The sequence below is a fragment of the Bacillus sp. FJAT-29814 genome (genome assembly GCF_001510715.1).
Taxonomy (GTDB): domain Bacteria; phylum Bacillota; class Bacilli; order Bacillales; family Cytobacillaceae; genus Neobacillus.
The window spans coordinates 720,102-835,444 of the sequence record NZ_LMTJ01000005.1 but is presented as its reverse complement, the minus strand read 5'-3'; the positions used below and the strand labels follow the sequence as shown (position 1 = coordinate 835,444).

Genomic DNA, 115,343 nt, shown 5'->3' with positions numbered 1-115,343 from the left:
AATGGAGTGGCAAAGAACCATTGCGAGCGGGAATAATATACCATACTCTGATAGGATGCCACGACGATAAATGGAACAAAGAAGCTGCTTATGTACAAAATAATGGTATAAGCCACGAGTTTTACTGAATCCTCCTCTCTGGCCTCCTTTCTCTTTAACGCAAACAAAAAATATACCCCCCTGTATCTTTTATTATACCTGAAATTAACAGAGTTCCTCTTTAATAATTCGAAATTTTCGAAAAGTAAAACCAACCTAAAAAGATTGGTCTTATTGCTTATTTGGTTCCCGGTGCCGGATGGTCTACGCCTTTAACATGGTGGTTATGCCCATCATCCTCAGAAGTATAGAAGTCATAGTAGTGTACATGCATGCCGTTCCCTACAGGAATGGCAGGTCCTGAATAGGCACGGTAATGGTGGGTGTGTCCATCCTCATATAAAACAAAACCTTCTGTATAGTGAATATGTCCGCCATCCTGGGTGGGTATTGGCGGCGAAGTGACATCCAGACACTGATGAACGTGGCCTACGCTCATGCCAGTGTAATCAACCGACCCATGATTATGATGAGGCACAAAGCCTTGGACAAAATCATCTTTACCGATTTTACTCATTTTAACCACCTCGTAATCCGTCATAGTTCAACTATATGCTTGTAAGAAGAAATTTTTCCCCTTACAATTGGAAAAAATTTCAGTCTAAACAATTAAATACTAATACATACGCCAAAACTTAAAAGACATACTATTTATGTCACACCATATTTCGAAAGAAGGTAAAACCATATGACAGTTGGATCACAAGTTAAACAAACCATTGCAGGGTTAAAAGCAGCACAGGCCAGTTTTGAAACCTTTGCTCTCCAGACGGAAAACAAAAACGCAAAACAGCTTTATCAAAATGCAGCGCAACAAACACAAACAATAATTGACAGCATTGAACCTCGGATGCAGGAAATTATTGGAGAGGAACCCCAATATAATCAGTAACGAATAGGTTGGCAGTCCTGCCAACCCTCTTTTCATTTTCATAACAAGGAGGAGTAAGATGACAGTTGCGTCCAATGTTAAACAGTGTCTGGCTACGATAAAGAACATCGAAGCTCAGCTTTCCAGCCTGGCACTGAATTCCCTTGAAAAAGATGCACAATCGGCCTTTCATGATGCGTGTGTTTCCATCGGAAATGTCAAAAAGGATCTCCAATATCGCGTATTGGAACTTGAGCGTTTGGAACCGCAATACAAAGGCTCATAAGCTGAGGTGAAATCATATGGATGGATTTATCGAAGTCTTCTATCGTTCCATTATTTTTTTAATTGTCTTATTTCTTACAACCAAATTAATTGGGAAAAAGCAAATTTCACAGCTATCCTTCTTTGAGTATGTCTCCGGTATTACCATTGGGAGCATTGCCGGTGAGGCGATTACCGGATTGGAAAAAAATTATCTCCAAGGGGCAGGGGCGATTATTCTTTTCGGAATCGTTACCATCCTGGTTGACGTTTTATCTTTAAAAAGCAAGTATTTCCGTGATGCGATTGAAGGAAAAGGAACCGTCATCATAAAAGACGGGAAAATATTGGAGGATAATTTAAAAAAGGAACGTTACACGATTGACGAATTATCGGCCTTACTAAGACAAAAAGACATTTTCAAAGTAGCGGACGTTGAATTCGCGCTATTGGAACCACGCGGTAATATAACCGCCTTATTGAAAAAAGAAAACCGGCCGCTAACCCCAAAGGATTTGGAAATGAAAATGCCAAATGAAAAGGAACCACAGACCGTCATAATGGACGGAAATATTATTGAAGAGGGGTTGCGGGCATCCGGTAAAGGTCGGGGCTGGCTTTACACCGAATTGGAAAAGTTAGGAGCCATTATTGACAATGTATTCATGGGCCAGGTCGATTCTTATGGTGAACTGACTATTGACCTGTACGATGATAAAATTCAGGTTCCCGCCCCTCAGCAACGACCGCTTTTGCTAGCAACCCTGAAGAAAACCCAGGCAGATCTAGAGATTTTTGCTCTCTCCACCGAATGCGAAAAATCCAAAGCCATGTATAAGAAAAATGCGGACCTTCTACAGGACACTATTGAAAACCTTTCTCCTTACCTAAATAGCTGACAATCTTGGCAAAGAAAAAAATCCTTACCAACTGATTTGCTGGATAAGGATTTTTTATTTTTGATATTATTATGCACTCACTTTTTTGCCGCTTGGCATTGGCTTTTTATTCGTAATATAACTATGCAGCACCATTCCGCCCATGACCAATAGGATGCCAGTCCATGATATTAGGCCCGGCAACTCTGTATGTAAAAGCCATACTTCTCCCAACAGTGCGAACAAGACTTCCATCGATTGCGTAGCTTCTACCGCGGCCAACTTTTGCATATTGCCACGGACAAGGTCGGTAGCCTGAAAAAACAAGATCGTTGCGATGACACCGGAGGAAATTGCCACTAATCCAGATTGAAATGTCTGATCAACGCTTGGCAAACCATCCGATAGCAGGCCATATAAAGATAACAAAATCCATAATGGCATGCTGGCCAATGTCATACCCAGCACCCTTTGAAAAACATCCAGCCTTCCCCCGCAAAGATCCATCATTTTCCGATTCCCCAGTGGGTAGGCAAAAGAAGCAATCACAACAGGTGCAATGCCGAGTATTAATGCCATCGTTGAAAGATTACCGGCTTGCTGCAATTGCATAAGGATAATTCCGAGAAGAATAATTAAGGACATGCCCAATCCTTTAATCGGGATTTTTCCTCTTACCGAAATCGGCCCTGATTTCGTCATGACCGTTTCGTAAAAGAGCGGCGCCAGCAGGGAACCAGAAATAATCGTAACCTGCCAGGTAGCGGCAATCAGCCATCCCGGTGCATATGCCGCTGAAAAACAAAGAGGCGCATAAAATAGGCCAAATCCAACAAAACTCCATAAGACCCACTGTCCTGGATAATTCTTCATCTCAACCAATAGGGATTTCAGGTTTCTCCTCGCTATCACGATGATCAGCAGGAAAGGAATCATGAAAATATATCGCAATGACGCACTCCAAATCCAGCTTCCGCCAGCCAAATCCATAGAGCGGTTTAATATAAAAGTAAACGCAAAAAAGAACGCCGCAAAGATGCCTAAAATAATTGGCCGCATGAATAAGTCCCCTTTTTCCCTCTTATTGAACATTTTTCGATACCCAAAATTATAACAGATTTCTGAATTATTTGTTAATAACTTTTTTGAGAATAATCCTTTTATTGGACCCATAAAGTATTTTGTCGTTGGAAACGTGGGAACCTTTATGTTTGAAACAAAAATAACCCCAAGACTGGGGTTATTTTTTGCTTATTATTTCAGACTTGGCCGATGAAACAGCCCCATCACTTCAATTGTTTCGGTAATATTGACAAATGCGGCCGGATCCACTTCGGTGATGAGATTCTTGACCTCATTCAATTCGTATCTAGATATAACCGTAATAAGGATATTTCGATTCATGTTTGAATAGCCGCCGACACCATCCATAATCGTGAGGCCACGATACAAATTTGTCAGTAAATGCTCCCTCATCTCCTGGCCTTTCTCGGTGATAATCATGATCGTTAATTTGGCATGGTCCGTATAAATTGCATCCACCACTTTACCAGTTACGAAAATGGAAACCAGTGTATAAAGGGCTGAATCCCAATTAAATAAAAACCCGCTAATGACAATCACCACAGCATTCATTCCGGAAAGCAGCACCCCAATTGGAAAGTCCTTCTTTCTGGAAACAATCATCCCAATAATATCGAAGCCGCCAGTGGAGCCGGAGCAGCGAAAAACAATGCCAACCCCCAAGCCGGTTAATGCCCCGCCAAAGATTGAAGATAAAATCATATCATTGGCAATTGGAATAACAGGAACGATATATAAACCAAACGAAATTATTATGACTGAGACAATCGAATTCATAATAAATTTTTTTCCAAGAATTTTATAACCAATAATCAGTAACGGGAAATTTAGTAAAAAATTAGCCAATCCTGTATTAATCGGGGTAATCATTCCGATTAACATCGAAATCCCGCTCAAACCGCTGCTTAAAACTTCATGCGGAATAAGAAATAGGTTAAACCCAATCACAACAATGAGGGAGCCGATTATTAATCCAAAAAACTGCAACTCTGTCTCCTCCTGCCCACCTGTAAATCACTCTTTTAAAAATAATACAGATTCTCATGAATGATGTAAATTAGATAGTTTATTACAATAATAATTAATTATCTGCAAATTTTTCCATTGACTTTCGCAGGATAACATTTATACTTTAGTAATGTATTAACTAAATAACATAATCCTCATCAAACCGATGAGGTAGAGGTCGCGGTTTTTATGAGTAAGGCGGACGAGATGCAGAGACATTAATGACTCCGTTTGAAAGGAAAAATTGCCGAAACATGCTTAGTGTCTCTGAAAAAGTATGTTGGGGCTGTCTCCGAATAGGAACAGAACTGTCATGTTTGGCCTTACCAGCCAACCATGTTGAGCTATCTTTCGGAAGGTATGATGCGGGGTATTAATCATGCCATCGAATGCTTTTCGGTGGCATTTTTTATTCCAAACTCCTTCCTAAAAAATTTCAAAGGAGTCTAAAAAGATGCAAACATCAAGTGTATTAAAAGAAGACGTTTATACTGAAAATCTTCCACCTCAGCAAGGTGATAATGAATTAAAACGCAGCTTAAAAACCCGCCATTTAACGATGATTTCTCTGGGCGGCACAATTGGAACAGGACTGTTTCTTGCGACCGGGGGCGCGATTCATACCGCCGGACCAGGTGGAGCGATTCTATCTTATCTTATAATTGGTATCATGGTATATTTCTTAATGCAAGGCTTGGCGGAAATGGGCGCCTATATGCCGGTTGCCGGTAGTTTTAGTACGTATGCGACAAAATTTGTCGACCCTTCCCTCGGATTTGCCCTAGGGTGGAATTACTGGTACAACTGGGCAATTACAATCGCTGCCGAGCTTGCTGCCGTAACGATGATTATGAAGTTTTGGTTTCCTGACTCCCCTTCCTATATGTGGAGCGCTATCTTTTTAGTCATTATGTTTTTGCTCAATTATCTTTCGGTAAAAGGATTCGGCGAAGCGGAATACTGGTTCTCATTAATTAAGGTAATCACAGTCATTGTCTTTATTGTTGCCGGCACCTTAATGATTTTCGGGATTATGGGCAATGAAGCAGTCGGCTTTAAAAACTTTACAATTGGTGACGCGCCATTCCATGGCGGCTTTATAACAATGCTGGGAATTTTTATGGCAGCGGGCTTCTCATTCCAGGGAACTGAGCTTTTAGGTATTGCTGCCGGTGAAACGGAAGATCCGAAAAAAGCGATCCCACGGGCTGTTAAAACTGTGTTTTGGCGAATCCTGTTATTCTATGTGCTGGCGATTTTAGTCATCGGCCTGCTCATTCCATATACAAATGAAAGCTTGGCCAATGGAGACGTATCGGTCAGCCCATTCACACTTGTATTCCAAAAAGCAGGGATTGCCTTTGCGGCATCAGTTATGAACGCTGTAATCCTGACGGCAGTCCTTTCTGCAGGAAATTCAGGAATGTATGCATCGACCCGGATGCTTTGGGATTTAGCCCGTCAAGGAAAGGCACCAAAGTTTCTTGGCAAATTAAATAAACGGGGCGTTCCGGTAAATGCTCTAATAGCGACCACATTAGTCGGTACGCTCGCCTTTTTAGCTTCATTCTTTGGTGATGGTACAGTATATATATGGCTGCTAAATGCATCCGGCATGTCAGGCTTTATCGCATGGCTCGGAATCGCGGTTTGCCATTATCGCTTCCGCAGGGCCTATGTGGCCCAAGGCAAGGATTTAAATAAATTGCCTTATAGGTCAAAACTATTCCCATTCGGCCCAGTCTTTGCGTTTGCAGTCTGTGCTTTTGTCGTATTGGGGCAAAACTACTCGGCGTTTATGGGTGACCATATCGATTGGAACGGCGTTTTGGTTTCCTATATTGGCTTGCCATTGTTCCTAATCGTGTGGCTTGGTTATAAATTCACAAAGAAAACGAAGCTGATCCCTTTAAAAGATTGCGACTTAAATAATTAATCATCATGACCGCACGCCAATCCGGCGTGCTGTTTTTTTGCAAAAAAAGAAGCATTTCCGCTATTAAGGAATTATGCTTCATAACTTGACCGATACTTCTGTGCCATCTTTTAATTTTGTTTCAATAAGCGTGAGGCCATTGTACATAGGCAAACTCTCAAGTAATGGTTTAAGATCTCTTCGTTCGATCTGAGGTAAAGTGAACTTTTCACCATCTTTTTCTATGGCTTTATTGATGAAATGATTTAAACTTTTGGACGTAATAATGGTGCTAATTAAATTCAAGAATACATAAGGGACCGGAATTTGAAACCGCTTATCTTTCAGTTTAACTTTTACTTTTAACATTGCTTACTCAATGACCACAAAGACTTTATCGCCATTTGCGGAAGTAATGTCGACAATTTGTCCGTCCAGTTCGTTTTCAATCGCTTCAATTAATAAATCTACATCGATGTCCTTCACATACTTTTCCGCTTGAGGAATTCTTTCTGCTATACTTGACCCTACCTTCAATACCGCCTTGACCAAATTAATCGGTAAGTTGACATTGACGTTGTCCCCTTCATGTGAGGTAACACGGATTTTTAACATTTTGTTTCCGTAGGAAATTTCTTCTTTCGTTAATTGAACTGTCGGCTCTCCTTTTCCTTGCAGTACATTTATTAATTCTGTTGCCTTTTCCTTGTCAATCTTGCCCTCCTCTACCATTGTCAACACCCGTGAAATTTCATCCTTCATTTATGCTTCCCCCTCTTTTAATAGTGTAATGGCCTCCTCAGCCGTGATTTCGCCTTTTTCCAACATGGATACTATTTTTTTCTTATCCACTTCCGGTTTTTTTGCTGGTGAGTAACCTAAAGCAGTAATAATATCATCCAGTTTTCCTCTAACGGTTGGGTAAGATATACCTAGTTCTTTCTCAACCTCTTTGATGCTGCCGCGGCATTTAAGGAAAACCTCAATAAAATGCAACTGTTCTTGCCCAAGGGCGGCAAACTTGGATAATTCAAATTCATTCTCCACTGTCGTATGACAATGCTTGCACTGAAGTTTGGTAATTTTAAGTTGCTTGCTGCAAACGGGACAATTTGTGAGTAATGGATATGCCATTTTGATCTCCTTTCCTAATCTTAACCATATCATACACCATCTCCTCTTAAAATCAAAGTGATAATTAATATTTTTGATAAAATTTAATTAAAAAATTAATTATTTTAAAACTAAAATTAATTTTTCGAGGTTAGAATACAAAAAAACAGACTCAATAGATGAGTCTGTTTTCCTCCTGTTATTAAAATTCTGCATTTCCTGGAGTTCTTGGGAATGGAATGACGTCTCTGATATTGGTCATTCCAGTCAAGTACATGATTAGGCGTTCAAAGCCAAGGCCATAGCCTGAATGCTTGGTTCCGCCGTATTTCCTTAGTTCCAGGTACCACCAATAATCCTCTTCGTTCATGCCAAGTTCTTTGATTTTGCCGGCAAGGACGTCTTCACGCTCTTCACGCTGGCTTCCACCGATTAATTCCCCAATTCCTGGAACAAGCAAGTCGGTTGCGGCCACTGTTTTGTTGTCCTCATTCAAGCGCATATAAAAAGCTTTGATTTCTTTTGGATAGTCAGTTACGAACACTGGTTTTTGGAATACCTTTTCGCACAAATAGCGTTCATGCTCCGTTTGCAGGTCAAGTCCCCACTCAACTGGATATCCAAAGTCTTCTCCTGACTCTTTAAGCAGGTTAATCGCCTCTGTATAGCTAACCCGGCCAAAATCGGCTGTACGGGCATTGTTCAAGCGATCCAATAAGCCCTTCTCAACAAAGCTATTAAAGAAATTCATTTCTTCAGGTGCCTGCTCCAGCACATAATCAATTACATATTTAACCATATCTTCAGCCAAATCCATGATATCAGGCAGCTCACCAAAGGCTATTTCCGGTTCAATCATCCAGAATTCGGCTGCATGTCTTGCTGTATTAGAGTTTTCCGCCCTGAAGGTTGGCCCAAACGTATAAACATTACGGAATGCAAGCGCAAAAGACTCGGCTGAAAGCTGGCCGCTAACGGTCAAATTCGTTTCTCTGCCAAAGAAGTCCTGTGAATCGTCCGTTTTTCCTTCTTCATTTTTCGGAAGATTGTTTAAATCAAGTGATGTTACTCTAAACATTTCCCCCGCGCCTTCGGTATCGCTACCGGTGATAATCGGAGAATGGACATAGACAAAACCTTTGTCCTGGAAAAATTTATGAATCGCGTAGGAAGCAATTGATCTGACACGGAAAACAGCAGCAAATGTGTTGGTTCTTGGCCTTAAATGTGCAATTGTCCGCAGGTATTCAAACGTGTGGCGCTTCTTTTGCAGAGGATAGTCAACATTGGAAGTGCCTTCGATGACAATATTCGTTGCTTTAATTTCAAAAGGCTGCTTCGCATTTGGTGTATGAATAAAGTCACCTTCAACCTTTATCGACGAGCTGATCGGCAACTTGGCTATGTCCTTGTAATTTTCTAATTTATCTTCAAAAACAATCTGGACACTTTTGAAGAAGCTGCCGTCATTTAATTCAATAAAGCCAAACGTTTTTGAATCGCGGATGGTACGAATCCAACCGGAAACTTGAACTTTTTGATCAATGAAGCTTTCGGTGTTTCTGTATAAATCCTTAATTAGGGTCACTTTCACCTGAGTTACCTCCTATTTATGTACGTAATTCCACAACAGACCGCCCGCAGCGGTTAAATAAAAAACCTTTCCTCCCAAGTGGGACGAAAGGTAATTTCCCCTGTTGTTACCGTAAGTGTTTATCCCTTCCATATTATATAAAAATCAGCACAAATAAGCAATATTCAACAAATTCTCCTTGCACGACAGTATTTTCTGAAATTTCCTGAAAAATGGCAGGATATCCAAGATTGTCGTCGAATTGGATATAGTAATGTTCGATTCTTGATAGATGAGGAGTGTTGGTAATGGATAAAATCACTTGTATTTCCTATCTTCTGTACCATTCATCGAAGAATCAAGACATCAGAGAAAAAGCAATTAAATTGTTAAACGGCGATCTTTCAATTCGCGATTTAAAAAGAAATGTTTCGGTTCAAGCCCACTTGGTCGTTGCGGAGTCACTATTACGAAAAAATAATCTTGATAAAAATTTGGTCCAACAGTTTGCTGAGGAGTATATGAACGTAGAAGTGTAAAGGCTTCCTGACAAAGGAAGCTTTTTTTTGACAAAATACCCCTCTACATATAATCAAAGTGCCATGTTATAATATTAAAACCTAACATTTCCCAAAAGCGGTGCTTTTTGTTATTTGCAACTTTAGATCAATCAGGACAGCAGTCCTCCCCCTCAAAAATCCAAGGATATTTTTCACTTTCTTTTTTCCAGCTTTTTGAACATACATCTATGCAGTCTCCTTTACGAATCATCTCTTACCACTCATTACAAAAAGAATTTGTCATCAAAATTGGTTAAAGCGAATACTGTGAAATGTTGTGTAATTTTACTCAGAAAGAAAGGTGATCACGTATGGTACAGGTAGAAGTAGCTATTACATTTGAAGGATTAAATTATTTAACAAATGTGATTACAGACAGAAATACATCTGATGAAGAAATTCTTCGGCTTGCCTTTGAACAAGTCCAAAAACAATGGCAAAAATAAAATAAATGAAACTCGCCAATTGGCGAGTTTCATTTATTTTGCCACTTCAAATGTACTGTCTGGTACGTTTAACATTAACGGGCTCAATCCGTCCGTTGCAAACATATATAGTTCGTGCATGGCTCGGGTACATACGGTATAAAACAGCTTGCACTCACTTTCAGTGCGGTATTGCGAGCTGTTATAAAGGATTACTGCATCGAACTCAATTCCCTTGGCAAGATAGGACGGAATCACAAGAATCCCCTTCTCGTAGGAAACAGTCCCCTTCTCGATTAAATGGAGCGAAACCTCGTGCTTCAATGCTTCAAATGCAAGCCTGCTTTCGGCTTCGGTCCGACAAATTACCGCGATTGTGCGATAGCCGCGCTGTTGGAGCTCGTTTATTTTATCGATTATTCGCCCATCCAAGGCATTCCTTTCTGCAAACATCACAGTCGGTTTTGCACCTGAGCGGTTAAACGGCTCAATCACCCCGCCGCCAGGTACCAATTCTTTAGTAAATTTCACAATCTCCTTAGTGGATCGATAGGTTTTTGTCAGAACGAAGGTTTCAACGTCCTTTTCTTCAAAGGTTGATTCGGTTAACACCGTTCCGGCGCCGGTTGCCCCTGAATAAATCGCCTGATTGAAGTCACCGAGCAGTGTCATTTTGCTATATGGAAATAATCTTTGGATGAACGCAAATTGCAGCGGTGTATAATCTTGGGCCTCATCAATAAAAATATGGCGAATCGCGGTATTGGATTTCCGACCTTCGATCAAATCCTGCAGATATACATACGGCGTAGCATCTTCGTAAGGAATCACCATTTCATTTATTTTTTCCTTTGTTTGCCGTGAGATTTTCTCCCATTCAGAAGGCAAGCTACTTTTCAGCTCCCTCGCTGTTTCAAGCAATGTCAAATAGATTTCCGGAATATCAATAAACTTTAAACCCTTGACTGCAGCAAACAATGGCTTAAATCTTTCCTTGACAACCATTTGAGCTAAGAGCTGCTTTTCCCGTTCAAAATCATCAAATGTATTGTCGGAAAAGCGGCTCTTTTGCTGGAGTTTTTTGAAGGCTTCCATATAGTCCTCTTTCTCAAGATATTGTATTTCCTCTTCAACCCAACTCCGCGACCGTTCCCGTTTAACCCATTTCTTCAATTCTTTTAAGAGCCACTCCTGAACAAGCTGAATTCGATTTGGCATCGAAAAGTTTTTATCCAGGGCATAAAAATAATCGTGAATTTCCCGATTGGAAATTAATACATTCCCTCTAAATGTTAAATCCTTAAAGAGTAAACCAGAATTAGATAGGGCGGCAGCGAAGTCATCTATGACTTTTTTAAAATCAAGACTGGCCTTAAAACGGATACCAGCAACTCTTGTATCGTACTCACCATCTCTTGGCGCGCTTAATAAATATTCTATTTGCGCAAATGGGTCCTCAACTTCAAATTCCCGCGCCAATCTGTGATTCAAGTATTCCTGGAATGTGGACTGCCGCATATTTTCCTCTCCGAGTTCAGGGAGTACAGTGGCTACATAGCTGTTGAACAAAGGGTTGGGAGAGAAAAGCATAATATTTTCCGAATTCAATGTACCTCGGTAGCGATATAATAAATAGGCCACCCGTTGCAGCGCCGCGGACGTTTTTCCGCTTCCGGCCACCCCTTGAACAATCAACAGCTTGCTTCGTTCATTGCGAATAATCGCATTCTGCTCGCGCTGGATGGTCGCCACGATACTTTTCATTTGGGTACTTGCATTATTCCCCAACACTTCCTGAAGCATTTCATCCCCAATTGTAACCCCGGTATCGAACATGCCTTTAATCTCTGACGCCCGGATGATAAATTGGCGTTTAAGCTCCATTTCCCCTTTTATCGTTCCTTCAAGTGTTTCATATTGCGCAGGCCCCGGGGAGTAATCATAATAAAGGCTGGAAATGGGAGCACGCCAGTCATAAATCAGAAAATTTTCATCATGCTCATCCATGAAAGAGGCGATCCCAAGGTAGACTTTGTCCGTTGCTTTTTCCCCTTCCTCAAAGAAATCAATTCGACCAAAATAAGGTGAATTTTTTAATTTTTCCAGAGTCTTGAGTTGCTGGTCGTGCTGTCGGTGCGTCCGTTCCCGTTCTGAGAGGAACTCTGCTTGCTGCTTGATGCTTGCATAAGTCTCAATAATGTCATCGGGTTCATCTAAATTGACAGTTACATCCTCCCAGAAGGATTTTCGTATCTCAAGGACATCCGAACCAACCTTTCCGGCATTGCGTGTTAATTTTTCTATTTTCTTTTCAATCTCGGCTACAACCGAATTCACTCGCTCCTGTTCAAATTGCCAGTCCTTGGTTTGCAAATCGCTCATCCAACCACTCCCGAGAAAAATTTTGGCTTTACCTGTTGACAATCGCACCTTAAATATGTTAATGTTATAATAGGGATATTATAATCAGCATCAACAAATTATAGATGGTGCCAACTGTCATTTTATCATGCTCCATCCATAAATTCAAGTTTTTTCTTTTCCAAAAAGTAAACGCCTGCGGGCGTTTTTTTATTGCCTCCCTCCTCCACTACAAGTACATTACATCCCTATAACTGCCCATTGTAGTATTTGAAAAAATAAAAAAATAAATTATTAAAAACGATTGACAACATGCCTGCCAGCATAATATAATTTATCTCGAAGTTAGTTATTTCAAATTCAAGATAAACAAATTCAAACTAATAGGGAGAGATTTTAACATGGCAAAAACAAAATGGGTATTGGATCCGGCACACAGCAGCGTAGATTTTTCTGTTCGTCACATGATGATTGCAAACGTAAAAGGAACATTCAACAACTTTAATGCCGAAATTGAGGCAGATCCTGCTGATTTGACAACAGCAAACATTGCATTTTCTGTTGAAACTGCAAGCGTGGATACACGAAATAAAGATCGTGACGGTCACCTTGTTTCTGCAGACTTCTTTGATGTCGAGAACCATCCTACTATGACTTTCAAATCTACTAGCATCGAAAAAACAGATGAAGGCGAGTACAATGTAACCGGTGATTTAACCCTACGCGGTGTAACTAAGCAAGAAACATTCGCGGTGACTTTCGAAGGTCAAGGAAAAGACCCTTGGGGAAATGAAAAGGCTGGCTTCAGCGCAGCTGGTACTCTAAATCGTTCCGATTATGGCCTAGTTTGGAATGCTGCTCTTGAAACTGGCGGCGTATTGGTTGGCGACAAAGTAAAAGTCAATCTGCAAATCCAAGCGGCCAAAGCTTAATTTCCTTTACAAAATTTAAAACATGCGAAAGAGGGTGTCATCGTTGACACCCTCTTTTCTTTTAGGGCTGAATTACCACTCTCGTTCCATTTGGCACTATGTTAGCAATCTGGAGTACATCCCGGTTGTACATTCGAATACAGCCATGAGAAACGACTTTGCCGATTGAACTAGGTTCGTTCGTCCCATGAATGCCATAGCCTTGCTTCGAGAGAGACAGCCATAATACACCAAAAGGACCACCTGGATTATACTGGCGGTTGACAATAACAAATTCACCGACTGGGGATCTTGAGACTATTTTGCCGACTGCAACCGGGAAAATTTTTACCAGTTTACCATTGTGATAGAGTGACAACCTTCGCTTGCCTACCGATACTTGAATCCCGTATGGAATGGTGTTTGGATCAGGAAGCCCGGGAATTTCGATTTTTTGTCCTACATATAACATATGTCCAATGCCAGGGTTTGCCGCCTGAAGGCGCTGAATACTAACCCGATAATCCATTGAAATTGAATAAAGGGTTTCTCCAGCCCTAACTGCGTGAATCATGGAGGGACCCCTCCTTTTTCATTAGATTATGCCCGGACACGCCAAGCGTTGCCTGTGTTAACCCAATTCAAACAGCGGCGACATGTCCTGTCTGACAAAGTTACTATAAAAATAATCATTACTGGCTGCATCATATATATAATCCTTTTGCCATTCCTCAATGTTTTCAATAATTCCCTTCATCGCTTCTACAAATAAGTGGATTTCTTTATTTGTCATTATGGGATGTACCGAGAAACGGACCCAGCCCGGTTTTGCCGACATATCACCTTGATTAATTTTATCGGTTATTTTTTTGGAGGCAGTTTTATCAATATTAAGTAAATAATGTCCATAGGTCCCGGCACAGGAACACCCTCCTCTGACCTGAATTCCAAATCGATCGTTCAGCAAACGGACGATCAGATTGTAATGGATGTTCTCCACGTAAAAGGAGACAATCCCCAAGCGATCCTTCCTACCCCCTTCCAAAATGTGAACTCCCGGTACCCGTTCCAATTTTGATAGTAGAAGTTCTAGCTGTTCTTTTTCTCGATTCAACATATTTTCGATGCCCATTTTCTCCTTTAGATTTATGCATAAGGCCGTCCGTATCGCTTGAAGTATCCCTGGGGTACCTCCATCCTCCCGGAGTTCAATTTCCTTATAGTACTGATGCCCACCCCAAGGATTGGTCCAAGTAACAGTTCCCCCTCCGGGATGGTCAGGAATTCGATTTTTATACAATCTGGAGTCAAAAATAAGAACGCCGCTCGTACCCGGTCCCCCTAAGAATTTATGAGGAGAAAAAAAGACAGCATCCAGTTTTTCTAACGGGTCTTTTGGATGCATATCAATTTTTACATATGGTGCCGACGCCGCAAAATCAATAAAACACAGACCGCCATGTTGGTGCATGATCTTGGCTAATTGATGATACTGCGTTTGGATTCCAGTCACATTGGAACAGGCTGTAAAGGAACCGATTTTTATCGACCTGTTTTTATATTTTAACAGTAGCTGTTTCAGATGTTTCAAGTCGATTCCGCCATCTTTTGCAGGATTGACGATTACCACTTCCGCGATTGTTTCAAGCCATGATGTTTGATTGGAATGGTGCTCCATGTGCGAAAGAAACACAACAGGTCTTTCTTTTGTAGCTAGTTTAATCCGTTGTTTCCATTGTTCGGGTATCCGTAAGCCAAGGATTCTCTGAAACTTATTCATAACCGAGGTCATCCCAAAGCCATCAAGAATAATTACATCTCGGGGACCTGCATTAACATGGTCCTTGATGATCTTTTTCGATTGGTTATACATTCCGGTCATCATCAAACTGGTAATATTTGATTCGGTATGGGTATTGGCCATATAAGGACCAAATACCTCGGAAATCTTTCGTTCAATTGGGCGGTAGAGCCGGCCGCTGGCAGTCCAATCCGCATAAATAATTACTTTTTTTCCATAAGGTGACTCAAATTCTTGATTGATCCCAATTACCTGGTCACGAAAGTTTTGAAAGTATTTCTCAAGGTTGTCGGGTATTCGGTACGTTTTGTTTCCTAATTTTGCGGTGATCATGTATTGCCACCTCGCTAGTTGTTTCTTTGCTACATAATATATGCCAAATACATTTTTGATGGGAACTGTTAACCTAAACAAAAAAAGAGGCATTCCACATCTAGGCGCCTCATAGTACTTATTTAAAAAATTTAATGCTAAAATCTGCCGATAAAGCTTTTTTCAACTCGTGTAAATCTTCTTTTCCTACATTCCCTTTTTCAGACTTCTCTTGGATTGCGTGAAGAACCTCTTCTCGTTGCTTCAAGTTATTGTCAGCAATATCCTTTATTTTCCCTCCCATAACGGGGACTTCTAATTCTTTGAACTCATCAATAACATCAATAACCTGTTCCATTTTACTTTCCACTTTTTTCTGGTCTTTCGAACTGATTGTATTTTTGTCTTCTAATTCATTTACAAACTCTAATGCTTTGTCAAATTCGTACTGAAGTTCTTCTCCCTTTGCTGAAAGTTTATCTGCTTTTGTGTCAAGCCCGTTGGGTGTAGTTAGTTGTACGGAACATCCTGTCGTGAAAAATGCTATTAACACCGCCATTAATATCATCATTTTATTCATTTTTATCCCATCCTTTAATTTTATTTGTGCTACTCAAGCACCATTTCTAATCTAATTTTTATTCTAGTCAGCAATCGTTTCTTTTTTATTAATCAAATCTTACAAAAACCTTAAGATATTTTCCCATAAAAAACAGCCTAATCCTTATGTCGATTAGGCTGTTTTGTTCAATAAGTTGTACTTCTCGCTGATTCTTTTCGAGTAACTTCATCAATTTTTTGAATAAACATTTGAAAAACCCGTTTTTTCTCCTCAAGATCACGTATGTATTCTTTTAACTGATTGTAATTTTCCTCAAATGGTTTGTGGTACATTTCACGGATTTTTTCAATTATTTCCTCATTGACTGTTGATTGGATTACTTGTTTTGTAATCCCGTATTTATAAGAATAGACTTTTAATTCTTGGGCTATTTCTTCGTATTCTGTTTCTATTTCTTCAAGCACCTGCAAAATATCTTGTTTCCACTCGTCCAATGATTTCTGCAGATAGGATTTGACCAATGTTTCTTCCATGTTTACACCTACCCTATAACCTTATTTATCTATTATAGCGGCAATAGTTTACATGAAAGTTTCGGACAAGTTACAATCCTTTTTCACTCTGAATCCCCCCCGTTTAGCGAGTCCATTCGCTATTTTTCGGAAAAACCACTGTTTTCTCAAGAAATATGTTGTTATTCCATGATTTCAGTCTTGTTTTGAGAGCTTTTGTCAGCCTGCAGGAAAAGTGCATAGGAAGTGGTGAATAAGTAAGGTATAGCGAATTATTTCCGAGATAAATAGAAAGGAATGATTTTTTTTGAAGAGTTATACATTAAAAGAAGCCGCCAAAAAAATAAATATTGCTCCCGGAATAATCCGGCAATGGGAAAAGGATTTAACCGGATTGCTTGAGATACCACGCTCCAAACAAGGGGCAAGAATTTATTCGGATTTGGAAATAAATCAATTATGCGAAATTAAGGAGCTTTATTCCAATAAGGCGAGTAAGGAAATGATACGTGAGTTTTTGCAAAACAAAGTAACTCCCCCCGAATCGACGATTGAAACCCAAAAGGAGGATATAAAAACCTTTGAAGAACCTCCTGTTTCCCAAACGAGTGTTACGGAGGTTTCGCTTGAGATTGTTGACGAACCGATATCACAGGTTTCCACAAACGGCAACACTTTGCCGGGGGCCAGTCAATTTTTTGAAGCAATGGATACGTATAAAATGACCTTTTTACATGAAGTAAAAGAAGAGATCAGATCGGTAGTCAGAAAAGAAGTCATTGATGAGGTCAAAAAGGAAATTTCCAAAGGGGCATTGTTGACCGTAAAATCTCTGTCGGACTCCATCTATAAATCTTCCGCCAATACCAAGGTAGAGCTAGAGGAAATAACCGATACATTAAAACAGGCAACTGTGGACACAAATGACAAATTACGATACCTGGCCAATAATATTAAAAATGTTTCAATTGAAACTGCCGATGAAATTTACTCTCTTACGAAGCAATTAAATGAAAATTCAACTAAACTTACTTCCTATATCGACAACACTAACAACGAAATTAACCAACTGTCAGAGTCAATTATTAAGGAACGTGAATTTTTCATTGAGGAGCGCGAGGAGTATCGGCATGATGTTAGACAAAGAGAGGCGGCATTCCGCGACATGCTTTCTAATTTCCGAGAGGCTGCCGCAACAAAGGATAAGAAATGGTGGAAGTTCTGGAATTAACCTTTGATTATTGTTGATGCCACTTGAGTTCACGGCTATTTTCATTTAGGAGGGGCTATTTATGAATTCAGCTGAAGTAGCAAAATTATTGGGTGTTTCTGTTAGCACCATTCAACGGTGGGTAAAGCAGCTAAATTTGCCGATGGAGCGCAATGAGCGCGGCCATTATTTCTTTAAAAACGAAGATATTCAACTTTTAAAAGAGATACATGAACAGCTGCAAAACGGGGTGTTACTCCAAGATATTGCCCCTATTAAGGAAATAAAGCCTGCTCGAAAAGGGGCTGTAAAACCGTCTAATACTAATATAGAAATGACGGAGCTGCGGGAAAAGCTAAAAGAAATCGAAGTTAGTGTCCATTCCAAGGCAGATTCTGTCGTTTCATACCAATTGCTTCAGCACAGAAGGGAAATTGAAGAGCTTCGGCAAAATATTAAAGACTTATCGAACCTGGTTGAGAAACTACAAACAGAATTAACAAAAATGAAAACCACATCGGAAGAAAAACCTTTTGTTTTAGCAGATGGAAAGGTAAAAAGAAAAAAGAAAAATATTGTAAGCTCGTTTTTTAGTTTTTAATGGCATAGCAAGACCGAACGTGATTAATGCCGTTCGGTCTTAAAAGTTTAATAAAGACACTATGCTTCTTTTGTTTCCCTTTGAAACTCAAACAAATGTCCGACAAAGGAAATTTCCTTAATTGTAACAGCAAGCTCTCCCGTCGGTACTTTCAACGGTATTCGCTCACCGATTTCTTTCAATAATAATTGTCTACCAACAGGTGATAGAAATGAAATAAACCCTCGGTCAGGGTCTGAGTCCTCAGGAAAACAGATGACATAGTCCTCTGTTTCATCATCTTCGTCATAAATGACGGTTACCTTCGTCCCGATAAAAACCTTTGGAATGCTGGCAATGATATTGGATTTACGATTTTGTTTCAGGAACTCTTCAACCTCTAATACGTATAAACTAAAAAAATGCTTTAATCGTTCAGGCAATGGTGTTGATGAAATATAGAGGTTGGTCAATTCTTTAATATTTTCATCAATCATCACTAACTGCTGAATGAAAAATTCCATGTTGGCAGGTTGACTATGGCTCATAGTAGATAGCCCCCATACTTGGATCGAACTTCTTGCAAAACTTCATCTGCTTTTCCATCATAAATTCCTCCTAAATAAAAAAATGAACCTTCCACATACATAGAAATGCCCTTTTCACTGCCCGCAATGGAGTCAGTAAAAAGGACCTATGCTCGCAAGGAAACCCCGCCCCTGACGATTGGAAGATCTTAGTATAATATTACCATATACCAACAAAAAAGTCCTTTAGTCGTTATAGTTCTTTTCCTCACTAAACATAAGCTTTTATTTATTTTTTCTTTATCAATTTACTACATTCATTTATTTTAATATGATTAAAAAATTGACTATGCAACATGTCTGTTGATTTGCGCTCCAGGCACTTCGCTTTCCGCGGGCGTGCCTGGGAGCCTCCTCGGCGCAAGCGCCTGTGGGGTCTCCCACTGCCCCGTACTCCCGCAGGAGTCTGCGTGCCTTCCGCACAAATCAACAGGTGTTATTAATTGGACGAGCAACTCAACTAAAAATTAATAAAAACAAGTGATGAAATATTGTTTAAGTCAAAAGATCTAGACAAACTAAAAATGAATTTGTGTTCAATATAAATTAGTTCCGGACGATTACCTTTCTTTCTTTAAAAAGATAATTATGTAGACTTCTTGAAAAGGCACTTCCTATTATAGCGATGATAATGGCGTCCATCTGATTCCTTTATTCTTAGGTCCAACGGTTTGATTTTAACGTTGAAACTGTTGCTCTAGATTGGGGCTATCTTAGTAATCCTATTTGGAATGGACTTTCTGATTGTAATTTATTTGGAGGTATAGTCCAAAGAAGATTCTGGCTTTGCTGCTGCCGGTTACGGGGAATAAACAAAGTCAGTAAGCAGGTTCTTCTAACCGCATCTTGCCAGAATGTGAAAAATATTACGACACACTTATTCAGACTGGAAAAGGTATGTTGCAATTCTTAGATTGATTAACTCCTGTTGATTGGAGTGGAAGGCGGCGAAGACTCCTGCGGGAGTACGGTACAGGTGAGACCCCGCAGACGCTGAAAGCGCCGAGGAGGCTCACCGAACCGCCCGCGGAAAGCGAAGCCGCCTGGAACGGAAATCAACAGACAGGGTTAATGTATCCAAACCAAAAAAAGACTATCGATTAAAACCCGAAATCCTTCGGATTTGTCGACAGTCCGAGGCCATTCATCAGGAATGGCCTTTTACGTAAGTTTATTTATTTCCCGCTGTTGCCGTTGAGTGAAAGCTTTGGTTCGACAAGCGGCCTGGTGAATTTTTTTACCAAATAGCTACCTAATAGCAGACAAACGATAAAAGAAAAGCCAAACAGAAGCAGATAGCTTCCTGTTACGGATGTGAAGCTTTCTTTGGGAATAATGGATTGGACCGGTTTGATGATAAAACCGTGGAATAGATAGATATACAGTGTCCTCTCACCGATCTCTGTAAAACTGAACTGAATTGAGGGGATTAAAGTCAGGAAACCAAACACCACAATCGCAGTAATGATATATAGCATACCACGATAAAAACCAGCCTCCACTCCTTCATTCCCCATGGCAGCGTACGAACTGTCACCCAAGAGCCAAGGAACTGTATTTTGCGATATACTGGTCCCAAATAAACATATTGCGCCAATCAAAATCGTTATACCGACTGCCCGGGAATATTTCCCTCCTAACAGCCCCTTTAATTGGGGTCCACTTATCAAATACCCGGCAAAAAAGTAAGGAAAAAAGACAGCCGTTCGCGATAAACTTAAAAAACTGCCAAGCTGGTCAATATAGCCGGCTCCTATTCCAATCATGATTGCGACCGGCAATCCCAGCCATTTCAGTTTGGCAAATGGGATGAGCAAAAGATTCCAGAAAAACATGCTTAATAGAAACCAAAGAGACCAGTGTGGTTGAAGAAAATCAACTTGAAAGGATGCTTCCTTGCCGGTAGCATAATAAAATACAGAATAAATCAACTGGAAAATGAAATAAGGGAGTATTAATTTTGTGATTAATTTCCGATAATATCCTTTGTTCTGATAGCCCTTCGAAAAATAACCGGATATAAAAATAAACGCCGGCATGTGGAAAAGATAAATAATGCTGTAAATATTATAAAGTACGCCATCATGTTCCTTTAATGGACTAATTACATGGCCGAAAACAACAAGGATGATCAAAACGAATTTGGCATTATCGAAATACTTGCTTCGCTTTGATGTGACTGCCATATTTTCACCTCTTATCAGAAATGCAAAATACTTTGTTTAAAATACCTTTTTTATCATTTTACCTCAGCATTATTACAGGAGTATGTTGAAGAAATTACTTTTCTTTGCACAAAAGTTACAATATTAAAATAATGATAAAATATTCCTACGATGATTTTCCCACGTTATATATCAAAAAAAATAAAGCCTGGCTTTAGCCAGACTGTTATGTTCAGTATAAAATATCTGTTATCCGATTGGTGATGACTTCAGAAAAGTTTTCCTTTAACTCCTCTTCGGAGATCCGAAGCAATTCCGCCATTTCTTTAAGAAATTCCCGGTCATATCGAAGCCACGAGGAGTAATTTCTCTTTACAAATTTCTCAGCTTCCATAAATGTTGAAAACTGGGGCGGTAATTTCTCGCCATTGTGAAATACATAAAAATCTCCATCGCCTGAAGGGTAAATATAGGTGAGTTCTCCTTTATGATTTTCGTAGCCCGAACCCCATTCCGATTCCTTCAGATTGAATTCATTACGCTCCGCATCTGGTTTGAGCGGCAGGAGAGCAAAAACATTTACTATGAATGTTTTGAATGCCTCTTTCGTCAGGTCAGCCCCCGAGGCCTTTGGGTGGCCACCGCCTCCATACCCTCTTGCGAACTCGGCCACATTCACATGGTCATGAATGGTTCGAAACCCAATTTTTTTGCTACCGAGGTTAATTAACGCAATCATATCCAGATGTGGATTTTCGGTATTTAAGGCATTTCCGAGCTCTGACATGTTCTGCTCAGCAAAAACAACTCCAACACAATAATCGCCCACAAACGTTTGAATTAACTGTCTTTTTTTAGAGTGAATATAGCGATTTATTTTTTGCTCCTCAATATCCAGGATCATGTTTTCGGATTCTGAAAAAGAGAATGACTCCGTATTCTCTGTTAACCTTTTGATCATTTCCTCTTCACATTGTTCGCGGTTCATGATATGAAATAGGTCATTCAGCCGTTTTGCGGCAGTATTATTATTTTCATCCCATTCCCACGTGTCATATTGGCGAATCAAATCAACAAATTCCTTTAACGCCCGGGTGGATTTCACCTTACCGGCCTCGATTAAATAATCGTAGAATAACGAGGTTGCACAGGTTTTTTTGCCATTTGCATACTCGGGAATCACACTGCCCCACGGATAGTCATTAAAATGCAGCGCAGTGACGTGATGGTCAATTACACGGATGTGTTTGCCATTCTTATACCTTTCCGCCAATTTTTTCTCGATCTCCTGATTGACGGCCAGATCAGTAATATATATTTCATTATTATCGTTTGCCGAATTTGTAATATAGGCTTCCACACGTTGATTTAGATTGCGATAAGAACAATATGAAACCTTCGCTTCGTCCTTATAAGCCAATTTTGCCAAAACCCCACAACCAAGACCATCCAAATCAACATCTGTAAAAAGTTTAACCATTTTCTGCACCCACCCCAACTCTTTTCCATAACCTATAGTTTACATTTCAGACCATTTCTTATGCAAAAAAAGACTAACCCGATAACGGGCCAGTCTTATCATTAAATCCCAGCTTATAGTATCCTCGCTTTAGCCCATAATAACAAAACCAAAGTGCCTGGAGAAGGAAGACGCTTCCCCATATGGGTGCAGGGATGATCACTGTCAGTCTGGCAAGATTAGTCGCATCTCCTGCATACTGAGGATGCGTTACACTCAAATAAAAGATTTCAAATGCACTCTGGACAGAGTCCACTAACAGGATCGAAGCTATCATCAATAAAAGATGATCCCTAAAGCTTTGCGTTCCTTTAATTAACAATAACAGAAACCCTACCGCAAACGAACAAAGCCAAAAGATGCCATAAGGATTGCGTACCCAAAAGATTAAATTAATTAGTATGAACCCCAGTAAAATATCAATTAGCAAAATCTGCTTTTTTCTCCTAATCATCAAGAAGGAGAGAAATGCTGCGAATGAAGCAAAGGTATAGCCAGCAAGACTTGTAAAAAAACTGCCGATCCAGGTTGAGGAACTGCTGTATGTCGCTCCTTCCGAATTCATTAATAAAGTAATCATTTCCACATCCCCGCCCAACAAACCAATGAACGCATGACCTGACTCATGAATCAATGTATTAATGACGCGAATATAGTTTCCTAGAAAAGGGATATGGATCAGCAAAAATGCGGCTAAAAGGAACAAGAAAAACTTAATACTTAATTTTTCTCGAATCAGGATCATTGTGTATCCCTCGCCTCTTTTTAAAATATTCATAATTATCTTTATATTAGCACTTCTACTTTATTTCGTGAAATTTTTTGACTTGTAATCTATTCACTCAATATTTTGCAAATAGACAAACCAACAACTCACATGTTACTATAAAGTTGTCGCTATCTAACAACTCATATAATACTATTAAGTTGTTACATTTCTAAAAGAGGTGAAAAATATTGATAGAATTTAAGAATATTGTAAAGAAATACCGGACAAAAACGATCATTAACTCTTTTTCATTGAATATCGAAGCTGGTCAGCTGGTTGTTTTTATCGGGCCCAGCGGCTGCGGGAAAACGACATTGCTTAAAATGATCAATAAATTGGTTCAGCCGACATCGGGGCAGATATCTGTTAATGGTACAGATATCTCAATGATGGATCCGATTGAACTACGCAGAAACATCGGCTATGTCATTCAAAATACTGGTCTATTCCCACATATGACGATTAAAGAAAATTTGGAGTTAATCCCAAAATTGAAAGGTGAAAACCAAGAGTCAATTGACAGGAAGACAGTTGAATTGCTTGAATTAGTCGGATTGGATCCAAAGGAATTTATCCACCGCTATCCGAAGGAACTGAGCGGCGGTCAGCAGCAAAGGATTGGTGTGGCAAGAGCCTTCTCTACAAACTCCGACATCATCCTAATGGATGAGCCCTTCAGTGCATTAGACCCTGTAACACGATCATCTCTTCAGGACGAATTATTCCAAATGCAAAAGGAATTAAATAAAACAATTATTTTCGTTACCCATGACATGGACGAAGCTATTAAAATAGCAGACAAGATTTGTATTTTAAAAGATGGGGATATTCTCCAATATGACACCCCGGAAAACATACTGAAAAATCCGGCCAACGATTATGTGTCAGACTTTATTGGCAAAAGACGGGTTTGGAATAATCCTGAGCTTCTGCTGGCAGAAGATATTATGATTTCCAATCCGGTAAAAATTGCCGCAAAGCGGAACGTTCTCCAGGCAATTGAGATTATGAAGGAGCAAAAGGTTGACAGCTTGCTGGTGACGGATAAGCGTAATGTGCTGATTGGCTTGGTAACCCTAAAAGGAATCCAATTGCTTAAACGCAATTCGTTAATTGAAGATGTAATGGAGCAAAATGTCCTTTCTGTCTCAGAGGAGGCGAATTTGATTTCGGTGCTGTCCACGATGAATGAACACCGCATCGGCTATGTTCCTGTAACCAATCAATCAGGCCAGTTGACCGGATTAATTACGAGAAGCAGTATTTTATCTGCATTAAGCAGTCAGCTAATTGATATGGAGGTGGCCTTTTAATGGGTGATTTATGGAATTATGCAAGCAATAACTATAACCAGATATTAGAACTGTTAGGACAACACGTGTACTTGAGTGTCTTGGCTGTTCTTATTGCAACAGTAATTGGGGTTCCCCTCGGAATCTGGATTTCAAGAGAACCCAAACTGTCAAAGCCGATTATCGGAACCACCAACGTGATTCAGGCAATACCTAGTCTGGCATTACTTGGTTTTCTCATTCCGTTTATCGGGATTGGCAGCACACCCGCAATTGTCATGGTTGTCCTTTATTCACTGCTGCCGATTGTAAAAAACACGTATATCGGATTAACAAATATTGATCGGGACATTCTGGAAGCCGCCAAAGGCATTGGTCTGACAAAGAGTCAAACAATGAGAAAGGTACAGTTGCCGCTAGCCTTCCCGATGATTATGGCGGGGATCAGAATTTCGGCTGTTACAGCCGTTGGTTTAATGACCATTGCTGCATTCGTAGGTGCCGGCGGTCTTGGCTATCTAGTATTTTCAGGGGTTCAAACGGTTGACAATGCGATGATTCTGGCAGGAGCGATCCCTGCTTGTATTCTTGCCCTATTAATTGATTTTGTTGTCGGGAAACTAGAGAACTCGCTTTCTTATGCAAATAAACAACATTCCGCATCAAAGACAGGTAAAACGACAAAAAAATTAATCATATCATTTGCCAGCATTATACTGGTTATCGCGGGTGCTTTTTCCATTTATTCAAAAGCTCAAGCTGATGAGAAAATTACGATTGGCTCGAAAAATTTCAGCGAACAATTAATTTTAGGTAACATTCTTGCCGAATTAATCGAAAATAAAACGGATTTAACAGTAGAAAGAAAGTTGAATCTCGGTGGCACCCAAGTGGCATTTAGCGCAATCAAGAGCAGCGATATTGATATGTATGTAGAGTACACCGGCACTGGACTTGTAAATTTATTAAATCAGGCGCCGCAAAATAATCCTGACCAGGTTTACGACTACGTAAAAGAGGAATTTCACCAAAAGTATGGGATTGAATTGTTAAAACCGCTTGGCTTTAACAACACATACGCGATTGCCGTACGACAAGATACTGCCGAAACTTTTGGCTTGGAGGCAATCTCGGATTTAGCCAATGTCAGCAGCGAGCTGATAATGGGACCAACCATTGAATTTTCAAACCGTGAGGACGGTTTAGCTGGTCTCAATACAACCTATAACATGGAATTTAAAGATGTAAAACCGGTAGATGGAGGATTGCGTTATACTGCGCTCGACAATCATAAGAGCGATGTGATTGATGCCTTCTCAACCGACGGACTGATTGAAGAGTTTCAATTAAAGGTATTGGAGGATGATCAAAACTTCTTCCCTCCATATTATGCTGTACCGATTATCAAAGAGGAAACCCTTAACGAACATCCGGAACTCGAAGGAGTTCTTAATAGCCTTGCCGGAAAAATTACGGATGAGAAAATGCGTGAATTGAACTACAAGGTGGACAGCCTCAAACAATCGCCTGCTAAAGTGGCAAAAGAATTTTTACAAAAAGAAGGACTCATTGATTAAAAACAGAAAACAAGCCAGCTCTGTAATAACGGAGCTGGCTTGTTTTATTTCATTCTTCCAAGAAATGAATCACACGGTCATATGTTTTTTCATCGCCAATGACCAAAAGGACATCCCCTTCCATAATCGAAGCATAAGGGCCTGGGGAAATGATTAATTCGCCCTTCCTTTTAATACCGATTACTGTCCCTCCAGTATTTTGCCAAAACTTTACCTCTGAAATGGTTTTGCCGATGTGACTGCATCCGGTGAAAATCGTCGCTTCAATCGGTGCCAACGGATTGGTGTGGCGAAGCTTCCCGGAATAATCCAGTATTTTTCGCATTGTTTCGAGCAATTGTTCTTCTAGTTTATTTCTTTCAGCTATCAAGGAATCCATTTGCTTTTCAAGATCTTTAATACTTGCCAAATTGGAAAACCTGGAAATATATTTAAACGCCTTTTCCCGTGAGGAAATAACAATGCCGCTGCCCTTAGTAGAATGAACAATTTCTACATCTTCGAGGATTTTTATCGCCCGCCTGACTGTTTCCGGAGACACCTTATATTCACTTGCGAGTGTTGAACGTCCGTGAATTTTCTCCCCGACTTTGAATTCTTCATCATAGATTCGGTTCGCCAAATCAATCGCTATTCGTTCATAGACTGGAATTTGTGCCCTTTGCATCAGAACCACCGCCAAATTACATTCTCAAATATCTCTTTTTATTTTGGATACAATAACACTATACCCTTTTATACCAATATTTGCGAGCTTCTGACGATTTCAACATAATTTTAAAAGCATTTTTATAAATAATGAGGTGCACCAATGAAGCGGAAAGTCATTATTATATTTAGTCTGGTATTTATTGTCTTTATGGCGGGATTATTCGTTTACTACCTCATAAAGGATGATTCTACGAGGTGGCAAGTTGCCCTTGGCGGAATTTTTGCCTCTGCCTTGCCGCTAGCTTTGTTAAAATTGCGAAACAACCCCTTTAATATTCCAATGATAGCAGGGTATTTTCTCTTTTTATTTTGTTCGCTATTTTTAGGTTCGATTTCAAGCTTTTATCTCCATCATCGATGGTGGGATTCGACATTGCACCTTTATAAGGGGTTGTATGTGGGCATCATTGGGATTGCTTTGTATAAACGACTCATTCCGCAACCGGTACGGAAGGACGTATCTGCCTGGATTCTTGTTTTGTTCGTTCTCTCACTGGCGGTTTTGGCGGGTGTGCTTTGGGAGATTTACGAATTTGTTGGCGATCAGACCCTTACCCATACGATGCAGCGAGGCGGGAACAAGGATACGATGTATGACCTTTTATGCGGGTTTGCCGGTGGCATTTTGGTGGCTATTTATGCCGGAGTTAGGAAACAGAAAGTATAAGCGGGGCGATTAATAATGAATCGAAAACTCGTCATCCTATTAAGTGCAGTGTATGTAATATTCATGGCGATTCTTGCGTTTTACTACAGGAATATGGATGAATCCTTTAAATCAACGGTGGCGATTGGCGGCATTGTTTGCGGAGCTATTCCCCTTCTGCTGGCGTTATTTACCAGACTGCAATTTAATCTGCCTATCGTCTTTTCCTATTTAATTTTTTTGGTGGGCTCACAGTATCTTGGCTCCATTCGGGGCTGGTATGGCTTGGGCTGGTGGGATACCTTTCTGCATTTCATCAGCGGCGGTATTCTAGCCTTTGCCGGCATTGCCTTATACGAAAGACTTATTCACAGAAATGCCGGTCATGAAATATCCCCATGGTTTGTATTTTGGTTTACCTTGTCATTTGCAGCATTGGGCGGCGTTTTATGGGAAATTTATGAATTCAGTGCCGACCAATTTTTCAACATGACCCTGCAGGGAGGCGGCAATAAAGATACGATGATCGACCTAATCTCCAATACCGCAGGAGGACTGGCGATCGCCATTTGGAGCGCAATAAAAATAAAGGGCAGAAAGCGGAAAACATAATATCACGAAAAAAGCAGTCCTAAATCGACTGCTTTCTCCATTTAATAAACTGTTACCGGGGCAAAAAATTCCTCATATAACGCCTGCACTGCTCTTTTCTCATCAACCTCTTTGACTCCGAACATCATGCTGACCTCGGAAGAGCCCTGGTTGATCATTTCGATATTTACATTAGCCTTTGCCAGTGCTTTGGAGGCTCGGGCCATTGTCCCGATGTTATGGCGCATTCCCTCGCCTACCACCATAATGAGAGCAAGGTGATGTTCAAATTTGACCTCATCGGCATGCAGCTCCTCCTTAATCCGCTTCATGATTGCCTGTTCCATTTTATCATCAAACTGATGTTCCTTTAGAATGACAGACACGTCATCAATTCCAGACGGAGTATGCTCGTAGGAAAGCCCGAAATCCTCGAATATCCCTAAAAGTTTTCGGCCAAATCCAACCTCTCTGTTCATTAAGTATTTGCTTACATAGATACTGCAAAAGCCCTTGTCACTGGCGATCCCAATGACAGGTCCATTTGTATTATCCCGCTCGGCGACTATTCTCGTTCCAGGCGCGCTTGGATTATTCGTATTCTTTACATTGACCGGAATGCCCGCCCGAAATGCCGGCACTAGCGCCTCATCATGCAACACACTGAAACCGGCATAAGAAAGCTCGCGCATTTCACGAAAGGTCAATTCCTTGATTTCTTTCGGCCGTTCGACAATAAATGGATTAACCGAATAGACAGCATCCACATCAGTAAAATTCTCGTATAAATCGGCCTTAAGGGCATTGGCTAGGATAGAGCCAGTAATATCTGAACCGCTTCGTGAAAACGTATATACCTCGCCTTGTTTGCTATAGCCGAAAAATCCCGGAAAAATTAAAATGCCCGGATGGGTGCTGAGAGCATGGAGACGTTCATATGCTTCGGGGAGAGCCTGTGCATTTCCCGGTTCATCACTGACCAATAGCCCTGCCTGCTTTGGGTCAATATAATACGCTTCGATCCCCTGTTGTTGAAAATATGTTGCCACTAACTTTGCATTATTATCTTCCCCGCTTGCTTTGAGACAGTCAATGAAGCGGTCAGGGAAACTAGTATCCCGATTAAGTCTTTCAGATAAATCTTCATAAATCTCATTGACCAGTTCTGTTGGAAGAAACAATTCCTCGGCAATTTGCTGATAGCGTCCGATCACGGCGTCAAGCTGCTGCTTCGGATCTTCATTGCGCAATCTTTTCTCTGCACACTGTATCAGCAAATCAGTAATTTTTGTATCATCCGGATACCGCTTCCCCGGGGCAGAAACAACAACCACCTTCCGCTCGGGGTCTGACATCACAATCTGGAATACCTTCTTAAGTTGTTCCCCTGACGCTAAAGAGGAGCCCCCAAACTTTACCACCTTCATTTTTACATCTCCCTATTGTCTGCAAATATAATCTTAATTTTATTATAATTTAGAAATTAATCAAGAGTTTTTTCCTCCAGTAGTGGACAAATGTTCATTCCAGAAGGACAGTTTTCGTTTTTATCAAGGACTTCTTTAGCAACTATTGAAACTGCGGTTATCGAATGATCTCAATAAAATGGGCCAATATTCTGGCTGTCAAGCCCCAAATGGTCTTACCTTCATACTGATAAAAATACTCCTCCATTCCCCTTGTCCTCCAGTTATAATTCTCACCGCCAACAATTAAGTCAAAGGGGAAGTTCTTCTCAGGTTCAACTTTAAATTCTATATGGTAAATCTCCGGTTCATGTTGAACAAAAAAATCTAAAGGCACGGTAAAGATTTCCCCAACCTCGTCAGGATTAGGCGTTATTTTTTCAGGAGCTTTGATAAATCCTGCAAAAGGATAGACCATCATCCCAAAAGGCGAAACCATAAAATCCAGTGGAAAAACTTGAGAAATGCAATCCTTGGTTATTCCCAATTCTTCCGTTGTCTCTCTAATAGCGGCCGCTTCGGCATTGTCATCTCCGCTATCAATTTTTCCGCCCGGAAAACAGATTTCACCCGGCTGTCTTCTTAATTCCATTGAACGAACTTCAAACAATACATGAATTCCATCTTCTTTGAGAATAAGTGGTACCATCACAGCATATTTTGAAAATTTCTTGCTGCCAAGTATGGAAGGAATGTGGTTATTTAATTTGGACAAAATCGTTTCAAGTTCCATCATTTCACCTCTTTTGCTTTAAACAAGTTTAATAATAGGATATCACTTTTAAATATAGATTCCCAAAAAAAATAAAGCAATCCAACCTAGTAAGCTGGATTGCCGGCTCATCCTATTCAGTTTTTTCAGATCCATGAAAACATGTAATCAGTCGCTTCGAGCTCATTTGCCTGCTTTACCACCTTAAGCGGGTGGAAAGTATCAATCATGACAGCCAATTCCAACGTTTCCTTCTTGCCGATGCTCGCTTCGATTTTTCCTGGGTGAGGCCCGTGGGGAATTCCGCTTGGGTGAAGCGTAATAGAGCCCTCCTGAATGCCTTTTCGGCTCATAAAATTCCCTTTTACATAATATAGAAGCTCATCACTGTTAACGTTGCTGTGATAATACGGAGCGGGAATGGACTCCGGATGGTAATCATAGAGTCTTGGGACGAAAGAGCAAACAACAAAATTGTTTCCTTCAAAGGTCTGGTGCACAGGCGGCGGCTGATGAATTCTTCCCGTAATCGGTTCGAAATCCTCAATGTTAAAGGCCCAGGGATACAGGTATCCGTCCCAGCCCACGACATCAAAAGGATGGTGACCAAGAATATGGGAATGAATCGCCCCCCTGGACCTCGTTACTACCTCAAACTCCCCTTTTTCCTCATAGGTGAGCAAATCCTCTGGTCCACGAATATCCCGCTCACAAAACGGGCTGTGCTCGAGGAGCTGGCCATATTCGTTCCTATATCTTTTTGGTGTCGTGATTTGGCTAAATGCTTCCACAAACAGCAGCTTCGTCGGGATCCCCGGGGTTGGAACCACCCGATAAATCGTCCCAATCGGAATGACCAGGTAATCTCCCGGCCGATAGCTAATCGGCCCAAACATTGTTTCCAGTTTTCCCGAACCATGATGAATAAACAGCAGCTCGTCACCGTCTCCATTCCGATAGTAACTATTCATTGCCTCCGTCACATTTGCCGTCCCAATTAGCAAATCATGATTTCCCAATAGATACTCCCGGGCAGTAAGGGCATTTCCCGTCCTCATCACCTTGTTTGTAAAAAAATGACGGTGTTTTAATGTTTGCTGCTCTTCATATTCAGGCAAATAACTGCCGGCGAATTCCGCCTTCACCACCTCTGTTGGCATGTGGTGATGGTAAAGAATCGACTGCGTTCCAGAAAACCCCCGTGTTCCCATTACTTGCTCACGAAAGAGGCTCCCGTCCTCCTTTTTAAACATTGTATGGCGTTTATGTGGGATCTTTCCTAGTTGGCGGTAATACAACGGTCTCACCCTCTTCCCATAAAAAATGCAAAAACAATTTTAATCATTCGGCTTCTGTTTCCTTATCATCTCAAAGGCCTTGCCCAATGGACCAGTAAAGCTGTTTCCCGCCATTCTGCCAATTGGCCTCAATTTCTCCGTATCAATTCTTCCACGGTCAAATAATGGATCATGAATATGAACATGAATGACTTTCCCGATCACCAGGCTCCCTGCTCCCGGATGGTCGCCAAAATGAAGAACCTGGTAGAGCTCGCATTCCAAATGAACAAGCGACTCTTTAATTCGCGGTATACTGACCTTGCATCCTTGGACCTTTGTTAAGCCAACCTGTTCGAGTTCGTCTATATCAGGAGCAAATTCAATGGCACAATCATTCATTTGCTTTGCAATATCTTCGTTAACAATGTTGATGATAAATTGGCCGGTATTCTCAATATTATTTAACGTATCTTTTTTGGCACCGTCACTGCCTCGCCTCATTGGTGAAAAACAAATCAGCAGCGGGTCAGCGCAAATTGCGGTAAAAAAGCTAAACGGAGCGGCATTGGCTATTCCCTTGCTGTCGACTGTTGTCACAAATGCAATCGGGCGGGGCAGGATTGAACCCGTCAATAATTTGTAAGCATCGCGCCAGTCAAGCCTTTCCGGAGAAATCTCCATGAGATCACCACTCCTTTTTTCTATTAGTCTATTGTAAAAAAGGGAGAATCATTTCCCCCTTTTTTATCCGCCATTTATTAAAGGTTGCCCCTCTTAGCCTGTTCCCGTTCGATGGATTCGAACAAAGCCTTAAAGTTCCCTTCACCAAAGCCGCGCGCGCCTTTCCGCTGAATGATTTCAATAAACAGCGTAGGACGGTCCACAATTGGCTTGGTGAAGATTTGCAGGAGATAGCCCTCATCATCACGGTCTACCAAAATATTTAACTCGCGAAGCTTTTCGATTTCTTCATCAATTTTTCCAATCCGCTCGGCCAACGAATCATAATAAGCACTAGGAGTGGAGAGGAACTCGACGCCAGTTTTCTTTAATGTCGCTACCGTTGAAACAATATCCTCCGTTAAAATGGCTAAATGCTGAACCCCCGGTCCGTTATAGAATTCGAGATATTCCTGAATTTGCGACTTGCGCTTTCCTTCTGCCGGTTCATTGATTGGAAACTTTATTCTGCCTCCGTTATGCATCACCTTTGACATCAGCGCAGAATATTCAGTGGTAATATCCTTGTCGGTGAAATGCTTCAATTCCTTAAAGCCCATCACCTTGGAATAATACTCAACCCACTCCTCCATGCTTTCCACGTTGCCGACCACATGGTCAAAGCCGATTAAACCTGCATCCTCCACCGGAAGTGCGTTAGTGTATGGTTTGTAGCCTGGTAAAAAAGCCCCTTGATAGCTCTTGCGTTCAATTAACGTATGGATTGTATCGCCGTATGTGCCGAGCACGGCTTTTTTTACTGTACCATCATTATCCTCCAGCAAAAATGGGGCAACATGGGCAATCGCCCCCCGTTTAACCGCTTCCTCAAACGCCTTATCAACATCATCGACCAAGAGGGCCACGTCTTTGACACCATCGCCATGTTTTTTTACAAATTGGGCAACAGTGCTGCTTTCTGTATAGGAACCAGTCAGAACAAGACGGATATTTCTTTGTTGCAATACATAGGAAACGGTTTCACGATTGCCCGTTTCAAGGCCGGAATAGGCGACTGGCTGAAACCCGAAGGCTGTGCAGAAATAGTGGCAGGCTTGCTTGGCGTTGCCGCTGTAGATTTCAATATAGTCAACATCCCGTACCGGGAAAAAGTCTTCCTTAAGCTGTTCCGCCAATACTCTTTTTTCTCTCATTCCATAACCCCCTATTAATTAATCATTTTCTGAATTTATTGTAAGTAATCAACTCCGTTTGTCTCAAGAGCAGGGGGTAAAGCAATAACGCTTTTGGGTATTAAACACTTGTTTTTTTACAATAAAAAGAAACATGCCCAAGATTGGCATGTTTCTACCATTAATGCATTTAAAATATATACCGCTAAAATTGTGCTTTCATTTTTCAAAATAAAATATTTTTCATCAAGAGAGAACCGCACGGTCACTTACCATTTGCACGCCGCGAATCCGTTTAAACTCATCCAGCAGTCCTTCAATTGTAAGCCCCTGCTTTTGCTCTTCATTCACTTCAAGGATGATTTGTCCTTTATCCATCATGATCAAACGGTTGCCCAGATCAATTGCCTGCTGCATGTTATGGGTGACCATCAGGGTTGTCAGCTTATATTTTTCGACGATTTCCTTTGTCAGTTTGGTGATCAGTTCCGCTCGGGAAGGGTCTAGAGCGGCTGTATGCTCATCAAGAAGCAAAATTGATGGCTCAGTAAAGGTTGCCATAAGCAGTGACAGGGCTTGGCGTTCTCCTCCTGACAACAGCCCTACCTTTGCATTAAGCCGGTTTTCCAGACCCAAATGTAGCGATTCGAGGACCTCGCGGAAATAATCACGCCGCTTTTTCGTTACGCCCCTGCGTAATGATCTTGTTTTGTTTCGTGAATAGGCCATCGCCAAATTTTCTTCAATCGTCATACTCGGAGCGGTGCCCGCCATCGGATCTTGAAAGACGCGGCCAATCATTTTTGAACGATTATATTCGGACATGGTGGTGACATTTTTGCCGTCGATAAAGACTTCGCCGATATCAGGGAACAGGCCTCCGGAAATAATATTCATTAATGTTGATTTTCCGGCCCCGTTACTGCCGATCACAGTAACGAAATCCCCCTCTTTAAGGGTCAGATTAATCTGGTCGATTGCAATCTTTTCATCTGGTGACCCTTCATTAAATATCTTATGAATCTGATTTAACTGCAGCATGATTTTCACCCTTCCGCTCCACAGAAGCCTGCAGGAAATGAAGTTGTTCCGCTTTTCTGCGAGCTTTTCGCTTTTTCTCTTTCGATCGTTCAATCATTTTCGGCGTGGTCAATGCAAGGATTACAATAATCGCTGTAATCAACTTCATATCTCCTGGCTCTAGGAAATCAAATCTGAGGGCCAATGAAACGACAATCCGGTAAATGATTGCCCCACCAATGACCGCAAGTGTTGTTCTTGCAATTGTTTTTGTTCCAAACAACGCTTCACCAATAATAACCGAGGCCAAACCAATAATAATCATCCCGATTCCCATTCCAACATCGGCAAAACCGCCTTGCTGGGCAATCAATGCGCCTGAAAATGCCACCAAGGCATTGGAAAGACCAAGGCCGATAACTGTCAACAGGTTGGTATTGGCGGAAAAACTGCGGATCATCCGCTTGTTGTCCCCTGTTGCCCTTATGGCGAGCCCGATTTCTGTCTGCAAAAACCAATCGGTCAGGAATTTAATCAAGAGCGTCACAATCAACATGAAAAACAAAATACCCCATGTTTCCGGCAAACTGTCACCCAAACCGACCATAACCAATAGATTGTTGAAAAATGAATCAATACCGCTGCTTTCAAACAAATTGCCAATTTTCGTAAATGATGTTTCGGTGTTTAATAACGGAATATTGGAGCGCCCCATGATTCTAAGATTAATAGAATAAAGGGCAATCATCATGAGAATACCAGAGAGCAAGTTATTAATTTTCCCAAACGTATGAAGGATGCCCGTCATACATCCTGCTATAAAACCCGCCAGGAGTGCCATCACTGTTGCCAGGAATGGATTAGCCCCGTTCGTAATCATGATGGCGGCAATTGCCCCACCAGTTACAAAGCTGCCATCTACCGTTAAATCTGGAAAATCAAGAATACGAAAGGATAGATAGACGCCCAGTGCCATAATCGCATAGATGATACCTGCCTCGAATGATCCAAATATGGCTGTAAACATAGTGTTCATCCTTTCTTCTAAAGACATAAGATTCTTTTGATTCTAATAAGTTATTGTTATTTATACTTATGTATTCTTGGCAGGAGCCAATCCTTAAAAGGAATGGCTCCTGCTATTTTTTTAATTATTTTCCATCGTAAAATTCGCCAAGTTTACTCCATTCTTCCTTAACGGTTAACCCCTGAGCTTCAGCTGCAGCCTTATTAATTACCAGCTTTAAGCTGCTTGGCAATTCAACATTGATTTCTGATGGTTTTTTCTTGCCTGTTAAAATGTCAACTGCCATTAAACCTGCTTGATATCCAATATCATAATAATTGAATCCGCTGGCCGCAACGGCACCTTTTTTCATTGAATCAAGTTCACCGACAAATAACGGAATTTTTTTGCTATTGGCTACAGAAATAACGGAATCAAGCGCAGTAACAACCGTATTATCTGTTGGGATGTAAATGGCATCTACCCGGCCTACTAGCGACTCTGCAGCTTGCTTTACTTCAGATGTATTGGCAACCGATACTTTAACTAGTTTTGCCCCTTTTCCTTCGGCCAACTTTTCCACTTCTTTTACCTGAACCTCTGAGTTTTGCTCTCCGGAGTTATAAATGACACCAATATTCTTGGCCTTCACTTCTTCGGTAATAAAATTAATGGTCTTCTTGGTTGCATCAGGATGGTTATCGGTCGTTCCGGTAACATTTTTGCCTGGCTTATCAAACGCTTCTACTAAACCTGCGCCAACTGGGTCGGTTACCGAGGTAAAGATAATCGGTATATCCTTAGTCGCATTTAAAGCTGCGGTCGCACTTGGAGTAGCGTTAGCAAAAATCAAGTCAACCTTATCTCCGACAAAATTCTTGGCAATGGTTTGCGTATTATTCATATCGGCTTGGGCATTTTGTTCATCGAATTTCACCTCTAGGCCCTTATCCTCAAGTGCCTTCTTAAAGCCTTCGGTAGCGGCATCCAATGAAGGATGCGGCGCAAATTGGCTGATCCCTACTGTAAACTTCTTATCTGCACCTCCATTTTTTGTACCGCCAGAAGACTCCTTGCTTCCGCATCCGGCAAGAAGCAGCATTCCTGCTAAAGCAATGGAAAGGCCTTTTAATTTTCTCCTCATGGTAAAATTTCCCCCTTAATGGTTTTGAGTTCATTTTTCTAAAAATTAAATATATTAAAAATTATTCTAGTATTTTTTTAGTCCAAAAGCAATAGAAATCATAAAAATATTTTTCTGCTTTAAAGCGGCATACATAATCGATTAACACTTGCATATGAAATAAACAAAAAAAAATGCCTTCTTTTTCAGAAGGCATGAAGGAAAATATATATAGTTAATCGGAGGAAACAAAGTTGAAGGTCTTACCAGTGTTTCGTGCTATCGAGCAAACTATCAATTTCAACTAGGTTGACTTTATTATTGCCCTTCTCAGATGTTAGATCTGCAGTAGCTTCTAGTAATTTATCAATATCAATCGTTATCATACCCATTTCCATCTAACCTCCCGAGTTAAGTTTGTCATTTACTAAATGTTTCGAACAGACCATGCCTAATTAGGGGGTCTTTTATTATTTTTAAGTAAAAAATCCAAAATCATTTTTCAACACTTTTCAAAGTATTATTCGAAACTATGAAATTGTTCACTAATTCGGCACAAATTAGCTAAAAAATCCAGCCCTTCTACGGCTGGATTTTTTTGGACTAGGCAATACTTTCAATTTTTTCTTGTTTATCGCCTCGCTGAAAGAAAAATTTCATCATCGGCGGGGTGACGATCGTCGTCACTAGAACTACAATAACCAATATTGAAAACAGCTCCTGGCTGATTAATTTTGAATCGAGCCCGATCGTCGCCAAAATTAACGCAACCTCTCCTCGTGAAACCATAGCAGCCCCAATCCCCAAAGAGCTATTCCACGAGAATCGTGCCATTTTAGCACCCAGGGCAGCACCAATAAGTTTTGTCAAAATGGCGATAACACTTAGAATGACGATAAGGCCTAAATTTTGCGTAATGCCCTCAAAGCTTGCTTTTACACCGATTGAGGTAAAGAAAACAGGGACAAATATCGAATAACCGATGGTTTCCACTTTTTCAAGAACCTCTCTTTTAAAATCAGTCATACTAATCGCGACACCAGCAATATATGCACCAATGATTGCGGCAACACCTGTCACCTCCGCCAAATACGCATAAAGGAAACAAATGATTAAGGCGGCAGTAATAACTGTTTCCGTCACCTTTAACGGAGCAAACTTTTTTAACACCCAGGGAACGAGCTTCCAAGCGGCTAAAATCGCTCCGGCAAAGAATAGCACCTTTTTAACAATAACCATGGTTAAATTGACGTCGTCGCCAGCCATGCTCATTAAAAATGCAAGTGCTATGATGACGACCACATCATCAATAACAGCGGCCCCAAGAATGGTGGCACCCTCTTTTGATTGCATTTTGTTTAATTCTTTTAAGGCTTGAACCGAGATGCTGACACTAGTAGCTGAGAGGAGCAACCCTAAAAACACAGCTTCAAACGTACTCATGTTCATGACAATTCCAGCAAGATAACCAACTAATAACGGAACGATAATTCCGTTAAGACCAACAAAGGTGGCCGCTTTTCCAGACCGTCGGAATTCATCAAGATCTGTCTCCATTCCGGCAATAAACATTAACAAAATGACCCCAATTTGGCTTAACTGCTCTAAAGTTGTTGTTTCATGAACCAATCCCAAAACAGCAGGACCGAGTAAAATCCCAACCAAGAGCTTCCCCAGTACCGAAGGCTGACCCAGTCTGACACTGATATCCCCAGCTACCTTTGAAGCAATTAAAATAACCGCCAGTTGAAATAACAATTCCATCCAATCACCTTTCTTTCTGAAAATAAAAAAGCCTGCTTTTTTAAAAGACAGACTTTTAACCCGGAAACAAAAAAATCTGTCACAAAGGGCATACGACTCCCTTGGTGACAGACTCCTCCATAACCGTTTCTATTAAGTTATTATCATAATAACATACTTAACACTGTCTCTCAATGGTTAAATCTTCCGCTTCGATCAAAGTCACCTTAACCTTTACTCCCATTGCTTTACCCTTTCTACAATTTTTTCTCGCAAGAACGTGATAAAGGTTGTTTCGCCTTTTAAGGTCTTTTGTTTATTCCATTCATTTAAACTAGCAGCGGTGATCAGAATAAACCCGGCAATTAATAGATAGGCCCACCATGGCATATTTCCCCAATAGGGTCTTGTTTGCAGGAATACATTAAGCAGCAAAACACCCGCACCGGTAAAAAAGTATGACTTTACTTGGAGGGACATACCGGCAATCATCGACAGCAGTGATAATGATCCGACAATAATGGCATCATAAATCGTATTGCTGGCTAACCCATCTTGAATTAACAAAAGCGAAACGATGATTAATACAGCCCACTGGATTAACTTCGTAATCTGTGAATATCGCCCTTTTAACATTCTCCGGATAAAAATGATTATGATGATAAACGGCAATACCCGGACTTCCCTGTCCCAAAGTGGATGGATCGTAAGCCCGTTAATCACAGCATAGTACGGTTGTAGCAAATAAACACCGCCCAGGATGACTGGCAGCACCGCGAAATTTTCGGGAACTCTTTTTCTTTGCATAAAAAGAGTACCGGCAATCAATAATCCAGGTATCGGCTGAGTCCACAGGGCTTCAGTCACAAAAATGTACATTAGTATGAAAAACAGGAAGGATATAAAAGTATAACCGTCAAATTTTATCGCTGTAAGTTTTGATCCCGTTTCAACTAATCTTTTATAAACGAATTGACCTATTACCACCAATGATACACCTATACATCCGGCGAGAAGCATTTTAGAATTTGGCGCCATTTGAGTCAAGAATAAATATTCGCCCGTTGCCACAAACAGTAAAAACAGCGGTATGATCCCCAATACATCCCAGTTAATTTTATGCAGATAAAATACAGTCAGGAGAACATAGGTGATTGTAACAAGATATGGGACCAACTCAAACGGGTACGAATACAACATACTAGTGATCCCAAGGATTGAAAATGGCACCAAATAATACATTGTTCGCTTCTTGAACTCATCATTTATAAGTATGGTAAATAACAAAATGATCCCCGTTGTAATAGGAAACTCATATTGGCCATCAAAATGGCCAAAGAAATGCTCCAAGCCAGTCGAAACCACAAAGAATATCGCTGTGAAGCTTCCGTACAGGAACACTTTAATTTGCCATTCCCCTTTAGCTACTATCGTACTCGCTGCGTAAACTAGTAAAGCAATTAAAAAGCTATAAACAGCTTCTGAATGATAGAAAAACAAGGTAAATAACAGCGCCAATGGATAAAGACTGTGTCCTGTCCAGGCAAAAGCAAATGATAGATTCGCATCTTTTTTCCGACAAAGGTAAGCGATCAACAACAGGAGCACCACACAAGTAGACGCAATTAGCGATTGTACGGTTCTAGTGAATTCCCATTGCAGTAAGATGGCCTGAATAACAGAGAAATAAAACAAGACCGCTTCACTGCTGACGAAAAACGGGACCAACTTCGTACCGATTTTTTTATAAAGATAATAATACACCCCGATTCCGATTAGGAAAATCAGCGGTTGGAACCATTGCAGATTCACCGGCCCAATTATTCCATATGCGTTGGCAATTGCATACAAAATGGCCGAAACATATAACGAAGTTTGGCTTAGTTCCCGTTCACGAACCTTACTCCAAATGAAACTGGACATAAGTACAAGCAGTGCCCCGGCAGCAAAGTTTGCAGCATTGCCAAATTCCGTTGCGTATACGCTATTCGATGCCCTGAGTTGTTCGCCAAAAAAGATCAGCGAGAAACCGAGCGACCCTGGCAATATCCAAAGAGCCGCTTCTTTGAAAAATAACCTAGATTCTTTCTTTATCAATAAGTAAGCAATCAAAACCGAAAGCAGGAGCATGAAACCCAGTTCCCACCATTGGAAGAAAATAAGTGCGTACAAAAGCCCAAAAACCATCGCAGCAAGCCCTATATCCTTTGAGCTTGTTCTAATAATGGCAAGCAATTTAACCCTGAGGACCATTCCGAAAACAAGAAAATGGGAAAAACCAGTCATAAACAGGATCAGCGAGAAATCGATGCCCTCAATCGGCTTTACGATAAGTGCCACGGCTTCTAATATCCCCGAGGCCACAAAAACAGCACTTAAATACGGAAACAACGGCATCGCACTGTTAAGTGACAAATAGACAAAGTTTGCTCCAATAATGAAATATGCCAGCATTAATACAATCGATGGGTCACCGGCTCGAAGCAGAATTCCTTCAACCGTGATGTAAATAAATGCAAAGCCGGAAATGATGGCACTTGTATATTGGAATACCTTGGTTAACTGAAATTGATCACCTAATAATCTCGGAACAAAAACAAGCCCGAACCCTACTAGGGCATAAACGGCCTCACTAAAATAATCCAAGAAGCTGTTTTCAATTAACTGGTAAGCTGCATAAACGATCAACGCGGTAAATACAAAGTGATATTCTTTCCTTCCACTTACATACATCATTGAAAGATAAACAATCGCTGTCAAAATAAGGTTAAAGCCATAGATTACCTCGTTATCATAAAAGAACAGCATGAATAATGATACTAGAACAAGATTAACTTGAACAAAAGGAATAAATTCCTTCGTAAACAGTTGATAGGAAGAATTGCCCTTTAAGAAATGGTAACAATAAATCAATAGGGCAGTAAACGCCATCATTCCCAAATAAAAATAATCGGTTTTTAAATTCAAGCTGGCTAACATAAATGCCGCCCCTGCTGAAAGGGATACATAGGAGAACCAAACAAATAGCCGTGCTGACAGCTTTTTGGCAAAAATCAGATAGACCCCGATAGGAAGAATGCTTCCTAACATTCCCAGCACATATTTGCCCTCTCCGAATATAGATAAATACGGTCCTAATAATCCAAACCAGCCAAGAGATAAGATAAAAATCGGCAAAAACAGACTTCCCAGAACAATAAAGGCAAATGTGGTTTTTTCAATTTTTAATATTCTTTGTGCTATGTAAGCAATTCCATAAAATAACAGGGACACTACGGCAATCGAACCGCTTTTCATTAAGCTTGTCATTGATTCCCATGTACTGGTTGCAACAAATAATCCCCCAATTAATAAAAAGATTACCCCAATATTTAATGACCAAGTAATATTCCGTTCGCGAATCTCCTCGGGGCTTAGCGTTTTCTTCACTTTGGGAGGTTTCACAGGCTTCGTTGTTTTAATTGTTTTAGATGGTTGAGCCTTAATGCTGACTGTTTCTGGCGCCTCTTCCAAAGCTAACAAATCAGTATGGTATTGGTGATGGGCTTTCGCAACAGTTTCAACAATAGCATCCGATAAATACCCTTCTTCTTTCAGGCTAAATAACTCATTTCGAAAAATTCTTCTTTTCTCTTCCCTACTGTAAGGCTCCATGAAAAATCGCCCCTTAGAAATTTAAATTTCCTTATTAGTTGAAAATATTTCCTTTAGTGAAATTTTACACTATTTTGAGGATTTTTCAATATTTTCCTAAAAATACTTTGACAAATGTATAACCGAGTGCTTTCTTAAATAAGAAAAACGCTGTACATGAATGCACAGCGTCGTTTTTTTTATTTAATTACTTGTGGAAGCTTTACTTCCCTTATTCATTTTGGGACCTAGGTATTCATAGTCATTTGGATTGATCGCTTTATATCCATCCGGTTGATAGAAGCGAAGAAGGTCTTTGTAGACCACCTCATCCGACATTTGCAGCTCAGAATTTACCTTTTCCTCGATGCTCTTGCATGTATCAGAGTTCTCCAGCAATTCACCAGTTTCAGTTCCATAACATTTACCTTTTACTTGAACCACTTCAGGCGATACAAAATCGCCGTTTCTAAATAAGGTCCAATTACGGTGATTCTTAGATAACAAATCTGATCCAAATTCCAAATAATCCTTTGTATCAATCCCTAACAAGTGTAGGACAGTCGGTCGAACATCGACCTCGCCACCAAACTGCTCTTGGATCCCGCCATCAACACCAGGGACATGGATAAATAGAGGTACTCTCTGTAATTTTGCATTTAGTGCCGGAGTAATTTCCTCTACCCCGAGAACTTGCGCCATTGCATCATTGTGGTTTTCAGAGATTCCGTAATGGTCACCATACATAACAACCACTGTGTTTTCATAAAGTCCTGATGCCTTTAAATCATTAAAAAATTGTTCAAGTGCCTGGTCCATATAATGGGAAGACTGGAAATACTGGTCAACTACCGTATCGCCAAAATCACCAGCCGGGAAGTCTGTATCCTCTGGATCCATTTCAAACGGGAAATGGTTAGATAGTGTAATCATTTTAGTATAGAATGGCTGCTTCAAGCTTTTAAGCATCGGCATGGACTCCGTAAAAAACGGCTTATCCTTCAATCCATAGTTCTTCGTATTCTCATCAGTCATGCTATAATATTCGGCATCAAAGAATTGGTCGTAGCCAAATGCTTTATAAATCACGTTCCGGTTCCAAAATGTTTTATAGTTCCCATGAAAGACAGCTGAACTATATCCCTGTCCCTTTAAAATAGCGGGCATCGCCTGATACGTGTTTTGTGCCTTATTTACAAATACAGCTCCTTGGGCCATTGGATATAACGAATTTTCCATTAAAAACTCTGCATCTGAGGTTTTACCTTGGCCAGTTTGATGAAAAAAGTTTTTAAAATAGAATGTATTTTTATCACGGGTTAATGAATTTAGAAATGGTGTTACTTCCTGGCCATCCGGCATTTTGTAATCAATCATGAAAGTTTGGAACGATTCCATAGAAATATAAATGACGTTCATCCCTTTTGCCTTGCCAAAATAATCTGGATTTGGTTCGGCATAGTTAGCTTTCCGATAGTTTTCTACATCGGTTACGTCACTTGAGTCGGCTAGCGCCCGTTGGCTCGAAGATCTTATATTCTGGATCGTGTCATAAATGGTAAAGTTATACGCACCGAGATATTTCACCAGATAATTTCGGTCAAAGGAACGTGTTAACAGCTGTGGTCGGTCCTTTTCGGCCAAACCTAAGTTGAAAAGAAATGTCGTTATCGCAAACAAAATCACGATTTTAAAGGTATTTTTGCTGGTTACGGTTATCTGTTTGAAAGCAGTTAACGCAAGAGCAATTAGGACAAAGAAATCTGTAAAGTAAAAGAAATCAAATGGAGACATTAGTGATAAGGCACTATCGCCAAGTTGTCCAGCATTTGTCTTGGTTTGCATTAAAACAGGTACGGTAATGAAATCATTAAAAAAGCGATAATAGGCAATGTTTGCGTATAACAAAAACGAAAGAAAAAAGTTAGTCACGATCAAAACAAGCTTAAACCGCTTTTTAAACAACAAGGCAAGCCCAAAAAAGAACAGCGCTGAACTTAATGGGTTTATTAATAGTAAAAATTTTTGGAGAGTATTATCAATTCCCAGGTTAAATTCAATTTGGTATGCCGCGTAAGTCTTGAGCCAAAATAATACGACGGCAATGAAAAAAAATGTTATATGACTTTTATTTATTTTTTTTGAAAGTTGCAATTTATTCATTTTATTTCTCCTCTCACTTACCAAATCAACTTCGGTAAACGAACCCCACTTACTATACCATATTTTCCTATAAAAGAAAAACCAGGATGGCGCCTATTTATCGCCGTTTTAGCGCAAAAGATACCGCCATTTTTCCTCCATTAATGACAAATATCGCAAATCTGTTTCCCCTAAATGATCCCTTTTATTTTTATGCCTGTACACGGTGGGACATGACTGTCCGTTTCTTAATTATATAAGACGAATACGTTCCCAATTAGTTTCAACAATTTTGATTTTAAATATTTTTTTATTTTCTGCCTGTTTTAGAAAATGAAGGTCTAAAGCTTCTGCATCGTTTTTAGTTATCATATACATGAAAGTCAACTTCTGCAATCCGAAATAAGACTCATTTAAATAGGGCTCATTTAAACAACACAATTTGCAAACAATAGGAATGAAGATACTGACCAAAGAAAAGAGGAGATATTTTGCCAAGAATCAGACCTGATTTTACTAAGAGTCCATTCTTTGTTGATGAGCCTGGCAACTGGCATTTGCGTCCAGGGGCACCAAAGGAATTGCAGATCGAACTCGAAAATTATTTACAAAGCCTTGAAGATGTTTCACAGCCTGGTACCATCGATGGCAATGATATCGAGTGGCCATAGAAATGTATTTATTATAGAAGGAAGCAGTTACATTTAAATCGTGATGTATGAAAAAACCTAGCCTTACAAAGAATAAAATGATTATTTTTCAAGGAGTGACAGCATATGAATGCCAATCGTGTTAAACAAATTTTGTCATCATCAGCCGACATAAATGTTAAGTATAACGGTACGTCTGTCTGGATTGACCAGTTGAATGAGGATGGAAGGACGGCGACCGTCCATCTAAGAGGACCACTTGAAGAGCGGACGATCGTAGAAATCAGTGAACTTATCGAAGATTAACTTGAAAGGTTAAAGGTGGAAGACATATGCCTAGAGGGAAAGAGTTAGAGCAGCTGCCAATGGCGAATATTGCACCTGGTGCAGGAAAAGATGTCGGTCCTTTTGAACGGGAAGTTCTGGGAAGCATCGTATCAAAAGAGAGGCCGAAGCCGAGCGAAATTGAAAAGGAAAATGAAGACATGATCTAAGGCAGGAATGGATTCCTGCCTTCGTTCTTTTATCACTACTAAAGATTTGCAAATCTCTCCAGGTCACGATTTTTTCCAATTACTACAAGCACGTCTCCCTGGTCAATGATCTTATCGGGAGACGGTGATATGTTTATGTCATTCTCATGACGAATGGCAATGACACTTAGATTAAATTTGGCCCGCAAATCAAGCTCCCTTAATGTTTTATCGGTCATTTGCTCCGGGATTTTTATCTCTTCAACACTATAATCCTTTGATAACTCAATAAAGTTTAGTACGTTTGGGGATAAAAGCTGGTGGGCTACTCTGACTCCCATGTCCCGCTCAGGAAAAACGACCCAATCTGCCCCGACTTTGGTTAACACTTGACCATGAAGCTTATTTAACGCCTTTGCAATCACTTTTTTTACACCAAGCTCCTTTATCATCAAAACACTTAGTATGCTAGCCTGAATATCATTTCCGATTGCCACGATGACCGTATCAAAATTACGGATTCCGATTGATTTCAACGTCTCTTCATCCGTCGAATCCGCTATTATTGCATGGGTCACATAGGGATGAGCATTTTCTACCCTTTCCTCATTAACGTCAACTCCGAGCACCTCTTGGCCTGATTCAAATAAACTTCGGGCTATGCTTAATCCAAATCTACCCAATCCAATAACTGCAAATTGATCCGCCATCTTTTCTAAATCCTCCTTGATGTAAAAAACTACCCATTTTTATTTTGCCTTTTGGATATCAATAAAATTATGTAAATTGCTCTATTTTCAGGATGAAATGTGTGTTTCCTCACTGATTGTGACAGAATTATGTATTATAATTCATCGGGGGAAAACCTTTCTATTACATTCATGTTTTTAACTATATAAATCTACCTATCAAATGTTGTACGGACGAAAAGGGGGATTTTCTTGATGCAAGGCACACGACAGCTATTTATTCAGACAGGAAGTCTCATTGCCGGCTTTATGATTTGGGTGCTAATCTCTTCGCTAATGCCATTTATTAAAGCAGATATACAGCTCTCTTCAACACAAATTGCCTGGGCAACAGCTGTACCTGTAATTCTTGGCTCCGTCCTTCGTGTCCCAATCGGTTATTGGACAAATCGACTTGGAGCGAGATTTTTATTTGCGATTAGTTTTATCATTTTACTTGTGCCAATTGCTCTGATCAGTTATGCGAATTCAATGACGATGCTGATCATTGGCGGGTTTCTGCTTGGTATTGGCGGCGCCGTGTTTTCAATCGGCGTCACCTCGCTGCCAAAATATTACCCGAAAGCAAGACATGGCTTTATTAACGGGATATACGGAGCAGGCAATATCGGTACAGCCATTACTTCTTTTCTTGCACCTATTCTTGCCAATGAATACGGCTGGAGAACAACTATCAAAATTTATTTAATTATCGCTATATTGTTTGCTGTCATCAATTTTCTCTTTGGCGACCGCCGGGAAAAGAAAGTCATTCAACCTTTATCACAACAAATCAACGAAATTTACAAAAATCCAAAACTATGGTGTTTAAGTTTATTTTACTTTATAACATTTGGCGCGTTTGTCGCCTTTACAATCTATTTGCCCTCTTTCTTGGTCAATCATTATGATTTAACCAAGGTGGATGCCGGAATGCGAACTGCCGGGTTTATTGCGTTGGCAACTATTTTCAGGCCGATAGGCGGCTGGCTCGGAGATAAGGTTAACCCATTCTTGATTCTAATGGCGGTTTTTTTCAGCCTCACCTTTGCCGGATTTCTACTGTCCTTTACTCCCTCCCTGCCAATCTATTCGTTCGGCTGTTTATTGGTTGCATTCTTTGCCGGGATAGGAAATGGGGCAATCTTCAAATTGGTTCCGCTATATTTTTCAAAACAAAGCGGAATCGTCAATGGCATTGTTTCGGCAATGGGTGGAATCGGAGGGTTTTTCCCGCCGATTATCCTTACGATACTGTTTTCATTAACAAATCATTATGCAATCGGATTTATGATATTGTCGGAATTTTCCTTGGCGAGTTTCGTCATTGTCGTTTGGTTGTTCTATCACGAAAAATTGGATTTGTCCGATAAAATTGTCAATCATGCCGTTGATGGCATTTGTGTTACCGATACAAATGGGCTGATTCAACGCGTGAATCCGGCTTTCACAAAAATAACGGGCTATACCCTGGAAGAAGTGGTCGGCAAAACTCCAAGCGTCCTTCAATCAGGGGAGCATGATATCATCTTTTATAAAGATATGTGGGAAAGTTTGCTCACAAATGGCATTTGGGAAGGATATATCTGGAACAAACGAAAAAATCAAGAGCTTTATAGAGAGTGGTTAACGATTACTGCAATCAAGGATGATTCCGGGGAAACAAAGCATTATGTAGGAATGTTCAAAGAAGAAACGGGCCATTCAAAATAAAGTTGAAACAAGTGATCCTCCATGCTGGAGGGTCTTTTTTTATGGGAATCGGGCTAATTATTACAACTTTTTGTCAAACATTCTTAGTTCACATTTCCTTCACTTTTTTTGTGACGTACCTCACAAAAATCATGTTACCATCTGTTTTATAGTAATAATGCAAACAGCAAAACTAACACACGAATTAAAAATTCATTGAACATAGGGGGAAATAAAATGCCACGAATAACTTATTGGAATCCAGAGGATGAAAAGTTCTGGAACACAGAAGGAAAAAAACATGCGCGAAGAAACTTATGGATCTCAGTACCATCTTTAATGCTAGCGTTTATTGTTTGGCAAATTTGGTCAGTGGTTGCCGTTAGACTAAACGATGTTGGTTTCAATTTTTCACAAGCTCAATTATTGACACTAGCAGCATTACCGGGTCTAGTAGGAGCAACTCTTCGCTTTTTTTATACTTTCGCTGTAGGAGCAGTAGGCGGAAGAAACTGGACTGTTATCTCGACTGCTGTATTAGTAATACCAGCAATTGGCGTTGGTATAGCCGTTCAAAATCCTGACACACCATATTCTGTTATGATGTTATTAGCGGCACTGTGCGGTTTAGGCGGAGGAAATTTCTCATCCTCTAATAACAATATCAGTTATTTATTTCCGAAAAAAGAAAAAGGAACTGCGCTTGGCATTAATGGCGGTCTAGGTAATATGGGGGTTTCTGTTGTACAATTCGTAACACCATTAATCATTGCCTCCGGAACTTTTGCTTTATTTGGCGACAAACAAGTATCAGCTAACGGTCAAGCGGTCTGGATACAAAACGCCGCGTTTATCTGGGTTATTCCCATTATTATTATGACAATACTTGCTTGGTTTAAAATGGATAATGTACCTGCAGCAAAACAATCAGTGAAGGAACAATTTGTCATTGTTAAACGAAAACACACTTGGATCATGACATTCCTTTATGTGGCGACTTTCGGTTCCTTTATTGGATATTCGGCAGCGTTCCCGTTGTTATTGAAATCCCAATTTCCTGAATACGTATCACTTGCATTCCTCGGAGCGTTAGTAGCTGCTTCTGCAAGGATGGCAGGAGGCTGGATTTCCGATAAAATCGGTGGCGAAAGAGTAACAGCATTTGTCTTGATCGTTATGTCAATAGGTGTTTTAGGAGTCATTTACTTCTTAAGCACGAAACAATTTCCAGGGTTCCTAACTTCATTTTTAATCTTGTTTGTTGCGGCAGGAATCGGTTCTGCTTCTACATTCCAAATGATTCCATTTATCTTTTCGGTAAAAGAAGCAGGACCCGTCATCGGTTTTACTGCAGCCTTTGCAGCTTACGGCTCTTTCTTAATACCAAAATTATTTGCATGGTCCGTCGGAAGCACTGGTTCGTATGCGACAGCATTCTATTTCTTTATCGCATTCTATGTCATCTCGATTGCATTAAACTGGTATTTTTACCAAAGGAAGACAACAACGGAAGAAGTACAATACAACTTCAAGCAAGCGAGTTAAACCAATTGTTCGCTTATACAAAAGAAGTACGGGTTTTCCCGTACTTCTTTCGCCATTTTAGCAGATTACATTTTCGAAATCGCCACCGCACATGCCTTATACTCAGCGGTGCCTGATATCGGGTCATATTCATTTAAGGTTAACACGTTTGTTGGGGTTTCAAACCAGTGGAAGCTCATAAATACCAACCCCGGAACCACCTGTTGGGTAATCTTGGCTTTTACCTCCAGTTCACCTCTTCGGGACCGGACCTTAACGACTTCCCCATCTGTTATGCCTAGAGCCTCTGCATCATCCGGATGAATATCCACCGTTTCTTCGGTTTGCTTGATTTTCACTCCTGCTGCATAATGCCGCGTTTGGGTGTGGGTGTTATAAGACTCGTAACGGCGGCCTGTAGTCAAAGTAAATGGATATTCTTCATCCGGCAGCTCCATCGGCGCAGTATAATCTACCGGTACAAACGGTGCTTTTTTGGTTTCAAGCTCCTGGTGGAAGCGTTCGTGCATAATAAAGGTTCCCGGATGATTTTCGTCAGGACATGGATAATGGACACTGTATTCTTTGTCGAGCCGATCATAGGAAATACCGCCATACATTTCCCACGCCATTTTTCGAACCTCATTCCAAATTTCTTCACTGTTGTGATAATGCATTGGATAGCCCATAATGGTGGCCAGTTCACAAAGAATTTCCCAATCCTCTTTTGTGCTTGGATGGGCTTCGACAGCTTTGCGGACCCGTTGAATTCTTCTGTCTGTGTTCGTGTATGTTCCATCTACCTCGCCCCACGAACGCGCCGGTAAAACAACATCGGCATATTTAGCCGTTTCCGTCATAAAAATATCTTGGACAATTAATAAATCCAACTTTTCGAATAGTTTTTTTGTATGATTCATATGAACATCAGCAAGAAGCGGGTTTTCGCCAATGATATACAGTGCCTTCAATTCTCCCATTTCCAGCCTGTCGAATGTTCGTGTTTGTGTGTCGCCTACTTTTGGATTTAATGTAACCTTCCATTCCTGTTCATAGCGGGTTCGGAATTCATCGTTTGCCAAGCTCATTGCCCCTGGCAATTGATTAGGGAGACAGCCCATATCCCCGGCACCCTGGACATTATTTTGCCCTCTAAGCGGCATAATCCCAGTACCTGGTCTACCTATATTGCCAGTCAATAAAGAAAGATTAGCAATGTCAAATACATTATTTACCCCGCAATGGTGCTCGGTAATCCCTAATGTATAAGCAATCATGGAACCGGTTGAACTTGCATATTCGCGTGCGGTTGCCACAATATCCTCTGCTGCCACTCCAGTTATTTCGGCAGCATATTCAGGTGTGTATGGCTCGACTTGCTTCGCAAGCTTTTCATAATCCAAGGTAACCCGTTCAATAAAGCTTTGGTCATAAAGGCGTTCCTTTAGGATGACACGAATGAGTGCATTAATTAAGGCAATGTCAGTCCCTACATTTATTTGCAAATGACGATGAGCAACCTTGACCATATCTATTTTTCTCGGGTCAACCACAATAATTTTAAGTCCGGATTTTACGGCTTTCTTCATGCGATTTGCAATAATCGGGTGGGCTTCCGTTGTGTTTGAGCCCATTAACAATAGTACCTCTGCTTTATCGAAATCTTCCAGTGTATTTGTTGGGAAACCGCTTCCAAAAACAGTTGCCAGACCGGCAACACTCGGAGCGTGTCAGGTTCGGTTACAGCCGTCAATATTGTTGCTGCCAATAACCGTTCTCATAAATTTTTGTGTAACATAGTTTGATTCATTTGTGCTTCGCGCACAAGCAAACATACTAATTGCTTCAGGTCCCCAAGTTGTTTTAATTTCGGACAGTTTTCCCGCGATAAATTGGTAGGCTTCGTCCCAAGTAGACTCGACCAATTGTCCGGCCTTGCGGATTAATGGTGTGGTCAAGCGATTTTTCGCATGGACATATTCATAAGCAAACGCCCCTTTTACACATGTTTGTCCCTTGTTTACAGGAGCATCCTTGTCGCCGCGGATTTTCTTTATTCTATTATTTTCTACCTCCAGGATTAATCCGCAGCCAGTTCCGCAGTATCCACAAATCGTTTTAACTAAACCAGCTTCGCTCACTCTATTCCCTCCCAAAAAAAACATTAATACTTATATAATCATATTAATCTATTTAACTAGCCAATTGTTTCATTTTTCGTAAAAATTTTTGTCTATTTTTTAAAAAGTAAAAACGGGAGAAGTTTCCCTCTCCCGTTACTAGGCCGTTCTGGACGGCAGCATAATATTAAAGGTGGTACCTTTGTTTGGTTCGCTTTCAACAAAGACTTTGCCATTATGGCTTTCGATTATTTTAAAGCTGACCATCAGGCCTAGGCCATTGCCATTCTTCTTTGTAGTGAAAAACGGTTCACCAAGCTTCTTTAGCTTCTCTTTAGGGATTCCAACTCCGGTATCCTGAATTGAAATTTGCACATTATTATCATGAATCATGGTTTTCACGTGCAGGTCCCCGCCATTCGGCATCGCTTCAATTCCGTTTTTAATGAAGTTTAAGAATACCTGCTTTAACCGATTTTCATCACATTCAATTTGGATAATATCCTGATTACAATTGAAATGAAGTCGGACATTCTTCTTTCTGGCTTCGAACTCAAGCAGCGAAATCACATTCCTGATCACCGGCACAACATTCTTCTCTTCCAATTCCACGGCTTTTGGTTTTGCGAGCACCATAAAGTCTTCGACAATGGTGTTGACTCGTTCAATTTCATCGAGAATAATATTTAAAAATTCCAGCCGCTCCGGGTCTTGCTCATCCAACTGAAGGAATTCTGCATATCCCTTCATCGAAGTCAGCGGGTTGCGTATTTCATGGGCCACACCAGCAGCCAATTGTCCCACTGCCGCAAGCTTATCTTGGCGATGCAGAACTTCTTCTTGCCGCTTCCGTTCTGTAATATCATTGCGAATGGCCAAATACTGATATGGTTTACCTTGTTCGTTTAAAAACGGGACAATGGTTGTGTCAACCCAGTAATATGACCCATCCTTCGCTTTATTCCGAATTTCACCCTTCCATACTTCTCCTGACCCAATGGTTTTCCACAGGTTTTTGAAATAGTCCTTGGAATGGTATCCGGAATTCAAGATGCGATGATCCTGACCAATCAATTCATCTCGACTGTATTTAGAGATTTCACAGAATTTATCATTGACAGTTGTAATCCTGCCTTGGGCATCTGTGATAGCCACTATTGACGACTGATTGAGTGCAAACGTAATGTCTCGCACTTCTTTAGTCGATTCCAACAAACTTTTTTCCGCTTTCTTTCGTTGGGTAATGTCTGAACGAATCGCAATATACTGAACAGGTTTTCCTTTTTTATTCATAAACGGTACGATAGTCGTATCAACCCAATAAAAGGATCCATCCTTTGCTTTATTGCGTATTTCTCCCCGCCAGATTTTCCCTGATTGAATCGTTATCCAAAGGTCCCGGAAAAATTCTTTGGAATGGTGACCGGAATTTAAGATACGATGATTTTTTCCAATAATCTCTTCTTTCTTATACTTGGAGATTTCTTCGAACTTGTCATTGACAAAAACAATGGTCCCTTTTGGATCTGTAATCGCCACAATCGTGGAAGCATCAAGTGCAGCCTTTATATCCTTCAGGTTCGTGTCCGAAGCAGCCAGCTGCTTACTTATCAATGCACTCGAAACAATTAGTCCACTCATAATTAAAACTGAAACAAATAATACCAAATAAATAAAAAAGGAATTATCTCCCGCTGTTCCTTTAATCATCTCAGTACCAGCGAGAAAAGCGGTCGATTTTTTTAGCAGGATATGCCCTTCGGCTATTGCTCCGGTCATAATTAACGCACTTACAGGTTTTAACCATATCTGGTTCTCACTTGTAAAACTTTTTGGCGAAAACAGCAGCCATAAAGCAAATAAAAAGGAACCAAAAATGAGCAACCCAGAAAAAGCAAATAAAAAAACATTAAATTTAAATAGAACGTTTATTGAATAAATGCCGATAATATGAATGGCAAGCACCGCGAAGGTTAAAAACAAGCTTCCAATCACTAACTGGAAGAAACCGACTACTTTGCTAAAAAATGAAATAAAGGCCATTCCTGTAAAGGAAATTCCTATAAAAATAGATAGGATCGTAAGTGGTATATAGTAATGGGTAATTCTACCGCTTTCTGTTACCATTAACCCCATAAAATTTGTAACCCAAATTCCAACCCCCAATGACAATGTCCCGCTCAAGAACAAAAGGCTTTTATTTTGCCCTGAGGATTTGATTAATGTAAACATATCCAGTGCTGTATAGGATGCCATAATGGTTAAACCAATTGCGATGATGAATAAAAACGGATGAAATTCCCCAATAATAGCAGTCATGAACTCGCATCCCCCCCAATTCAACCTTTTTCTACTATGATTGTAATGGAAAGTAATTCGATATGGAAGTGAAATTATTTTTTTTCGTCATTATTTGATGTTAGTTTAACCTTAATGGCACCCTTCATGAGCATTACATGCTGTTTATCGAACAAACGCTAAATCTCAAACGGCCAATTTAAAAAATTTTTCGATTTTTTTAAAAAAAGTCTACACATTTTCAATTTTTTTGTTTATACTGTACTATAACAAATGGTAATTAAATAAACTGTATTAATAAAGGGGGAATTTTAAAATGTTAATGAGTCCAGTTGAATTTTTCCGCAATTTGCCTAAAAAGGAATGTCCTGAGTGTGGTCAGTATATGGAGGAACAAGCAGAATCATACTTAATGGAATGCGATCGCTGCCTGTCTAAGAAAGTTGAGTAATATTTTTTTCTTATATCTGTTATACAACAAGGTAATAATAAAAAATCTGTGTTAATAAAGGGGATGCCTATTATGTTAATGAGTCCGGTTGAATTTTTTCGTAATTTGCCTAAAAAAGAATGTGCTGAGTGTGGCCAGCATTTGGAGGAGCAAGCAGAGTCATATTTGATGGAATGCGATCGCTGCCTTGCCAAAAAAGCAGAGTAAACTGAACTCTCCGAAATTATCGGAGAGTTTTTTTTGCAAGAATTTCTAATAAGGTTAGAATTAGTCAGGCATAGCCCCCCAAATAATCGCTAATCCTTTTAATAAGGAGATGATCATATGGCAAAGAAGGAAGATTACCTAACTACTGCCCCTAAAAAAGCGGTTATGACCATAAACAATGGAGCTGTGTTTCCGAATAAAAAAAATATACCCGGGGATTCGGTAGATGAGCATGCCCGGTTAGAAGAGGCCAATACCTTAATTGCATCCGGAGAAATCGGTCAGCAAAATGAAAATTTATAATATGAAAAAGACTGTCAGTATATCAGACAGTCTTTGCTCACTTGATCGTTATATTTTTGGAAGCTCACGAATTTCCTGAACCATGCCATTTCCGCACATCGGGCAAAGCATGTCATCCGAAACAAAGTCCTTTCTCATCCAGCCTATACATGTATCATCCATACATGAATAAATTTCGGTGTCTACCAGAATTGTTTCCATTTCTTCATCTTTTGTCCGTCTGCCAAAAAAAATGGGAACCGCCTCCTTTTAAAAATAGTATGTCCAAAAATCGCCATTCCATTTCCAAATATTTTATCATTGAGGTGAAGTTATGAATTCCAAACAGAAACGCTACACAATTGCTGGAACAGATATAGAGGAAGTAAAAAGATTAAACAGTCAATCGGGACTAAGTTACAGTGAGGTAAAACAGTTATTGGCAAAGCAATATTTGAGAAATAGATAGATGTTGTGAAAAGGCTGTCAGAATAATGGCAGCTTTTTTTACGGCCAATTGCTTTTTTTGTTCACAAAATATCCATATCTTTTTCAAAAAAACTTCTTTATCTTTATGGTAGGAGGGAAACCAATGAAAAAAATCTATCTTATTTGCAGTCTTGCCGTTTTTATCGGGATTGCAGCCGGAATCTCATTTTTTCTTATACGCGATGCAAACACAGCAATACCAGGAGATATTACATTAATTAATCAAAATGGCGAACAATATAATTTTGGCAAGGATAACACAAAATTAAAATTAATCGAATTTATGTACACCCATTGCCCAGACGTTTGCCCGACTACAACAATTAAGATGGTTGAGTTAAGAAAGGACTTGGAAAAAGCCGGTGTATTTGGCAAGGATATTGAATTCATCACGATAACCATTGATCCTTATCGTGATACTCCTGAGATTTTGACAAGATATATGAAGGATTTCGGAATAAAAAGTAGCAATTCTTGGGTATTCCTGACCGGCGATAAACAAAACATCAAAACAGAACAGCAAAAAATTAGGAAAATTAGCGAAGCAATGCAATTTCAATACAAGGACCCCGGGAACGGCCAATTTGTCCATACAACCTTCACCTATCTTATCGATGAAAATAATAAATTTGTCAAAAAGTTTCCGATGGGGGAAGATTTTAATAAAAAAGAAGTTTACGATACAATCTTAGATGAAATTAGGTAATAAGAAAAGCGATTAGTCCTTGGATTAATCGCTTTTTATTCCAATTTTCCGATTTAATTCACGGATGAAGGAAGTTTTTTTATTTGTTGTAATGATAAATGGTAATTGGACTTTGGTTTGGTTAGACTCGCTTTTATTCCTGCCTTTTTCAACTTGTTAACGAGTTCGGCAAGCTGTTTTTTGGCCACGTATATCACCCTCTTTAAGCTAATTTTACAACAAAATTATGAATAAAGTGTGAAAACGCAAAAAAATTTTTAGAAAATTTTTCATGTTATCTATCGTTCCCCTTGATAAATTCGCTCTTTCCACTATTTAATGATATAATTTAAGGCAATATGTTTTTGGAGGAATGCTAGTTATATGATCACTGTAAGTAATGTTAGTTTAAGATATGGAGACCGAAAACTGTTTGAAGATGTTAATATCAAGTTTACACCAGGCAACTGCTATGGCCTGATTGGCGCAAACGGGGCAGGTAAGTCCACATTTCTAAAAATTCTATCCGGAGAAATTGAAGCACAAACCGGTTCTGTGCAGATGGGTCCAAATGAGAGAATGGCTGTTTTAAAACAGAACCATTTCGAATATGAAGAGCACGAAGTATTAAAAACAGTTATTATGGGGCATACAAGACTCTACCAAGTCATGCAGGAAAAAGATGCAATTTATATGAAAGAAAATTTCACCGACGAGGATGGAATGAAGGCAGCAGAACTTGAAGGTGAATTTGCTGAATTAAATGGATGGGAAGCTGAATCGGAAGCGGCCATCCTCTTAAAAGGTCTAGGTGTTGGCGAAGAACTTCACGACAAAAAAATGGCAGAATTAAGCGGATCCGAGAAAGTGAAGGTATTGCTTGCTCAAGCATTATTCGGTAAACCAGATGTCCTGCTTCTTGACGAGCCAACCAACCACCTCGACATCAAAGCGATTCAGTGGCTCGAGGAATTTTTAATAAACTTTGAAAATACGGTTATTGTTGTTTCCCACGACCGTCATTTCTTAAATAAGGTGTGTACACATATAGCAGATTTGGATTTCAGTAAAATCCAAATTTATGTCGGCAACTACGACTTCTGGTATGAATCCAGTCAATTGGCCTCAAAAATGGCCCAAGACGCCAACAAGAAAAAGGAAGAAAAAATAAAAGAGTTGCAAAGCTTTATTGCCCGATTTAGTGCCAACGCTTCGAAATCTAAACAAGCCACATCAAGGAAAAAGCTATTAGATAAAATTACACTTGATGATATCAAGCCTTCTTCAAGACGGTATCCGTATGTGGGCTTTACACCGGACCGGGAAATCGGCAATGATTTATTAAGGGTTGAAGGATTAACGAAAACAATCGATGGCGAAAAGGTTCTTGATAATTTAAGCTTTATTATGAATAAGGGTGACAAAATTGCATTAGTCGGAACGAATGAACTGGCAAAAACAACCCTTTTCAAAATCTTAATGGGAGAATTGGAAGCTGACAGCGGTAGCTTCAAATGGGGTATCACCACTTCTCAAGCCTATTTCCCAAAAGATAACTCCGATTATTTCGAGAATAGTGATTTGAACCTAGTTGATTGGCTTCGTCAATTTTCTCCGAAAGATGACAGTGAAAGCTTTTTACGCGGATTTTTAGGAAGAATGCTATTCTCTGGGGAAGAGGTTTTAAAGAAAGCAAGCGTCCTTTCAGGTGGAGAAAAAGTGCGTTGTATGCTCTCAAAAATGATGTTAAGCGGAGCAAATGTTTTACTTCTTGATGAACCGACCAACCATCTGGATTTGGAATCCATTACTGCCCTTAACAATGGGTTAATTAACTTTAAGGGCTCGATGCTATTTTCATCTCACGACCATCAATTTATCCAAACTATTGCAAACCGGATTTTTGAATTAACACCAAATGGTCTTATTGATAAGCAAATGTCCTATGATGAATACTTGGAAAATGCCGAAGTTCAAAAGCAAGTAGCTGAAATGTATAAGTAAATGCGTAAGGGCACCATACATAAGGGTGCCCTTAAATTAATTTAATACCTTTTCTGTTTTCTTCTTGAAGATGGTTCCATTCTTGAACCTGTTTCAGTCGTGGTCGTTCCCTGACCTTCGACTTGTGGTGAGTTTAGCCCTATTGTAGAGGGGTCTGCTTTCTTTTTACTGCGTTTACCCACTTTGAACACCTCCCATATTAGCTTTTGAAAGATAAATGCCACTTATACCGAATATTTACTTTCAATTTAGGCATGATAATCTACATGAGGAGGTGTTTGTATGGCAAAGGTTGGAGTAGAACAATCTCTTACAAATGTTCAACAGGCTCTAAGAGAAAAGGGTTATGATGTCGTAGAATTAAAACAGGAATCTGATGCCCAGAATTGTGATTGCTGTGTTGTAACCGGACTCGATTCAAATGTCATGGGAATACATGACACCGTAACAAAAGCTTCGGTTATTGATGCAAACGGAATGTCCGCTGATGAAGTATGCCGCGAGGTGGAAAGCAGACTTCAATAGTCTCTAAGGAAAGACTAAAGGCCCATCTTTAGTCTTTTTTTGCGTTAATGTTAACCTTTGGTCCTTTCTCGTGAGTTTGCTGCTCTCTCTTCTCTACCTTGGACTTTTTACTCTTTTCGTCCTCAGCAAGACTTGGTGTAAACTCGCTTCCATAGGTAGCCCCGATATTTAATTTCCCCTTAAGCTCCTTAATTCCCAGTTGTCCTAGATTATTGTTAAGCTCATATTTATCAAGAATAATTTTTTCAATATTTATTTTTTCAATGATAATCGGGGGATCATTTGTTTTCATGGCTTTGTCCGGTTTGGCTTGTTCTTGCAGCACGCAAACCAATTTTTCTAATTCGGCAATATTTTTCTCTAAAGAAAGCAATCTTTTTTGCCATTCCACTTTAGTCTCAGTTTTTCGGAATATATGGAATAAGAAGTTTAATGCCATCCGACAAACGCTCCCTTAAGTTTATACCTTATATAAAATATATGGGCATAAACGATTATCATGTCCACTAATTACAGTATGGACTTTGAAGTCATTCAATTGGAATAACGTCGCCGACCTGGGTCGTCCGCCGGTAACTGACAATCAACAGCCCATTCCAAAACTTTGCCCCTATATCACTAGGGTTCACTGAATCAGGAAGCTGTATTTGACGGTGGAACTCCCCGGAAAACCGTTCCGAATAGGAAGTCGTTAAATTGGGTTGAAATGGCATGGCTTTTCCTTTAACAGTAAGAATATTATTGCTAATCCCCAATTCAATATTTTCTTTTATTATCCCTGGAAGTTCAATAATCACAACCACATCTTCATTGCCTTCCAATATTTCATAATTCGGGAATGAATGATGTCTTTGCGCTTCCGTAGCCATTTGCTGATTGGCGGGGGGCATTTTCATTTGCTGGTCATTCATAAATTGCTTGGCGAATTCCTGGTCGAATATATTGCCCCAGAAGTCGCCGCCCTGCATATTTTTTGCCAGATCCAGCCATTGCTTTAATTTTTCCATATCCATCTCCTCTACCCCCTTTCAAAGCAGCACCTTAATCCATTTTACGAGTAAAAGTCCAAAAAAATAATCATTATTTTCCGCAGCTTGCCTCATAAACCCGCAAGAAATGCATATATTTAAATGCAGCTATAAGGAGGAGATGACATGCCCGCTCCCGTTCCATTTATTAATATAAATATTTTTATGATTAAGATTAATTCCTTTGAAAATGCCTCAGCCGTTAATATTGGTCAAAATCTTCTCGCAGAATGGCATAATTCCGACAAAAAAAATCAGGGCTATGGCCAAAACTTTGGCGACAATAGTGATATTGTGGGAACCCGGAGTTTTGTTGACGACCGTGACCAAATTGATTCCCCCTCTACGTTTGAATGTGCCCCGTTAACTGAACGAGAAAAGTGAACATTCTGCCATTCGGCAGTTTTTTTTATTCTTTTACGACGATTCACCATTCGTTATAATGAGGTAGAAAGAACATCTTATTAGGATATTATCGAACAATGCATCATGCTAAAGGAATGAATGTAAATGCACAGTGAATTTTGGCCCCCCATTCTATTGTCGCTTAAGGTGGCTTCCATTTCGGCTGCGATTGTATTAGTTTTGGGAATATTGGCAAGTAGGCTGCTTGCCTTTAGGCGGTTTAGAGGAAAAATGGTATTGGAAACCTTTTTATTAATGCCGCTAGTGTTGCCCCCGACTGTTATCGGGTTTTTATTAATATACTTTTTTGGCAGAAACAGTCCGATCGGTTCATTTTTTGAAGATTTATTTGCGCGGTCGATTATTTTTACTCCGTTGGCTGCCGTAATCGCCTCAACAATCGTTGCATTCCCATTAATGTACCAAACTGTTAAAACAGGCTTTCAATCTGTCGATAAGGACATTGAAGAGGCGGCAAGGGTGGATGGGGCGAATGAGCTAAATGTGTTTTTTCAGATTACTCTCCCCTTATCTGTTAAATCAATTATTACCGGGTTAATCCTCAGCTTTGCCAGGGCATTGGGAGAATTCGGGGCAACGCTGATGTTTGCCGGGAATATTCCCGGCAAGACCCAAACGGCGCCTACCGCTATATATATCGCTATGGAATCAGGTAATATGGAATTGGCCTGGCTGTTGGTCCTCTCTATGATTCTTATATCCTTTCTCATGTTATTTACGACTAATCTGCCGCAAAAAAAGCCATGAAAGGCAATCCTTCCATGGCTCATACTTTTTTAGCAAATTTTCTTCCCGCAGTTATGATGATTAGGGCAGCGCCAATAATTAATACTCCATAAACAGAGTTTACAGCATCTAGTCCTTGTTTTTGTTCTTCCTTTTCTATCTTCTTTTTACCATCACTTAGTTGAGAAACTGATGCATGTTCTGTCTCTTTTTTAGACATCAATTGGACTGATTGAAGCAACTGGCCATTATGATTTTCAATTGTTAACAAGCCGGAGTCATTTACCTTTTTAACCGTCCCAGCTAAATCCTCGGTAATCACGGTGTCCTGTTTCGGAAAAAATTCTTGTTGTTCGCTTGTAAACGTCTCATTTCGGTTTAATATAGAGTGTTGATAGCCGCTAAAACCATAATCAAACAGAACAGCTGTATCCCTATATTTATCCTGTTTCTGCTCCGATTTCAGAACAACGGCAGTTAATTTTATTTTGCCGTTATCAGCTGTAGTTGCCAATGTTTGTTTAGATTGTGACGTATAACCGGTTTTTCCGCCGATAATTCCGGAGTAAGGAAATTCTCCTTTTAGCATCGCATGATGGGTCAAAATATTAGTCTTCCACGATTGTCCTTCCCACCAAAGTTTCTTGGTTCCGTAAATCTCTGCAAAAATCGGATTTTTCATCGCATAATTTGTGATTACCGCCATATCCAAGGCAGTTGTATAATGATTTTCGTCATGCAAACCACTTGGATTCATGAAATGTGTATTTTGAACACCGACCTTTGTCTTCAGGTACTCATTTATTTTGGCCGAAAATGCTTCAACACTTCCATCAAGATGCTCGGCGATGGCAACAGCCGCATCATTTCCGGAATTAATGAGCATTCCCTGAATCAGCATCTTCAAGGGCAGCTGCTCCCCTTCGACCAAATAAACTCTCGTTCCATCCTGACGCACGGCGTTTCCACTAACAACAGCCACACTGTCCAGGTCCCCTTTTTCAATTGCATAGATGGCCGTCGCTATTTTTGTCAGGCTCGCTGGATACATTTTTACATCGGCGTTTTTATTATAAAGAACGGCATTTGTTTCCGTATCCAAAAGGCATGCCGCCTCGCTTATTACTTCAGGCTGGGGCTGTTCCTCAGCATGAACATTCGCTTGATAGGACAAAAACATGACAAAAGCTATAAAAAAAGCGCTAATCTTTGACAAATGCAACACCCTTACTGATTACTTTTTACCTATTGATTTTAACAGATTATGAATATAAATAAGAGTCTTTTCAGAGAATTTCCAATAAAAAAACTGGTTGGCATTGTTTCCACCAGTTTTTATTATCTATGTCCTTCTTTTAGAAATCAGAAGGGAAATTTGGGCCATTATGATTGGTAATGAAGATTTTCTGCGATAGGCCATATATTTCGGTGCCCAAAAATCCGTATATTTTTCTTTGTATTTTCTAAGACCTTGAAAATGGTAAAGAAAGTGACCATGCAGAAAAATTTGAGCGGCAATTTTTTCACTTAAAAATGCGAACCTTGATACACCGACATTCGAAAGCGGAGCCATCCCCAAATTAAACCATTTGTATTCTTTCTCCTTTGCCCATTCCATCAATGACAGAAATAAAAAATCGACCGTTCCGGGTGAAGCCTCTGTTCGGAACCTCATTAAATCAATGGATATAGATTGAAATTGATCATAGACATGCATGATGCTCATAAATCCGATTATCCTTTTGTCAGCATCCCTAACAAGTGCGATTGGCGCTTTATTCAAATACTCTTCATCGAAGAAACCAAGCGAAAATCCCTTCTCTCTTCGTCCCTTAAGCCAATCATCGGAAATTTCTTGCAACTCGCATAATAATGCTTTGGAATGTGGAGGATCCACTATTTCAAAGATAAAGTCTTCCCGGGCAAATTTATTTTTTACGGCACGAAAGCTTTTCATTTTATTGCCCGCGAGTGAGAATGAATTTAAATCAACAATTGCTTCCTCCCCGAGTTTAAAGAAAGCAAAGCCGTGGTTGTGCAGATGCGGCAGCATCTCGTCCCCAACTTGATAAAATACAAGAGTGTACCCGTACAAGTCCGCAATTTCTTGAAATTCTTCAATGGCCGCTGAAATGTCACTTCTTTCCCCGATTGGTTCCCCTAATATGACCAGTTTATCGGCATATTTTTGAAATGGGATTAAAATCGTTTTCTTTTTGTTCCAAAAAATATATTTATCATGCAGGAAAATTAAATGGGACAATGCATTTCCTCTATATTTGGCTAAATGCCCACTGATTTCTCTTTCATGTTCCCGAGAAGCTTCGAATTTCCACTTTTTAGGCAAGCTGATTAAATAGCCAAATATCAAGATTAACAATGCAATAATTAACCCGATAAAGGCACTTTTAAATAAATCAAGATAATCAACGATCACATAGGGCAACATTTTAGCCGGGATGGCGAATTTTGCATCCGGCAAGTTTAAGTAGCCTATAATAAGGTACATTGAGGTAATAATCAGAATAATGGTGATATCGAATATCGTCTTCCCCCACGTCAATACATAACTCTCTCGGTAAAACTGTCCCTTGGAGAATCGCAGCAGCAGGGCAACAATGATTAAAAAAATCGCCTCTTCATAATCAATCCCTTTAAATATGGAGAAGAGTGCGGCAAGAATAAGTGCCATAATCGTTAATTCATAGGATCTTTTTACACTGTATTCAATTCCGCGGGATAATCCGAGCAGCAAAAATCCAGCCGCTACCGAAAGCTGATGGGATACATTGATAATTGGAAAGGCCAGGAGCTCCTGAGCCAATTTCAGCCTTGACATGATTCCGGGAACACTGGCCGATAACAGCAAGATTAACCCTGACAGAAACACAAGCATTGTCAGAATGACATGGCTTACACCCTGGATAATCGTCTTGGGCAGATCATTCCAGGACTGATTCCACTTCACCCAATACAGCTTTATAAACAATGCCAATCCTACAAAAAACGGTATAACATAGTAGCCAAGCCGGTAAAATAACAGCAAAACCAAAACCTGTTCCTCGGGAACATGCAAGTCCTGCATCCCCCAAATAAACACCAAGTCGAACGATCCCAAACCGCCAGGAATCATACTGATAATTCCGGCACTTGCGGCAACGATGTACACCGGAAAAAGTTCCCCGATTGAAATCGAAATCCCTAGCATTTTGGTTAAAATCCAGATTGCCAGAAACACACAAACCCATTCCAAAAGGGAAACAACAACAAGTTTAATCGTTTCTTCTCCTGAAATTAACGGTTTTTGATCTCTGTTTGTTTTAAAAATATGTATGATAAACAATAGCGGAAAATATAAACCAATCCCTAGAACAGCGAAATAGAGCCATCTTGTATCCTGAAACAGGGGATTCCCGCGGTAGCATAATATGACAATCCAAGAAAGCAGCGAAATCCCGGTTAAATAATACAAGGAAATGGTCGCAATTAGACTAACGAGCCTGCGTTTATCACGCTCGAGCTTATTAAAGAAGTAGGTCCTTAGCATCGCTCCCACTAAACCGCCAAAGCCGATCATATTGGAAAAAGAATTGGCAATAAATGATTGTTCCAAAAGCATCCGTCGAGGAACCTCGCCGCCCAAGCTCCGGACCAGTATGACGTCATAAAATAGCATTGGGAGAACTGCTGAGATTGTAATCAAGATAATTAATACCAAACTTATAAAGCTCAGTTGATCCAATTCATTTCTTAACAGCCCTACATCAACGTTTCCGGCGAATTTTTTTATTTCGTTTGCAGCAAATATTAACAAAAGCAATGGAAAGATAAACTTTAACGCTTTTAAGACCTTATCCTTTTTTATAACCAACAAAACGACCACCTATTTTTTTGATTCCTGACTTTACTATAAACGTTTCTACAGGAAATTTAAAGAACTTACCGAATGCCGAAGCCTCAGGGAGAAGACAGAGGTATGTCTTACCCTCACGAAGCTTTCCTTTGTGCAGTTATACTTTCCTATCAGCCAAAGCAAATATCTTCAAAAATGCAGTCCATCCATTATTGTTGACAGTATGCGACAGCTTCAACCCCCGCCTATTTTCCTATTCCAATCAATATTTTAAAAAGTAGACAAGTTTTCTTACCCAATAGGCATATGTATAAATTAGGACAAATAGATAAGGAGGGTTTAAAATGAAATTTTTAGTCTTAAAAAAGGAAACGCTATTATTCTTTGTAGCAATCGGTGTCTTGCTGGCATCTGTATCGGCATGGTTCATGTTAAAAGCAGGGGACGCCGCGGTTTTTAATCAACAGGACGAAGGAAAAGTTCGTGAGATTCATATGGTGACAGTCGAATATAAGTCAAAGTTGAAAAATGGGAAAGAAATTGAAGCATACCGCTGGGACCCCGGTACCATTTCGATTGAAAAAGGTGAAAAGGTAAAATTGTACATTACCGGAATCAACGGCGAGGAGCATCCTTTTTATGTTGAAGGCACCGATATCAAAGGGAAAGTAAAAAAGGGCGAAGAAACGGTGGTTGACCTCCAAATAAATAAAGAGGGCATCTATCGTTTAATATGTGAAGCACATTCAACCCGTAATCACAATGGGCCGATGATTGCCGATATTGTTGTCGACTAGCAGACAGGAGGATGTTTCTCCTGTTTTTTTTGCTGTTTCACAAGTTTCCACTATTAAAACGTTGATATTATAGCTTTCCCTTTATATAACAGATGAAACACATTGACTTATTTTTATAGTACAGTTTCTTTTCCCTATTACCACTGTTCATAAATTGTTCACAGAAAACCCTCTTAAATGGCGTATTGTTCACATTTTCACAAATTGTTAACAATTTCCCCCTGTACCCACCACAAAAACTGTTATACTCAAGGTGTGAGAGATACTTCAACTCTGTTATATTTCGTTTATTAAAATAAGAGGTGAATAAAATGGAACAATGGAAAGGTTTTACAAAAGGAGTTTGGCAAAAAGAAGTTAATGTCCGCGACTTTATCTTAAAAAACTTCATTTCGTTTGAAGGCGATGACAGCTTTTTAGCTGGTGCAACAGACGCTACCAATAAGCTTTGGGACCAAGTGATGGATCTTACAAAACAGGAACGTGAAAAAGGCGGCGTCCTTGATATGGACACCGAAACGGTTTCTACGATTACTTCTCATGGACCTGGCTATTTAGATGAAGACCTTGAAAAAGTGGTCGGAGTACAAACTGACAAGCCTTTTAATCGTTCACTTCAGCCATTCGGCGGAATTCGCATGGCTAAGGCAGCTTGTGAAGCATATGGTTATGAACTAAATCCTGAAATTGAAAGAATTTTTACCGAGTTCCGAAAAACGCATAACCAAGGTGTATTTGATGCTTATACAAGCGAAATGCTGCTTGCACGTAAAGCAGGCATTATCACTGGTCTTCCTGACGCATACGGACGCGGCCGGATTATTGGTGACTACCGCCGGGTTGCTTTGTATGGTGTTGATTTCTTAATAAAAGAGAAACAAAAAGATTTCAATAACACTAGCAAGGTAATGACAGAAGACAATATCCGCTTACGTGAAGAGCTTTCTGAGCAATATCGCGCATTAAAAGAGCTAAAAGAACTTGCAGAAAGTTATGGATACGATATTTCAGGTCCAGCTAAAAATGCTGCTGAAGCCTTCCAATGGCTGTATTTTGGATACCTCGCTGCCATTAAGGAGCAAAACGGTGCCGCGATGAGCCTTGGCCGTGTTTCTACCTTCCTTGACATTTATATTGAAAGAGATTTGCAAAATGGGACATTAACTGAACAAGACGCTCAAGAATTGGTTGACCATTTCGTCATGAAGCTTCGTCTTGTCAAGTTTGCCCGTACACCAGATTATAATGAATTGTTCAGCGGCGACCCTACATGGGTAACGGAATCAATCGGCGGTATGGCCATCGATGGACGCCCGCTTGTGACGAAGAACTCATTCCGTTTCCTTCATACACTTGATAACCTGGGACCTGCTCCAGAACCAAACTTAACTGTATTATGGTCTACGCAGCTGCCCGAAAACTTTAAACAGTATTGTGCTAAAATGTCAATCAAAACAAGCTCCATTCAATATGAAAACGATGATATCATGCGCCTTGAGTATGGCGATGACTACGGCATTGCCTGCTGTGTATCAGCAATGGAAATTGGCAAACAAATGCAATTCTTTGGTGCCCGTGCCAACCTGGCAAAAGCCCTGCTCTATTCCATCAACGGCGGTGTCGATGAAAAACTGAAGAAACAAGTCGGACCTGACTATCGACCAATTACTTCAGATGTGTTAGAGTATGATGAAGTTATCCAAAAATTCGATAAAATGATGGATTGGCTTGCCGGTCTTTACATTAATACCTTGAACGTCATTCATTATATGCATGATAAATACAGCTATGAAAGAATTGAAATGGCACTCCATGATACACAAGTTTTGAGAACAATGGCAACTGGCATCGCCGGATTGAGTGTTGTAGCCGACTCACTGAGCGCCATTAAGTATGGACAGGTAAAAGTGATCCGTGATGAAAATGGCCTTGCGGTTGATTTTGAAACAACTGGGGACTTCCCTAAATACGGAAATAACGACGATCGTGTTGACAGCATTGCCGTTGAAATTGTGAAAAGCTTTATGACAAAATTGCGCAAGCATCAAACCTATCGTAACTCTGTTCATACGCTATCTATCTTGACAATTACTTCGAACGTTGTTTACGGCAAGAAAACTGGCAATACACCTGACGGCCGCCGTGCCGGGGAACCATTTGCACCAGGCGCTAACCCAATGCATGGCCGTGATACAAAAGGAACATTGGCTTCCCTTTCTTCTGTTGCCAAGCTGCCATATAGCTATGCAATGGATGGAATTTCCAACACCTTCTCCATTGTTCCTAAGGCTTTAGGAAAAGAAGAAGATAACCAAGTTCGCAATTTGGTTTCCATCTTGGATGGTTACGCAATCAAAACAGGTCATCACCTGAATGTAAACGTCTTTAACCGTGAAACATTGATGGATGCGATGGAACATCCTGAACTTTATCCACAATTAACCATCCGTGTATCGGGTTATGCGGTTAACTTCATCAAACTGACGAGAGAACAGCAACTTGATGTCATCAACCGTACGTTCCACGAGTCACTTTAATAAATAGCTAAGGGGTCTGACCCCGCTAAATAATATCTGGCGTAAAGAAGTCTTATCTGCCGGACCTTATCTCTAGCGCGCGTCAGACCCTTTTAAAAAAAAAGGAGAAGAATCATCATGATTGGAAATATTCATTCAATTGAAACATTGGGAACCGTCGATGGCCCTGGAATCCGCTATGTCGTCTTTACGCAAGGCTGTCTGTTGCGTTGCCAGTTTTGCCATAACGCTGACACATGGGAGATCGGTACCGGGAAACAAATGTCTGTTTCTGAAATCATCGATGATTTGGAATCCTATTTGCCTTTCATTCAAGCATCAGGAGGAGGCATTACTGTCAGCGGCGGCGAGCCATTGCTTCAAGTCCCGTTTCTTACCGAATTGTTTAAGGAATGCAAGAAGAAAGGGATTCATACAACCATTGATTCATCCGGCGGTTGTTTTTCCCATTCAAAGCTGTTTATTGAGCAGTTTGAAGAACTGCTCCAGTATACTGACTTAATTTTGCTTGACTTAAAACATATCAATCGGAAAAAACATATCCAGCTTACCGGGATGGCGAATGATCATATTCTTGAATTTGCCCAGTTTTTATCTGATCGAAATGTTCCTGTTTGGGTCCGTCATGTTCTTGTTCCAACTGTAACCGATGATCGGGAGGACCTTGTGAAACTTGGAGAATTTATCGGCACACTTAAGAACATACAAAAGATTGAGATTCTTCCTTACCATAAACTTGGAGTCTACAAATGGGAAGCACTTGGTCACGAATACCAATTACATCATGTGGAACCGCCAAGCCAAGAAAAGGTGGACTTTGCCTATCAAATGTTAACAGCACATTGGAACTAGCCTGCAACACACTGATTCCCTTCGGAATTAGTGTGTTTACGCTTTTGTGAACAATGCCGAATCTTTATACCGTCTTTATAATTTTATAGTATGGTAAGATTGTAAACTACAAGTTCCATTTTGTGAGAAGGTGCATCTTTATGTACGAACTGTTAAGCTCGATCAGCAGAACCTTGAGCAGCCCGATTGTGATTTTAATGAATGAGACACAGGGCATTCCCCTGCTTGCTTCCTTTTTGCTTGGTGTGATTGGAGCGCTGGCTCCTTGTCAATTGACTGGAAACATCAGTGCCATTACCTTTTATGGGAACCGCAGTTTGCAAACAAAGAAACAGTGGTTGGATGCCCTCTCTTTTATTTTGGGTAAAGTCGTTGTATTTTCGGGATTAGGACTTACAGTATGGTTAATTGGCCAGGAATTTCAATCAGCCATCACAGAATACTTTGCTGCCTTTCGCAAACTGATTGGACCGTTAATCTTTTTACTTGGACTGTTTTTGCTGGGTATTTTTAAGTTAAACTGGCTGGGCCGCCTGACTTCTGTTTTACCTGACAGGAAAATCGGCGGAATTTGGGGTTCGTTTTTATTGGGGGCAAGCTTTTCCATTGCTTTTTGCCCTACCATGTTTGTGTTGTTTTTTCTGACACTGATGCCTATTGTGTTAAGCTCAAGTTACGGCGCGATTCTTCCATCGGTATTTGCCATTGGAACTTCCCTGCCATTAATTATCGTCATGGTCATTATTTGGTTTTTAGGTGTAGATGGCGCATTAATGAAAAAAAGCAGAAAAGCAGGTACGGTCATCCAAAAAATTGCCGGCGTGATTCTTCTCTTGATTGGCATACTTGATACCCTTACCTATTGGGCATAAGCGGAAAAATCCGCTTGTTGCTGTCGAGATAGTCTCGACAGTTTTTATTTTATTTAATTTTTTAAATAATTGACTGCGTTAATTTAATATATCATTATTAAAAAATTGACTACCCTACTTGTCTGTTGATTTGCGCTCCAGGCACTTCGCTTTCCGCGGGCGTGCCGGGAAGCCTCCTCGGCGCTAAAGCGCCTGTGGGGTCTCCCCTGTCCCGTACTCCTGCAGGAGTCTTCGTGCCTTCCGCGCAAATCAACAGAGCATTATAATATAAGAATACTCCACACAACCAAAGACAAAAACTCTAATATCTGCTCACATGACAGAATTTGACGTAAAACATAATAAACTTGTTATATGTCCGCGATGCATGACGTGTCTTAGAGAAAAACCCATCCGAATGCGTCATGGGAATCCCTCTCATGACGTATCTGAGGAATAAATTTAGCTTAGCGCGTCATGAAACACCCTCCCATGACATGTCTGAGGAAAAAATCCAGCTCAACGCGTCATAGGACTCCCTCTCATGACGTGTCTCAAGGAAAAATTCAGCTCAACACGTCATGGAACACCCTCCCATGACATGTCTGAGGGAAAAATCCAGCTCAACGCGTCATAGGACTCCCTCTCATGACGTGTCTCAAGGAAAAATTCAGCTCAACACGTCATGGAACACCCTCCCATGACATGTCTGAGGGAAAAATCCAGCTTAACGCGTCATGGGACTCCCTCCCATGACATGTCTGAGGGAAAAATCCAGCTCAACGCGTCATAGGACTCCCTCTCATGACGTGTCTCAAGGGAAAATTCAGCTCAACACGTCATGGAACTCCCTCCCATGACATGTCTGAGGGAAAAATCCAGCTTAACGCGTCATGGAACTCCCTCCTATGACATGTCTGTGGGAAAAATTCAGTTCAACGCGTCGTGGGACTCCCTCTCATTACGTGAATTACTACAACAAAAGTGTGTTGGAACTCTCCGGTTCCTATCTCCTGTTGATTGGAGCGGAAGGTGCGAAGACTCCTGCGGGTGTACGGGACAGGTGAGACCCCGCAGGCGCTTCAGCGCCGAGGAGGCTCACCGAACCGCCCGCGGAAAGCGAAGCACCTGGAGCGCAAATCAACAGAACCATTAGCAGGCACAACTTTTCAAAAAAGTTTTTAGAGAAGAATATCATTTCTCGTCCCTGAAGTAAAAAAATCCGCCTTGTCTAATCCCCAGACATTGGCATTATAATTAAAATTGATTATTTGCCTTTTCTTTTATATACTCATATCATCGGCTTAGGTGCGAGGTGAATTTTTTTGTTTCAACTGCTTATCGATCATTCGGATTATAATACTATAACGGCCCTATATATAAGTATTTACTTTGGCATGATTTTGAAATTTATCTGGGCTTACCGAGTTGAATATTCATTTTCCGAAACGTTGTCAAATTCTGCGGACACCAAAATAATTCACCCGCTGATTTTCTATAAAAGGAACTGCCATCTAAATGTCAGCATGATTCTGACTAGAATCGTTAAATATATTCGCAGAAAAGAATATTCCAAAGAGGATGACGAAGAACCTATTTCCTTCCTATGTACCCAATTAACACAATAACACGGATTAATTAGGAGGAAATATGAAAACCAAAAAATCTTCAATTCTAGTAATGGCTCTTTTAGCTTTCCCAACGATCTTGTTATCGGCATGTTCGTCACAGGCAACAAACGGCACTAGCGGAAATAATGATAGCTTTTTTCACACCTATTTCGTACAACCGTTTACTGTCAGCATCGAATATATTGCCGAATTTTTCCATGGCAACTATGGTTTGGCTATCATCCTGGTAACCTTGATCATCCGGCTGGTCTTGATGCCTTTGATGTTAAGGCAATATAAAAATCAAATGATTATGAAGGAAAAAATGGATGCCTTAAAGCCGGAAATGGACACCATTCAGCAGAAGCTGAAAGCTGAAAAAGATCCTAAGAAGAAGCAAGAGCTTCAAGCAGAAATGATGGGACTTTATCAAAAGCACGGTGTTAACCCATTAAATATCGGCTGTCTACCAATTCTAATTCAAATGCCGATTTTAACCGGATTTTACTATGCGATTCGGGGTTCAGAAGAGATAGCTACCCATAAATTTTTATGGTTCAGTCTTGGACATCCTGATATTATCATTACGATCATTGCCGGGCTAATTTACTATTTTCAATTTAAAGTATCTCAATCTACGATGCCTGCTCAGCAGCGTGAACAGATGAAAATAATGGGCTTAATGTCGCCACTGATGATTGTGATGTTTTCGTTTAGCGCTCCAGCTGCCCTGCCTCTTTATTGGGTAGTCGGAGGAACTTTCTTGACGATTCAAACTTTAATCAGCCAAAAGCTTTATCGGAAAACTCCGGTTGAAGCAAAAGCTAAATAAACTCTAGCAGAAAAAGAAGCATCGATGGATGCTTCTTTTTTGTTATGGATAGTTTAATTTCATGTTTGGAAACCTAATGGCAACAGCGAAAAAAGGAGGGCAAAATATGAAAAAACAGCTATGCAAAGCAGCTACGATTATCATGACTCTATTTTTAGCCGCCTGTTCAGGAAATGACACAGATGAACGAACAGCCGATCGAAACCGGGATAATATAAACCCCGCAAAGGTTAACTACGATATTCCGAATCATGGAGGTCCCGCCATTTCGACTGAAGATGTCAGTGACCAGGAGCTAGACAGAAATGTAAACCGACGGAATATTCGTGGCACTAATGTTCAAGATCGAAACCGAAATGATACAACTATAAGAATTGCCGAAGAAGCCGCTCGCAAGGTTTCGGACCTAAAAGAGGTGAAGCACGCCAATATCATTGTCATTAATCATAATGCCTATGTGGCAGCAAAACTAACACGCTCAGCACGAGGCGGGCTTACAGACCAGCTTGAAGACACGGTCTCACGGACGGTGAAACGGGTCGACCACGATGTTGATAATGTTTATATCTCAGACAATAAGGAATTTTACGATCGGATGAACCGCTACGAAATCGATATTCGCAAGGGCCGCTCCGATTTCTTTAACGAATTTAGGGATACCGTCCGCAGAGTTTTCCCGGATGGAAGGCAAGATTAAAAGCCTGGCATGACGCCGGGCTTTTATTTTGCTTTTATTATTATTCATGACAAAATTGTGAAGAATTGCCGCTAAAGGGTTCTCAAAACCCAAGAAAACGATTACAATATTAAAAACTGAATATTCAATCCGTTTTCCAAGGAGGGCATTCTTAATTGAAAATTATGAGTAACGAACAGCTTGTTGTTTCGTATCGGGATGCATTGAAGTCTGGCAAGGAAAAGGAATGGATTAAGATTTTAAAAGATGAAATCGAACGACGTGGTTTGAAGCCTTTTAAGAAAAAGCTAACAGCTGAATGATTTAATAAACCGCTGAAAATCTATTCAGCGGTTTTATATTTATTTTATCCACCTGGCGAGATTTTAGTGATATTAGGAAAAGGTTGGCTGCAGCCTTAACTCCTCCAGTTTTTTTGTTATCTTAACTGCCGCTTCCCCAGGGTTCTCAGCAAATATATCAAAAAATTCACCCTCATACTCCTGTCGTGCATGGTCATATCGCGGGTCATAATACTGCTCAAGCAGCAGCAGGATCATTTCATGATAGTTTTTTTCCGTCAATGTTTCTAACAGACGGTTTCTGACTTCAAGGTCTTTCACCCGTTTTAACACTTTCTCGATGCCAAGCGCTATTTTTTCAAAAAACCAGGGCTCTTGCTCGTAGGGTTCGACATATTCTGCAACAAGCTGTTTCACCCTTTGCTCGAGTGGGGAGTGAATATAGATATTTGTGCCTTTAAACTTAACTTCCATTAGTTCTTCAGGCTGAACGGCTTTACCGATTCGTTTACTTTCGGCCTCAACAAGAAAATAATCCGCTCCTTGTAGTTCGACGAGCCCTTTAAATAACAAGGAATCAAACGTTTTTTGATTATGACCATCACCAAGGCCGATTGTTCCGAATATCGACCCGCGGTGACCGGCCATCTCTTCCAAGTCCAAAACAGGGTATCCTTTTTGTTTCAACATCTTTAATACTACTGTTTTTCCGACACCTGTCATCCCGTGGATCACCACCGCTTTGTTCGGCAATAACTTTGGAATGTTCTCCAGGATATAGTGACGGTAGGCTTTATATCCTCCGATTAAACGCCATGCATATATGCCGGCAAATTCCAAAAAGGTGACAACGGCTTTGCTTCGCATCCCGCCGCGCCAACAATGGATGACTAGTTCACCCTTATCATGATAGGCTTTAATTTTGTGCAGCAGCTCTGGAAGTTTCGGGGAAACCAGTTCCATTGCCCGCCATTTTGCGGCAGCCTGTCCTTCATGTTTATAGATTGTCCCGATTTCAGCTCGTTCCTCATTCGTAAACAGCGGTATATTCACTGCCCCAGGAATGGCCCCGTCCGCAAATTCAATCGGCGAGCGGATATCAATAATTGTTTTATTTTCTAAAGCGAATAGTTCTTCAATTGGTAAATCCTTCATAGACATTAACTCCCAATAAAATCTTTTGCCGTTCGATTATAGCTAATGCTAAAAACAAACAAAACTTCCACAATAGGGAAGTTTTGATTCTTCTGCATAGAGATAATGATAACTTCAGTATAGACTTATTATATAGAAGTTAGTCGAGTCCTTCAAGAAAATCACGCTGTCTGCCAAGATTTAACGAATATTATGCCATTTTTGCCGAGTGGTTTAGAGCAGACATTAATTCCTCCATCTCTTTTAGATCATTATTATTAAATAATTCGATGATTTTACTACCAACGACGACACCATCACAATATTGCGTCATATGGCTGATCTGTTCCTGGCTGGAGATCCCGAAACCGGCCAAAACGGGTATAGAACTTACTTCTTTTGTTTTTTGTAAAAAGGAAAATAATTCTTCATCAAATCCATTTCTTGCCCCAGTAATCCCTTTTACTGTAACGGCGTATAAAAACCCTCTGCCTTTGGAGGCGATTTGCTCGATTCGATCAATTGGGGTTGTCGGGGTAACAAGTCGAATCAGTTCAACTTCAGCTTCTTCAAGCTTTGGCGCAATGATGGATTCTTCTTCGAGCGGCAAATCGGGAATAATGCATCCGCCTACACCCGCTTTCTGAATATCTTTAACAAATGATTTGATTCCATAGGCATAAATGGGATTTAAATAGGTCATCAAGATAATCGGAACAGAAACAGCCTCCCTTGCCTTTTCCAGCTCAACTATAATCCCCTTTAGGGTTGTTCCGCTTTTAAGTGCTCTTATTCCGGCGCGCTGGATTGTCGGGCCGTCGGCAACAGGATCTGAAAAAGGTACCCCGACCTCAATCGCAGTTGCACCAAACTTTTCCAATAAGACGAGCCTGTCAGTCAGGCACTCGAGTCCCCCATCTCCTGCCATAATATAAGGAACAAATGCCTTCCTGCCTGTTTCTTTTACTAGTCCAAAAGCTCGTTCTACCATGTTCATTATCTATTTCCTCCTTCCAGCCTTGCCTTGACCGCATCGACATCTTTATCCCCCCGGCCTGATAAGCAGACGACAATATTTTCGTCAGGCCCCATTTCTGCGGCCAATTTTAATGCAAATGCAATCGCATGGGCGCTTTCAAGTGCAGGAATAATCCCCTCAACTTTCGATAACAACTGAAAGGCCTCGAGCGCTTCCTCGTCGGTAACCGAGCGGTAAGCAGCCCGGCCGCTCTCCTTTAAATAACTGTGTTCGGGACCGACCCCAGGATAATCGAGCCCGGCAGAAATAGAGTGGGCTTCCTGAATTTGTCCATCCTCATTTTGCAACAGGTACATTAAGGCTCCGTGCAATACACCGGGGCTTCCTTTTGTCAATGATGCGGCATGAAACGCTGTATCTACTCCCTGTCCGGCAGCTTCAACCCCGTAAAGCTTTACCTCGTAGTCTTCAATAAATTGGTAAAACATCCCCATGGCATTGCTTCCTCCGCCAATACAGGCTACGACTGCTTCCGGCAGCCGTCCATTCCGCGCCAGAAATTGCTGCTTTGTCTCGCTTCCGATCACACTTTGAAAATCGCGAACTATCATTGGGAATGGATGCGGCCCCATTACCGATCCCAATAGATAATGAGTATCATCGACATTAGCGACCCAATATCTTAATGCTTCATTGACTGCATCTTTTAACGTTGCGCTCCCTGATGTGACACTGACTACTTTCGCTCCTAACAGTTCCATGCGAAAGACATTGAGTGCCTGCCGTTTGATGTCCTCTTCACCCATAAAAACAATGCATTCAAGGTTTAATAAGGCACAAACCGTTGCTGTTGCCACACCATGCTGACCCGCTCCGGTTTCCGCAACAATCTTGCGTTTCCCCATCTTGGTTGCAAGGAGTGCCTGGCCAACGGCATTATTAATTTTATGAGCCCCGGTATGATTTAAATCTTCCCGTTTCAAATAGATTTGGGCCCCTCCGGCATATTTGGTCAGGTTCTCAGCATAATAGAGCGGAGTCTCCCTGCCAACATATTCTTCTAACAGTCTCTTAAACTCGGATTGAAAAACCGGGTCGTTTTTTGCTTCTAAATACGCTTGTTCCAATTGAGTTACAGCCTTCATTAATGTTTCCGGTACAAATCTTCCGCCAAATATTCCAAAATGGCCAGTTTCATCAGGCAATGTATAGGTATTCATAATCTGTTTCCTCCTAGTCCATACTCTTCGCTTTCTCAATGAAAGCCTTTATTTTCACTAAGTCTTTAACCCCATCGGTTTCTACTCCCGAGCTTACATCCACCATATAAGGTCTAATCGTTTTGATTGCTTCTGCTACATTATCTGTTGTTAACCCTCCGGCGAGGATTAGCTTTTTTTGATAGATCAAGGCTGTGTTTACCTCACTCCAATCAAACGCCAGCCCATTTCCCCCACGGTATTTTCCCTTTGGGCCATCAAGCAAGATATACTCGCTTGGAAATGAGTTGAATCTAGCCAAATGATCATTACCCTGAAAACTGATTGCTTTGATAACCGGCTTGGAAAGGGTCTCGCTAGATGCCGCTGGTTCATCACCATGCAATTGAAGATGTGTAAGCCCGACAAAAGACGCAATCCGCTCCATTTCGGCCATTGATTCGTTAACAAACACCCCTACCTTAAAAACTTCTTTTGGCAAATGGGCAACGATTTCTTTTGCTTTATCTTCACGAATTTTCCGTTTGCTATCTGCGAACACAAAGCCAATTGCATCAGCGCCATAACGTGCTGCCGCCACCCCTGTTTCAATATCCATGATTCCGCATATTTTTACTTTCATCGCTTTGCTCCTTGTATTAATGGCAGACGAAAATCAGCGAATTTTTCTGCTAGGTGTTCACTTTTCATCAATGCCTCACCGACCAAGATCCCATTTGCCCCGGCATTTCTTACCCGTATTGCATCGTCCCGGTGATGAATACCGCTTTCACTGATGAGATAGGCTCCGGCCGCTTTTACTTCAGCAGCCAATTTTTCAGTCATTTCTAGTGAAACATGAAAGGTCTTTAAGTCCCGATTGTTAATGCCAATCAATTTAGCGTTCGTTTTGAGCGCAGAGGCCAATTCCTGCTGATTGTGAACCTCGACCAATACTTCCAGCCCGAGACCTTTTGCATATTGGTACAGCTCTTGTAAGGTCGTCTCATCAAGGGCAGCAACAATTAACAGGACGATATCAGCCCCATATGAGGCTGCCCGATCAATTTGCAATCGATCAATAATGAAGTCTTTACAAAGGATAGGCAAACTAACTGATTCACGAACCATCGACAAATCAGAAAATGATCCCTTGAAAAAGGTGTTGTCCGTTAATACCGAAATCGCAGCCGCGCCGGCCTTTTCGTAGATTGCGGCTTGGACCCCGGGGGCGACACCATCATTAATAATCCCTTTCGATGGTGAGGCCCGCTTAAACTCAGCAATGATCGCCAGTTCTGATGCCGTCCCCAGCTTTTTGATGAACGAACGTCGTGCAAAAACAGTTTCCTTGATTATGCTTTTTCTGTTCCTAAGTTCCTGTACTTCCTGCTTTTTCCGTTCAATAATCTTGTCTAAAATGGTTTCCATTCAGATCGCCTCTCTTTGCATCGCTTTTGATTTATCAACCAATGCAGTTAATTTTTCATAAGCGGCCCCGGAATCAATAATGTCCTGCGCTGCCTGAATCCCCTCCGCAACATCACTCGCTTTGCCGGCGGTATAAATGCCAATCCCAGCATTTAGCAATACCGTATCTCTATAAGCTCCAGTTTGGCCCCTTAAAACATTTAATAAAATCTCCGCATTCTCCTTGGCGTCGCCGCCTTTAATCGCACTGTTATCATAAACAGGCAAGCCAACTTCTTCGGGGTGGAAGGTTTGATTTTTAATAATGCCGTTGTCCAAAATGGTCAGATGGTTTTCGCCTTGGAGCGATGCCTCATCCATAAATCCTGCTCCATTAAGGATAATTGCCCGTTTGCGGCCAAGCTGCTTTAAAACTTCGGCAAATACATTTAGTAAATCCCGACGATAAACGCCCAACAACTGGAAATCCAAGTCGATAGGATTTGTTAATGGTCCGATAAAATTGAAAATGGTCGGGATTTTCAATTGCCTTCTGACGGTCATTACCTTTTTCAATTTAGGATGGACATGCGGTGCAAACAGGAAGGTAATCCCGATTTCCTGAAGCATTTCCTCCGTGCTTTCTTTTGGCAAATTTAAATTGATACCCAAATATTCAAGAACATCAGCACTGCCCGTTTTACTGGAGATACTGCGATTGCCATGTTTAGCCACTGGAACCCCCGCAGCTGCGATCACAAAGGCGGAAGTGGTGCTGACATTAAAGCTGGATGAACCATCTCCCCCAGTACCGCAGTTATCCAGTACATTTGTAAACTTTTGGTTGAACTTAATGGAATTTGCTTTTAATGCTTTGACAATCCCGACGATTTCATCAACTGTTTCACCTTTGGATTTCAACCCCATTAAGAATGCGGCGATTTCCGATTCAGAGACCTCTTCCCCCAGTATAAAATCGACCGCTTCCCTCATCTGGTTCTCTGAAAAGGATTTCTGTTCAGCTAATTGGAGTAAATAATTCTTCATTTGATTTCTCCCTTTCTATTTGAAGTAAAAAATTTTTAAGTATTTGTTTTCCTAACGGAGTTCCGATTGATTCAGGATGAAACTGCAAGCCAAACACGGGATATTGACGATGCCTGATTGCCATTACTTCCTCATCGTCCATGGCATAGGCTGTACTATCAAGTTCCGGATGCATGCCATTCTTTTCAATCGCCAGGGAATGATAACGCATCACTTCCAGCGGAGACGGCAGGTAATTAAAAATATTGCTGCTTTTATGGTTGATAAACGATGTTTTTCCATGCTTAACTGTCTTGGCCCTCCGGATTTCACAGCCGAAGGCGGCCCCGATCGCCTGGTGTCCCAAACATATGCCAAGGATCGGTATCTTGTCATAGAAGTTTTTAATCAATTCTATGCAGATACCGGCATCTTCCGGTCGTCCAGGCCCTGGGGACAGAATGATGGCTTTAGGTTGCAATTGGTGAATATCCATTAGACAAATTTGGTTATTCCGGTATACCCCCACATCCTCCCCCAGTTCCCCCAGAAACTGATAAAGGTTATAGGTGAAGGAATCAAAATTATCGATGAGCAATAACATTGTGATGATCCCCTTCCAAAAAGGCTTTTAATTTATTCAATGTTTCTTCATATTCAGATTCCGGGTCGGAGTCATGGACAATGCCTGCCCCAGCCTGAATATAAGCTGCACCATTCTTTAAAATCATTGTTCGAATTCCAAGTGCGAAATCGATACTGCCATTAACCGATATATAGCCGATTGCCCCCGAATACAGCCCTCGTTTAGAATTTTCCAATGAATTGATGATTTCCATCGCCCTTATCTTCGGTGCCCCTGAAACCGTTCCGGCTGGAAGACAAGCCGCTAGCGCATCCAAGGCGGTCTTTTCACGGGTAAGGGTGCCACTGATTTCCGAAACAATGTGCATCACATGACGGAATTTCTCCACCTCCATATACCGATCAACATGAACTGAGCCAAATTCGCACACTTTGCCAAGATCATTGCGGCCAAGGTCAACCAGCATTTTATGTTCAGCCAATTCTTTCTCGTCACTTAGCAATTCTTTTTCAATCCTTAGATCGTCTTCGAAGGTTTTGCCGCGCTTTTTAGTTCCGGCAATCGGATTGGCGATTACCGTCCTGCCTGTCGTCTTGATTAAACTTTCCGGGGATGAGCCAATTACGGTATAATCCTCAAAATCAATATAGAACATATAAGGGGTCGGATTATGGGCGCGATGTTTCCGATACAAGGCTAAAGGAGACCCTTGAAAAGCTGATTTCATCCTTCTTGAAAGGACAACCTGAAAAATGTCTCCGGCCAAAATGTGCTCCTTGGCAATCTCAACATTTTTCATGAACTCCTCCCTGGATGTTTCCGGGACAAAGCCTGCCATTTGAAAAGAAGCTTCCTCAGAGTCATAGTTGGCTTGTTTTAACTGCTCCATCCTTTTGTTAATACGCTGTTCAACACTTTTTCCATCACTATCTTCCAAAAGCGGGATACCTGTTATGAAAACTTTTTCTTCTAGATGGTCAAATACAATCACTTCTTCATAAAACATTAAATGGACATCCGGCATTGTTAATTCGTCAGGGGGCACTTCGCCAATATCCTCATACTGTCTGATGATGTCATAGCCTATATATCCTACTCCACCGCCAAGGAACGAAAATGGGGAATGCTTTGTTTCAATAGGAGGCATCATGTTTGAAATAATTTGTAACGGATTTCCTGTCACTATCTTCCTTGCTCCGTTCCGCTGGATAATTTCATTTTGATCTCCTTTCGAAATAAGTTCCAAAGCGGGGTCAGCACCAATAAAGGAATACCGGCCGGAATCGTTATATTTATGTGAGCTTTCCAATAAAAATTTCTTTCGGCCGCTAATCTTTTGCAAAATCGAGATCGGCGTCAGGACATCCCCACTTATTTCTTTAGTCAAATGGCAAGATTTTGTGTTCACTTTTACAACTCCTTTCGAAAATAAAAAAAGTCCCCTATATGCTTACATCATTAAGCATATAGAGGACGATTGTCAGGAACCGTGGTGCCACCTCATTTTGAAGCTTTGGGCATACATGACAAATAGACACAAGCTTCCTCATTCAGATACAGAGCAAAGATTCGCTCGATATCCTATCCTTTTAACGGCGGAACCCCGTACAGCCCTACTGGTAGTTTCAGACTGTCTCTCACAAGTCCATTCCACAAATTCTTTCTTATCGGGCTCCCACCTTCCCCGACTCTCTGGAAAGAAATAAATAAGTGTACTACTCTTGTTCAACGAATTACAGTATTAAAGTTTCTCAATACAAAAAGGGTCCTCCATCCTAAAAAGGACGGAAGACCCGTGGTGCCACCTTCATTAGCTAAAAATTAGCTCACTTTACCGATATCGAGGCATTTTGCCTAATATCTGTCTCATGTAACGATGAGAATTTCGCCAAAGCCTACTGCTTAGATAAGGTTCGGTTTGGAGGCTCGGAAGGCCATTCACTAATACGTCTACACTGATTTGCACCGACCATCAGCTCTCTAAAGAATCCGTAAAAGCTACTCTTCTTCGTCAACGCCATAACGTCATTTTATTGATTTTTATCTTAATACGCTGGAAACCAAATGTCAAGAAGCAATTTTTAAATTTTTCAGAATTGGTCAATTTCCATATGTCCAATGTTTATCATTTATATGGCATTAAAAGGATTTAAACAACTAAGTTATTTTTGCTAAAAAAGGTCCATATTAAAGATACAAATAGATGAAGGCGGGATAGAAAATCCATGGAACATATTGAACAACTGTGGAAAAATCCGCAGCCCGCTAAAAAGAAAAAAGACAAATCAGGGCAAAAGCGGTCAAATGAGATATCGAAAAATAAATGGGCCATTCTCTCCATCTCTTCCATTCCATTAGTCATGACTCTAGGTAATTCAATGTTAATCCCTGTACTGCCGTCAATGGAAGAAGAACTGGCGATATCCTCGTTTCAATCAAGTTTAATTATTACGGTTTATTCTATCGTTGCCATTCTGTTAATCCCGGTTGCCGGCTATTTATCCGACCATATTGGCAGGAAAAAAGTGATTATTCCCAGTCTGATTATTGCCGGTATTGGCGGGGTCATCTCCGGCTGGGCAGCCTGGAAATTAGATGCTTATTGGCTGGTGTTGGTCGGACGGGCACTCCAAGGGGTTGGAGCGGCTGGCGCCTTTCCCATTGTACTGCCATTGGTCGGTGACATGTTTAAAAATGAAGATGACGTCAGTGTTTGTCTGGGGATCATTGAAACCTCCAATACTTTTGGAAAGGTGATCAGCCCCATCTTCGGTGCTTTTTTAGCAGGAATTATTTGGTTTATCCCATTTTTTTCAATCCCTGTATTTTGTGCCATTTCCGTAATATTGATGGCTTTTTTAGTGAAATCGCCCAAGAAAAAGGAGAAGCCGATCCCATTTAAAACATTCTTTATTAATGTCAAGAAAACGTTTAGCAATGAAGGCCGATGGTTATATGCCATCTTTTTTATCGGCGGGATTATGATGCTTGTGCTTTTCGGAATTCTTTTCTACCTTTCCGAGGTATTTGAAAAAGAATACGGTATTAAGGATGTCAAGAAAGGTTTCTTTCTTGCACTGCCGCTTGGAGCACTTTGCTTATCTTCGTTCATTACCGGAAAAGTTATCAAGAAAAACAAAGTTTTAATGAAATGGTTAACTTTTGGCGGCATTCTAGGAGCCGCCATATCAATTGCTGCACTATGGTTTTCAATCAAGCTGTGGTATATGCTGACCATGTTTCTAATTAGCGGTATTGGAATAGGGCTCTGCCTGCCAAGTCTTGATTCATTAATAACTGACGGGGTTGAAAAGAAGGAACGGGGAACGATCACCTCGATTTATAGCTCAATGCGTTTTATCGGAGTAGCAGCTGGTCCTCCGATTATTGCTTTGTTAATGAAGTACTCGAACCATTGGATTTTTATTATTATGAGCGGCCTCAGTATCCTAGCGGCAATTGTGGCATTTTTCGCGATTAAACCTCAGCAGCAAGAATAATTTTAACTGGAGCTTCGTTTCGCCGCTCCAGTTTTTTTTGTGAAGGAATAATTTTTTCTACCCAAAAATTCGTTATTATGCTATAATAATTCTTGTTCACAATTGATTTGCGGGTGTGGTTTAATGGTAGAATTTCAGCTTCCCAAGCTGACGGCGGGGGTTCGATTCCCCTCACCCGCTCCAAAGGTTTATGGAGGAGTACCCAAGTGGCTATAAGGGGGCGCACTCGAAATGCGTTAGGGCGGGCAACCGTCGCGTGAGTTCGAATCTCACCTTCTCCGCCATACATATGAATAAATAAAACGCCAGAGTATTTCTGGCGTTTTTTGTTTAGCTATAACTTTGCTTCCCTATGCGGTGTAATCACTAGATTTGGCTTGGTTATCGTGTTGCTTGGCATTCCCTTTATTTGGCTGATGTTTCCATACTTTTCCCGAAGTTTTTCGATTGGCCCAAATTCGATGGCCCGCATCGGACACGATGCCACACAGGCCGGGTCTTCACCCTTTTTTTGCAAATCGATACAAAAATCGCACTTATCCGATTTAAAAACCTTTTTATTGTATTGCGGTGCCCCATATGGGCATGCCAACACACATAACTTGGTTCCTTGACAGATTTCTTGATCGATCGTAACCACGCCATTATCCTTGTCTTTCGAAATGGCCCCCACCGGACAGCTCGGAACACATTTTGGCTGAGTGCAATGGTTGCAGGAAATGCTGAAGTAAAAGGGCTTGATGTTGTGCACGAGCCCTTTTCCCGGTTGTTCAAAGTAAATGCCTTCTTCGTATTCATAAACCCTGCGAAAATTGATGCCCACATCAAGGTCATTTTTATCCTTGCAGGAAACAGTGCAGGCCTTGCAGCCGCTGCAAAGGCTTTGGTTAATATAAAATCCTAACTGTGCCAACCTACTCACTCCCCTATGCTTTTTTGACTTCAACCAAATTTGTCAGCTGCGGATTCGCTTTTGCTAGTGGTGTTGGCCGCTGTGACGTTAAAACATTGACGGAACCACGTTGATCAATGCCATTCTTATCGGGTGTATACCAGGCACCCTGAGGTATTCCAACTACACCAGGGACAATTTTCCGAGTTACTTTGGCATCAATAATTAACAGTCCACGATCATTTACTACCTCTACACGATCTCCATCTTTAATGCCGCGTGCTTCGGCATCTTTGGGGTTAATCCACATTTCTTGCTTAGCTGCTTCTTCAAGCCAAGGTTGGTTATCATACGTGGAATGACATCTCCGCTTGTAATGCCAGCTGATTAGCTGTAACGGGTACTTCTCTTTTAGCGGGTCTTCCGGTCCTTCCCATGATGAGATGTATTTTGCGATTGCTGGAATTTCATCATGCTGGTTCATATCCCATAACGCTTTTGAGAATAACTCAATTTTTCCTGAAGGGGTTTCAAACGGATGATTATCGAGATCATCAATTTGTTCCTTAAACCCTACGAGCGGCTCATCATATTTAAAATGATAAACACCCAAGTTACAGAATTCCTCGAAAGTCGGGAAATTTGGGTCCAGTTCTTTTTTGGTTCTTTCAATACTTTCCTTTACAATATCAAGGGTGGATTTACCCTCTGTGAATTGTTCCTTGAGTCCTAATTTATCGGCAATTTCGGCAAAAACATCATATTCGTCACGGCATTCATATAGTGGATCTATCGTTTTTTGCCCCAAAATGACATAATCTCCAAAACACCATGGGGTTCCAATGTCCCAGCGTTCGAAGAAAGAGGTTCCAGGAAGCAGAATATCCGCATACTTTGCACTTGGTGTCATAAAAAGATCACTGACGACGATAAATTCCACTTTGCTCTCGTCTTCAAGCAGTTTTTTTGTTTTATTAATATCTGCATGCTGATTTATTAACATATTGCCAGCCATATTAAATATTGCTTTAATACCAGAATTTAAACGTTCTGTTCCCTGCAAGCCATCAGCTGCTGTCATTTCTGATCCCTTTTCAACTGCCATTGTCCACAGAAAACATGGGATTGATGCTTTAATTGGATTTTGGTATTTAAACGGATAGACAATGTTTGAACGATTCCAATAGCCGGTCCCTGCTGCCCAGCCCCCTAGCTTGCCTACATTCCCAGTCAGGCATGCGAGCTGAGCTCCACCGCGCATAAATTGTTCTCCGTAAGCCTGACGCTGCGGTGCCCACCCTTGAATTAACGCCGCGGGTTTCATTGTCGCATAATTTCTGGCAAGCTCCCGAATTTTATCAGCTGGTACACGACAAATTTTTTCCGCCCATTCAGGTGATTTAGGGGTCCCATCCTTTTCACCAAGCAGATAACTCTTTAACGACTCATTGGCAGGAACCCCATCAGGCATGTGGTGGCCATCAAAGCCAATACAATATCTGTCTAGAAATTCCTGGTCATGAAGATTCTCGGTAATGATGACATAAGCCATTGCGTCCATCAAGGCCGTGTCGGTTGTCGGAAGAATTGGAATCCATTCATCTGCAAAGGCGATTACAGTGTCACTATACCTTGGGTCAATCACAGTAATTTTGGCCCCATTTTTCTTAGCTTGCATTAAATATTCACGATATGGGGTAGAAAAAATCATTTCAGAGGGGTTCTGACCCCACAGAATAATATATTTGGAGTGCAGCAAAGAATCAAAGCTGCTCCCCGAATCATTGGTCCCGTATGTATAAGGGGTGGCCACGTTTCCGGCTCCTGAGCTATAGTCATTTCGAGAATTTAGATAACCGCCCGTCAGCGCCAATAATTTTCTGGCAGCTCTTGGTCCACCGTGCAATCCCCAGCTTTGTCCGGATCCATAATTAACATAGCGGGACTCAGGGCCGTATTGATCACCAATGCGCTTCACTTCCTGAGCAATCGTCTCCACCGCTTCTTCCCAAGAAATCCGCTCAAACTTTCCTTCACCGCGTTTTCCCACTCGTTTCATAGGATATTTTAGGCGATCAGGATGATATAACATTTTTCGGTAGTTTTGGCCTCGTACACAAGCCCTTAATGGTGGTGTCGATAGATCCCCGCCTTCTTGCGTATCAGTACTCACCCTGACTACCATTCCATCGCGAACGTGCGCTTTAATCACACATCTGCCGCCACAGTTAGTAATGCTGCATGTTGAAATAACCTTCAGATTATCCTTTGCATTGGCTGCCTTTTCCTCTGATTTTCGGTCTACTAGCATCTTCGTGCCAATCCCGCCCGCGATTACCGGAATGCCTATAGCCCCTGACCATTTTAAAAAGGTACGGCGCTGCATTTTATTTTTCAACAAACTGTTTAAACCGTTTTTTTCAACCATTGGTTATGGCCTCCCTTACCTCATACAACGAATTTAAATCCTCGCTCAAAAAATCTTCAAGCAGCATGGCCGCTCCCAAAAATAGCTGACTATTGGTTGCTTCAATCAGTTTTTTACAAAAAGACGGAATCCAAATGGCAAGGTGTTCTTTCAAAAAAGCAATTTGAATGGAGATTAATTCTAGACTTTTATGAAGATCTTTTTCGCTCCTGCTCAAATCAGCAAGGTAATACATAAATTCCAGTTCAAGCAGCAGATGGTCGTCTGGCTCATTATTTTCCTTTACATACTGAAGTCCACATTGATGATAGAGCCTGCGAACTTGATAGGTCCATTCTTCAAACAACAAATGTTCCTTGCTCCGGTAATAGGACTCCCAAGGAGGAGTAATCAAAGGTCCTGGACCGATAAACAATCGTTGAAATTCTTCCTGTTCCTTTTTTACTTGCTCGGCTGTTAAGCGGTCAAAAAAAGCACGGAGAATATTGCCTCCCTCATGAAACTGTGCTAATTCATCAAGATTGGCAAAACTAGAAATCTCACGAAGATTTTTAAAGTCCGGTTCCAAAAACAATAGTCGTATTAGCTGATAAAAATTCCTTCTTGCCGACCAGAAAAGCTCAATTTGAAAATCCTCGGGTTCAGTCTTGGCTGCCATTTTCACCCCTCCAAGTTGTGAAATGTTTCACATGTATATTTTTTTACCTTCAAATCAATATTACCTTATAATCCCTTATCAGGAAGTAAGTTTGTGCAATAATTCACATTAAATTCATAAACATTCTATGTCTTTATTTAAAGTCAATTTTTTTGTTAATTAGGATGGGATGTGTATAATAATAACGATTACAAAAATGAAAAGGATGATAGGCTTGGACGTAACCGGACATACTGTTGAGAAACTTGAAGATCCATTTGGATTATTATCAGGAGAGCGTTATGAGTTTTTTTTGGAACTTGAAGTAGATGAGGAGGATGAACTATACTCCGAAAAAGGGATCGGATTAAGAGTGTTATTAGGGATTGAAGCAAACGAATCGAAAATATTGAATTATCATTTCTTTGAAAAAGGCAACGACACCGTGCTTGATTTTGCGCTTGAGGACGAAGAAGAGGAACAGGTACTCCAATATTGCATGGAGCATATCCCAGCCTAGTAAAAAGGTGATGCAAAACCCGCATCACCTTTTTGTTTAAGCCTCTTTCTTCACTTTTACAGCTGCTTTTTTTCTTGGGGCCGCTGTCGGCGCTTTTTTCGGCTTTGTTCGATCGATAGACGCTTGCAGGGCTGCCATTAGATCTGTAACATTGGTAGCCGGCGCTTCTTTCGTTGCAGCCGTGACTGTTTCTTTACCTTGTCGTTTCGCTTCAATTAACTCTAACAATGCCGACCTGTATTCGTCATGATACTTCTCAGGTTCAAATTTCGTTGTTAATTGATCAATTAATAATATTGCCGTTTCAAGTTCCTTTTGAGTCACTTTATCTTCAGAAGGGACATTCGGAACATCCCCAGCCTTTCGCACCTCATCGGGAAAATGAATCGTTTCCATCACCAATGTATTTTCGTACACACGGATCACGGCAAGCTGTTCTTTCGACCGAATGATGATTTTTGCAATACCAACCTTTTGTGATTCCTCAAGGGCTTTACGCAGCAACGAATATGCTTTGCCTCCACCCTCATTTGGGGACATGTAATAGCTCCTGTCAAAGTAAATCGGATCTATGTCGTCTATTTTTACAAAGTCAATAATTTCTACCGCCTTTTCTTCATTCTCTTTCCGCAACTTCTCAAGGTCCTCATCCTCAAGGACAACAAATTTTCCTTTTGTATATTCGTATGCCCTGACAATCTCTTCTGGTTTTACCTCTTCTTCACAGACGGTACAAATTTTGTCATATTTAATTGGAGCGTGACATTTATTATGCAAGGTCCTGAGCTTAACATCCTTATCCTCTGTTGCTGTATGAAGCTTAATCGGGATATTGACAAGCCCGAAGCTGATGCTTCCTTTCCACATTGTATGCATAAATAGTCTCCATTCTTTTTACGTTTAGTTTTTGTATTGCACTTAAGTTCATTCCTTAAAACAATTGGAAATGGATGATTTGCCGGCATTATTCGTAAAATAAACTAAAAGGGGATCCATTAATGAAGCCAATGCTGCCGACGTTAACTTTTGAAAGTCCGGTTCAAGCCGATTGGTATTATGAGGTGAAATACGATGGGTTTCGGGCCATCCTTGATTGGGATGAGAACGGAATCCAGCTAACGAGCCGTAACGATAAATCTCTGATGCCACAATTTCCGGAAATAAGTGAATTTTTATTAAAATATGAGGAAAAATTTAGGCCTTTTCTGCCGCTCCGCCTTGACGGTGAACTGGTTGCTCTTGAGAACCCGTATAAAGCAAATTTTTCTGCCATTCAAGTTCGCGGCCGGTTAAAGTCGGCCAAGAAAATCTTTGACCAGGCAAAGGAAGCTCCCTGCCGTCTGATGGCATTTGATTTGTTAATGTTGGGCGGAAAACGGCTTCACGGCCTTGATTTTATTTCAAGAAAAACGGAACTGATAAATTTATTCGAGGCAGTTGGCTTTGACCTTGTCGCGGACCAAAACAATGATCAGCTGCTTCAGCCGGTAATCGCTTATGAAAGCTTTAATGACCTATGGGAAAAAGTTGTTTTATATGATGGTGAAGGGATTGTCGCAAAGCATAAGACAAGCCTTTGGGAGGAAGGGAAGCGCTCCCAGCTTTGGTTGAAATACAAAAATTGGAAATATGTCAGCTGTTTTGTAACAGCTTTTGATAAGACCAATGGATATTTTTATATTGGTGTCTATAAAAACAATGACATTCAGGAAATCGGCCAGGTTCTGTTTGGCTTCAAACCTGAGGAAAAACAAGCTCTTGGACAGATTATTAAGCAAAATATGGTCAGCGAGAATAAACAGATGGTCTATGTCCATCCGGCCATTTGCCTCGAAATAAAATATTTGGAGCTATTTGACAACCAATTGCGAGAGCCACATTTTGATCGATTTCGGCTGGATATGGAGCCTGCCGATTGTACCTACGAGCGCTTTTTGTTCGGCCAGAAAAACCTACCAGGTGACTTGGAAATCACCCATCCTGATAAACCCCTATGGGACAAGCATGGTATCCGAAAAACGGATTATATTCTTTATTTGCGGGAAGTTTCTCCGTATATGCTGCCATTTTTAAGAAATCGCCTTTTAACCGTAATCCGCTTTCCTCACGGAATGTTTGGCGAAGCGTTTTATCAAAAAAACTGTCCGGACTATGCCCCCGACTTTGTCCAGACATACCAGACCGATGAGATAAACTATATCATTTGCAACAATCTTAAAACACTAGTATGGCTGGGAAATCAGTTGGCAATTGAATTTCATGTCCCATTTCAGTCCATTCACAGCAAGGGACCGAGCGAAATCGTTTTTGATTTGGATCCACCTTCCAAAGACGACTTCCATCTGGCAATCAAGGCTGCCCTTTATATTAAAGAGGTGCTCGACCAGCTAAACTTGATTGGGTTCATTAAGACCTCGGGGAATAAAGGCCTGCAAATTTATTTGCCATTGCCTGAGGACGAATTTACCTATGACGACACAAGGCTGTTTACCAGCTTTATCGCCGAGTATTTGATATCAAAGGATCCTGATTCATTCACAATTGAAAGAATGAAGAAAAAGCGCGGCAACCGGCTCTATGTTGATTATGTCCAGCACGGGGAAGGAAAAACAATTGTTGCACCTTATTCTATGCGGGGAAATGAACGTGCAGGCGTCGCCACACCTCTCTACTGGGAGGAGGTCGGCGAAGGACTTGAACCAAAGGATTTTACGATGCAGCACGCACTAAAACGTATCAAAAAGCAAGCAGACCCGTTCAAAAACTATTTTCAAACGAAGGAAATCCAGCCCTTCGCTCCTGTCCTTGAAATATTAAAGAATGGTGCAGTAAAAAAGGATAAGGCATAGTGCCTTATCCTTTAATATTGCGATAATAATTCCTGCGCTTCTGCCTGCAGCTTTTCATAAGAGTCTTGTTCGGACATGTCTTCTTTCAACAAGACCGTAAAGGTATTATCATCCACATTTGCATTAATCACTGCCTCATAAAGATAGGTCGCATTGCCAATCAGGTCGATATGGTATTTCCCATCAAACTGATGAACTACACACTGAACCCTGCCGCCGTCATTATAAACATCGATTGGCTTTTCAAACTGATTAATCTCCTGCAGGCATGTAACCAAGGATGAAGCCGACATCGCTGTACCACAGGCATTTGTAAAACCGACACCCCGCTCAAACGTCCGTACATAAATGGTGTTTGGCATGAGCGTTCTGACAAAGCTGACATTAACCCCATCCGGAAACAGCTCGTTCGGACCATTAACCTTTTCGCTTAGGGTCTTTTGAAGATTCCCTTCCAGCTGATCTTTTTCAACAATGGCAATTAAATGAGGATTCGGCACTGCCAGCGCCGTGAATCTTAACTCCTCCGAGAGCTGGACGATTTTTTCATTCATCAACGAAGGCTTGTTTAATTGCAGTGGAAGAGCGCTTAATTCAAACAATACAGGCGATATTTCCACTTGATAGGTGTGAACTTGGTCAAAAAGGTCGTTCTGCTTACTGACTTTAAGATCCGCCTTCATTGTTTCAATAACAGTCTCTTCCAAACCTTTAAGCTCACAAATATAGCGGGCCACTAATCTGAGCCCATTCCCGCACATTGATGCCTCCGAACCATCCGCATTAAAGACCCGCATCCTGCCGGCAGCATGATCACTATCCATTACATAAAGAATCCCATCGGCCCCAAGTCCGGAATCACGATTACACAGCAATCTAGCAAGCCTGCTTCTGTCTTCCTCGGTAAACGTATAATGATTGCTTATTTCATCGATAATGAAAAAATCATTTCCGGAGCCATGTCCTTTTATCAATTTTATGTCCACCAAAATTTCCCCCATTACGGCAATTTAATATAGTTTATCATATCAAACAATCATGCATGAGGGAATTTATCTTTCTATGAAAAATTCCTGAACCAGCAAGCTCATGGTTAACAACTTGTCCTTTTCCGATAAAGCCTCAGAAAATGACATAACAGGGGTATTTGGGTCAGGAAACAATGCTAGCCACTGCACTCTCATCCACCCCCGTCTAAGCCTTGCTGCCTGCTGGCGATTTTGGGCAATAACCTTTTCATCCATAAACTGATTTGAACCCTCTATCGAACAAACAGGCCTTCCATTTTTATTAAACAATTGTTTTTTATTTTTTTCTTTTTTAAAATACCCTAAATAATTATTTTTTTGATCATATGCTTCAATGTTTTTGCCCCTCACTTTAAAGTAACCTGCTTCTTTCCCCTGCTCATTGAACAGGGTATAAGCTCTGCCATGCCAAAATCGGCTTAATCCAAAGTTATGCTGCCTTTTTATCTTCCCTGCAAACAACCCATTTTGGAAAAAGAAATGCAGTTCCGGCGATTGCGTTGGTTGAGGGATGATCAATAGATGACGGGCCTCCGAAAGAGAATCCCCCTTGTTTTCCGGTCTATCAATTATATTTTTTTCAGTGGAAAAGGACTGCCGCATTCGATAAAGGTAGAGGTGAAAGCAAACAAAACTATATACGAAGAATGGCAATGCCAATAACATAATATCCGGCAATCCAAAAAATAATAGATTTCCGACAACAATCAAACCAGCAGGAATCAGTGCTGCAATACTGCCATTAAGGCTTATCGCAGCTGTACTCCGATAAAATATACTTATATTCATCTCGAAAACTCCTCGTCGTTTCCTCTTATATCAGTTTATTTACGATTGGGTGAAAAAATGATAGAAGATTTCTATTAAAAAATAAAGAAAACTCCTTTTTCCAGACTCTGCTATTTAAGCGATAAAGACTTCGTTTAACAGAAAAAACCCGGCAAGTTAGTTGCCGGGCTATCATTCAACATTATTTATTTTATTAGCCTGAATATAAGCGGGAAGCGGTAATGCTGCCCTTCATAGGCCTTTACAGCGGCAATTATGTTAAAAACGAAGGCCGCAATCCCCAATACCCACAGAAGCAGGGCACCAATTAAAACCAGGACCAGGATTCCGCTCACAACTGAGTAAATAAAATAGGAGATCATAAAATTAAAATACTCTTTGCCGTGATAATCTATAAATGCAGACTCATCCTTCTTTATCAACCAAATAATCAACGGTCCAATCACCGGTGCAAAGAAATTAAGCACATACAAAACAACAGCGAACGTTCTTTCCTCATTTGTAACCATTTAGGTTTCCCCCTTAAAATTACTGCTTTCTTACTATTTACGCATGTTTGCCGGTAAAGTTTCATGTATTATAGAAATTTCTGTAATTTTGCAGTTTTTTACTTTTCGTCCTTATATTCTACCTGCTAAAATGGTTTAAATACCATTATCATGTTTAGAAAGGTTTTATCATGACAAAATTATTGTTAAAAAATGCTTATATATATCCCATTACCGCAAAACCGATTCCTTGTGGAGATGTATTAATTCAAAATGGGAAGATCGTTCAAATAGGAAGCAATCTTATAACCGAAACAGACGTAAAAATCATTGATTGCTCCGGCCTTTACCTGTTTCCTGGTTTTATAGATGTTCATACCCATTTGGGTTTGTATGATGAAGGTACGGGTTGGGCAGGAAATGATGCCAACGAAACGGCCGAAGCGTTGACACCACATATCAGGGCTATTGATGGCGTTTATCCACTGGACCCTGCCTTTAAGGATGCTGTCAAAAGCGGAATCACAACCGTCCATATTATGCCCGGAAGCGCAAATGTAATTGGCGGCACCACTTCCATCATTAAAACGACGGGGAAGAATATTAAAAAAATGATTGTCCAAGAAACAGCAGCCTTAAAAATTGCCTTAGGCGAAAACCCAAAGCGGATTCACAGCCATGGGAATAGCGACTCGATTACCAGAATGGGCATTATGGGAATGCTTAGGGAAGCGTTCTATCAAGCTATTCACACCGACAATCCGGAAGACTTAAGAATCAGCCCGCTGATAATGGCATTAAAACGGGAGATTCCAGTCAGAATCCATGCCCATCGCGCAGACGATATTATCACAGCGATGAGGCTGGCTGAAGAATTTAATCTTGATTTGAGGATTGAGCACTGTACCGAAGGCCATTTGATTGCCGATGAACTGGCTGGTATGGGATTGAAGGTCTCGGTCGGACCAACTTTGACAAGAAAATCAAAAATTGAATTAAAAAATAAAACATGGAAAACGTATCAGGAGCTTACAGAACATGGTGTTGAGGTATCGATTACCACCGATCACCCCTATACTCCAATCCAATATTTAAATCTTTGCGCATCCCTCGCAGTTAGGGAAGGGCTCTCAGAACAAAAGGCGCTCGAGGGAATTACGATTCTTCCAGCAAGAAACTTAAAAATAGATGAGCAAATCGGCAGTATCGAGCCCGGGAAGGATGCAGATTTGGTCCTCTGGAGCCATCATCCTTTTCATTACTTAGCCAAACCAAAATGGACCATGATTGCCGGTGAATTTGTATTTGCCAACGAGTAGAATTTTGTTGAAAAATGGAAAAAAATTTAAGAAAAAATGAAAAAAAAATCTATTTCTTTTTTTCTTTTTTTCGGTTATTATACTCTAGGTGAAACTGTTTTAAAGCGAAGTTCATGGAGGTTTAACTCACATAATCAGCTAAAAACAAAATTTTGATAATGGGAAGGCAAATGGTGCGCCACCAGTTTACTGGTTCTAGTGGGTTCGATTCCCACCCCGAAATTTTTTTTCAACTTAAAAAAATTTCGAGGGTGGGCCGTTTCTTTAAACATGGAATTGGACTGCCCTAATGGAGGGATTTTCATGCTAAAGAAACGCGACGTCCACGACAGTCATGTACTGTACGATTTAATGACGCACCCCGATGTCTTCCCTTTTGTGCGCCATAAAGCAGCTTCCTACGAAGAATTTTTGTTTATCACCAAGCAGACCATTGAGGCTGAGGAACGCGGTGAACTCATTTCCCGGACCATTTTGGATGAGTGGGGAGCACCGATTGGAACAATCAGTTTATATGATATTGAAGAAAATACCGGATTTTTAGGAACATGGCTGGGCAAACCCTACCATGGTAAAGGCTACAACAATTTGGCGAAGGATGCTTTTTTTAAGGAACTTTTCTATGAATTAGGGATTGAGACCGTATATATGCGAATTCGAAACGTAAATATTCGCTCTATTAAAGCGGCCGAGAAATTGCCATATGTAATAAATGCAAACGAAACAAGAAATTCGCTGTACAAGCAATTAAATGCGAATGGTAATATATTCGACCTATATGAGATTCCAAAGGATTTATATACTTTAAATCTGTTACGAAATGGCGCTGAACAAGATACATCACAGCGGCTGGAAGCGTAAAAGCAATCGGGTTTATCTCCGATTGCTTTTTTTATTAATTAATTATGTTTATTATTCCGTTATGCTTTGTTCCACTGCTTCGTTTACTTCACTTAGACCCATTTGGAGCAAAAATTCTTGTAGTTCCTCGTTTGTCAAGGTTTCAAAACGGCCATCATGAAAAAACACTTGAGTTTGATTGGGATTGATTCTATTGAGGTTAAAACTCATCATTCTTTGCTCCTTTCTTCGATGATTACTTCTTATTATCTTCAAAAGGAGCATGTTTCATACCTGAATATCAAATTGTTCAAAAAATTATAAATACCTTTTGAGGAATTAATTTATTCCATGCTCATCAGGTAATTTAAAGACCTTACCCAGTACGTCAATCCCTCCGGTAACCGGTAAGACACTTCCGGTGATAAAATCGGATGCCTCGTCGACCAGAAAGGCAATGACTCTGGCAATATCCTCCCCTGTACCTTGCCGTCTGCCCGTCCCTTCTCCGCTTATTTCATGAAGGGCTTCCTTGATATTTTTTTCTTTCCACTCGTTAGTAATGTCTCCAGGGCAAACCATATTAGCTGTAATTCCAAATTCTGCTTCCTCCATCGCAATCGTCCTTGTCAAAGAAGCAAGCCCTGTTTTCGCCGCTGCAAACGCTGAGCGGTAAACCCATCCTGGGGCAGTTTCGACCCTATCGTAGCCCAAGGTAACGATTCTGCCCCATTTTTGGCTTCTCATACTTGGAAGAATCAGCTTGGACAGATAAAATACGGCATTCAAATTACCGTTAATTAAGTAGTTCCATTCTTCGAAGGAATAGTCGGTCATCCGTTTTCGTTCATGGATGTAAGGACCTGCATTATGGACTAACACATCCACCGTATCAAAAACAGAAAAGGTTTCATTTACTAAGTGGATACAATCTTTTTGAACAGATAAATCCCCCTGAACAGCAATATTTCTTGTCCCATATTGTTCGGTTAATTGCCTTGCTAAAGATTTCGCCTCTGACTCGCTGTTTCGATAATTAATGACTAGCTGGAATCCTTTTTCAGCCAAACAGAGAGCTGTTTTTTTTCCTATTCCGGAAGCTCCTCCTGTAACCAAAGCGGTTTTTATTTTCACCAAACCATTACCTCTCTGCTTTAAAATTTCACTTCTTACTCTATGTTAAAAAGATTTATTTATATATGCAAATATTTGCAATTGAACATTTGGAAATAGAGTCCCGAACGGAGATTCCTCCATTAAATAATAACGATTGGGCATTCATCTGCATAGAATGGGTGTATGAACAAAACTGAAGGATGTGACAGCATGCAGACTGTAATCAATATTTTCAGCCTAAAAATTAACAGTGTATCGAACAACGGGTCTGTCAACATCGGAGATGCCCTCCATAATGCTCATACAGCCAATTCAAAATCGCAGGGGCAAAATTCATCGTATGGGGATTTTGCACCACCGACTGCTGCCATGGAAAATGTATTCATTGATCCGGACATTAATGATATGGGAGATATCGCGAATCCATCCAATGTCTATTCCAATCCCATATAAAAAGGACTGAAAGCAATGCCTTTTCAAATAAATATCTTTAACCTTAAGTCAAATGCAATCAACAATAACGGCAATATTGACTTTGGCCCGATTGTCCAAAACAGCCATACATCCAATACAAAATTAATTGGCACCAATGCCGCATTTGGTGATTTATCCCCATCTACTTCACTACATTTAAATGGTTATACAGATATCGATGTTACCGACCAAGACCAGATCGCCAACCCATCAGCGCCAATTTTGAATCAAATTTAAATAATTTTCAATGGAAGGATGAAAAGTAATGTTCCCCTGGAATATGTTTCCTTTTAATAAAGATATGCGAGATACCTTGCAAAAAATGAATCCGCAAGAAATCGACAAATATGTTCAAGACATCATCGGAAAAGTGCTGCCAGCAAACATGAACGGCATGATGAATCCTCAAGAGATGTTCAGAAATATGCCAATGTCCGGAGCAGGTCAAACGTCAACAGACGGATTAAACTCCTCTGCCTATGAAACACATGACTATGTATTTGTCAGAATCCCAATTAAAAATGAGGACTGGGTAAAGAAACTAAAGCTTTACCACACGTCGAATCAGCTTATCGTATCAGATATCCCCAACCCTGAAGACCAGCATACCATTACCCTTCCGGCAATTGTGAAAAAAAAGGGGGCCTCCGCCAATTTTAAAGATGGGATATTGGAGGTGAAGATCCCTAAAAATATTGATATGCAGTATTCACAAATTGATGTATCCGAAATTTTATAAACTAAGGATTTTGCTTATTGCTGCAAGTCATGCCAATTCTTTCAGGAGGAACTATGGGTATTGATTCTGTTAAACAAGTCATCCCTAAAGAGATGAGTGTCAACATAAATTTCGGTGAAGTCAATATTCATCAAATAACCGGACATTTGAATATCGGCACTACCTATGAGGGCGATATTTCAAAAATAATCGAGGAAAAACTAAAGCAAATAAAGTGGAAAATTGCTGATAAAGCAAATAACTAAGACAGCCTTGAGTGGCTGTCTTGTTATTTAATGGCCATTGTCTGCCTCATGGTCATCTTTCATATCCATGCCTTCCATAGGTTGCGTTGATTTGGCGTCCTCTGGTTCACTAGGCGTACCTACTACAAATTCTTTCTTGGGCATATTATGCATATCTCTAGCACTAACATGAGAGATGATATAGTATGTTCCTTCGCGGTCAAAATTCTTTTCAAGACGATAGATTCCATTTTCACTATGTTTTACGTCTATTTTTTCATGTTTTTCATCATGTGCCCGCCAAATTTCAAAAGTTACCTTATCTGCATCGGTCACATCTTCTTTTCCTTGAGTTACCTTTGCTTCAAATATGATTGCCTGATTTGGTTCGGCTTTTTCCGGATTAACCGTGAGCTTGACCTCCAATAATTCCGGCAATGGTGTATCTTGCTCATTGTTGTCATTGCTGCATGAAGCAGCCAATAGCAACAATAATAGCGATATCATACCTGCTAAATACTTTTTCATTCCGTATCACCCCTAGATTGTTCCAAGTGTATCTTCTCGCTTCCCTTCATTTGCATTGTACATATTTACCAACATTATTGCAAAAAATAAATTTAACTAAGCCAACTAGGAGGATTCTATGTCTACACCCTACAGATGCCCTAATTGCCGTTCAAACCGAAGCAGGTTTAATATTATTCAACAAGTTGCTCAATCGGTCAAACTTGACCCTACATCAGGCTCTATTCTCAAGGAATATACCGAAACTGAATTGGAGCCGTTCCATCTGCCCTATCAAGGACCGGAATACCGCGTTCAATGCGGCACCTGCGGCTTAATCGAGGATGAGCGGACATTTATCAAGTTTGGTGAACAGCGAATATAACAGATGAAAACACCTTTAGTAACGGACAATCCGTCTCAAAGGTGTTTTTCATTTGTCTGCCATTAGAGGTTATTTTCTTTAATAAAATTGATTGAATCCACTTTCCAGGCATCCAGAGGGGAAAAACGAACCAAATGAATATATCCATTAAAGCGCTGGCCGCCCTTGTTTTTTATCAACCAATCAACTTGGATGGGAACATCCAAGCTTATTTCTTCTGTCAAATCCTCAGGCGGCAATAATTCCATTCTCGTTATCGCCACATTATCAATCTTTTTCATTATGGGTTGCCACTTGACTTGTTGAAGTGAGGCCATGGAAGCGATTGTTGTATCCTGCTGTTTAAATCCTGCAATATATGCCTCAATTACCTCATAAGGATTGGCGTTGCCAAGATAATCATCCAAATTGCCGGATGCCTTCAAAATCATTAATTTATGTGATAAATCCATTGATTGTGTACGATGGGTGGTACTTCCATAATAGTGGATACAAAAATGGCCGGGAAAGTTATTTTTTAGTGCACCTGCACCATGTGGCATCCCATGCATCGATGCGGCAATCCTCCGGTCCTTATAAATAACGATAATCGCCCTACGTTTCCAGCTCCATTTTCCACCATAAATACTTTTCATTATTTTCGTGTCTTTTGCCGTCAATGGCTGAACATCAGCATGGCGGCTCCCCGCCCGGCGCTGGACTTTAAATTTTTTCCCCGTTTCCAAATCGAGCACAACATATTTTGAATACCGAGGCAGCAGCTGGTCCACTTCTTTCCATTCCATCATTTCTATATTAGAGCTGTTTTTTGCTGCCACATATAGCCCTTGCTCTGACAGTGTAAACAAGAACAGCAATAGTATCAAGGCTCCTTGTCTCATTGCATCCCCCTCTCACGCATTATGTTACATTTTAAGAGTTGCCAGAAGAGGAAATTATCATGCAAATTCGCAAGGTGGATTTTCTGGAAAAAAAGAGGCAGTCTATGAATGACAGCCTCTTTCACCTTTTTTATTTCATTCTTTCATTTAATACTTCAATGGCTTTTTGCACTTGAGGATCATTCGCTTTTATTTGTTCTCTTAACAATTCCATCAGTTTTAAACTGGACTCGCCTTTTAAAATGCCGTCTGCCGGCAAGTTATTCTCTGTTTGGAAACTGATTACAGCCTCTTTGGTTTTATCGTCGAAAAATCCATCTTCACGGCCTGGGTCAAATCCGAGTGCTTTCAGCATTTTTTGCGCAGTTTTAACTTCCTCGGAAGCTGCAGAAACAGTCAATTCCTTATCAGGATTGATGATTGGCAGCGATGCGTATTCCGGAAGGGCGACCTCCACATCAGGTTTAATCCCTTTCTTATGAATCCAATTGCCATTTGGCGTCAACCACTTCGCAATTGTAAACTTAATATTTGAGCCATCAGTAAAATTAGAAGCAGTCTGGACGGTTCCCTTGCCAAAGGATTTTTCCCCAACAAGAGGGACACCGGCGGATTCTTTCACTGCAGCAGCAAGAATCTCGGATGCACTGGCGCTGCCTTTATCAATTAAGACCACTAACGGCAGGTCAGGATTCCCTGAATTTTGCGAAGCGATTTCTTTAATCTTTCCGTTTCTGTCTTCCTCTTTGACGATAATTTTTCCTTTTGGAACGAACATACTGGAAATAGAAATAGCTTGATCTAACAAACCACCAGGATTTTGTCTTAGATCCAGTACAAGACCTTTCATGCCCTTGCTTTGCAAATCATTTAGTGTCTGTGTAAGTTCTTTTGATGTGTTTGTGGAAAAACTGGTAATCTGCACCTTGGCGATTTTATCATCGACCATTTCCCCATAAACGGTTTCTATCGGAATTTCATCGCGAATAATTGGTACAATCATCTGCGCGTCAGAACCCGGCCTTGAAATCGTTAGTTCAACCTTGGTTCCTTTTTTGCCGCGGATCAAGGTTACTGCCTCTGTAGAAGTCATGCCTTGAAGGCTTTTGCCATCTACTGAAACAATGATATCATTTGGCTTTAATCCAGCCTTCTCGGCAGGCGAACCCTTAATAGGGGATACAATGACGATATGGCCATCTTTTTGCTGAATTTCGGCACCGATTCCTTCAAAAGACGAAGAGATACTGCTATGAAAACTTTTCGCCTCATCCTTGCTCATATAATCCGAATAGGGATCATCTAATGATTCAACCATGCCATTAATGGCGCCGTTTATTAGTTTCTGTTCGTTTACCTTCTTGAAATAGTCATTTTTTAACGTATCAAATGCTTCATAAAGCTTTTCAAATTCTTTCCGGTCGTTATTTACTTTAACCACCTTTTCATCCCCGAACGATAGGGCTACTGTTGTAATGCCTGCAGATAAAAACACGATCAAAAACAACAGCATGATAAAGTGGAACTTTTTAAAGCGAATATATCCTGATTTGGGTTCTGAAACTTGCTCCTGTTCTGTTTTTTCTTGATCCAATTTCTCTTCTTCCAAAGCCTTCACCACTTTCATTCAACCATAAAGAAATGCCTTGTGTTGATAAAACACTTGCTCTTAGTGTTTAGAATAACATCTTTTTTATAAAATTAACAAAGAAATGTTAATGAATTAAGAAGAATATACGAATTTTTGTCGATATGAATCATTATTTTAGCAAAAAAATTCCATTTCAGCTATAGAAAAACCTCTTCCGTTTGGAAGAGGCATACTGACATTATTCCTTAATGGCAGCTTCCAATGCTACCTCAATCATGTCGTTAAAGGTAGTCTGTCTTTCTTCTGCAGTGGTTTCTTCTCCTGTTAAGATATGGTCACTTACAGTTAAAATAGACAATGCTTTGCGATTAAATTTTGCTGCCAAAGTGTAAAGGGCGGTCGTTTCCATCTCCACCGCAAGAATCTGATACTTAGCCCATTTCTCCAATTCGGCATTATCGTTGTAGAATGAATCGGCCGTGAATACACTGCCTACTTTTAAATTAAGGCCTTTCTCGACACCCGCATCATAGGCATTTTTTAGCAGCTCAAAATTGGCTACTGGAGCATAGTCAACGTTGCCAAAGGTCAGGCGATTAACGTTCGAATCAGTCGAACTGGTCATAGCGAGGATGACATCGCGAACCTTGACATCCTTTTGGATTGCGCCGCAAGTGCCAACCCGAATTAAGTTTTGGGCGTTATAGCTGCTAATCAATTCATTAACATAAATCGAAATGGATGGCACACCCATTCCTGTTCCTTGAACAGAAATCCGTTTACCTTTGTATGTACCGGTAAAGCCAAACATATTACGAACTTCGTTATAGCAGACGGCGCCCTCCAAAAAAGTTTCTGCAATGTATTTTGCCCGAAGCGGATCGCCTGGCAGCAATACCGTTTCCGCGATTTCATTTTCTTTTGCACCGATATGTACACTCATGCCTTGTTTTCCTCCTATCTAATTGGTACCGTTTATCATTTTGCACCAAAGCCACTATACCATAAACCATTTTTTATTAAAAACCTTTCTGTCGAAAAAGACATGAAATTTTACTAATGTGGGAAACTATAATTAGACTCAAAGGCTTTGGCAATGAGTTGGCTTGAATCATGTATTTCATGGGGGTATCGTAAATGGGTAAAAAACATCGCGCCCGCATACAGGGAAAAAAGAAAAATAATCATATTCCGCCGGAAGCCATTGTGGCTGAACACGAAGCACACGCTAAGGAGTATAGTGCTTCCGGCGGCAGAAAAAGATAACATACAAAAAACCTAAGGGGCTTTTTCCCTTAGGTTTTATCGGTTACATAAGATTTATTCGGTTAATCGGAAACCATCCGCCTGGTTTTAACTGATAATAGTACTGTCCGCCTCGTCCTTCATCAATTAGAATGATATCCCCTGTTGAAAGGAATCTGCCCTTATAATGTGGTGGGATCCTGTCAGTGACATTAAAGGTGCTAAATGTTTCTTTTAAGCAGTGGTCACGATTTTGGGCATGAATAGTTGTCCGAAACACTTGTTTATGTCCTTTCCGTTCACGCTGTTTTGGTGTTTGAAAAATCGTCACATCAAATTGTATTTCGCTTTTTTTCGTTAACATTCTAATCATGGTATCCCTCCAATTATAAGAATTGTATATTTATTCTAATAATTAAAGATGGACCATGTCGATTCCTTCATAGAATTTTCACTATTTTTGTCGATTTTTAAAAATTTCGCCTAAAAAAACAATGGAGCTCAGTTAGCCCCATTGTTTCCATGAATGAATTAGGAATATCTTCCAATAACATTTTGAATCTTCTGCTGTATATAAGGGATATCAGAGTTGGAAACCGATAATCTTACATTCGTTTCATCCTTCCCTAGCGCCTCCGAGAATAGCCCAGCCAAACCGCGTGCCTTACGGTCAACTTGGAACATAATATTAAGTCCGCCATTTCCTGAAGGGAAGAACACTATTTCAAGCTCATCCAAGCGGCCGCGGAATGGTCCTGAAGTTGGAACAAATTCAAATTCTTGGACAAATGGAAGACGGCTGCGCAATCTCCGTGGCGCTTCTTCACAATCTGCTTCACGAATCCTAAACCCCAAGTTTTCAACAGCATTAAATACAGCAGTCATTAATGGATTCGGAACAACCTTTAAGTAATCTTTATCGCTTGGATCAACCCCGCCTTTAATATCTAGCCCAGTGGTTACCCAAACTTTGGAGCGGCCAATTGACAGTGGCGTGTCATAAGGAAGCTGGAATGTAAATGGAATTTCCTTCCCCTCATTTACTCGAACCATAAAAGCCGATGTGATTCGGTATTTCTCAATTGTTGCGGTTACTGTATATTTACGGTCATCTGATTCTCTAATATAGTTTGTGTTTAAAGCAAGGTAAATTTCATCTATCTGCTGATCGATTTTTCCACCCTTAATTTCGACTACACCTGTTACAATCTCTCCGGGCATATACGTATCTTTTTCCAGCTTCGTGTCCACTGTTGCAGACCCAATTCCGACACTGGCAAATACTTTGTTAAAGAACGACATTTGCTTCTCCCCCTAAAAATTGAATTATTTTTTGTATGTCTGTTTTCACTTGCTGGCTACTATCATAAGCAGGTTCTATTTGCAAAAGCCGTCTAAGGATGAGCTTTGCTTGATTCGAGATGTTCAATTCCTCTTCCCAGCTTTTTTCCTGCATTTTGTCCGGAAAGGAATGATTGGAATATAGCAAAAACAGCAGAAAATGCCCTAGACCATAAAAATCTGCCTGATAGTTGATTTCTTTACGTATTTCGCTGCACTTTGCACCCCGCTCTTTATAATGCAGCGGCCGGGCCAGTCCTAGATCAATCAGCCTAATAGCGGAACCTTCCATAAGGACATTGGGAATTCGAATATCACGGTGGATGATATTGCGGGCATGTAAATATTCAATTTGCTCCATTAATTTATAGGCAATCGTAAATGCCTTAACTTCGGTAATTTTCCAGCCCTCAGCAAAAATGAGCTGCTCAAAATTCTTGCCTTGAATATATTCCATGGTAAAAAACGGGATATTTTTATAAATGCCATCCTCAAAGTACCTTGGAAACCCAGGATGATCCATTGAAAGGAGCAGGTGTTTTTCAAGCTCAAACCCTTTTATCCCGGCTTTTGTTTTTCGTTTATGGAGACGAAGGGCTTTTAAAACCTTCTCCTTATTTGTTTCCAGATCCAGCACCAAATAGCTGTGTCCGTAGCCGCCCGCCCCCAGATGTTCCATTACTTTATAGCGCCCCGCAACTAGCTCATCAACAGAAAATGGCCTTTCAAAAAAGGTTGATATCCCAATTATTAATCTTTTAATCATCGATTTTATAAGCTAACTGCTGAAGAAACTGGAGATAAAGCTTCCGCTTTTATGTTTCTTTTTGTAGTGATGATGCCCCAAATGGCTGTGCTTATGGTGCTTCATCTTTTTCCAGGCATTGCTTGAGGAACCATATTTATAAGACTTGTGCTTACTTCCGATAATTGCTTTCAGGATTTTTTTAAACATCCAACAATCCACCTCCACCTTCGTACCCATATATACGCGAAAAGGTAAAATAGGTTTCGTTCAAAAAAAGATATTTTCCCATTAAAAAAAAATGCAAAATAAAAAAGCGAGCACCAGCGGCTCGTCTTTTTAGCTTCATCTATTCACGGGGATAAAAGCCCCCCTATTATTCATCATCAACTTCTTCATCGATAATACTTTTTTCGATTAAATATTCAAACGTAATATCCGCAAGCTCTTCCAATTCTTCCTCACTAGGAACGTATCCCCTTTTTACAAGCTCATGAAAGAAAAATTCAGCAATTTCTTCTGTATCGATAAATACCTCAATTTCTCTCAAGTAATCGCCCCCTTTGTACAGAATGTATGACCACGATAGCTTTTTCATGCTAGTTTCTTTTAAATGCATTAGGCTTAACACCCCAAAATATAATATTGGTCATATTTATAAAGTGGACAAGCATATGATGTGGTAAAGAATTGATACGGAGGTTATATTTATGGAAAATTTAAAACTTAAACTGGAAGCTTGGGTTGAAGATGTTAATCGAGAGGATGGAATCACGCTCCAACTCTTCGAAACTATTACCGATAGCTTGTTTTTCCTGATAAAATGGACGGCTATACCGTTTATCGCCTATTTATTGTTCGTCGTAACTTGAAAACAACTATACATGACTTTTTCCATCGTCGCTTACGAGATTCTCCAATTTCTTCAAAATGACTCGCATAACCTGGTAATACTCTTGGTCATGAAATAATTCATAAAGGATCCGATAATCATTGAAGATATCTAAAAGATGATCAATCAGCTCTTTCTTCTCTTTTTTGAGGGAGATTTCCTCGAATTCCGCCTTTCTGCCCTGATGTTGGATATTGGGTTTTTTCCCGGTTTTATCCTGCCTATTCACTAAGTATAGGAGACCAAGCTTTTGAATAAATGTATCCGCACTTTCTGCATCAGCAACCAGTGTCAGCTCTTCTTCGCCCACTTCCAGCCATTCGCCATCGCTTACACGGGACAGCTCGTAAATGACATCTTCCCAGGCATCTTCCTTGTATCGCCAGATTTCTGTCCGGAACCCGATGACTTTAAACAGGTCGGCCCCATAGCCACTAACCTGCACTAAATCCCCAATAAAAAACTTGTATTCAATATCGATATGCTCCTGCTCCATAATCTTACCGTCATACTCGGACATTAATTGCAACGCTGATTCAACAAATAACCCCTGACTCTTATTTACTTCATATACATAATCCCCATCGAGCCATTTTACATCCGTGACGCGGCCAACCGTCCCGTAGATGGTGATTACCACCGTGTCACCAATTTTATACTTTGGATTTTTCCGCTTCGCCATTTCCTCCCCTCCTTAAAAGCTTGTCGTGAATAATGATTACAATAGTATATGCGAGAGGTTTTTTAAAAGCGCATGGCATTTTGAAAATGAAAAAATCGCCTCAGAATTAGAGACGATTCAGGAGTTTTTTATGATTATTTCTCCGCTATCATATACAGCTGCCAAGCTTCATCGAAAATAGACATAGATTCCAGATAATGGCCGTTTAATTCAAGATAGGCCGTCAGCTCGTAGTAATCTTTTGATTGTTTAGGAAAGTCATGGTCTAAATATGCATCATTGGCAAATTGACTAATTGTATCTTTTGGTGATGGATGTCGATATTTCATTAAAAAATGATAGAAGGATTTATTCATGCCTATTCGCCCTTTTCATTGATTGATTAATGTAATGCTATTACTATAATCGATACGAAACTATACGTCTAGTATCATGGAACCATCCCTTAACACCATTGATACGCTGTTTTTAGCTTCGTTTATATCACCTTTTAATACTCGTTTACACTATTAACACTTTCCTTATATAGTTTTTCGATGCATCGATTTTCTACAAAATCACGAGATTTTAGGCAGAATGGAGTCGAAATTAGATGTTCTTTATCGAAAATATTTTATATTTTATTGTTCGTTATTGAGGTACTATTATATTGCAAAGATAATTAACACAAAAGACTAAAGGGGGGATCATTAATACAATTTGTAAAAATAGGAGGCCTATTATATGAAAAAATGGACAAAGGTTTCTGTCGCTGTATTACTATCCTTTCTACTGATTCTTCAAGCTAGTGGTCAAACCATGAATGCCAATGCCAGTGTAGAGAAAAAGCCATCAACTCAGACACAAGACCAAAAAAAGAAGCAAATTACAAATGCTGATCGTAAGGCAGCCGCTCAACGGCTGGACAAGAAATTGTCTAAAGTTGGACTAAACCAACAAAGTTTAACAGGCGAACTTACACCGGGAATAACACCGGACTACTTCGGAACTATACCCAACTATGCGAATAGCCCGCTTCCTGCTGGCAGCCCTATTGTAACCTTAGAGGGGGGCGGCGGTACTGGGGCTCGAGCTGACGCGAAAGTCACGATAGATCCTGACACCGGTACAGGTGCCGTTACCGAAATTCCGGTCATCAGCGGTGGTTCAGGATATACAGAACCGCCTACTGTTTCCATTTGGGGCAGATATGGATCAGGTGCCAAGGCAGAGGCTGAAATTACGGACGGTGTAGTAACCAAGATTATAGTAACAAATGGTGGAAACGGATATTCCGTTGGCCCGGTTGTAACGTTTGAAGGGGGCAGTGGAACAGGGGCAGAAGCAACCGCAACGGTTACCAAGGATCCCGACAGTGGAAACAGTTCTATCACACAAATTACGATAACAAATGAAGGCTCCGGTTATACAAGTCCTCCAACTGTGTTCATAACCGGCGGCAATGGTTCAGGGGCAGAGGCCACTGCAGAAGTGGCAAATGGTGTTATCACTAAAATTACTGTTACGAGTGGCGGAAGCGGCTACACAGTTACAGGCGGAATTCGAAAATTCGTCGATTCATTGCCACTTTTAGGGACAGATAACGCCAATAACTTAGGACAGTATATGCCAGTGGCTATTCCGGATTCAAAAACATTCCCCGGCAATGATTACTATGAGATTGAACTGGGAGAATATACTGAGCAGCTTCATTCAGACTTACCCAAAACTACGTTAAGAGGTTACCGGCAGACAAATACTAATGATTCAACCGTTAGTAAGTTTAGCTTCTTGGGGCCCGTGATTATTGCTCAGAAAGGCCGACCTGTACGAATCAAATTTACCAATAAACTACCAACAGGCAGCAAGGGAGATCTATTTTTGCCGGTTGATACCACTGTCATGGGCGCTGGAGAGGGTCCGTTGGGGAAAAATGTTCCCGCAGGCAACCAAGTGAACTATACCCAAAACCGGGCCACTCTGCATTTGCACGGAGGAAATACACCATGGATCAGCGACGGTACCCAGCACCAGTGGATAACTCCAGCTGGTGAGAAAACCCCCTATCCGAAAGGGGTAAGTGTGAAAAATGTACCCGACATGCCGGATCCTGGGGATGGTTCACAGACTTTCTATTATTCCAATGAGCAGGCATCCAGATTAATGTTTTACCATGATCATTCCTATGGAATTACAAGATTAAATGTTTATGCAGGTGAAGCGGCGGGCTACCTATTAAGAGATGATGCAGAGCAGGCACTAATTGATGCCGGAGTAATCCCGAGTGATGAAATTCCGCTGATGATTCAAGATAAATCGTTTGTCCCAAATGATCATCAGCTTGCCGCAACCGACCCAACATGGGATAAAGCCAAATGGGGCGGAAAAGGCAACCTATGGTTCCCGCATGTATACATGCCAAACCAGAATCCTTATGATATTGAAGGCGCAAATGCAATGGGCCGCTGGGATTATGGACCATGGTTCTGGCCGCCATTTACGGGTATTCAAAACGGGCCTGTAAAAAATCCGTATTATGATCCTGTAAATGCTCCGTGGGAACCGCCAATGATTCCCGGTGTACCAAATCTATCAGTAGTACCCGAGTCTTTCATGGATACACCAATAGTAAACGGAACTGCATACCCTTATCTAGAGGTGGGGCAAAAAGACTATCGTTTTAGAATATTAAACGCGAGTAATGATAGATTTTTGAATTTACAGCTGTATTATGCCAAATCTGATGGTACGATGTGGAATCTGGACGGCACATTAAGAGACCCGGATGCAGGAGAAGTGAAGATGGTACCTGCCGTTCCAAAATCCGGACTTCCAAGCACTTACCCAACAGACGGAAGGGACGGAGGAGTTCCTGACCCAGCTGCCGCCGGCCCTAGTATGATTCAAATTGGAACAGAAAGCGGTTTTCTGCCAAATCCAGCTGTTTTGCGAAATACTCCGGTTGGGTACGACTATGATCGCAGAAGCATGACCGTCTTAAATGTCACCAACAAAACTCTGTTCCTTGGTCCTGCAGAACGTGCCGATGTCATTGTGGATTTTTCAAAAATACCGGATGGAGCGAAGTTAATCCTATACAACGATTCACCTGCACCCGTCCCGGCTTTTGACACCCGTTATGATTACTATACCGGCGATCCCGACCAGACAGATACCGGCGGCTCTCCTTCCACTCTTCCGGGTTATGGGCCAAATACTAGAACAATAATACAGTTCCAAGTAAATTCAGCAAAAGGCACCGGTCCGTCTGTTGACTTAGCGGCACTTCAAAAACAGCTGCCTGCCGCATATGCGAAATATAATAAAAAACCAATTGTACCGCAGGCTAGTTACAATAACGCTTTTGGCACCAATTACCCGGCTGATGGCTATGCCCGGATTTTCGATACATCAATGACCTTCTTTAATGGTCCGCTGACGAACATTAAGCTGACTAACGGAGGTTCAGGCTTTACCACTGAACCAACCGTAGAAATCACCGGCGGCGGAGGAACCGGGGCAACCGCCAAGGCAGCCCTTGCGCCAAGGGCGGTAGGTGGTTTTACGTTAACGAGTGGAGGTTCCGGTTATACGTCTGTACCTACTGTTACATTAACTGGCGGCGGCGGAACCGGGGCAAAGGCCCAAGCCAGTTTGACGGCAACTTCGCTGGCAAGCATAACTGTCACGAATGGAGGCTCTAAGTATTCCTCCGCGCCTACCGTTACTATTACAGGAGGAGGCGGGTCAGGGGCCACTGCAACCGCGACAGTAAAAGGGAATCGTGTCACGGCTATTACCATCACCAATCCTGGGACCGGGTATACCTCTTTGCCTACAGTTTCATTTTCCGGAGGCGGCGGCAGCGGGGCAACTGCGGCAGCAGTCTTGAAACCAACCGCGATTGGCTCTATTAATCTAACAAGCGGCGGCGATGGCTATACTTCCCCGCCAACTGTCACGATTTCTGGCGGCAGCGGAACTGCTGCTGCAGCCACAGCCGAACTTGCTCCTGGGGCAATTGCAAGTATTACCTTGGTTAACGGTGGCGATGGCTATGGGTCGGCACCAACAGTGAAGATTTCTGGCGGCGGCGGATCTGGGGCAACAGCTGAGGCTATTGGATTAACGATGGACTTGCAGCCAAAATCAATCATAGAAGACTTTGATGTCAATTACGGCAGGATGAACGCAATGATGGGAGTTGAAGTGCCGCACACAAGTGCGAACATTCAAACCTCCATTCCTTACACCGATATCGACCCGCCGACGGAGCTATTTAAAAACACTGATTCAGCAGCACCATTAGGCACACTGAAGGATGGAACACAAATTTGGAAAATTACCCATAACGGGGTTGATACCCACGCAATCCACTGGCATATGTTTGATGTTCAACTCATTAACCGAGTGGGTTGGGATGGAATGATTAAGGCCCCTGATCCAAACGAGTTCGGCTGGAAAGACACAATCCGAATGAATCCATTGGAAGATGTGATTATTGCTGTAAGGCCAATTATCCCAAATGTCCCGTTTGAACTTCCGAACAGCGTCCGTCCGCTCGATCCGACCATGCCGCTCGGTTCAACTATGGGCTTTATGAACGTTGACCCAACCAATCAGCCTGCACGAGTCACAAACCAAATGGTGAATTTCGGGTGGGAATATGTGTGGCATTGTCATCTTTTAGGACATGAGGAAAATATCATGATGCGTCCGATGGGCGTTGCGGTAGTACCAAAAGCACCAATCAATCTGGCTGGGACCTACGGCAAGACCGGAGTCAACTTAACTTGGCGTGACCAGTCAATTAATGAAACTGGATTCCTTATTGAAAGGAGCTCCTCGCCAACTGGTCCATGGACCACAATTGGAACGGCTGCAGTAGATACGAAAGTATTCTTGGATACAACGGTAAGTAAAAAAAGAACATACTACTATAGGGTCACTGCCATCAATACGGTAGGGTATACACAAACCTATGCTGCCCCAACAAATGGATACCCGACGATCACAGAAAAATCAAGCCCATCTGACACAATTTCTGTTTCTACAAACTAAAATAAAAACTAAGGGGAATAGCCTTTAAACTAGCTATTCCCCTTACGTTTTAATCATCCAATGAGGAGAAATCAAAGTAATTTCGCTTCAAAAGCCTAGGTCTTTTCATTAATTCCATATAGGTGATTGTTTTCCCTATCTGGCTGCAATCTATCAAAAACAATTGATCCTCGATTTCTTTAATGATTGGTTCACTTTGATAAATCATTGAACAGTCTGGACAGGAAAGTGTTGGCGTTTGTAATATTTCAATCGCCCTAGTGCCATCTGGCAATTCCCAATAAACTGAACTACTCGTCCGCGTGACATTTAAACTATTGCACCATTCACAAAGCACTTTTGAACGTCACTCCTATTCCTGTTTAGTTTCCACAGTCGTTTGTTGGACTTGGCCTTTCGGGGCTTCTTTTTGTTGTAAAGCTTGAAATTTCTTTTCCTTTAGTTCATCCCGTTTGCTTCGCTTATCCTTTAATGTCGAATGAGCCGGGTCTTGGTTGTATTCTTTGCGGCGATTTAACCGCGACAGTCCTTCAGGAACAAGATTAAAACGCTGGTCATTCATGATTCCGGCAATGCCGTTTAGCGATTTTTTCTCATCCATGTCAGGATAAACTTCTTTAAAATAATCCTCTGCTCTGCCTGGGACATAATTTTCCGGTTCAGGATAGGAGGTAATGACGCCTTCAAAATTACGAAGGACAACCTTCTCCGGACTTTGCGAAATGATATAATTCGGCTGCACAGCAATCTTCCCCCCGCCGCCTGGTGCATCGACGACAAAGGTAGGCACAGCATATCCGCTTGTATGGCCGCGTAAGCCTTCAATAATTTCCAACCCTTTAGAAACCGGTGCTCGGAAGTGGCCGATTCCTTCAGACAAATCGCACTGATAGATATAATAAGGTCTTACGCGAATTTTTACGAGATCATGCATCAGCTTTTTCATGATCGGTACACTGTCGTTTATTCCTGCGAGGATGACGGATTGGTTGCCGACCGGCACGCCGGCGTTGGCCAGCATTTCGCAGGCCTGTTTTGAATCCTCTGTAATTTCAATCGAGGTATTAAAATGGGTATTCAGCCAAACCGGATGGTATTTTTTCAATATATTGCACAGGTTTTCGGTAATTCGCTGCGGAAACACGACTGGTGCTCTGGTACCGATTCGAATAATTTCAACATGGTCAATTTCCCGCAGATTTTTCAAAATGTATTCCAATATATTATCATTGATAAGCAGCCCATCGCCGCCGGAAATTAACACATCGCGTACTTGGGGTGTCTGTCTGATATAAGATATAGCGGCATCAAGCTGTTTCTTCGGCACCCCCATTCCAATCTGCCCGGAAAAACGTCTTCTGGTACAATAACGGCAATACATGGAGCATTGATTGGTGACAAGAAAAAGAACACGGTCAGGATATCGATGTGTTAACCCGGGAACAGGAGAATCTTCGTCTTCATATAACGGGTCTTCAAGGTCATATTTCGTTTTGTATATTTCCTTTGAAACCGGCACCGACTGCATTCTAATGGGACAGCGTGGGTCATCAGCGTTCATTAAAGATGCATAATAGGGTGTAATATTTAGGGGGATTGTTTTCGTGGAAATTCTTACTCCTTCCTCTTCATCAGGGGTAAGATTTATCACCTTTTTCAGATCATCCAATGTACGGATGGTATTGGTTAACTGCCACAGCCAATCGTTCCATTGCTCTTCAGTCACATCTTTCCAAAGCTCTATATCCTTCCAATGCCGTTTCGGCTTAAAAACAAATGATTTCATGTTCTGTTCCTCCTATCCCGCTTTGCTAACATAATATGCAAGAACCGTGCCAAGGCTTTAAACTGAAGGTGCTCGTTTAATAAACGCTTTAACAGCAAGACATTGCGGGCGAGGCCCAATCTGAGCTTGAGAATTAGCAAAAAAAACGCCGAAAAATCGGCGCTTTTTTATGATTGTTTTTTAAGTTTGTATTGTAATGTTTGTCTGGGAATGTCTAAAAGTTTGGCTGCTTGATTGATATTTCCGTCACACTGATCCAACGCCTTCATAATCAGACTTTTCTCCAGCTCATCAAGATTTCTTCTTAATGACAAGCTCTCAGGCTTCTGATTTCGACGGGCAGGGCTTAACAACTGTTTTAACATGACCGGCAAATCCTCGGTACCCAGGAGTTCGCGCTCACAAACGTTCATCATATATTCAACTGTATGCTTTAGTTCACGGACATTCCCCGGCCATTGGTATTCTTGAAAAAATGATTGCAGCTGTTGGTCCAGACCTTGAATATTTTTCTGAAGATTACTGTTAAACTCTCCAATAAAACAATCGGTCAAAAACAAAATATCCTCTTTCCTTTCCCGAAGCGGCAGGAGCGAAAAGGTAAATACGTTTAACCGGTAATAGAGATCAGACCGCAACAGCTGCTGTTGCAGCGCCTTGCCTGGATGGACATTTACCGCGGCAATTACGCGGACATCAACCAAAATATTCTCCGAGCCTCCAACCCTTCTTACGATCCCATCCTCCAATACCCTTAACAGCTTCGCCTGCAGTTCAATTGGCATGGTATGCAGCTCATCCAAAAATAGCGTTCCGCCATCGGAAAGTTCAAATAAACCCTTCCGATCAACCGCCCCAGTATAACTCCCCTTCGCCGTGCCAAACAAAATACTTTCAAGTAGTGATTCAGGAATGGCCGCACAATTTTGCGCAATAAACGGGCCATTGCTACGGCGGGATTCATCATGGATCCCTTGGACAAAAAGTTCTTTCCCCGTCCCGGACTCTCCGTATACAAGAATCGGAGAATTAGATTTTGCCAGCTTCCTAGCCTCTTCCTTTAAAGATTTAAAGGCGGAATTCACCGTCTTCAAGTCATTAAACGTGTATTTAACCTGCTTTGGCAGCTTTTTCTTCCTGCTTTTATTACGCCCTTTTTGCAGATCAAGCAATCTCTCCGAAAGCAGCTTCATCCGTGAATAATCCTTGGCAATTTCCACCGCGCCAATCACTTCGTCACCAAGAAGGATGGGAAGGGTGGTATTGATGGTATCAATCCTTGCTCCGTGCAGATTGACATAAACCTGAGTTTGATTATAGATTGGCTTTGCTGTCTTGATCACCCTTAACAGTGTGCTTGAATACTTGGTTAACGACGGGAAAGCCTCAAATAAATGTTTCCCAAGCACCTCGGCAACCTCAACGCCATCATGTCTGGCGGCCACTTCATTATAATAAATCGTTTTCCCCTCCGTATTGACCACATGGATTCCTTCATCAATACTTTTCAAAATTGCCGTTAAAACTTCCTGGGTTAATGCGGTTAATTGCCCCATCCTCCTTTCACCTTCCCTTCCTTAAAATGGGGTGCCGAAAAGTTGTCACTTAACGCCGAAATTTTAGCAGCCTGCCAAATCCTTTACCCACATATTCATATTTTCAAGCTTATCATAGATATAGACGTTATTCATTAACCTGCCTCGGTAGGAATATCCAAGCTGGTACAAAACGGCATTCATGCCAAACGACAGGGATCTTGCAATCGAATAAGCGCAAAAAATCCCTTTCCGTTGCAACTCTCCCTCAAGCTCCTGTAGGATCAGCTTCATTAACCCGTACTGTCGATGCTCGGTCAGTGTTGCACAGTCGGTTAATTCGGCATTTTTGTAAAATCCATTTATTTCGGCTGAGGCAGCACTGACGATTTTCTCTTGATAAAAGAAGGCATAGTATATCGTCCCTTCCTTCATCGTCTTCTTAATGTATTCGGCATCCTGCAGTGGAGTCGGATAGATTTGAAACACCTGAGAGTAAAGAGCGGAGAGCTGTTCAGCATGTATTTCATTCACTTTTTTCAATTGATATTCCTTTGGTGGAGTGGACTTTGGTGACGAAGAATCCAATTGATAAATCGAATGAACAATTCCGTCCTCCGTAAGCCAATGATCGTTATGCTTTCGGTCTGATGTGTAAAACTTTGAAAATAAAATGGCATCTGAGCCGTGAAAATAGCGGTCTATCACTGCCTCAGGCTGCAGACCAGACTCAAACAGTTTAAGAGTGTCCTCTTTTCGGCCTTTAACAATTAATTTTTCAGCCTTGTGCTTGTGGACAAGGATTTCCGCCTCTTCAAGTGCCTGCTTTAGATTCCCACGATAATCATCTACTCGGATTCTTTTATTAAACGGATCGATATAGACTGCAAGATAATAACCAAAGTTTTCTAGGATTAACGTAGTAGCCTGCTGATTCATTGCTTCACCCCTTGGATAACTATTCGAAAAAATGCCTGGCCATGTTTGCAGCCAGACATTCCCAGTACATCATACCAGTCATTATTCGCTTTCGTCCGGTCCGTTTCCTTCCAAATAGGATAAAAATCAGTCTATTGGGCTATTTCACACCATTTTAAAAGAGTCAGGGCAATGATTTCACTGGCAGCGAACATTTCTTCCAGAATAATATATTCGTTCGCGTCATGGGCCATTTCAGTCGTTCCCGGCCCAAACACTACAACAGGGGTACCACCGACATTGGAAAGGATACCGCCATCTGTTCCCCATGGACTCGCTTCTATGATCGGCGACTCACCTTTAATTTCTGTGAAACTTTCACGCAGCTGAGTAATTAACATGTGATCAGTTGCCAAGCTGCCAGGCAGCCACTGGGCTCCGAACCACTCCAGCTTCACATGATTGGCTTCAAACCATTCATCCTCAAGCTTTAAACCTTCCAGACACCGCTCCATTTCATGTTGAGCATTTTGAATGGTCTCCTCGGGTGCCACACCCATTCGACCTTCGATGATTGCAGTGTCTGGGACCGAAGAGGGCCACTGGCCGCTGGAAATTTTCCCAATGTTGATCGGAATAGGAATAGGAGTTTTTTCATAAAGAGGGTCGGTAATTTCCGCATTTCTATCTTTCTCTAATTTTTGTAACCTTTGAATCACTATCATTGATTTTTCAATTGCGCTAACTCCTTCATATCTGGTGCCGCCGTGCGCAGCCTTACCGGTCACAGTAATTCGAAACCACATTGACCCCTGCTGTTTCGGGAAAATTTTCATGTTGGTCGGTTCGGGAATGATAGCGCCATCCGCTTGATATCCCCGAAGGACTGCAGCCAACGTACCGGCACCGCCGCTTTCTTCTTCGATTACACTTTGAAAAATTACATCACCTTTTAGCTTGATTCCAGAGGCGATAATCGATTCAAGCGCCAATAACAAGGAAACGGTTCCGCCCTTCATATCGGTTGCCCCTCGGCCATACAGCTTTCCAGATTCGATATGCCCGCTAAAAGGATCAAGTTCCCAACTCGTTTCATCGCCGACTGGGACAACATCTATATGGCCATT

At 41.0% G+C, this 115,343-nt stretch carries 119 protein-coding genes, 2 tRNA genes, 1 pseudogene, 1 riboswitch and 2 other annotated features (2 of these 125 cut by a window edge); of the genes and pseudogenes, 50 read left to right on the top strand and 72 right to left on the bottom strand.

Going from position 1 to position 115,343, the window contains the following annotated elements:
- Both AR334_RS16605 and AR334_RS16600 read right to left on the bottom strand, forming a co-directional pair.
- A protein-coding gene (locus AR334_RS16605; RefSeq protein ID WP_066313678.1) for a hypothetical protein crosses the window boundary here: on the bottom strand, nt 1-167 show its 5' portion. 439 nt of this gene lie to the left of the window's left edge; 167 of the gene's 606 nt are visible here — the first part of the coding sequence; the start codon lies at nt 165-167; its stop codon lies off the left edge, out of view.
- A 110-nt stretch (nt 168-277) separates the two neighbouring features.
- A complete protein-coding gene (locus AR334_RS16600; RefSeq protein ID WP_066313677.1) occupies nt 278-616 on the bottom strand; it encodes a YmaF family protein in 339 nt (112 codons plus the stop codon).
- Between the two features lie 171 nt (nt 617-787).
- On the opposite strand from AR334_RS16600, the gene AR334_RS16595 reads away from it, so the two are divergent.
- The 3 genes from AR334_RS16595 to AR334_RS16585 are packed head-to-tail and all read left to right on the top strand — an operon-like array spanning nt 788 to nt 2,133.
- Nucleotides 788-991, top strand: coding sequence for a DUF1657 domain-containing protein (locus tag AR334_RS16595; RefSeq protein ID WP_066313673.1), 204 nt, complete (start codon nt 788-790; stop codon nt 989-991).
- A 58-nt stretch (nt 992-1,049) separates the two neighbouring features.
- A complete protein-coding gene (locus tag AR334_RS16590; protein ID WP_066313665.1) occupies nt 1,050-1,256 on the top strand; it encodes a DUF1657 domain-containing protein in 207 nt (68 codons plus the stop codon).
- 16 nt (nt 1,257-1,272) lie between these two features.
- Complete coding sequence (locus AR334_RS16585) at nt 1,273-2,133, top strand: DUF421 domain-containing protein (protein ID WP_066313662.1); 861 nt, start codon at nt 1,273-1,275, stop codon at nt 2,131-2,133.
- Between the two features lie 69 nt (nt 2,134-2,202).
- On the opposite strand, the gene AR334_RS16580 is transcribed toward AR334_RS16585, so the two are convergent.
- Together AR334_RS16580 and AR334_RS16575 are read right to left on the bottom strand one after the other, a co-directional pair.
- Nucleotides 2,203-3,171, bottom strand: coding sequence for a multidrug resistance efflux transporter family protein (locus tag AR334_RS16580; protein ID WP_066313659.1), 969 nt, complete (start codon nt 3,169-3,171; stop codon nt 2,203-2,205).
- A 195-nt stretch (nt 3,172-3,366) separates the two neighbouring features.
- The gene (locus tag AR334_RS16575; protein WP_066313657.1) at nt 3,367-4,182 is read right to left on the bottom strand and encodes a YitT family protein; all 816 of its coding nucleotides are present in this window, start codon (nt 4,180-4,182) and stop codon (nt 3,367-3,369) included.
- Between the two features lie 185 nt (nt 4,183-4,367).
- A riboswitch (Lysine riboswitch) is annotated at nt 4,368-4,558 on the top strand.
- 99 nt (nt 4,559-4,657) lie between these two features.
- Between AR334_RS16575 and AR334_RS16570 the strand changes: the two genes are divergently transcribed.
- The gene (locus tag AR334_RS16570) at nt 4,658-6,139 is read left to right on the top strand and encodes an amino acid permease (RefSeq protein ID WP_066313655.1); all 1,482 of its coding nucleotides are present in this window, start codon (nt 4,658-4,660) and stop codon (nt 6,137-6,139) included.
- A gap of 351 nt (nt 6,140-6,490) precedes the next feature.
- Here the strand turns inward: AR334_RS16570 and AR334_RS16560 are convergent, their stop codons facing one another.
- The 3 genes from AR334_RS16560 to asnS all read right to left on the bottom strand — a co-directional run bounded on the left by AR334_RS16560 (nt 6,491) and on the right by asnS (nt 8,825).
- Nucleotides 6,491-6,880: a hypothetical protein gene (locus tag AR334_RS16560; RefSeq protein ID WP_066313648.1), complete on the bottom strand. Its 390-nt coding sequence runs from the start codon at nt 6,878-6,880 to the stop codon at nt 6,491-6,493.
- Entirely contained in the window at nt 6,881-7,252 is a 372-nt protein-coding gene (locus AR334_RS16555) for a DUF2089 domain-containing protein (RefSeq protein WP_066313921.1), read from the bottom strand.
- 181 nt (nt 7,253-7,433) lie between these two features.
- Nucleotides 7,434-8,825, bottom strand: coding sequence for an asparagine--tRNA ligase (asnS, locus tag AR334_RS16550; protein ID WP_066313647.1), 1,392 nt, complete (start codon nt 8,823-8,825; stop codon nt 7,434-7,436).
- Between the two features lie 287 nt (nt 8,826-9,112).
- On the opposite strand from asnS, the gene AR334_RS16545 reads away from it, so the two are divergent.
- Nucleotides 9,113-9,343 (top strand): hypothetical protein, encoded by a 231-nt coding sequence (locus AR334_RS16545; RefSeq protein ID WP_066313645.1) that lies wholly within the window; start codon nt 9,113-9,115, stop codon nt 9,341-9,343.
- A gap of 332 nt (nt 9,344-9,675) precedes the next feature.
- On the top strand, nt 9,676-9,810 hold the full coding sequence (locus tag AR334_RS16540) for a BA3454 family stress response protein (RefSeq protein WP_066313643.1): 135 nt from the start codon (nt 9,676-9,678) through the stop codon (nt 9,808-9,810).
- Between the two features lie 33 nt (nt 9,811-9,843).
- Here AR334_RS16540 and helD read toward each other — a convergent pair whose 3' ends face one another.
- On the bottom strand, nt 9,844-12,171 hold the full coding sequence (gene helD, locus AR334_RS16535) for an RNA polymerase recycling motor HelD (RefSeq protein WP_066313638.1): 2,328 nt from the start codon (nt 12,169-12,171) through the stop codon (nt 9,844-9,846).
- A gap of 380 nt (nt 12,172-12,551) precedes the next feature.
- Between helD and AR334_RS16530 the strand changes: the two genes are divergently transcribed.
- Nucleotides 12,552-13,082 carry a YceI family protein gene (locus tag AR334_RS16530; protein ID WP_066313632.1) on the top strand — a complete coding sequence of 177 codons (531 nt, stop codon included), beginning with the start codon at nt 12,552-12,554 and terminating at the stop codon, nt 13,080-13,082.
- 61 nt (nt 13,083-13,143) lie between these two features.
- Here the strand turns inward: AR334_RS16530 and AR334_RS16525 are convergent, their stop codons facing one another.
- The 4 genes from AR334_RS16525 to AR334_RS16510 all read right to left on the bottom strand — a co-directional run bounded on the left by AR334_RS16525 (nt 13,144) and on the right by AR334_RS16510 (nt 16,269).
- Nucleotides 13,144-13,635 (bottom strand): L,D-transpeptidase family protein, encoded by a 492-nt coding sequence (locus AR334_RS16525; protein WP_066313630.1) that lies wholly within the window; start codon nt 13,633-13,635, stop codon nt 13,144-13,146.
- A gap of 57 nt (nt 13,636-13,692) precedes the next feature.
- Nucleotides 13,693-15,195 carry an aminotransferase class V-fold PLP-dependent enzyme gene (locus tag AR334_RS16520; protein WP_066313628.1) on the bottom strand — a complete coding sequence of 501 codons (1,503 nt, stop codon included), beginning with the start codon at nt 15,193-15,195 and terminating at the stop codon, nt 13,693-13,695.
- Between the two features lie 118 nt (nt 15,196-15,313).
- Nucleotides 15,314-15,754, bottom strand: a complete 441-nt coding sequence (locus tag AR334_RS16515; protein WP_066313626.1) for a hypothetical protein — start codon at nt 15,752-15,754, stop codon at nt 15,314-15,316.
- Between the two features lie 167 nt (nt 15,755-15,921).
- Nucleotides 15,922-16,269 carry a hypothetical protein gene (locus AR334_RS16510; protein WP_066313625.1) on the bottom strand — a complete coding sequence of 116 codons (348 nt, stop codon included), beginning with the start codon at nt 16,267-16,269 and terminating at the stop codon, nt 15,922-15,924.
- Nucleotides 16,270-16,555: 286 nt separating this feature from the next.
- On the opposite strand from AR334_RS16510, the gene AR334_RS16505 reads away from it, so the two are divergent.
- Both AR334_RS16505 and AR334_RS16500 read left to right on the top strand, forming a co-directional pair.
- On the top strand, nt 16,556-17,479 hold the full coding sequence (locus AR334_RS16505; RefSeq protein WP_066313624.1) for a MerR family transcriptional regulator: 924 nt from the start codon (nt 16,556-16,558) through the stop codon (nt 17,477-17,479).
- A 61-nt stretch (nt 17,480-17,540) separates the two neighbouring features.
- Nucleotides 17,541-18,059, top strand: a complete 519-nt coding sequence (locus AR334_RS16500) for a MerR family transcriptional regulator (protein WP_066313622.1) — start codon at nt 17,541-17,543, stop codon at nt 18,057-18,059.
- A 59-nt stretch (nt 18,060-18,118) separates the two neighbouring features.
- Here AR334_RS16500 and AR334_RS16495 read toward each other — a convergent pair whose 3' ends face one another.
- From AR334_RS16495 to AR334_RS16480, 4 genes are all read right to left on the bottom strand, one after another.
- Nucleotides 18,119-18,586 carry a GreA/GreB family elongation factor gene (locus AR334_RS16495; protein ID WP_066313617.1) on the bottom strand — a complete coding sequence of 156 codons (468 nt, stop codon included), beginning with the start codon at nt 18,584-18,586 and terminating at the stop codon, nt 18,119-18,121.
- Between the two features lie 1,214 nt (nt 18,587-19,800).
- Nucleotides 19,801-20,811, bottom strand: coding sequence for an acyltransferase family protein (locus tag AR334_RS16490; RefSeq protein ID WP_066313614.1), 1,011 nt, complete (start codon nt 20,809-20,811; stop codon nt 19,801-19,803).
- A 211-nt stretch (nt 20,812-21,022) separates the two neighbouring features.
- Complete coding sequence (locus tag AR334_RS16485) at nt 21,023-22,270, bottom strand: DHH family phosphoesterase (protein ID WP_066313610.1); 1,248 nt, start codon at nt 22,268-22,270, stop codon at nt 21,023-21,025.
- Between the two features lie 73 nt (nt 22,271-22,343).
- Nucleotides 22,344-23,054, bottom strand: coding sequence for a M50 family metallopeptidase (locus AR334_RS16480; RefSeq protein WP_066313608.1), 711 nt, complete (start codon nt 23,052-23,054; stop codon nt 22,344-22,346).
- 212 nt (nt 23,055-23,266) lie between these two features.
- Between AR334_RS16480 and AR334_RS16475 the strand changes: the two genes are divergently transcribed.
- Nucleotides 23,267-24,391, top strand: a complete 1,125-nt coding sequence (locus AR334_RS16475; protein ID WP_066313605.1) for an ABC transporter ATP-binding protein — start codon at nt 23,267-23,269, stop codon at nt 24,389-24,391.
- Entirely contained in the window at nt 24,391-25,947 is a 1,557-nt protein-coding gene (locus AR334_RS16470; RefSeq protein ID WP_066313602.1) for a glycine betaine ABC transporter substrate-binding protein, read from the top strand. Before AR334_RS16475 ends, AR334_RS16470 begins: the two co-directional genes overlap by 1 nt.
- Before the next feature lie 49 nt (nt 25,948-25,996).
- Here the strand turns inward: AR334_RS16470 and AR334_RS16465 are convergent, their stop codons facing one another.
- The gene (locus tag AR334_RS16465; RefSeq protein ID WP_066313597.1) at nt 25,997-26,614 is read right to left on the bottom strand and encodes a TrkA C-terminal domain-containing protein; all 618 of its coding nucleotides are present in this window, start codon (nt 26,612-26,614) and stop codon (nt 25,997-25,999) included.
- A gap of 144 nt (nt 26,615-26,758) precedes the next feature.
- Here AR334_RS16465 and AR334_RS16460 point away from each other — a divergent pair, with 144 nt between their 5' ends.
- Nucleotides 26,759-27,325, top strand: coding sequence for a membrane-spanning protein (locus AR334_RS16460; RefSeq protein ID WP_066313596.1), 567 nt, complete (start codon nt 26,759-26,761; stop codon nt 27,323-27,325).
- A gap of 15 nt (nt 27,326-27,340) precedes the next feature.
- Entirely contained in the window at nt 27,341-27,916 is a 576-nt protein-coding gene (locus AR334_RS16455; RefSeq protein ID WP_066313595.1) for a hypothetical protein, read from the top strand.
- A gap of 41 nt (nt 27,917-27,957) precedes the next feature.
- On the opposite strand, the gene AR334_RS16450 is transcribed toward AR334_RS16455, so the two are convergent.
- The 12 genes from AR334_RS16450 to AR334_RS16400 form a co-directional block, all read right to left on the bottom strand.
- Entirely contained in the window at nt 27,958-29,322 is a 1,365-nt protein-coding gene (locus tag AR334_RS16450) for an aspartate kinase (protein ID WP_066313594.1), read from the bottom strand.
- Between the two features lie 157 nt (nt 29,323-29,479).
- A complete protein-coding gene (locus AR334_RS16445; RefSeq protein ID WP_066313586.1) occupies nt 29,480-30,094 on the bottom strand; it encodes a CoA pyrophosphatase in 615 nt (204 codons plus the stop codon).
- Between the two features lie 125 nt (nt 30,095-30,219).
- Nucleotides 30,220-31,371 carry a homogentisate 1,2-dioxygenase gene (locus AR334_RS16440; RefSeq protein ID WP_066313583.1) on the bottom strand — a complete coding sequence of 384 codons (1,152 nt, stop codon included), beginning with the start codon at nt 31,369-31,371 and terminating at the stop codon, nt 30,220-30,222.
- 39 nt (nt 31,372-31,410) lie between these two features.
- Nucleotides 31,411-32,034 (bottom strand): flavin reductase family protein, encoded by a 624-nt coding sequence (locus AR334_RS16435; RefSeq protein ID WP_066313580.1) that lies wholly within the window; start codon nt 32,032-32,034, stop codon nt 31,411-31,413.
- 77 nt (nt 32,035-32,111) lie between these two features.
- A complete protein-coding gene (hppD, locus tag AR334_RS16430) occupies nt 32,112-33,227 on the bottom strand; it encodes a 4-hydroxyphenylpyruvate dioxygenase (RefSeq protein ID WP_066313577.1) in 1,116 nt (371 codons plus the stop codon).
- Between the two features lie 225 nt (nt 33,228-33,452).
- Nucleotides 33,453-34,247 (bottom strand): ABC transporter ATP-binding protein, encoded by a 795-nt coding sequence (locus tag AR334_RS16425; protein ID WP_066313575.1) that lies wholly within the window; start codon nt 34,245-34,247, stop codon nt 33,453-33,455.
- Nucleotides 34,222-35,253 (bottom strand): ABC transporter permease, encoded by a 1,032-nt coding sequence (locus tag AR334_RS16420; protein ID WP_066313573.1) that lies wholly within the window; start codon nt 35,251-35,253, stop codon nt 34,222-34,224. Before AR334_RS16420 ends, AR334_RS16425 begins: the two co-directional genes overlap by 26 nt.
- Before the next feature lie 124 nt (nt 35,254-35,377).
- Entirely contained in the window at nt 35,378-36,376 is a 999-nt protein-coding gene (locus tag AR334_RS16415) for an ABC transporter substrate-binding protein (RefSeq protein ID WP_066313571.1), read from the bottom strand.
- 242 nt (nt 36,377-36,618) lie between these two features.
- On the bottom strand, nt 36,619-36,747 hold the full coding sequence (locus AR334_RS30665; protein WP_285858635.1) for a hypothetical protein: 129 nt from the start codon (nt 36,745-36,747) through the stop codon (nt 36,619-36,621).
- 211 nt (nt 36,748-36,958) lie between these two features.
- On the bottom strand, nt 36,959-38,119 hold the full coding sequence (locus AR334_RS16410; protein ID WP_066313569.1) for a cation:proton antiporter: 1,161 nt from the start codon (nt 38,117-38,119) through the stop codon (nt 36,959-36,961).
- Nucleotides 38,120-38,332: 213 nt separating this feature from the next.
- Nucleotides 38,333-41,752 (bottom strand): hypothetical protein, encoded by a 3,420-nt coding sequence (locus AR334_RS16405; RefSeq protein WP_066313566.1) that lies wholly within the window; start codon nt 41,750-41,752, stop codon nt 38,333-38,335.
- Nucleotides 41,753-41,935: 183 nt separating this feature from the next.
- A complete protein-coding gene (locus AR334_RS16400; protein ID WP_066313564.1) occupies nt 41,936-43,894 on the bottom strand; it encodes an LTA synthase family protein in 1,959 nt (652 codons plus the stop codon).
- 470 nt (nt 43,895-44,364) lie between these two features.
- Between AR334_RS16400 and AR334_RS16395 the strand changes: the two genes are divergently transcribed.
- From AR334_RS16395 to AR334_RS29960, 3 genes are all read left to right on the top strand, one after another.
- Nucleotides 44,365-44,544, top strand: a complete 180-nt coding sequence (locus AR334_RS16395) for a hypothetical protein (protein WP_066313561.1) — start codon at nt 44,365-44,367, stop codon at nt 44,542-44,544.
- Nucleotides 44,545-44,649: 105 nt separating this feature from the next.
- Entirely contained in the window at nt 44,650-44,829 is a 180-nt protein-coding gene (locus tag AR334_RS16390; protein WP_066313559.1) for an H-type small acid-soluble spore protein, read from the top strand.
- 26 nt (nt 44,830-44,855) lie between these two features.
- The gene (locus AR334_RS29960; protein WP_066313557.1) at nt 44,856-45,017 is read left to right on the top strand and encodes a malate dehydrogenase; all 162 of its coding nucleotides are present in this window, start codon (nt 44,856-44,858) and stop codon (nt 45,015-45,017) included.
- A 38-nt stretch (nt 45,018-45,055) separates the two neighbouring features.
- On the opposite strand, the gene AR334_RS16380 is transcribed toward AR334_RS29960, so the two are convergent.
- Complete coding sequence (locus tag AR334_RS16380; RefSeq protein ID WP_066313555.1) at nt 45,056-45,706, bottom strand: TrkA family potassium uptake protein; 651 nt, start codon at nt 45,704-45,706, stop codon at nt 45,056-45,058.
- 234 nt (nt 45,707-45,940) lie between these two features.
- Between AR334_RS16380 and AR334_RS16375 the strand changes: the two genes are divergently transcribed.
- Entirely contained in the window at nt 45,941-47,437 is a 1,497-nt protein-coding gene (locus tag AR334_RS16375) for an MFS transporter (RefSeq protein ID WP_066313551.1), read from the top strand.
- 216 nt (nt 47,438-47,653) lie between these two features.
- The gene (locus AR334_RS16370) at nt 47,654-48,961 is read left to right on the top strand and encodes an MFS transporter (RefSeq protein WP_066313548.1); all 1,308 of its coding nucleotides are present in this window, start codon (nt 47,654-47,656) and stop codon (nt 48,959-48,961) included.
- Nucleotides 48,962-49,026: 65 nt separating this feature from the next.
- Here AR334_RS16370 and fdhF read toward each other — a convergent pair whose 3' ends face one another.
- The 3 genes and pseudogenes from fdhF to AR334_RS16355 all read right to left on the bottom strand — a co-directional run bounded on the left by fdhF (nt 49,027) and on the right by AR334_RS16355 (nt 53,379).
- A complete protein-coding gene (gene fdhF, locus AR334_RS30775) occupies nt 49,027-50,898 on the bottom strand; it encodes a formate dehydrogenase subunit alpha (RefSeq protein WP_367576365.1) in 1,872 nt (623 codons plus the stop codon).
- A gap of 24 nt (nt 50,899-50,922) precedes the next feature.
- Nucleotides 50,923-51,105, bottom strand: a pseudogene (locus AR334_RS30770) (hypothetical protein); the annotation flags it as partial.
- A gap of 114 nt (nt 51,106-51,219) precedes the next feature.
- Complete coding sequence (locus AR334_RS16355) at nt 51,220-53,379, bottom strand: PAS domain S-box protein (protein ID WP_066313529.1); 2,160 nt, start codon at nt 53,377-53,379, stop codon at nt 51,220-51,222.
- Nucleotides 53,380-53,674: 295 nt separating this feature from the next.
- Here AR334_RS16355 and yhfH (AR334_RS29020) point away from each other — a divergent pair, with 295 nt between their 5' ends.
- From yhfH (AR334_RS29020) to AR334_RS16350, 3 genes are all read left to right on the top strand, one after another.
- On the top strand, nt 53,675-53,809 hold the full coding sequence (gene yhfH, locus AR334_RS29020; protein WP_082692972.1) for a protein YhfH: 135 nt from the start codon (nt 53,675-53,677) through the stop codon (nt 53,807-53,809).
- A gap of 72 nt (nt 53,810-53,881) precedes the next feature.
- Nucleotides 53,882-54,016, top strand: a complete 135-nt coding sequence (yhfH, locus tag AR334_RS29015) for a protein YhfH (protein WP_082692971.1) — start codon at nt 53,882-53,884, stop codon at nt 54,014-54,016.
- 117 nt (nt 54,017-54,133) lie between these two features.
- Nucleotides 54,134-54,319, top strand: coding sequence for a hypothetical protein (locus tag AR334_RS16350; protein WP_066313526.1), 186 nt, complete (start codon nt 54,134-54,136; stop codon nt 54,317-54,319).
- A gap of 48 nt (nt 54,320-54,367) precedes the next feature.
- Here AR334_RS16350 and AR334_RS16345 read toward each other — a convergent pair whose 3' ends face one another.
- On the bottom strand, nt 54,368-54,553 hold the full coding sequence (locus AR334_RS16345; protein ID WP_066313523.1) for a cold-inducible protein YdjO-related protein: 186 nt from the start codon (nt 54,551-54,553) through the stop codon (nt 54,368-54,370).
- Nucleotides 54,554-54,632: 79 nt separating this feature from the next.
- Here AR334_RS16345 and AR334_RS30660 point away from each other — a divergent pair, with 79 nt between their 5' ends.
- The 3 genes from AR334_RS30660 to AR334_RS16335 all read left to right on the top strand — a co-directional run bounded on the left by AR334_RS30660 (nt 54,633) and on the right by AR334_RS16335 (nt 57,476).
- A complete protein-coding gene (locus tag AR334_RS30660; protein WP_301337168.1) occupies nt 54,633-54,767 on the top strand; it encodes a hypothetical protein in 135 nt (44 codons plus the stop codon).
- Between the two features lie 123 nt (nt 54,768-54,890).
- Entirely contained in the window at nt 54,891-55,493 is a 603-nt protein-coding gene (locus tag AR334_RS16340; protein WP_066313520.1) for an SCO family protein, read from the top strand.
- A 363-nt stretch (nt 55,494-55,856) separates the two neighbouring features.
- Nucleotides 55,857-57,476, top strand: coding sequence for an ABC-F family ATP-binding cassette domain-containing protein (locus tag AR334_RS16335; protein ID WP_066313517.1), 1,620 nt, complete (start codon nt 55,857-55,859; stop codon nt 57,474-57,476).
- 41 nt (nt 57,477-57,517) lie between these two features.
- On the opposite strand, the gene AR334_RS29535 is transcribed toward AR334_RS16335, so the two are convergent.
- On the bottom strand, nt 57,518-57,658 hold the full coding sequence (locus AR334_RS29535; RefSeq protein WP_156431289.1) for a YuzL family protein: 141 nt from the start codon (nt 57,656-57,658) through the stop codon (nt 57,518-57,520).
- 100 nt (nt 57,659-57,758) lie between these two features.
- On the opposite strand from AR334_RS29535, the gene AR334_RS16330 reads away from it, so the two are divergent.
- Complete coding sequence (locus AR334_RS16330; protein WP_066313514.1) at nt 57,759-58,001, top strand: YkuS family protein; 243 nt, start codon at nt 57,759-57,761, stop codon at nt 57,999-58,001.
- Nucleotides 58,002-58,029: 28 nt separating this feature from the next.
- Here AR334_RS16330 and AR334_RS16325 read toward each other — a convergent pair whose 3' ends face one another.
- Nucleotides 58,030-58,440, bottom strand: a complete 411-nt coding sequence (locus AR334_RS16325) for a hypothetical protein (RefSeq protein WP_066313511.1) — start codon at nt 58,438-58,440, stop codon at nt 58,030-58,032.
- A 91-nt stretch (nt 58,441-58,531) separates the two neighbouring features.
- Nucleotides 58,532-59,014, bottom strand: coding sequence for an Hsp20/alpha crystallin family protein (locus AR334_RS16320; RefSeq protein WP_066313503.1), 483 nt, complete (start codon nt 59,012-59,014; stop codon nt 58,532-58,534).
- 141 nt (nt 59,015-59,155) lie between these two features.
- On the opposite strand from AR334_RS16320, the gene AR334_RS16315 reads away from it, so the two are divergent.
- Together AR334_RS16315 and modB are read left to right on the top strand one after the other, a co-directional pair.
- On the top strand, nt 59,156-59,413 hold the full coding sequence (locus AR334_RS16315; protein WP_066313497.1) for a hypothetical protein: 258 nt from the start codon (nt 59,156-59,158) through the stop codon (nt 59,411-59,413).
- A 126-nt stretch (nt 59,414-59,539) separates the two neighbouring features.
- On the top strand, nt 59,540-60,202 hold the full coding sequence (gene modB, locus AR334_RS16310) for a molybdate ABC transporter permease subunit (protein ID WP_066313494.1): 663 nt from the start codon (nt 59,540-59,542) through the stop codon (nt 60,200-60,202).
- A gap of 19 nt (nt 60,203-60,221) precedes the next feature.
- Here modB and AR334_RS16305 read toward each other — a convergent pair whose 3' ends face one another.
- Both AR334_RS16305 and mprF read right to left on the bottom strand, forming a co-directional pair.
- Nucleotides 60,222-61,397, bottom strand: coding sequence for a D-alanyl-D-alanine carboxypeptidase family protein (locus AR334_RS16305; protein ID WP_066313491.1), 1,176 nt, complete (start codon nt 61,395-61,397; stop codon nt 60,222-60,224).
- Nucleotides 61,398-61,523: 126 nt separating this feature from the next.
- Nucleotides 61,524-64,052 (bottom strand): bifunctional lysylphosphatidylglycerol flippase/synthetase MprF, encoded by a 2,529-nt coding sequence (gene mprF / locus AR334_RS16300; protein ID WP_066313481.1) that lies wholly within the window; start codon nt 64,050-64,052, stop codon nt 61,524-61,526.
- 326 nt (nt 64,053-64,378) lie between these two features.
- On the opposite strand from mprF, the gene AR334_RS16295 reads away from it, so the two are divergent.
- From AR334_RS16295 to sda, 8 genes are all read left to right on the top strand, one after another.
- The gene (locus AR334_RS16295) at nt 64,379-64,831 is read left to right on the top strand and encodes a cupredoxin domain-containing protein (RefSeq protein ID WP_066313479.1); all 453 of its coding nucleotides are present in this window, start codon (nt 64,379-64,381) and stop codon (nt 64,829-64,831) included.
- A gap of 311 nt (nt 64,832-65,142) precedes the next feature.
- A complete protein-coding gene (gene pflB / locus AR334_RS16290) occupies nt 65,143-67,368 on the top strand; it encodes a formate C-acetyltransferase (RefSeq protein ID WP_066313477.1) in 2,226 nt (741 codons plus the stop codon).
- A gap of 117 nt (nt 67,369-67,485) precedes the next feature.
- Nucleotides 67,486-68,220 carry a pyruvate formate-lyase-activating protein gene (pflA, locus tag AR334_RS16285; protein ID WP_066313475.1) on the top strand — a complete coding sequence of 245 codons (735 nt, stop codon included), beginning with the start codon at nt 67,486-67,488 and terminating at the stop codon, nt 68,218-68,220.
- Between the two features lie 140 nt (nt 68,221-68,360).
- Nucleotides 68,361-69,092 (top strand): sulfite exporter TauE/SafE family protein, encoded by a 732-nt coding sequence (locus AR334_RS16280; protein ID WP_066313467.1) that lies wholly within the window; start codon nt 68,361-68,363, stop codon nt 69,090-69,092.
- A gap of 1,011 nt (nt 69,093-70,103) precedes the next feature.
- Nucleotides 70,104-70,256 (top strand): hypothetical protein, encoded by a 153-nt coding sequence (locus AR334_RS29955; protein WP_172799215.1) that lies wholly within the window; start codon nt 70,104-70,106, stop codon nt 70,254-70,256.
- 465 nt (nt 70,257-70,721) lie between these two features.
- On the top strand, nt 70,722-71,513 hold the full coding sequence (yidC, locus tag AR334_RS16270) for a membrane protein insertase YidC (protein ID WP_066313464.1): 792 nt from the start codon (nt 70,722-70,724) through the stop codon (nt 71,511-71,513).
- 106 nt (nt 71,514-71,619) lie between these two features.
- Nucleotides 71,620-72,210 carry a YhcN/YlaJ family sporulation lipoprotein gene (locus AR334_RS16265; protein ID WP_066313463.1) on the top strand — a complete coding sequence of 197 codons (591 nt, stop codon included), beginning with the start codon at nt 71,620-71,622 and terminating at the stop codon, nt 72,208-72,210.
- Nucleotides 72,211-72,365: 155 nt separating this feature from the next.
- On the top strand, nt 72,366-72,512 hold the full coding sequence (sda, locus tag AR334_RS16260) for a sporulation histidine kinase inhibitor Sda (protein WP_066313461.1): 147 nt from the start codon (nt 72,366-72,368) through the stop codon (nt 72,510-72,512).
- A 72-nt stretch (nt 72,513-72,584) separates the two neighbouring features.
- Here the strand turns inward: sda and mnmH are convergent, their stop codons facing one another.
- The 8 genes from mnmH to trpE form a co-directional block, all read right to left on the bottom strand.
- Nucleotides 72,585-73,646 carry a tRNA 2-selenouridine(34) synthase MnmH gene (gene mnmH, locus AR334_RS16255; protein WP_066313459.1) on the bottom strand — a complete coding sequence of 354 codons (1,062 nt, stop codon included), beginning with the start codon at nt 73,644-73,646 and terminating at the stop codon, nt 72,585-72,587.
- A 190-nt stretch (nt 73,647-73,836) separates the two neighbouring features.
- The gene (gene trpA / locus AR334_RS16250) at nt 73,837-74,622 is read right to left on the bottom strand and encodes a tryptophan synthase subunit alpha (RefSeq protein ID WP_066313456.1); all 786 of its coding nucleotides are present in this window, start codon (nt 74,620-74,622) and stop codon (nt 73,837-73,839) included.
- Nucleotides 74,622-75,824 carry a tryptophan synthase subunit beta gene (gene trpB / locus AR334_RS16245; RefSeq protein ID WP_066313453.1) on the bottom strand — a complete coding sequence of 401 codons (1,203 nt, stop codon included), beginning with the start codon at nt 75,822-75,824 and terminating at the stop codon, nt 74,622-74,624. The genes trpA and trpB overlap by 1 nt, the downstream gene beginning before the upstream one ends.
- Nucleotides 75,825-75,837: 13 nt before the next feature.
- Nucleotides 75,838-76,446 carry a phosphoribosylanthranilate isomerase gene (locus tag AR334_RS16240; RefSeq protein ID WP_066313450.1) on the bottom strand — a complete coding sequence of 203 codons (609 nt, stop codon included), beginning with the start codon at nt 76,444-76,446 and terminating at the stop codon, nt 75,838-75,840.
- Nucleotides 76,443-77,234 (bottom strand): indole-3-glycerol phosphate synthase TrpC, encoded by a 792-nt coding sequence (gene trpC, locus AR334_RS16235; protein ID WP_066313447.1) that lies wholly within the window; start codon nt 77,232-77,234, stop codon nt 76,443-76,445. Before trpC ends, AR334_RS16240 begins: the two co-directional genes overlap by 4 nt.
- On the bottom strand, nt 77,235-78,260 hold the full coding sequence (gene trpD, locus AR334_RS16230; RefSeq protein WP_066313444.1) for an anthranilate phosphoribosyltransferase: 1,026 nt from the start codon (nt 78,258-78,260) through the stop codon (nt 77,235-77,237).
- Nucleotides 78,232-78,843, bottom strand: coding sequence for an aminodeoxychorismate/anthranilate synthase component II (locus tag AR334_RS16225; RefSeq protein ID WP_066313442.1), 612 nt, complete (start codon nt 78,841-78,843; stop codon nt 78,232-78,234). Before AR334_RS16225 ends, trpD begins: the two co-directional genes overlap by 29 nt.
- Nucleotides 78,824-80,233: an anthranilate synthase component I gene (trpE, locus tag AR334_RS16220; RefSeq protein ID WP_066313440.1), complete on the bottom strand. Its 1,410-nt coding sequence runs from the start codon at nt 80,231-80,233 to the stop codon at nt 78,824-78,826. The genes AR334_RS16225 and trpE overlap by 20 nt, the downstream gene beginning before the upstream one ends.
- Nucleotides 80,234-80,291: 58 nt before the next feature.
- Nucleotides 80,292-80,563: a binding site (T-box leader), on the bottom strand.
- Nucleotides 80,564-80,602: 39 nt separating this feature from the next.
- Nucleotides 80,603-80,849: a binding site (T-box leader), on the bottom strand.
- 201 nt (nt 80,850-81,050) lie between these two features.
- Between trpE and AR334_RS16215 the strand changes: the two genes are divergently transcribed.
- From AR334_RS16215 to AR334_RS16205, 3 genes are all read left to right on the top strand, one after another.
- Complete coding sequence (locus AR334_RS16215; RefSeq protein WP_066313438.1) at nt 81,051-82,325, top strand: MFS transporter; 1,275 nt, start codon at nt 81,051-81,053, stop codon at nt 82,323-82,325.
- 109 nt (nt 82,326-82,434) lie between these two features.
- Nucleotides 82,435-82,508: transfer RNA gene (locus AR334_RS16210), tRNA-Gly, on the top strand.
- Nucleotides 82,509-82,517: 9 nt separating this feature from the next.
- Nucleotides 82,518-82,609 (top strand) — tRNA-Ser (locus AR334_RS16205).
- Between the two features lie 50 nt (nt 82,610-82,659).
- On the opposite strand, the gene AR334_RS16200 is transcribed toward AR334_RS16205, so the two are convergent.
- The 3 genes from AR334_RS16200 to AR334_RS16190 are packed head-to-tail and all read right to left on the bottom strand — an operon-like array spanning nt 82,660 to nt 86,303.
- The gene (locus tag AR334_RS16200; RefSeq protein ID WP_066313434.1) at nt 82,660-83,238 is read right to left on the bottom strand and encodes a DMSO/selenate family reductase complex B subunit; all 579 of its coding nucleotides are present in this window, start codon (nt 83,236-83,238) and stop codon (nt 82,660-82,662) included.
- Between the two features lie 13 nt (nt 83,239-83,251).
- On the bottom strand, nt 83,252-85,645 hold the full coding sequence (locus AR334_RS16195; protein WP_066313432.1) for a DMSO/selenate family reductase complex A subunit: 2,394 nt from the start codon (nt 85,643-85,645) through the stop codon (nt 83,252-83,254).
- Complete coding sequence (locus AR334_RS16190) at nt 85,638-86,303, bottom strand: molecular chaperone (RefSeq protein WP_066313429.1); 666 nt, start codon at nt 86,301-86,303, stop codon at nt 85,638-85,640. The genes AR334_RS16195 and AR334_RS16190 overlap by 8 nt, the downstream gene beginning before the upstream one ends.
- A 205-nt stretch (nt 86,304-86,508) precedes the next feature.
- On the opposite strand from AR334_RS16190, the gene AR334_RS16185 reads away from it, so the two are divergent.
- Nucleotides 86,509-86,802: a DUF6509 family protein gene (locus AR334_RS16185; RefSeq protein ID WP_082692987.1), complete on the top strand. Its 294-nt coding sequence runs from the start codon at nt 86,509-86,511 to the stop codon at nt 86,800-86,802.
- Nucleotides 86,803-86,838: 36 nt separating this feature from the next.
- On the opposite strand, the gene AR334_RS16180 is transcribed toward AR334_RS16185, so the two are convergent.
- A complete protein-coding gene (locus AR334_RS16180) occupies nt 86,839-87,678 on the bottom strand; it encodes a Ku protein (protein WP_066313418.1) in 840 nt (279 codons plus the stop codon).
- A gap of 122 nt (nt 87,679-87,800) precedes the next feature.
- Between AR334_RS16180 and AR334_RS16175 the strand changes: the two genes are divergently transcribed.
- The gene (locus AR334_RS16175) at nt 87,801-89,651 is read left to right on the top strand and encodes a DNA ligase D (RefSeq protein ID WP_066313415.1); all 1,851 of its coding nucleotides are present in this window, start codon (nt 87,801-87,803) and stop codon (nt 89,649-89,651) included.
- 11 nt (nt 89,652-89,662) lie between these two features.
- Here the strand turns inward: AR334_RS16175 and dapF are convergent, their stop codons facing one another.
- From dapF to AR334_RS16160, 3 genes are all read right to left on the bottom strand, one after another.
- Nucleotides 89,663-90,637, bottom strand: coding sequence for a diaminopimelate epimerase (gene dapF / locus AR334_RS16170; RefSeq protein WP_066313406.1), 975 nt, complete (start codon nt 90,635-90,637; stop codon nt 89,663-89,665).
- Nucleotides 90,638-90,703: 66 nt separating this feature from the next.
- On the bottom strand, nt 90,704-91,468 hold the full coding sequence (locus tag AR334_RS16165; protein WP_066313403.1) for a hypothetical protein: 765 nt from the start codon (nt 91,466-91,468) through the stop codon (nt 90,704-90,706).
- A gap of 185 nt (nt 91,469-91,653) precedes the next feature.
- Nucleotides 91,654-91,977 carry a DUF4870 domain-containing protein gene (locus AR334_RS16160; RefSeq protein ID WP_066313401.1) on the bottom strand — a complete coding sequence of 108 codons (324 nt, stop codon included), beginning with the start codon at nt 91,975-91,977 and terminating at the stop codon, nt 91,654-91,656.
- 170 nt (nt 91,978-92,147) lie between these two features.
- Here AR334_RS16160 and AR334_RS16155 point away from each other — a divergent pair, with 170 nt between their 5' ends.
- Nucleotides 92,148-93,275 carry an amidohydrolase gene (locus tag AR334_RS16155; protein WP_066313398.1) on the top strand — a complete coding sequence of 376 codons (1,128 nt, stop codon included), beginning with the start codon at nt 92,148-92,150 and terminating at the stop codon, nt 93,273-93,275.
- A gap of 303 nt (nt 93,276-93,578) precedes the next feature.
- Entirely contained in the window at nt 93,579-94,136 is a 558-nt protein-coding gene (locus tag AR334_RS16150) for a GNAT family N-acetyltransferase (RefSeq protein WP_066313395.1), read from the top strand.
- A gap of 51 nt (nt 94,137-94,187) precedes the next feature.
- On the opposite strand, the gene AR334_RS29950 is transcribed toward AR334_RS16150, so the two are convergent.
- Both AR334_RS29950 and AR334_RS16145 read right to left on the bottom strand, forming a co-directional pair.
- The gene (locus tag AR334_RS29950; RefSeq protein ID WP_172799227.1) at nt 94,188-94,349 is read right to left on the bottom strand and encodes a hypothetical protein; all 162 of its coding nucleotides are present in this window, start codon (nt 94,347-94,349) and stop codon (nt 94,188-94,190) included.
- A gap of 105 nt (nt 94,350-94,454) precedes the next feature.
- Nucleotides 94,455-95,249, bottom strand: coding sequence for an SDR family oxidoreductase (locus AR334_RS16145; RefSeq protein WP_066313917.1), 795 nt, complete (start codon nt 95,247-95,249; stop codon nt 94,455-94,457).
- A 192-nt stretch (nt 95,250-95,441) separates the two neighbouring features.
- On the opposite strand from AR334_RS16145, the gene AR334_RS16140 reads away from it, so the two are divergent.
- The 4 genes from AR334_RS16140 to AR334_RS16125 are packed head-to-tail and all read left to right on the top strand — an operon-like array spanning nt 95,442 to nt 96,689.
- Complete coding sequence (locus AR334_RS16140; protein WP_066313391.1) at nt 95,442-95,684, top strand: spore germination protein; 243 nt, start codon at nt 95,442-95,444, stop codon at nt 95,682-95,684.
- Between the two features lie 15 nt (nt 95,685-95,699).
- Nucleotides 95,700-95,942, top strand: coding sequence for a spore germination protein (locus AR334_RS16135; protein ID WP_066313388.1), 243 nt, complete (start codon nt 95,700-95,702; stop codon nt 95,940-95,942).
- A gap of 28 nt (nt 95,943-95,970) precedes the next feature.
- Nucleotides 95,971-96,444 (top strand): Hsp20/alpha crystallin family protein, encoded by a 474-nt coding sequence (locus AR334_RS16130; protein WP_066313383.1) that lies wholly within the window; start codon nt 95,971-95,973, stop codon nt 96,442-96,444.
- Nucleotides 96,445-96,497: 53 nt separating this feature from the next.
- On the top strand, nt 96,498-96,689 hold the full coding sequence (locus AR334_RS16125; RefSeq protein ID WP_066313380.1) for a hypothetical protein: 192 nt from the start codon (nt 96,498-96,500) through the stop codon (nt 96,687-96,689).
- Between the two features lie 27 nt (nt 96,690-96,716).
- On the opposite strand, the gene AR334_RS16120 is transcribed toward AR334_RS16125, so the two are convergent.
- Nucleotides 96,717-97,196 carry a FixH family protein gene (locus tag AR334_RS16120; protein ID WP_066313374.1) on the bottom strand — a complete coding sequence of 160 codons (480 nt, stop codon included), beginning with the start codon at nt 97,194-97,196 and terminating at the stop codon, nt 96,717-96,719.
- Nucleotides 97,197-97,314: 118 nt separating this feature from the next.
- Here AR334_RS16120 and AR334_RS16115 point away from each other — a divergent pair, with 118 nt between their 5' ends.
- On the top strand, nt 97,315-97,560 hold the full coding sequence (locus AR334_RS16115) for a DNA alkylation repair protein (RefSeq protein WP_066313372.1): 246 nt from the start codon (nt 97,315-97,317) through the stop codon (nt 97,558-97,560).
- 62 nt (nt 97,561-97,622) lie between these two features.
- On the opposite strand, the gene AR334_RS16110 is transcribed toward AR334_RS16115, so the two are convergent.
- The 3 genes from AR334_RS16110 to deoD all read right to left on the bottom strand — a co-directional run bounded on the left by AR334_RS16110 (nt 97,623) and on the right by deoD (nt 100,975).
- A complete protein-coding gene (locus AR334_RS16110) occupies nt 97,623-98,441 on the bottom strand; it encodes a hypothetical protein (RefSeq protein WP_066313366.1) in 819 nt (272 codons plus the stop codon).
- 130 nt (nt 98,442-98,571) lie between these two features.
- A complete protein-coding gene (locus AR334_RS16105) occupies nt 98,572-100,068 on the bottom strand; it encodes a S41 family peptidase (protein WP_066313363.1) in 1,497 nt (498 codons plus the stop codon).
- A gap of 202 nt (nt 100,069-100,270) precedes the next feature.
- Complete coding sequence (gene deoD, locus AR334_RS16100; RefSeq protein WP_066313359.1) at nt 100,271-100,975, bottom strand: purine-nucleoside phosphorylase; 705 nt, start codon at nt 100,973-100,975, stop codon at nt 100,271-100,273.
- Nucleotides 100,976-101,169: 194 nt separating this feature from the next.
- Here deoD and AR334_RS30655 point away from each other — a divergent pair, with 194 nt between their 5' ends.
- On the top strand, nt 101,170-101,298 hold the full coding sequence (locus tag AR334_RS30655; protein ID WP_301337167.1) for a hypothetical protein: 129 nt from the start codon (nt 101,170-101,172) through the stop codon (nt 101,296-101,298).
- Nucleotides 101,299-101,341: 43 nt separating this feature from the next.
- On the opposite strand, the gene AR334_RS16095 is transcribed toward AR334_RS30655, so the two are convergent.
- From AR334_RS16095 to AR334_RS29010, 5 genes are all read right to left on the bottom strand, one after another.
- Entirely contained in the window at nt 101,342-101,650 is a 309-nt protein-coding gene (locus AR334_RS16095; RefSeq protein ID WP_066313357.1) for a YodL domain-containing protein, read from the bottom strand.
- Between the two features lie 158 nt (nt 101,651-101,808).
- Complete coding sequence (locus AR334_RS16090) at nt 101,809-102,579, bottom strand: sporulation protein (protein WP_066313354.1); 771 nt, start codon at nt 102,577-102,579, stop codon at nt 101,809-101,811.
- Complete coding sequence (locus AR334_RS16085) at nt 102,566-103,384, bottom strand: protein kinase (protein ID WP_066313352.1); 819 nt, start codon at nt 103,382-103,384, stop codon at nt 102,566-102,568. Before AR334_RS16085 ends, AR334_RS16090 begins: the two co-directional genes overlap by 14 nt.
- A 12-nt stretch (nt 103,385-103,396) precedes the next feature.
- Complete coding sequence (locus AR334_RS29945) at nt 103,397-103,573, bottom strand: hypothetical protein (RefSeq protein ID WP_172799226.1); 177 nt, start codon at nt 103,571-103,573, stop codon at nt 103,397-103,399.
- Nucleotides 103,574-103,739: 166 nt separating this feature from the next.
- Nucleotides 103,740-103,913, bottom strand: coding sequence for a YozD family protein (locus AR334_RS29010; protein WP_082692969.1), 174 nt, complete (start codon nt 103,911-103,913; stop codon nt 103,740-103,742).
- Between the two features lie 160 nt (nt 103,914-104,073).
- On the opposite strand from AR334_RS29010, the gene AR334_RS29525 reads away from it, so the two are divergent.
- A complete protein-coding gene (locus AR334_RS29525; protein WP_156431286.1) occupies nt 104,074-104,235 on the top strand; it encodes a hypothetical protein in 162 nt (53 codons plus the stop codon).
- A 6-nt stretch (nt 104,236-104,241) separates the two neighbouring features.
- On the opposite strand, the gene AR334_RS16080 is transcribed toward AR334_RS29525, so the two are convergent.
- Together AR334_RS16080 and AR334_RS16075 are read right to left on the bottom strand one after the other, a co-directional pair.
- Complete coding sequence (locus AR334_RS16080) at nt 104,242-104,937, bottom strand: hypothetical protein (protein ID WP_066313344.1); 696 nt, start codon at nt 104,935-104,937, stop codon at nt 104,242-104,244.
- A gap of 134 nt (nt 104,938-105,071) precedes the next feature.
- A complete protein-coding gene (locus AR334_RS16075) occupies nt 105,072-105,293 on the bottom strand; it encodes a YozE family protein (protein WP_066313343.1) in 222 nt (73 codons plus the stop codon).
- 367 nt (nt 105,294-105,660) lie between these two features.
- Here AR334_RS16075 and AR334_RS30160 point away from each other — a divergent pair, with 367 nt between their 5' ends.
- On the top strand, nt 105,661-109,977 hold the full coding sequence (locus tag AR334_RS30160) for a multicopper oxidase domain-containing protein (RefSeq protein ID WP_066313342.1): 4,317 nt from the start codon (nt 105,661-105,663) through the stop codon (nt 109,975-109,977).
- 49 nt (nt 109,978-110,026) lie between these two features.
- Here the strand turns inward: AR334_RS30160 and AR334_RS29005 are convergent, their stop codons facing one another.
- From AR334_RS29005 to AR334_RS16050, 5 genes are all read right to left on the bottom strand, one after another.
- Nucleotides 110,027-110,314, bottom strand: a complete 288-nt coding sequence (locus AR334_RS29005) for a YokU family protein (protein ID WP_082692968.1) — start codon at nt 110,312-110,314, stop codon at nt 110,027-110,029.
- A 15-nt stretch (nt 110,315-110,329) separates the two neighbouring features.
- Nucleotides 110,330-111,763, bottom strand: a complete 1,434-nt coding sequence (ablA, locus tag AR334_RS16065) for a lysine 2,3-aminomutase (RefSeq protein ID WP_066313336.1) — start codon at nt 111,761-111,763, stop codon at nt 110,330-110,332.
- 167 nt (nt 111,764-111,930) lie between these two features.
- Nucleotides 111,931-113,319: a sigma-54-dependent Fis family transcriptional regulator gene (locus tag AR334_RS16060; protein WP_066313328.1), complete on the bottom strand. Its 1,389-nt coding sequence runs from the start codon at nt 113,317-113,319 to the stop codon at nt 111,931-111,933.
- Between the two features lie 63 nt (nt 113,320-113,382).
- Nucleotides 113,383-114,237 carry a putative beta-lysine N-acetyltransferase gene (gene ablB / locus AR334_RS16055; protein WP_066313325.1) on the bottom strand — a complete coding sequence of 285 codons (855 nt, stop codon included), beginning with the start codon at nt 114,235-114,237 and terminating at the stop codon, nt 113,383-113,385.
- A gap of 131 nt (nt 114,238-114,368) precedes the next feature.
- Nucleotides 114,369-115,343, bottom strand: the 3' portion of a protein-coding gene (locus AR334_RS16050) for a peptidase (protein WP_066313913.1). It continues 279 nt past the right edge of the window; only the last 975 of its 1,254 coding nucleotides appear in the window; its start codon lies off the right edge, out of view; its stop codon occupies nt 114,369-114,371.

Coding starts and splice junctions, on each gene's coding strand:
- AR334_RS29950 (WP_172799227.1), bottom strand. CDS start 94,349: ATGATGAGTTTTAACCTCAATAGAATCAATCCCAATCAAACTCAAGTG.
- AR334_RS16420 (WP_066313573.1), bottom strand. CDS start 35,253: ATGTTTACAGCCATATTTGGATCATTCGAGGCAGGTATCATCTATGCG.
- AR334_RS16215 (WP_066313438.1), top strand. CDS start 81,051: ATGGAACATATTGAACAACTGTGGAAAAATCCGCAGCCCGCTAAAAAG.
- AR334_RS16095 (WP_066313357.1), bottom strand. CDS start 101,650: ATGATTAGAATGTTAACGAAAAAAAGCGAAATACAATTTGATGTGACG.
- AR334_RS16125 (WP_066313380.1), top strand. CDS start 96,498: ATGGGTATTGATTCTGTTAAACAAGTCATCCCTAAAGAGATGAGTGTC.
- deoD (WP_066313359.1), bottom strand. CDS start 100,975: ATGAGTGTACATATCGGTGCAAAAGAAAATGAAATCGCGGAAACGGTA.
- AR334_RS16465 (WP_066313597.1), bottom strand. CDS start 26,614: ATGCAAAGGGCACAAATTCCAGTCTATGAACGAATAGCGATTGATTTG.
- mnmH (WP_066313459.1), bottom strand. CDS start 73,646: ATGAAGGATTTACCAATTGAAGAACTATTCGCTTTAGAAAATAAAACA.
- AR334_RS30660 (WP_301337168.1), top strand. CDS start 54,633: ATGAATTCCAAACAGAAACGCTACACAATTGCTGGAACAGATATAGAG.
- AR334_RS16545 (WP_066313645.1), top strand. CDS start 9,113: ATGGATAAAATCACTTGTATTTCCTATCTTCTGTACCATTCATCGAAG.
- AR334_RS16240 (WP_066313450.1), bottom strand. CDS start 76,446: ATGAAAGTAAAAATATGCGGAATCATGGATATTGAAACAGGGGTGGCG.
- AR334_RS16375 (WP_066313551.1), top strand. CDS start 45,941: ATGCAAGGCACACGACAGCTATTTATTCAGACAGGAAGTCTCATTGCC.
- AR334_RS16480 (WP_066313608.1), bottom strand. CDS start 23,054: ATGATCCTGATTCGAGAAAAATTAAGTATTAAGTTTTTCTTGTTCCTT.
- ablB (WP_066313325.1), bottom strand. CDS start 114,237: ATGAATCAGCAGGCTACTACGTTAATCCTAGAAAACTTTGGTTATTAT.
- pflB (WP_066313477.1), top strand. CDS start 65,143: ATGGAACAATGGAAAGGTTTTACAAAAGGAGTTTGGCAAAAAGAAGTT.
- AR334_RS16315 (WP_066313497.1), top strand. CDS start 59,156: ATGCCCGCTCCCGTTCCATTTATTAATATAAATATTTTTATGATTAAG.
- AR334_RS16435 (WP_066313580.1), bottom strand. CDS start 32,034: ATGGAGATTTCTCCGGAAAGGCTTGACTGGCGCGATGCTTACAAATTA.
- AR334_RS16540 (WP_066313643.1), top strand. CDS start 9,676: ATGGTACAGGTAGAAGTAGCTATTACATTTGAAGGATTAAATTATTTA.
- AR334_RS16320 (WP_066313503.1), bottom strand. CDS start 59,014: ATGGATATGGAAAAATTAAAGCAATGGCTGGATCTGGCAAAAAATATG.
- trpD (WP_066313444.1), bottom strand. CDS start 78,260: ATGAAGAATTATTTACTCCAATTAGCTGAACAGAAATCCTTTTCAGAG.
- AR334_RS16370 (WP_066313548.1), top strand. CDS start 47,654: ATGCCACGAATAACTTATTGGAATCCAGAGGATGAAAAGTTCTGGAAC.
- AR334_RS16180 (WP_066313418.1), bottom strand. CDS start 87,678: ATGCATACAATGTGGAAAGGAAGCATCAGCTTCGGGCTTGTCAATATC.
- AR334_RS16390 (WP_066313559.1), top strand. CDS start 44,650: ATGAATGCCAATCGTGTTAAACAAATTTTGTCATCATCAGCCGACATA.
- yidC (WP_066313464.1), top strand. CDS start 70,722: ATGAAAACCAAAAAATCTTCAATTCTAGTAATGGCTCTTTTAGCTTTC.
- AR334_RS16225 (WP_066313442.1), bottom strand. CDS start 78,843: ATGTTATTGCTCATCGATAATTTTGATTCCTTCACCTATAACCTTTAT.
- ablA (WP_066313336.1), bottom strand. CDS start 111,763: ATGAAATCATTTGTTTTTAAGCCGAAACGGCATTGGAAGGATATAGAG.
- AR334_RS16495 (WP_066313617.1), bottom strand. CDS start 18,586: ATGAGCCATAGTCAACCTGCCAACATGGAATTTTTCATTCAGCAGTTA.
- AR334_RS16115 (WP_066313372.1), top strand. CDS start 97,315: ATGTCTACACCCTACAGATGCCCTAATTGCCGTTCAAACCGAAGCAGG.
- AR334_RS16120 (WP_066313374.1), bottom strand. CDS start 97,196: ATGAAAAAGTATTTAGCAGGTATGATATCGCTATTATTGTTGCTATTG.
- AR334_RS16075 (WP_066313343.1), bottom strand. CDS start 105,293: ATGAATAAATCCTTCTATCATTTTTTAATGAAATATCGACATCCATCA.
- AR334_RS16280 (WP_066313467.1), top strand. CDS start 68,361: ATGTACGAACTGTTAAGCTCGATCAGCAGAACCTTGAGCAGCCCGATT.
- AR334_RS16470 (WP_066313602.1), top strand. CDS start 24,391: ATGGGTGATTTATGGAATTATGCAAGCAATAACTATAACCAGATATTA.
- AR334_RS16445 (WP_066313586.1), bottom strand. CDS start 30,094: ATGGAACTTGAAACGATTTTGTCCAAATTAAATAACCACATTCCTTCC.
- AR334_RS16460 (WP_066313596.1), top strand. CDS start 26,759: ATGAAGCGGAAAGTCATTATTATATTTAGTCTGGTATTTATTGTCTTT.
- AR334_RS29525 (WP_156431286.1), top strand. CDS start 104,074: ATGGAAAATTTAAAACTTAAACTGGAAGCTTGGGTTGAAGATGTTAAT.
- AR334_RS16175 (WP_066313415.1), top strand. CDS start 87,801: ATGAAGCCAATGCTGCCGACGTTAACTTTTGAAAGTCCGGTTCAAGCC.
- AR334_RS16590 (WP_066313665.1), top strand. CDS start 1,050: ATGACAGTTGCGTCCAATGTTAAACAGTGTCTGGCTACGATAAAGAAC.
- AR334_RS16265 (WP_066313463.1), top strand. CDS start 71,620: ATGAAAAAACAGCTATGCAAAGCAGCTACGATTATCATGACTCTATTT.
- AR334_RS16060 (WP_066313328.1), bottom strand. CDS start 113,319: ATGGGGCAATTAACCGCATTAACCCAGGAAGTTTTAACGGCAATTTTG.
- AR334_RS16580 (WP_066313659.1), bottom strand. CDS start 3,171: ATGCGGCCAATTATTTTAGGCATCTTTGCGGCGTTCTTTTTTGCGTTT.
- AR334_RS16600 (WP_066313677.1), bottom strand. CDS start 616: ATGAGTAAAATCGGTAAAGATGATTTTGTCCAAGGCTTTGTGCCTCAT.
- AR334_RS16105 (WP_066313363.1), bottom strand. CDS start 100,068: ATGAAAGTGGTGAAGGCTTTGGAAGAAGAGAAATTGGATCAAGAAAAA.
- AR334_RS16595 (WP_066313673.1), top strand. CDS start 788: ATGACAGTTGGATCACAAGTTAAACAAACCATTGCAGGGTTAAAAGCA.
- AR334_RS16530 (WP_066313632.1), top strand. CDS start 12,552: ATGGCAAAAACAAAATGGGTATTGGATCCGGCACACAGCAGCGTAGAT.
- AR334_RS16555 (WP_066313921.1), bottom strand. CDS start 7,252: ATGGCATATCCATTACTCACAAATTGTCCCGTTTGCAGCAAGCAACTT.
- AR334_RS16140 (WP_066313391.1), top strand. CDS start 95,442: ATGCAGACTGTAATCAATATTTTCAGCCTAAAAATTAACAGTGTATCG.
- AR334_RS16150 (WP_066313395.1), top strand. CDS start 93,579: ATGCTAAAGAAACGCGACGTCCACGACAGTCATGTACTGTACGATTTA.
- AR334_RS29960 (WP_066313557.1), top strand. CDS start 44,856: ATGCCTAGAGGGAAAGAGTTAGAGCAGCTGCCAATGGCGAATATTGCA.
- AR334_RS16195 (WP_066313432.1), bottom strand. CDS start 85,645: ATGGTTGAAAAAAACGGTTTAAACAGTTTGTTGAAAAATAAAATGCAG.
- AR334_RS16410 (WP_066313569.1), bottom strand. CDS start 38,119: ATGGAATTGTTATTTCAACTGGCGGTTATTTTAATTGCTTCAAAGGTA.
- AR334_RS16165 (WP_066313403.1), bottom strand. CDS start 91,468: ATGAATATAAGTATATTTTATCGGAGTACAGCTGCGATAAGCCTTAAT.
- AR334_RS30160 (WP_066313342.1), top strand. CDS start 105,661: ATGAAAAAATGGACAAAGGTTTCTGTCGCTGTATTACTATCCTTTCTA.
- trpB (WP_066313453.1), bottom strand. CDS start 75,824: ATGAATACCTATACATTGCCTGATGAAACTGGCCATTTTGGAATATTT.
- AR334_RS16455 (WP_066313595.1), top strand. CDS start 27,341: ATGAATCGAAAACTCGTCATCCTATTAAGTGCAGTGTATGTAATATTC.
- AR334_RS16425 (WP_066313575.1), bottom strand. CDS start 34,247: ATGCTGCAGTTAAATCAGATTCATAAGATATTTAATGAAGGGTCACCA.
- pflA (WP_066313475.1), top strand. CDS start 67,486: ATGATTGGAAATATTCATTCAATTGAAACATTGGGAACCGTCGATGGC.
- AR334_RS16490 (WP_066313614.1), bottom strand. CDS start 20,811: ATGGCAGTCACATCAAAGCGAAGCAAGTATTTCGATAATGCCAAATTC.
- AR334_RS16585 (WP_066313662.1), top strand. CDS start 1,273: ATGGATGGATTTATCGAAGTCTTCTATCGTTCCATTATTTTTTTAATT.
- AR334_RS16085 (WP_066313352.1), bottom strand. CDS start 103,384: ATGATTAAAAGATTAATAATTGGGATATCAACCTTTTTTGAAAGGCCA.
- modB (WP_066313494.1), top strand. CDS start 59,540: ATGCACAGTGAATTTTGGCCCCCCATTCTATTGTCGCTTAAGGTGGCT.
- AR334_RS16520 (WP_066313628.1), bottom strand. CDS start 15,195: ATGATCACCGCAAAATTAGGAAACAAAACGTACCGAATACCCGACAAC.
- AR334_RS16135 (WP_066313388.1), top strand. CDS start 95,700: ATGCCTTTTCAAATAAATATCTTTAACCTTAAGTCAAATGCAATCAAC.
- AR334_RS16190 (WP_066313429.1), bottom strand. CDS start 86,303: ATGGCAGCCAAGACTGAACCCGAGGATTTTCAAATTGAGCTTTTCTGG.
- yhfH (WP_082692971.1), top strand. CDS start 53,882: ATGTTAATGAGTCCGGTTGAATTTTTTCGTAATTTGCCTAAAAAAGAA.
- AR334_RS16510 (WP_066313625.1), bottom strand. CDS start 16,269: ATGGAAGAAACATTGGTCAAATCCTATCTGCAGAAATCATTGGACGAG.
- AR334_RS16185 (WP_082692987.1), top strand. CDS start 86,509: ATGATAGGCTTGGACGTAACCGGACATACTGTTGAGAAACTTGAAGAT.
- hppD (WP_066313577.1), bottom strand. CDS start 33,227: ATGAGAGAAAAAAGAGTATTGGCGGAACAGCTTAAGGAAGACTTTTTC.
- yhfH (WP_082692972.1), top strand. CDS start 53,675: ATGTTAATGAGTCCAGTTGAATTTTTCCGCAATTTGCCTAAAAAGGAA.
- trpC (WP_066313447.1), bottom strand. CDS start 77,234: ATGGAAACCATTTTAGACAAGATTATTGAACGGAAAAAGCAGGAAGTA.
- AR334_RS16330 (WP_066313514.1), top strand. CDS start 57,759: ATGGCAAAGGTTGGAGTAGAACAATCTCTTACAAATGTTCAACAGGCT.
- AR334_RS30665 (WP_285858635.1), bottom strand. CDS start 36,747: ATGGGTATGATAACGATTGATATTGATAAATTACTAGAAGCTACTGCA.
- AR334_RS16110 (WP_066313366.1), bottom strand. CDS start 98,441: ATGAGACAAGGAGCCTTGATACTATTGCTGTTCTTGTTTACACTGTCA.
- AR334_RS16090 (WP_066313354.1), bottom strand. CDS start 102,579: ATGTCGTTCTTTAACAAAGTATTTGCCAGTGTCGGAATTGGGTCTGCA.
- AR334_RS16335 (WP_066313517.1), top strand. CDS start 55,857: ATGATCACTGTAAGTAATGTTAGTTTAAGATATGGAGACCGAAAACTG.
- trpA (WP_066313456.1), bottom strand. CDS start 74,622: ATGAACATGGTAGAACGAGCTTTTGGACTAGTAAAAGAAACAGGCAGG.
- AR334_RS16415 (WP_066313571.1), bottom strand. CDS start 36,376: ATGAGGAGAAAATTAAAAGGCCTTTCCATTGCTTTAGCAGGAATGCTG.
- AR334_RS16525 (WP_066313630.1), bottom strand. CDS start 13,635: ATGATTCACGCAGTTAGGGCTGGAGAAACCCTTTATTCAATTTCAATG.
- AR334_RS16355 (WP_066313529.1), bottom strand. CDS start 53,379: ATGACTGCTATTATTGGGGAATTTCATCCGTTTTTATTCATCATCGCA.
- AR334_RS16130 (WP_066313383.1), top strand. CDS start 95,971: ATGTTCCCCTGGAATATGTTTCCTTTTAATAAAGATATGCGAGATACC.
- AR334_RS30655 (WP_301337167.1), top strand. CDS start 101,170: ATGGGTAAAAAACATCGCGCCCGCATACAGGGAAAAAAGAAAAATAAT.
- AR334_RS16350 (WP_066313526.1), top strand. CDS start 54,134: ATGGCAAAGAAGGAAGATTACCTAACTACTGCCCCTAAAAAAGCGGTT.
- helD (WP_066313638.1), bottom strand. CDS start 12,171: ATGAGCGATTTGCAAACCAAGGACTGGCAATTTGAACAGGAGCGAGTG.
- AR334_RS16340 (WP_066313520.1), top strand. CDS start 54,891: ATGAAAAAAATCTATCTTATTTGCAGTCTTGCCGTTTTTATCGGGATT.
- AR334_RS16500 (WP_066313622.1), top strand. CDS start 17,541: ATGAATTCAGCTGAAGTAGCAAAATTATTGGGTGTTTCTGTTAGCACC.
- AR334_RS16400 (WP_066313564.1), bottom strand. CDS start 43,894: ATGAATAAATTGCAACTTTCAAAAAAAATAAATAAAAGTCATATAACA.
- AR334_RS29945 (WP_172799226.1), bottom strand. CDS start 103,573: ATGTTTAAAAAAATCCTGAAAGCAATTATCGGAAGTAAGCACAAGTCT.
- AR334_RS16160 (WP_066313401.1), bottom strand. CDS start 91,977: ATGGTTACAAATGAGGAAAGAACGTTCGCTGTTGTTTTGTATGTGCTT.
- AR334_RS16155 (WP_066313398.1), top strand. CDS start 92,148: ATGACAAAATTATTGTTAAAAAATGCTTATATATATCCCATTACCGCA.
- AR334_RS16295 (WP_066313479.1), top strand. CDS start 64,379: ATGAAATTTTTAGTCTTAAAAAAGGAAACGCTATTATTCTTTGTAGCA.
- AR334_RS16570 (WP_066313655.1), top strand. CDS start 4,658: ATGCAAACATCAAGTGTATTAAAAGAAGACGTTTATACTGAAAATCTT.
- AR334_RS16325 (WP_066313511.1), bottom strand. CDS start 58,440: ATGGCATTAAACTTCTTATTCCATATATTCCGAAAAACTGAGACTAAA.
- AR334_RS16080 (WP_066313344.1), bottom strand. CDS start 104,937: ATGGCGAAGCGGAAAAATCCAAAGTATAAAATTGGTGACACGGTGGTA.
- AR334_RS16515 (WP_066313626.1), bottom strand. CDS start 15,754: ATGAATAAAATGATGATATTAATGGCGGTGTTAATAGCATTTTTCACG.
- AR334_RS16485 (WP_066313610.1), bottom strand. CDS start 22,270: ATGGTTAAACTTTTTACAGATGTTGATTTGGATGGTCTTGGTTGTGGG.
- AR334_RS16405 (WP_066313566.1), bottom strand. CDS start 41,752: ATGGAGCCTTACAGTAGGGAAGAGAAAAGAAGAATTTTTCGAAATGAG.
- AR334_RS16450 (WP_066313594.1), bottom strand. CDS start 29,322: ATGAAGGTGGTAAAGTTTGGGGGCTCCTCTTTAGCGTCAGGGGAACAA.
- AR334_RS16560 (WP_066313648.1), bottom strand. CDS start 6,880: ATGAAGGATGAAATTTCACGGGTGTTGACAATGGTAGAGGAGGGCAAG.
- AR334_RS16380 (WP_066313555.1), bottom strand. CDS start 45,706: ATGGCGGATCAATTTGCAGTTATTGGATTGGGTAGATTTGGATTAAGC.